110 protein-coding genes, 3 tRNA genes and 1 pseudogene (2 of these 114 cut by a window edge) are annotated in these 111538 nt (G+C 67.8%); 45 read left to right on the plus strand and 69 right to left on the minus strand.

Annotation, left to right across the window (positions count from 1 at the left end):
- Positions 1 to 641, plus strand: partial view of a DUF1254 domain-containing protein gene (locus tag ACP699_RS02745; RefSeq protein WP_426168990.1) — the final stretch only. It extends 700 nt beyond the left edge of the window; 641 of the gene's 1341 nt are visible here — the last part of the coding sequence; its start codon lies beyond the left edge, outside the window; the stop codon is at positions 639 to 641.
- Between the two features lie 15 nt (positions 642 to 656).
- On the opposite strand, the gene ACP699_RS02750 is transcribed toward ACP699_RS02745, so the two are convergent.
- Together ACP699_RS02750 and ACP699_RS02755 are read right to left on the minus strand one after the other, a co-directional pair.
- Entirely contained in the window at positions 657 to 1754 is a 1098-nt protein-coding gene (locus ACP699_RS02750) for a VIT1/CCC1 transporter family protein (RefSeq protein ID WP_055872542.1), read from the minus strand.
- Positions 1755 to 1905: 151 nt separating this feature from the next.
- Entirely contained in the window at positions 1906 to 3648 is a 1743-nt protein-coding gene (locus tag ACP699_RS02755; RefSeq protein ID WP_055869162.1) for a DEAD/DEAH box helicase, read from the minus strand.
- A gap of 147 nt (positions 3649 to 3795) precedes the next feature.
- Between ACP699_RS02755 and ACP699_RS02760 the strand changes: the two genes are divergently transcribed.
- The gene (locus tag ACP699_RS02760) at positions 3796 to 4623 is read left to right on the plus strand and encodes an SGNH/GDSL hydrolase family protein (protein ID WP_055868293.1); all 828 of its coding nucleotides are present in this window, start codon (positions 3796 to 3798) and stop codon (positions 4621 to 4623) included.
- A gap of 5 nt (positions 4624 to 4628) precedes the next feature.
- On the opposite strand, the gene ACP699_RS02765 is transcribed toward ACP699_RS02760, so the two are convergent.
- On the minus strand, positions 4629 to 5429 hold the full coding sequence (locus ACP699_RS02765; protein WP_426168996.1) for a TrmH family RNA methyltransferase: 801 nt from the start codon (positions 5427 to 5429) through the stop codon (positions 4629 to 4631).
- 113 nt (positions 5430 to 5542) lie between these two features.
- Here ACP699_RS02765 and ACP699_RS02770 point away from each other — a divergent pair, with 113 nt between their 5' ends.
- Both ACP699_RS02770 and ACP699_RS02775 read left to right on the plus strand, forming a co-directional pair.
- A complete protein-coding gene (locus ACP699_RS02770; RefSeq protein WP_055872544.1) occupies positions 5543 to 6382 on the plus strand; it encodes a Sir2 family NAD-dependent protein deacetylase in 840 nt (279 codons plus the stop codon).
- A complete protein-coding gene (locus ACP699_RS02775; protein ID WP_055868302.1) occupies positions 6379 to 6966 on the plus strand; it encodes a histidine phosphatase family protein in 588 nt (195 codons plus the stop codon). The genes ACP699_RS02770 and ACP699_RS02775 overlap by 4 nt, the downstream gene beginning before the upstream one ends.
- On the opposite strand, the gene ACP699_RS02780 is transcribed toward ACP699_RS02775, so the two are convergent.
- The 5 genes from ACP699_RS02780 to ACP699_RS02800 are packed head-to-tail and all read right to left on the minus strand — an operon-like array spanning position 6967 to position 12915.
- Positions 6967 to 7773, minus strand: coding sequence for an HpcH/HpaI aldolase/citrate lyase family protein (locus tag ACP699_RS02780; RefSeq protein WP_426169001.1), 807 nt, complete (start codon positions 7771 to 7773; stop codon positions 6967 to 6969).
- Positions 7770 to 8258 (minus strand): MaoC family dehydratase, encoded by a 489-nt coding sequence (locus tag ACP699_RS02785; protein WP_218682960.1) that lies wholly within the window; start codon positions 8256 to 8258, stop codon positions 7770 to 7772. The genes ACP699_RS02780 and ACP699_RS02785 overlap by 4 nt, the downstream gene beginning before the upstream one ends.
- Positions 8259 to 8267: 9 nt before the next feature.
- The gene (locus tag ACP699_RS02790; protein ID WP_017830646.1) at positions 8268 to 9416 is read right to left on the minus strand and encodes an acyl-CoA dehydrogenase family protein; all 1149 of its coding nucleotides are present in this window, start codon (positions 9414 to 9416) and stop codon (positions 8268 to 8270) included.
- Between the two features lie 2 nt (positions 9417 to 9418).
- Positions 9419 to 11356: a biotin carboxylase N-terminal domain-containing protein gene (locus tag ACP699_RS02795; protein ID WP_426169005.1), complete on the minus strand. Its 1938-nt coding sequence runs from the start codon at positions 11354 to 11356 to the stop codon at positions 9419 to 9421.
- 5 nt (positions 11357 to 11361) lie between these two features.
- A complete protein-coding gene (locus tag ACP699_RS02800; RefSeq protein WP_426169008.1) occupies positions 11362 to 12915 on the minus strand; it encodes a carboxyl transferase domain-containing protein in 1554 nt (517 codons plus the stop codon).
- Positions 12916 to 13025: 110 nt separating this feature from the next.
- Between ACP699_RS02800 and ACP699_RS02805 the strand changes: the two genes are divergently transcribed.
- Positions 13026 to 13631, plus strand: coding sequence for a TetR/AcrR family transcriptional regulator (locus ACP699_RS02805; protein ID WP_055868317.1), 606 nt, complete (start codon positions 13026 to 13028; stop codon positions 13629 to 13631).
- Here ACP699_RS02805 and ACP699_RS02810 read toward each other — a convergent pair.
- The 3 genes from ACP699_RS02810 to pdhA are packed head-to-tail and all read right to left on the minus strand — an operon-like array spanning position 13624 to position 17110.
- Positions 13624 to 14985 (minus strand): dihydrolipoamide acetyltransferase family protein, encoded by a 1362-nt coding sequence (locus ACP699_RS02810; RefSeq protein WP_426169013.1) that lies wholly within the window; start codon positions 14983 to 14985, stop codon positions 13624 to 13626. The two genes, ACP699_RS02805 and ACP699_RS02810, sit on opposite strands and share 8 nt — an antisense overlap.
- Positions 14982 to 15992: an alpha-ketoacid dehydrogenase subunit beta gene (locus ACP699_RS02815; RefSeq protein ID WP_017830651.1), complete on the minus strand. Its 1011-nt coding sequence runs from the start codon at positions 15990 to 15992 to the stop codon at positions 14982 to 14984. The genes ACP699_RS02810 and ACP699_RS02815 overlap by 4 nt, the downstream gene beginning before the upstream one ends.
- Complete coding sequence (gene pdhA / locus ACP699_RS02820; protein WP_426169017.1) at positions 15989 to 17110, minus strand: pyruvate dehydrogenase (acetyl-transferring) E1 component subunit alpha; 1122 nt, start codon at positions 17108 to 17110, stop codon at positions 15989 to 15991. Before pdhA ends, ACP699_RS02815 begins: the two co-directional genes overlap by 4 nt.
- Before the next feature lie 171 nt (positions 17111 to 17281).
- On the opposite strand from pdhA, the gene ACP699_RS02825 reads away from it, so the two are divergent.
- On the plus strand, positions 17282 to 17755 hold the full coding sequence (locus tag ACP699_RS02825) for an Lrp/AsnC family transcriptional regulator (protein ID WP_017830653.1): 474 nt from the start codon (positions 17282 to 17284) through the stop codon (positions 17753 to 17755).
- Here the strand turns inward: ACP699_RS02825 and ACP699_RS02830 are convergent.
- Positions 17727 to 18626: an alpha/beta fold hydrolase gene (locus ACP699_RS02830; protein ID WP_219869087.1), complete on the minus strand. Its 900-nt coding sequence runs from the start codon at positions 18624 to 18626 to the stop codon at positions 17727 to 17729. The genes ACP699_RS02825 and ACP699_RS02830 overlap by 29 nt on opposite strands.
- Positions 18627 to 18692: 66 nt before the next feature.
- Here ACP699_RS02830 and ACP699_RS02835 point away from each other — a divergent pair, with 66 nt between their 5' ends.
- From ACP699_RS02835 to ACP699_RS02845, 3 genes are all read left to right on the plus strand, one after another.
- Complete coding sequence (locus ACP699_RS02835) at positions 18693 to 19433, plus strand: 3'-5' exonuclease (RefSeq protein ID WP_151486343.1); 741 nt, start codon at positions 18693 to 18695, stop codon at positions 19431 to 19433.
- A gap of 112 nt (positions 19434 to 19545) precedes the next feature.
- Entirely contained in the window at positions 19546 to 20460 is a 915-nt protein-coding gene (locus tag ACP699_RS02840) for a helix-turn-helix transcriptional regulator (RefSeq protein ID WP_426169023.1), read from the plus strand.
- A gap of 174 nt (positions 20461 to 20634) precedes the next feature.
- Complete coding sequence (locus ACP699_RS02845) at positions 20635 to 20952, plus strand: hypothetical protein (RefSeq protein WP_055868346.1); 318 nt, start codon at positions 20635 to 20637, stop codon at positions 20950 to 20952.
- A gap of 44 nt (positions 20953 to 20996) precedes the next feature.
- On the opposite strand, the gene ACP699_RS02850 is transcribed toward ACP699_RS02845, so the two are convergent.
- The gene (locus tag ACP699_RS02850) at positions 20997 to 21257 is read right to left on the minus strand and encodes a DUF6458 family protein (RefSeq protein WP_141386039.1); all 261 of its coding nucleotides are present in this window, start codon (positions 21255 to 21257) and stop codon (positions 20997 to 20999) included.
- Between the two features lie 216 nt (positions 21258 to 21473).
- Here ACP699_RS02850 and ACP699_RS02855 point away from each other — a divergent pair, with 216 nt between their 5' ends.
- A complete protein-coding gene (locus tag ACP699_RS02855; protein WP_426169028.1) occupies positions 21474 to 22103 on the plus strand; it encodes a hypothetical protein in 630 nt (209 codons plus the stop codon).
- Positions 22104 to 22216: 113 nt separating this feature from the next.
- Here ACP699_RS02855 and ACP699_RS02860 read toward each other — a convergent pair whose 3' ends face one another.
- The 3 genes from ACP699_RS02860 to ACP699_RS02870 form a co-directional block, all read right to left on the minus strand.
- Positions 22217 to 23125: a DUF6301 family protein gene (locus ACP699_RS02860; RefSeq protein ID WP_426169031.1), complete on the minus strand. Its 909-nt coding sequence runs from the start codon at positions 23123 to 23125 to the stop codon at positions 22217 to 22219.
- Between the two features lie 81 nt (positions 23126 to 23206).
- A tRNA-Ile gene (locus tag ACP699_RS02865) sits at positions 23207 to 23280 on the minus strand.
- A 28-nt stretch (positions 23281 to 23308) separates the two neighbouring features.
- A complete protein-coding gene (locus ACP699_RS02870; protein WP_055868357.1) occupies positions 23309 to 23845 on the minus strand; it encodes a gamma carbonic anhydrase family protein in 537 nt (178 codons plus the stop codon).
- Positions 23846 to 23975: 130 nt separating this feature from the next.
- Here ACP699_RS02870 and ACP699_RS02875 point away from each other — a divergent pair, with 130 nt between their 5' ends.
- Complete coding sequence (locus tag ACP699_RS02875; RefSeq protein ID WP_017830662.1) at positions 23976 to 24461, plus strand: Dps family protein; 486 nt, start codon at positions 23976 to 23978, stop codon at positions 24459 to 24461.
- A gap of 76 nt (positions 24462 to 24537) precedes the next feature.
- Here ACP699_RS02875 and ACP699_RS02880 read toward each other — a convergent pair whose 3' ends face one another.
- Genes ACP699_RS02880 through ACP699_RS02900 form a run of 5 tightly spaced genes read right to left on the minus strand, consistent with a single transcriptional unit; the run spans position 24538 to position 29422 of the window.
- Complete coding sequence (locus tag ACP699_RS02880) at positions 24538 to 26034, minus strand: amidohydrolase (RefSeq protein WP_302792341.1); 1497 nt, start codon at positions 26032 to 26034, stop codon at positions 24538 to 24540.
- Positions 26031 to 26675 carry an FMN-binding negative transcriptional regulator gene (locus ACP699_RS02885; RefSeq protein ID WP_055868364.1) on the minus strand — a complete coding sequence of 215 codons (645 nt, stop codon included), beginning with the start codon at positions 26673 to 26675 and terminating at the stop codon, positions 26031 to 26033. The genes ACP699_RS02880 and ACP699_RS02885 overlap by 4 nt, the downstream gene beginning before the upstream one ends.
- 38 nt (positions 26676 to 26713) lie before the next feature.
- Positions 26714 to 27712 carry an Fpg/Nei family DNA glycosylase gene (locus ACP699_RS02890; RefSeq protein ID WP_055872560.1) on the minus strand — a complete coding sequence of 333 codons (999 nt, stop codon included), beginning with the start codon at positions 27710 to 27712 and terminating at the stop codon, positions 26714 to 26716.
- A gap of 1 nt (position 27713) precedes the next feature.
- On the minus strand, positions 27714 to 28199 hold the full coding sequence (locus tag ACP699_RS02895) for a ribose-5-phosphate isomerase (RefSeq protein ID WP_426169038.1): 486 nt from the start codon (positions 28197 to 28199) through the stop codon (positions 27714 to 27716).
- A gap of 38 nt (positions 28200 to 28237) precedes the next feature.
- Positions 28238 to 29422, minus strand: a complete 1185-nt coding sequence (locus ACP699_RS02900) for a ferrochelatase (protein ID WP_302792348.1) — start codon at positions 29420 to 29422, stop codon at positions 28238 to 28240.
- Between the two features lie 179 nt (positions 29423 to 29601).
- Between ACP699_RS02900 and pepN the strand changes: the two genes are divergently transcribed.
- From pepN to ACP699_RS02925, 5 genes are all read left to right on the plus strand, one after another.
- Positions 29602 to 32154, plus strand: coding sequence for an aminopeptidase N (gene pepN, locus ACP699_RS02905; protein ID WP_055872562.1), 2553 nt, complete (start codon positions 29602 to 29604; stop codon positions 32152 to 32154).
- A 147-nt stretch (positions 32155 to 32301) separates the two neighbouring features.
- A complete protein-coding gene (locus ACP699_RS02910; RefSeq protein ID WP_417540624.1) occupies positions 32302 to 33375 on the plus strand; it encodes a mechanosensitive ion channel family protein in 1074 nt (357 codons plus the stop codon).
- Positions 33372 to 33821 carry a globin gene (locus tag ACP699_RS02915; protein WP_426169044.1) on the plus strand — a complete coding sequence of 150 codons (450 nt, stop codon included), beginning with the start codon at positions 33372 to 33374 and terminating at the stop codon, positions 33819 to 33821. Before ACP699_RS02910 ends, ACP699_RS02915 begins: the two co-directional genes overlap by 4 nt.
- Positions 33818 to 35482 carry an FAD-binding dehydrogenase gene (locus ACP699_RS02920; RefSeq protein ID WP_151486331.1) on the plus strand — a complete coding sequence of 555 codons (1665 nt, stop codon included), beginning with the start codon at positions 33818 to 33820 and terminating at the stop codon, positions 35480 to 35482. The genes ACP699_RS02915 and ACP699_RS02920 overlap by 4 nt, the downstream gene beginning before the upstream one ends.
- Before the next feature lie 139 nt (positions 35483 to 35621).
- A complete protein-coding gene (locus tag ACP699_RS02925; RefSeq protein ID WP_426169048.1) occupies positions 35622 to 37094 on the plus strand; it encodes a serine hydrolase domain-containing protein in 1473 nt (490 codons plus the stop codon).
- Here ACP699_RS02925 and ACP699_RS02930 read toward each other — a convergent pair.
- Positions 37073 to 37738, minus strand: coding sequence for a hypothetical protein (locus tag ACP699_RS02930; protein WP_426169051.1), 666 nt, complete (start codon positions 37736 to 37738; stop codon positions 37073 to 37075). The two genes, ACP699_RS02925 and ACP699_RS02930, sit on opposite strands and share 22 nt — an antisense overlap.
- Before the next feature lie 50 nt (positions 37739 to 37788).
- On the opposite strand from ACP699_RS02930, the gene ACP699_RS02935 reads away from it, so the two are divergent.
- Complete coding sequence (locus ACP699_RS02935; protein ID WP_426169054.1) at positions 37789 to 38679, plus strand: acyl-CoA thioesterase; 891 nt, start codon at positions 37789 to 37791, stop codon at positions 38677 to 38679.
- 84 nt (positions 38680 to 38763) lie between these two features.
- Here the strand turns inward: ACP699_RS02935 and ACP699_RS02940 are convergent, their stop codons facing one another.
- The 4 genes from ACP699_RS02940 to ACP699_RS02955 all read right to left on the minus strand — a co-directional run bounded on the left by ACP699_RS02940 (position 38764) and on the right by ACP699_RS02955 (position 42082).
- Positions 38764 to 39249, minus strand: coding sequence for an acyl-CoA thioesterase (locus ACP699_RS02940; protein WP_055868397.1), 486 nt, complete (start codon positions 39247 to 39249; stop codon positions 38764 to 38766).
- A 7-nt stretch (positions 39250 to 39256) separates the two neighbouring features.
- Positions 39257 to 40936, minus strand: a complete 1680-nt coding sequence (gene ettA, locus ACP699_RS02945; protein WP_017830677.1) for an energy-dependent translational throttle protein EttA — start codon at positions 40934 to 40936, stop codon at positions 39257 to 39259.
- A 63-nt stretch (positions 40937 to 40999) separates the two neighbouring features.
- Positions 41000 to 41497, minus strand: coding sequence for a DUF6993 domain-containing protein (locus ACP699_RS02950; RefSeq protein WP_426169059.1), 498 nt, complete (start codon positions 41495 to 41497; stop codon positions 41000 to 41002).
- A gap of 78 nt (positions 41498 to 41575) precedes the next feature.
- Entirely contained in the window at positions 41576 to 42082 is a 507-nt protein-coding gene (locus ACP699_RS02955) for a single-stranded DNA-binding protein (protein ID WP_302792367.1), read from the minus strand.
- Positions 42083 to 42288: 206 nt separating this feature from the next.
- Between ACP699_RS02955 and ACP699_RS02960 the strand changes: the two genes are divergently transcribed.
- Complete coding sequence (locus ACP699_RS02960) at positions 42289 to 42558, plus strand: hypothetical protein (protein ID WP_017830680.1); 270 nt, start codon at positions 42289 to 42291, stop codon at positions 42556 to 42558.
- A gap of 85 nt (positions 42559 to 42643) precedes the next feature.
- On the opposite strand, the gene ACP699_RS02965 is transcribed toward ACP699_RS02960, so the two are convergent.
- Positions 42644 to 42719: transfer RNA gene (locus ACP699_RS02965), tRNA-Arg, on the minus strand.
- Positions 42720 to 42806: 87 nt separating this feature from the next.
- Here ACP699_RS02965 and orn point away from each other — a divergent pair.
- The 6 genes from orn to ACP699_RS02995 all read left to right on the plus strand — a co-directional run bounded on the left by orn (position 42807) and on the right by ACP699_RS02995 (position 45425).
- On the plus strand, positions 42807 to 43433 hold the full coding sequence (gene orn, locus ACP699_RS02970; protein ID WP_210698724.1) for an oligoribonuclease: 627 nt from the start codon (positions 42807 to 42809) through the stop codon (positions 43431 to 43433).
- Between the two features lie 36 nt (positions 43434 to 43469).
- Positions 43470 to 43542 (plus strand) — tRNA-His (locus tag ACP699_RS02975).
- 91 nt (positions 43543 to 43633) lie between these two features.
- Positions 43634 to 44263 carry a LysE family translocator gene (locus ACP699_RS02980; protein ID WP_055868411.1) on the plus strand — a complete coding sequence of 210 codons (630 nt, stop codon included), beginning with the start codon at positions 43634 to 43636 and terminating at the stop codon, positions 44261 to 44263.
- A 27-nt stretch (positions 44264 to 44290) separates the two neighbouring features.
- Complete coding sequence (locus tag ACP699_RS02985) at positions 44291 to 44638, plus strand: metallopeptidase family protein (protein ID WP_081603925.1); 348 nt, start codon at positions 44291 to 44293, stop codon at positions 44636 to 44638.
- The gene (clpS, locus tag ACP699_RS02990) at positions 44635 to 44931 is read left to right on the plus strand and encodes an ATP-dependent Clp protease adapter ClpS (protein ID WP_174799528.1); all 297 of its coding nucleotides are present in this window, start codon (positions 44635 to 44637) and stop codon (positions 44929 to 44931) included. The genes ACP699_RS02985 and clpS overlap by 4 nt, the downstream gene beginning before the upstream one ends.
- Complete coding sequence (locus ACP699_RS02995; RefSeq protein ID WP_426169066.1) at positions 44928 to 45425, plus strand: DUF2017 family protein; 498 nt, start codon at positions 44928 to 44930, stop codon at positions 45423 to 45425. Before clpS ends, ACP699_RS02995 begins: the two co-directional genes overlap by 4 nt.
- On the opposite strand, the gene ACP699_RS03000 is transcribed toward ACP699_RS02995, so the two are convergent.
- The 6 genes from ACP699_RS03000 to gatC are packed head-to-tail and all read right to left on the minus strand — an operon-like array spanning position 45422 to position 50972.
- Complete coding sequence (locus ACP699_RS03000; RefSeq protein ID WP_082524207.1) at positions 45422 to 46003, minus strand: hypothetical protein; 582 nt, start codon at positions 46001 to 46003, stop codon at positions 45422 to 45424. The genes ACP699_RS02995 and ACP699_RS03000 overlap by 4 nt on opposite strands.
- Complete coding sequence (locus ACP699_RS03005) at positions 45987 to 46304, minus strand: hypothetical protein (protein WP_426169070.1); 318 nt, start codon at positions 46302 to 46304, stop codon at positions 45987 to 45989. The genes ACP699_RS03000 and ACP699_RS03005 overlap by 17 nt, the downstream gene beginning before the upstream one ends.
- 36 nt (positions 46305 to 46340) lie before the next feature.
- On the minus strand, positions 46341 to 47597 hold the full coding sequence (dinB, locus tag ACP699_RS03010; RefSeq protein ID WP_141386006.1) for a DNA polymerase IV: 1257 nt from the start codon (positions 47595 to 47597) through the stop codon (positions 46341 to 46343).
- 47 nt (positions 47598 to 47644) lie between these two features.
- Positions 47645 to 49159, minus strand: a complete 1515-nt coding sequence (gene gatB / locus ACP699_RS03015; protein WP_055868421.1) for an Asp-tRNA(Asn)/Glu-tRNA(Gln) amidotransferase subunit GatB — start codon at positions 49157 to 49159, stop codon at positions 47645 to 47647.
- Entirely contained in the window at positions 49159 to 50676 is a 1518-nt protein-coding gene (gene gatA / locus ACP699_RS03020; protein ID WP_151486324.1) for an Asp-tRNA(Asn)/Glu-tRNA(Gln) amidotransferase subunit GatA, read from the minus strand. The genes gatB and gatA overlap by 1 nt, the downstream gene beginning before the upstream one ends.
- The gene (gene gatC, locus ACP699_RS03025) at positions 50673 to 50972 is read right to left on the minus strand and encodes an Asp-tRNA(Asn)/Glu-tRNA(Gln) amidotransferase subunit GatC (protein WP_031206170.1); all 300 of its coding nucleotides are present in this window, start codon (positions 50970 to 50972) and stop codon (positions 50673 to 50675) included. The genes gatA and gatC overlap by 4 nt, the downstream gene beginning before the upstream one ends.
- A 67-nt stretch (positions 50973 to 51039) precedes the next feature.
- Here gatC and ACP699_RS03030 point away from each other — a divergent pair, with 67 nt between their 5' ends.
- Together ACP699_RS03030 and ACP699_RS03035 are read left to right on the plus strand one after the other, a co-directional pair.
- Positions 51040 to 52740 carry a long-chain-fatty-acid--CoA ligase gene (locus tag ACP699_RS03030; RefSeq protein WP_055872576.1) on the plus strand — a complete coding sequence of 567 codons (1701 nt, stop codon included), beginning with the start codon at positions 51040 to 51042 and terminating at the stop codon, positions 52738 to 52740.
- Between the two features lie 47 nt (positions 52741 to 52787).
- Positions 52788 to 54632 carry a DEAD/DEAH box helicase gene (locus ACP699_RS03035; RefSeq protein ID WP_373695276.1) on the plus strand — a complete coding sequence of 615 codons (1845 nt, stop codon included), beginning with the start codon at positions 52788 to 52790 and terminating at the stop codon, positions 54630 to 54632.
- A gap of 22 nt (positions 54633 to 54654) precedes the next feature.
- Here ACP699_RS03035 and ACP699_RS03040 read toward each other — a convergent pair whose 3' ends face one another.
- Genes ACP699_RS03040 through ACP699_RS03055 form a run of 4 tightly spaced genes read right to left on the minus strand, consistent with a single transcriptional unit; the run spans position 54655 to position 59773 of the window.
- A complete protein-coding gene (locus ACP699_RS03040) occupies positions 54655 to 55122 on the minus strand; it encodes a hypothetical protein (protein WP_426169078.1) in 468 nt (155 codons plus the stop codon).
- Entirely contained in the window at positions 55119 to 57452 is a 2334-nt protein-coding gene (gene ligA, locus ACP699_RS03045; RefSeq protein ID WP_426169081.1) for an NAD-dependent DNA ligase LigA, read from the minus strand. Before ligA ends, ACP699_RS03040 begins: the two co-directional genes overlap by 4 nt.
- A 38-nt stretch (positions 57453 to 57490) precedes the next feature.
- Entirely contained in the window at positions 57491 to 58588 is a 1098-nt protein-coding gene (gene mnmA, locus ACP699_RS03050) for a tRNA 2-thiouridine(34) synthase MnmA (protein WP_082524208.1), read from the minus strand.
- A 9-nt stretch (positions 58589 to 58597) separates the two neighbouring features.
- Positions 58598 to 59773, minus strand: a complete 1176-nt coding sequence (locus ACP699_RS03055; protein ID WP_426169085.1) for a cysteine desulfurase family protein — start codon at positions 59771 to 59773, stop codon at positions 58598 to 58600.
- 100 nt (positions 59774 to 59873) lie between these two features.
- Here ACP699_RS03055 and glgX point away from each other — a divergent pair, with 100 nt between their 5' ends.
- From glgX to glgB, 3 genes are all read left to right on the plus strand, one after another.
- On the plus strand, positions 59874 to 61946 hold the full coding sequence (gene glgX / locus ACP699_RS03060; protein ID WP_055868453.1) for a glycogen debranching protein GlgX: 2073 nt from the start codon (positions 59874 to 59876) through the stop codon (positions 61944 to 61946).
- A 65-nt stretch (positions 61947 to 62011) separates the two neighbouring features.
- Positions 62012 to 64084: an alpha-1,4-glucan--maltose-1-phosphate maltosyltransferase gene (locus ACP699_RS03065; RefSeq protein ID WP_400645351.1), complete on the plus strand. Its 2073-nt coding sequence runs from the start codon at positions 62012 to 62014 to the stop codon at positions 64082 to 64084.
- On the plus strand, positions 64081 to 66285 hold the full coding sequence (gene glgB, locus ACP699_RS03070) for a 1,4-alpha-glucan branching protein GlgB (protein WP_151486318.1): 2205 nt from the start codon (positions 64081 to 64083) through the stop codon (positions 66283 to 66285). The genes ACP699_RS03065 and glgB overlap by 4 nt, the downstream gene beginning before the upstream one ends.
- Before the next feature lie 30 nt (positions 66286 to 66315).
- Here the strand turns inward: glgB and ACP699_RS03075 are convergent, their stop codons facing one another.
- Together ACP699_RS03075 and ACP699_RS03080 are read right to left on the minus strand one after the other, a co-directional pair.
- Positions 66316 to 67239 carry a tetratricopeptide repeat protein gene (locus ACP699_RS03075; protein WP_218682342.1) on the minus strand — a complete coding sequence of 308 codons (924 nt, stop codon included), beginning with the start codon at positions 67237 to 67239 and terminating at the stop codon, positions 66316 to 66318.
- On the minus strand, positions 67236 to 69221 hold the full coding sequence (locus ACP699_RS03080; protein WP_426169091.1) for a glycosyl transferase: 1986 nt from the start codon (positions 69219 to 69221) through the stop codon (positions 67236 to 67238). The genes ACP699_RS03075 and ACP699_RS03080 overlap by 4 nt, the downstream gene beginning before the upstream one ends.
- 180 nt (positions 69222 to 69401) lie before the next feature.
- On the opposite strand from ACP699_RS03080, the gene ACP699_RS03085 reads away from it, so the two are divergent.
- Positions 69402 to 70463, plus strand: a complete 1062-nt coding sequence (locus tag ACP699_RS03085; protein WP_426169094.1) for an AI-2E family transporter — start codon at positions 69402 to 69404, stop codon at positions 70461 to 70463.
- A 268-nt stretch (positions 70464 to 70731) separates the two neighbouring features.
- On the opposite strand, the gene ACP699_RS03090 is transcribed toward ACP699_RS03085, so the two are convergent.
- The 9 genes and pseudogenes from ACP699_RS03090 to rpsB form a co-directional block, all read right to left on the minus strand.
- Entirely contained in the window at positions 70732 to 71454 is a 723-nt protein-coding gene (locus tag ACP699_RS03090; RefSeq protein WP_164743668.1) for an alpha/beta hydrolase, read from the minus strand.
- A pseudogene (locus ACP699_RS03095) lies at positions 71451 to 71730 on the minus strand (hypothetical protein). Before ACP699_RS03095 ends, ACP699_RS03090 begins: the two are co-directional and overlap by 4 nt.
- Positions 71731 to 71739: 9 nt before the next feature.
- Positions 71740 to 72414, minus strand: coding sequence for a transglycosylase SLT domain-containing protein (locus ACP699_RS03100; RefSeq protein ID WP_235562512.1), 675 nt, complete (start codon positions 72412 to 72414; stop codon positions 71740 to 71742).
- A gap of 66 nt (positions 72415 to 72480) precedes the next feature.
- Positions 72481 to 73059 carry a DivIVA domain-containing protein gene (locus ACP699_RS03105; protein WP_055868485.1) on the minus strand — a complete coding sequence of 193 codons (579 nt, stop codon included), beginning with the start codon at positions 73057 to 73059 and terminating at the stop codon, positions 72481 to 72483.
- Complete coding sequence (locus tag ACP699_RS03110; RefSeq protein ID WP_426169100.1) at positions 73059 to 74204, minus strand: phosphatidate cytidylyltransferase; 1146 nt, start codon at positions 74202 to 74204, stop codon at positions 73059 to 73061. The genes ACP699_RS03105 and ACP699_RS03110 overlap by 1 nt, the downstream gene beginning before the upstream one ends.
- Before the next feature lie 5 nt (positions 74205 to 74209).
- Entirely contained in the window at positions 74210 to 74764 is a 555-nt protein-coding gene (gene frr, locus ACP699_RS03115) for a ribosome recycling factor (protein ID WP_017830710.1), read from the minus strand.
- A 68-nt stretch (positions 74765 to 74832) separates the two neighbouring features.
- Entirely contained in the window at positions 74833 to 75549 is a 717-nt protein-coding gene (gene pyrH, locus ACP699_RS03120; protein ID WP_017830711.1) for a UMP kinase, read from the minus strand.
- Positions 75550 to 75643: 94 nt separating this feature from the next.
- Positions 75644 to 76471, minus strand: a complete 828-nt coding sequence (gene tsf / locus ACP699_RS03125) for a translation elongation factor Ts (RefSeq protein WP_055868491.1) — start codon at positions 76469 to 76471, stop codon at positions 75644 to 75646.
- Between the two features lie 42 nt (positions 76472 to 76513).
- Positions 76514 to 77464 carry a 30S ribosomal protein S2 gene (gene rpsB, locus ACP699_RS03130; protein ID WP_017830713.1) on the minus strand — a complete coding sequence of 317 codons (951 nt, stop codon included), beginning with the start codon at positions 77462 to 77464 and terminating at the stop codon, positions 76514 to 76516.
- Positions 77465 to 77768: 304 nt separating this feature from the next.
- Here rpsB and ACP699_RS03135 point away from each other — a divergent pair, with 304 nt between their 5' ends.
- On the plus strand, positions 77769 to 78302 hold the full coding sequence (locus ACP699_RS03135) for a murein hydrolase activator EnvC family protein (protein WP_426169107.1): 534 nt from the start codon (positions 77769 to 77771) through the stop codon (positions 78300 to 78302).
- A 25-nt stretch (positions 78303 to 78327) separates the two neighbouring features.
- Here ACP699_RS03135 and ACP699_RS03140 read toward each other — a convergent pair whose 3' ends face one another.
- From ACP699_RS03140 to ACP699_RS03180, 9 genes are all read right to left on the minus strand, one after another.
- Complete coding sequence (locus ACP699_RS03140; protein WP_426169110.1) at positions 78328 to 79230, minus strand: tyrosine recombinase XerC; 903 nt, start codon at positions 79228 to 79230, stop codon at positions 78328 to 78330.
- 62 nt (positions 79231 to 79292) lie between these two features.
- Positions 79293 to 80489 (minus strand): DNA-processing protein DprA, encoded by a 1197-nt coding sequence (dprA, locus tag ACP699_RS03145; protein ID WP_426169113.1) that lies wholly within the window; start codon positions 80487 to 80489, stop codon positions 79293 to 79295.
- The gene (locus ACP699_RS03150) at positions 80486 to 82015 is read right to left on the minus strand and encodes a YifB family Mg chelatase-like AAA ATPase (RefSeq protein WP_426169116.1); all 1530 of its coding nucleotides are present in this window, start codon (positions 82013 to 82015) and stop codon (positions 80486 to 80488) included. Before ACP699_RS03150 ends, dprA begins: the two co-directional genes overlap by 4 nt.
- Positions 82012 to 82374: a YraN family protein gene (locus ACP699_RS03155; RefSeq protein WP_017830718.1), complete on the minus strand. Its 363-nt coding sequence runs from the start codon at positions 82372 to 82374 to the stop codon at positions 82012 to 82014. The genes ACP699_RS03150 and ACP699_RS03155 overlap by 4 nt, the downstream gene beginning before the upstream one ends.
- Before the next feature lie 128 nt (positions 82375 to 82502).
- Complete coding sequence (locus ACP699_RS03160; RefSeq protein ID WP_017830719.1) at positions 82503 to 82829, minus strand: DUF2469 family protein; 327 nt, start codon at positions 82827 to 82829, stop codon at positions 82503 to 82505.
- Between the two features lie 72 nt (positions 82830 to 82901).
- Positions 82902 to 83561: a ribonuclease HII gene (locus tag ACP699_RS03165; protein ID WP_426169121.1), complete on the minus strand. Its 660-nt coding sequence runs from the start codon at positions 83559 to 83561 to the stop codon at positions 82902 to 82904.
- On the minus strand, positions 83558 to 84283 hold the full coding sequence (lepB, locus tag ACP699_RS03170; protein ID WP_055868513.1) for a signal peptidase I: 726 nt from the start codon (positions 84281 to 84283) through the stop codon (positions 83558 to 83560). Before lepB ends, ACP699_RS03165 begins: the two co-directional genes overlap by 4 nt.
- Positions 84284 to 84400: 117 nt before the next feature.
- A complete protein-coding gene (rplS, locus tag ACP699_RS03175) occupies positions 84401 to 84748 on the minus strand; it encodes a 50S ribosomal protein L19 (protein WP_017830722.1) in 348 nt (115 codons plus the stop codon).
- Between the two features lie 169 nt (positions 84749 to 84917).
- Positions 84918 to 85406, minus strand: coding sequence for a hypothetical protein (locus ACP699_RS03180; protein WP_055868516.1), 489 nt, complete (start codon positions 85404 to 85406; stop codon positions 84918 to 84920).
- 109 nt (positions 85407 to 85515) lie between these two features.
- Between ACP699_RS03180 and map the strand changes: the two genes are divergently transcribed.
- Positions 85516 to 86298, plus strand: a complete 783-nt coding sequence (gene map / locus ACP699_RS03185; protein ID WP_055868518.1) for a type I methionyl aminopeptidase — start codon at positions 85516 to 85518, stop codon at positions 86296 to 86298.
- A 27-nt stretch (positions 86299 to 86325) separates the two neighbouring features.
- On the opposite strand, the gene ACP699_RS03190 is transcribed toward map, so the two are convergent.
- Complete coding sequence (locus tag ACP699_RS03190; RefSeq protein WP_426169128.1) at positions 86326 to 87057, minus strand: class I SAM-dependent methyltransferase; 732 nt, start codon at positions 87055 to 87057, stop codon at positions 86326 to 86328.
- 71 nt (positions 87058 to 87128) lie between these two features.
- On the opposite strand from ACP699_RS03190, the gene ACP699_RS03195 reads away from it, so the two are divergent.
- Positions 87129 to 87722, plus strand: a complete 594-nt coding sequence (locus ACP699_RS03195) for a histidine phosphatase family protein (RefSeq protein WP_141385989.1) — start codon at positions 87129 to 87131, stop codon at positions 87720 to 87722.
- 36 nt (positions 87723 to 87758) lie between these two features.
- Here ACP699_RS03195 and trmD read toward each other — a convergent pair whose 3' ends face one another.
- The 4 genes from trmD to rpsP are packed head-to-tail and all read right to left on the minus strand — an operon-like array spanning position 87759 to position 89764.
- Entirely contained in the window at positions 87759 to 88478 is a 720-nt protein-coding gene (trmD, locus tag ACP699_RS03200; RefSeq protein WP_055868531.1) for a tRNA (guanosine(37)-N1)-methyltransferase TrmD, read from the minus strand.
- Positions 88479 to 88497: 19 nt separating this feature from the next.
- Positions 88498 to 89115 (minus strand): ribosome maturation factor RimM, encoded by a 618-nt coding sequence (rimM, locus tag ACP699_RS03205; protein WP_051056604.1) that lies wholly within the window; start codon positions 89113 to 89115, stop codon positions 88498 to 88500.
- Complete coding sequence (locus ACP699_RS03210) at positions 89099 to 89329, minus strand: RNA-binding protein (RefSeq protein ID WP_017830729.1); 231 nt, start codon at positions 89327 to 89329, stop codon at positions 89099 to 89101. The genes rimM and ACP699_RS03210 overlap by 17 nt, the downstream gene beginning before the upstream one ends.
- Positions 89330 to 89335: 6 nt before the next feature.
- A complete protein-coding gene (gene rpsP, locus ACP699_RS03215; RefSeq protein ID WP_017830730.1) occupies positions 89336 to 89764 on the minus strand; it encodes a 30S ribosomal protein S16 in 429 nt (142 codons plus the stop codon).
- A gap of 210 nt (positions 89765 to 89974) precedes the next feature.
- On the opposite strand from rpsP, the gene ACP699_RS03220 reads away from it, so the two are divergent.
- Positions 89975 to 91126: a glutamate--cysteine ligase gene (locus tag ACP699_RS03220; RefSeq protein WP_055869166.1), complete on the plus strand. Its 1152-nt coding sequence runs from the start codon at positions 89975 to 89977 to the stop codon at positions 91124 to 91126.
- A 12-nt stretch (positions 91127 to 91138) separates the two neighbouring features.
- Here ACP699_RS03220 and ACP699_RS03225 read toward each other — a convergent pair whose 3' ends face one another.
- Positions 91139 to 92110, minus strand: coding sequence for a sugar-binding transcriptional regulator (locus ACP699_RS03225; protein WP_031206185.1), 972 nt, complete (start codon positions 92108 to 92110; stop codon positions 91139 to 91141).
- A gap of 103 nt (positions 92111 to 92213) precedes the next feature.
- Between ACP699_RS03225 and ACP699_RS03230 the strand changes: the two genes are divergently transcribed.
- The 3 genes from ACP699_RS03230 (at position 92214) to glpK (ending at position 96309) form a co-directional block, all read left to right on the plus strand.
- Positions 92214 to 93923 carry an FAD-dependent oxidoreductase gene (locus ACP699_RS03230; RefSeq protein WP_426169136.1) on the plus strand — a complete coding sequence of 570 codons (1710 nt, stop codon included), beginning with the start codon at positions 92214 to 92216 and terminating at the stop codon, positions 93921 to 93923.
- A 92-nt stretch (positions 93924 to 94015) separates the two neighbouring features.
- Positions 94016 to 94768: an MIP/aquaporin family protein gene (locus ACP699_RS03235; RefSeq protein WP_017830734.1), complete on the plus strand. Its 753-nt coding sequence runs from the start codon at positions 94016 to 94018 to the stop codon at positions 94766 to 94768.
- A 26-nt stretch (positions 94769 to 94794) separates the two neighbouring features.
- Positions 94795 to 96309: a glycerol kinase GlpK gene (gene glpK, locus ACP699_RS03240; protein WP_017830735.1), complete on the plus strand. Its 1515-nt coding sequence runs from the start codon at positions 94795 to 94797 to the stop codon at positions 96307 to 96309.
- A 6-nt stretch (positions 96310 to 96315) separates the two neighbouring features.
- On the opposite strand, the gene ACP699_RS03245 is transcribed toward glpK, so the two are convergent.
- On the minus strand, positions 96316 to 97248 hold the full coding sequence (locus tag ACP699_RS03245; RefSeq protein WP_055868538.1) for a LysR family transcriptional regulator: 933 nt from the start codon (positions 97246 to 97248) through the stop codon (positions 96316 to 96318).
- A 78-nt stretch (positions 97249 to 97326) separates the two neighbouring features.
- Here ACP699_RS03245 and ACP699_RS03250 point away from each other — a divergent pair, with 78 nt between their 5' ends.
- Positions 97327 to 98241 carry an EamA family transporter gene (locus ACP699_RS03250; protein WP_302792472.1) on the plus strand — a complete coding sequence of 305 codons (915 nt, stop codon included), beginning with the start codon at positions 97327 to 97329 and terminating at the stop codon, positions 98239 to 98241.
- A 6-nt stretch (positions 98242 to 98247) separates the two neighbouring features.
- Here ACP699_RS03250 and ffh read toward each other — a convergent pair whose 3' ends face one another.
- Both ffh and ACP699_RS03260 read right to left on the minus strand, forming a co-directional pair.
- Positions 98248 to 99813 (minus strand): signal recognition particle protein, encoded by a 1566-nt coding sequence (gene ffh, locus ACP699_RS03255; protein ID WP_151486304.1) that lies wholly within the window; start codon positions 99811 to 99813, stop codon positions 98248 to 98250.
- A 51-nt stretch (positions 99814 to 99864) separates the two neighbouring features.
- Complete coding sequence (locus ACP699_RS03260; protein WP_017830739.1) at positions 99865 to 100449, minus strand: TetR/AcrR family transcriptional regulator; 585 nt, start codon at positions 100447 to 100449, stop codon at positions 99865 to 99867.
- Between the two features lie 99 nt (positions 100450 to 100548).
- Here ACP699_RS03260 and lipB point away from each other — a divergent pair, with 99 nt between their 5' ends.
- Together lipB and lipA are read left to right on the plus strand one after the other, a co-directional pair.
- On the plus strand, positions 100549 to 101202 hold the full coding sequence (gene lipB / locus ACP699_RS03265) for a lipoyl(octanoyl) transferase LipB (RefSeq protein WP_055868544.1): 654 nt from the start codon (positions 100549 to 100551) through the stop codon (positions 101200 to 101202).
- Positions 101199 to 102188 carry a lipoyl synthase gene (gene lipA / locus ACP699_RS03270; RefSeq protein WP_055868546.1) on the plus strand — a complete coding sequence of 330 codons (990 nt, stop codon included), beginning with the start codon at positions 101199 to 101201 and terminating at the stop codon, positions 102186 to 102188. Before lipB ends, lipA begins: the two co-directional genes overlap by 4 nt.
- Positions 102189 to 102212: 24 nt before the next feature.
- Here the strand turns inward: lipA and ACP699_RS03275 are convergent, their stop codons facing one another.
- The 3 genes from ACP699_RS03275 to smc are packed head-to-tail and all read right to left on the minus strand — an operon-like array spanning position 102213 to position 107234.
- Entirely contained in the window at positions 102213 to 102713 is a 501-nt protein-coding gene (locus ACP699_RS03275; protein ID WP_017830742.1) for a DUF2004 domain-containing protein, read from the minus strand.
- A gap of 44 nt (positions 102714 to 102757) precedes the next feature.
- Positions 102758 to 103630 carry a signal recognition particle-docking protein FtsY gene (gene ftsY, locus ACP699_RS03280; protein WP_055868548.1) on the minus strand — a complete coding sequence of 291 codons (873 nt, stop codon included), beginning with the start codon at positions 103628 to 103630 and terminating at the stop codon, positions 102758 to 102760.
- Positions 103631 to 103685: 55 nt separating this feature from the next.
- Positions 103686 to 107234 carry a chromosome segregation protein SMC gene (gene smc, locus ACP699_RS03285; protein ID WP_426169147.1) on the minus strand — a complete coding sequence of 1183 codons (3549 nt, stop codon included), beginning with the start codon at positions 107232 to 107234 and terminating at the stop codon, positions 103686 to 103688.
- Positions 107235 to 107762: 528 nt separating this feature from the next.
- Between smc and ACP699_RS03290 the strand changes: the two genes are divergently transcribed.
- The 5 genes from ACP699_RS03290 to ACP699_RS03310 all read left to right on the plus strand — a co-directional run.
- Complete coding sequence (locus ACP699_RS03290; protein WP_426169150.1) at positions 107763 to 108047, plus strand: hypothetical protein; 285 nt, start codon at positions 107763 to 107765, stop codon at positions 108045 to 108047.
- Positions 108048 to 108215: 168 nt separating this feature from the next.
- Positions 108216 to 109265 carry a GNAT family N-acetyltransferase gene (locus ACP699_RS03295; protein ID WP_426169153.1) on the plus strand — a complete coding sequence of 350 codons (1050 nt, stop codon included), beginning with the start codon at positions 108216 to 108218 and terminating at the stop codon, positions 109263 to 109265.
- 66 nt (positions 109266 to 109331) lie between these two features.
- On the plus strand, positions 109332 to 110027 hold the full coding sequence (locus tag ACP699_RS03300) for an ABC transporter ATP-binding protein (RefSeq protein ID WP_055868556.1): 696 nt from the start codon (positions 109332 to 109334) through the stop codon (positions 110025 to 110027).
- On the plus strand, positions 110024 to 111346 hold the full coding sequence (locus ACP699_RS03305) for a permease (RefSeq protein WP_210698679.1): 1323 nt from the start codon (positions 110024 to 110026) through the stop codon (positions 111344 to 111346). The genes ACP699_RS03300 and ACP699_RS03305 overlap by 4 nt, the downstream gene beginning before the upstream one ends.
- Positions 111347 to 111391: 45 nt before the next feature.
- On the plus strand, positions 111392 to 111538 hold the 5' end (the start) of the coding sequence (locus ACP699_RS03310) for an ArsR/SmtB family transcription factor (protein ID WP_426169158.1). It continues 378 nt past the right edge of the window; the window shows 147 of its 525 coding nt (coding positions 1–147); its start codon is at positions 111392 to 111394; its stop codon lies beyond the right edge, outside the window.

Genomic DNA, 111538 nt, shown 5'->3' on the forward strand with positions numbered 1-111538 from the left:
CGATCGCGCTCTCGGACGCCGCGCGTCTGGTCGGCGATCTGGAAGCTGCTCAGCAGTCGCTCCACTCGTTCCTGACGCACGGCTCCACGCCCGAGGTGAACGGGTGGAAGCTCACCTTCCACGCCTTCGACTACAACCTCGACTACTTCGAGATCGGGGCCCTTGACGACGACCGTTTCAAGATCGTCGACTCCGAAGTGCGCATCCCCGAACGCGCGGCCGCAGCGCTCGGCGGCCTCTGGGGGAACCACGCCTACGAGGCGGCGTACATCGTGAGCTATGTGGATGATCATGGGGACCAGCTGACCGGCGAGCGGACGTACACGCTGCGCCTGGATCCCGAGCCGCCCGTATCCGCCTACTGGTCGTTGACGATGTACTCGGTTCCCGACTTCTACCTCGTCGAGAACCCGATCGAGCGGTATTCGATCGGTGACCGGACTCCTGGTCTCGTGCGCGACGAGGACGGCGCCCTCACGATCACCATCAGCCATGAGCGCCCCGCCGACGAGAGGGCGGCGGCGAACTGGCTTCCCTCACCAGCCGGAGACTTCCGACCGGTGATGCGGATGTACGAGCCCGCCCCCGCCGCGCTCGAGGGGCACTACACGGTGCCGGCGATCACACGATCGGCGGGGTGAGTGCGCGCGCTCCGATCACGCCGCACTGACGCCGAACACGAGGCCGAGAACGTAGGTGATGGCAGCCGCGCCGAAACCGATGGCGAGCTGACGGAGGGCGCGTCGGAGGGGCGGGCCGCCCGAGAGGACACCGACCATGGCGCCGGTGCTCAGCAGGGCGATGCCGACGAGCACGAGGGCGACGATCACGGCGGTGGTGCCCTGGAGCCCGAAGATCCACGGCAGGACCGGGATGATCGCCCCGGAGGCGAACAGGAGGAAGCTGGAGATCGCTGCGGTCCAGTCGCTGCCGACGATCTCGTGGTCGTTGCCGCCCTGGGTGTTGACCGGTCCGGTGGCGGCCCGGCGCACTCCGGCCTGCGCAGCGGTCACGATGCGTCGGGCACGGGAGAGGGACTCCTCCGGCTCCATGCCGCGTGCCCGGTAGACGAGCGCGAGCTCGTTCTCGTCGATGTCGAGATCCCCGGCGGCCGCGTGGGCGTCCTCGTTCGCCTCGGTCGCCGCGAGCAGCTCACGCTGGGAGCGCACCGAGACGAACTCTCCCGCCCCCATCGACAGAGCCCCGGCCAAGAGTCCCGCGATCCCGCTGAAGAGCACGAACCCGGAACTCACCCCCGTCGCACCGATGCCCAGAACGAGCGCGAGGTTGCTCACGAGACCGTCGTTCGCTCCGAAGACCGCCGCGCGGAAGGAACCGGAGAGACGCCTGCGGCCTCGCGCTGCGAGTCCACGGACCACCTCGTAATGGACCTTCTCGTCGGCGCGCATCGCGGGCGTGGCGTACTGCTCCGAGTCGTAGGGCGATCGGGCTTCGGCGCTCTGCGCCAGCGCGAGCACGAAGATCGACCCGAAGCGGCCGGCCATCCAGCCGAGCAGACGCGAGCGGACACCGGCACGAGGGAGTCGTTTCGGCTCCGCACCGAGGAGATCGAGCCAGTGCTGCTCATGGCGGCGTTCCGCGTCGGCGAGACGGAGCAGGATGTCACGCTCCTCGCCCTCTCTGCGCGCGGCGAGCTTCTGATACACGGCGCCTTCCGCGCGCTCCTCGACCAGGTATCGCGCCCAGCGCCGGCGATCGGCGGGCGTCGGGTCGGCTGCAGCAGGGGCTGTCATGAGTCCTCCAGGTGTAACGGTGCCCGGTGCGCGGGCAACCGTTCAACGCTAGCCGCGGACCCCCGCGCACACCTCGCTCAGACGCGGATTGACAGCATTTCGGGGATCCGAAGCAGCGCTCGCATCGCGCGGGTGGGGGCCCGTGCGGACGTCAGGAACGCACGCGCTTGCGGAGAACTTCGATGCGCGACTGCAACTGGGTCACCGTCGCCTGCGCAACCGCCGGTCCTCCGCAGATGCGCCGCAGCTCGGCGTGCACCGCGCCGTGGGGCTCGCCCTTCTGCCGCGCGTAGAGTCCCACCAGGCTGTTCAGAAGTTGCCGCTGCTCCTTGAGCGTGCGGTGCAGAGGCGCGGGCAGCGTCGTCGTCTCCGCCGGGTCTGCAGAGGCCTCGCGGGCCTCGCGCAGTCGGGACTGACGGGACTGACGCTGCATGAGGAGCTCATGCACGTGTTCCGGTTCGAGAAGACCGGGGAACCCGATGAACTCCTCTTCTTCCGGGGTGCCCGGTTCTGCCAGCTGCCCGAACTCCTGGCCCTCGAACACGATCCGATCGAAGTGGGCGACCGATGACAGCGCCTGATAGCTGAACTCCTGCGTCAGCGCATCGGAGGTCTCCTCCTCGCGGTTCGCGCTCTCGAGCAGCGAGTCCTCGAGGCCGTCGTCTTCCTTCGACTGCCGGTCGAGGGCGTGGTCGCGCTGCTTGTCCATCTCGTTCGCGAGCCCCATGAGGACGGGGACCTGCGGAAGGAAGACGCTGGCGGCCTCGCCGCGACGACGGGCGCGCACGAAGCGGCCGATGGCCTGCGCGAAGAACAGCGGAGTCGACGACGACGTCGCGTACACGCCCACGGCGAGGCGCGGGACGTCGACGCCCTCGGACACCATGCGCACGGCCACCATCCACCGGGCGTCGTTGGCACTGAACTTCTCGATCCGCTCCGAAGCGGTCGCGTCGTCGGAGAGCACGATCGTCGGCTGCTGACCCGTGATGCTGTGCAGGATCTTCGCGTAGGCGCGCGCCACGGTCTGATCGGTCGCCAGCACGAGCCCGCCGGCATCGGGAACGTGATGGCGGATCTCGGTGAGGCGGCGATCGGCGGCCGAGAGCACGGCGGGCATCCAGTCGCCCTCGGGGTCGAGCGCCGTTCGCCAGGCCTGCGACGTCACGTCCTTCGTGTTGTCCTGGCCGAGGTGCGTCTCGAGCTCGTCACCTGTGGTGGTGCGCCAGCGCATCTTGCCGGCGTACATGTGGAACAGCACGGGGCGCACGACACCGTCGGCCAGCGCCCGGCCGTAGCCGTAGTTGTAGTCGGTGCGCGAGATGCGGGCGCCGGACTCGTCGGGGTGGTACTCGACGAACGGGATCGGCGCGGTGTCGCTGCGGAACGGCGTTCCGGAGAGGAGGAGGCGCCTCTTGGCAGGTCCGTAGGCGTCGCGGATCGCGTCGCCCCAGCTGAGCGCGTCACCGCCGTGGTGCACCTCGTCGAGGATCACCAGCGTCTGGGCGTCTTCGGTGAGATGGCGGTGCACCGAGGACTTCGCCGCGACCTGCGCGTAGGTCACGACCGCGCCGTGATAGTGCCGTGCCGGTGCCCAGTCGCTGTTGCGGAAGCGGGGGTCGAGGCGGATGTGCACGCGCGCGGCGGCATCGGCCCACTGCGTCTTGAGATGCTCGGTCGGCGCCACGACGATGATGCGGTTGACCTCGCCCATGCGCATGAGCTCGACCGCGAGGGTGAGCGCGAAGGTGGTCTTCCCAGCGCCGGGCGTGGCCGCCACGAGGAAGTCGCGCTGATCCGCGGCGAAGTACTGTTCGAGGGCCTCCTGCTGCCAGGCGCGCAGCTTGTTCGCGGTTCCCCATGGGGCACGCTGAGGAAAGGACGGAGAGAGCATCGAGTCCACGATAATCGCTGCCGCGGACACTGGATCACTCGCGGCAGTTCCCGCGCGTGCCCTCCCCGGGATGGGCACGTGCGGGTAGGCTCTGTCACTGCGTCGCGGTCACCGCCGCGTCGCACGACGTTCGTGAAGGAGCGCTGGATGACCGACCAGGATTCGACTCGGACCCCCTATGTCCCCAACGAGACCGCGCACCCGTGGCGCCGTTTCGTCGCGATCGGCGATTCGTTCACCGAGGGCATCGGCGACCCTGACCCCGCACATCCGGGCAGCCACCGCGGGTGGGCCGACCGCGTCGCCGAAGTGCTCGCGGCGCAGGTGGACGACTTCGCCTACGCGAACCTCGCGGTCCGCGGCAAGCTGATCGCCCAGATCGTCGCCGACCAGATCGAGCCGGCGATCGCACTGCACCCCGACCTGGTGTCGATCTGTGCGGGTGGCAACGACGTGATCCGCCCCGGCACCGACCCCGATGCCATCGCGAGTCAGCTCGAAGACGCCGTCGTGCGCCTGTCGTCCACGGGCGCGGCCATCCTGCTCTTCACGGGCATCGACACCGGGTTCACTCCCGTCTTCCGAGCCTTCCGCGGCAAGGTCGCCATCTACAACGAGAACGTCCGTGCGATCGCCGAGCGCCACGACTGCATCGTCGCCGACCAATGGGCGCTCAAGGTCGTGCAGGACATGCGGTTCTTCGACGACGACCGCCTGCACTACAACGCCCTCGGCCACCACGAGGTGGCCCGTATGGCGCTGCGCGCGCTGAACGTGCCGAACGACCTCGAGGCCATGCAGCCCGAGCCGTTCCCGTTGCGCACGTGGCGCGAGGCCCGGTCGGAAGACCTCGGCTGGGCGCGCGAGCACCTCGTGCCCTGGGTGCTTCGGCGGCTGCGGCACCAGTCGTCGGGCGACAACCTCGCGGCGAAGCGCCCCGACCCCTCGCCGGTGTTCCTCCCCGAGCGGGACTGAGCGCGTCAGGCCTTCATCGACCAGAGCGCGACCGCAGCCGCTGATGCCACGTTCAGCGAGTCCACTCCCCCGCTCATCGGGATGGTGACGACGGTGTCCGCGCCGTCCATGGCCTCCCGCGAGAGACCGTCGCCCTCCGAGCCCATGACCAGGGCGACGCGGGACGGGCGTTCGGCGGCGTAGGCGTCGAGGGTGACGGCGTCATCGCGCAGCGCCAGGGCGGCGATGTCGAAACCTGCGGCGTGAAGATCCGCGATGGCGGATTCCCAGTCCGTGATCCGTGTCCACGGCACCTGGAACACGGTGCCCATGCTCACGCGGACGCTGCGACGATAGAGCGGGTCGGCGCCACCCGGCGACACGAGCACGGCATCGGCCCCGAGTCCGGCGGCGGCGCGGAAGGCGGCCCCGACGTTGGTGTGATCGCCGATGTTCTCCAGGATCAGCACGAGGGACGCCCCCTCGATCACGTCGTGCACGGCCGGCAACTCGGGTCGATGCATAGAAGCGATCGTCCCGCGGTGCACGGCGAAGCCGGTCACCGCCTCGGCGATCTCGTCCGGCACGACGTACACGGGCACATCGAGATCGCCGACGATCGCCCGGATGTCGTCGATCCGGCGTTCCTGCACCAGGAGGGAGCGTGGACGGTGGCCCGCGGCGACGGCGCGCGCGATCACCTTCGTCGACTCCGCGATGTACAGCCCGCCGGACGGCTCGGAAAGAGTGCGCAGGGCGGTATCCGTGAGTGCACGGTAGTCATCGAGGCGTCGGTCACAGGCGTCGGTCACAGGCAGCATTTCCACGGGCTCCACTCTGCCACCGCCCGGGGGTCGTCCCGCACCGACATCTCCGAGAGCCCCCCGTCGGTCGGGTCCGCCGCACGCCCGGGCACCGTAGACTCGCTCGAGGAGGTCCTGTGAGCGTGTCGAATCCCGCCGAGCTGTCGGCCACCATCGCCCACGCCGCCGAGCTGCTGCGTGAGAAGCGCATCGCACTCCTCACCGGCGCCGGCATCTCCACCGACTCCGGCATCCCCGCCTATCGCGGCGAAGGAGCACGGACCCGCAGCGATCCGATGACGATCCAGACCTATCTGGGCGACGAGGCTGCGAGGCGCCGGTACTGGGTGGGCGGGCACCTCGGCTGGCGCGCCTTCGCCAGGGCGGAGCCGAATGCCGGGCACACCGCCCTCGCGCAGCTCGAAGCAGCGGGCACCGTGTCCGGCGTCATCACCCAGAACGTCGACGGACTGCATCTGCGAGCCGGGAGCACGCACGTCATCGAGGTGCACGGGACGATGCGCCGCGTGCTGTGCCTGCAATGCGGACAGGTCTTCGACCGTCGCGACATCGCCGTGCAGATCGAGGAGCTCAATCCCTGGATCACCGTGCCCGAGAACATCGCGCTCGCCCCGGACGGCGACGTCCTCCCTGAGAGCACGGACGGGTTCATCGTCCCCGTGTGCACCGTCTGCGCCGGCATGCTCAAGCCGGATGTGGTGTTCTTCGGCGAGTACGTGCCACAGGACCGCTTCCGTGCGGCGGAGTCGCTGCTGCGCTCCAGCACCGCCTTGATCGTGGCCGGATCCTCGCTGGTCGTGAACTCCGGTGTGCGCCTGGTCGAGCGTGCCCGCCGTCGCAACATCCCCCTGATCATCGTCAACCGTGAGCCGACGCGCGCGGATGCCTGGGCGCATGTCACCATCGCCGCCGGCACCAGCGACGTGCTCCCCGCCCTCCAGGAACTCCTCTCGTGACCCACCTCACTCTCGTCCGCCACGGTCAGACCGACTGGAACCTCGCCAAGCGCATCCAGGGCTCCACAGACATCCCCCTGAATGAGACCGGGCGTGAGGATGCCCGGTGGGCGGCGGAGAAGCTCGCCGCGACGACGCATCACGCGGTGTACACCAGCCCGCTGCTGCGGGCGAAGGAGACCGCCGAGATCATCGCCGATCGCCTGGGGTTGGAGATCGCCGGAATCGTCCCCGACATCCGCGAGCGGGAGTTCGGCGACGGCGAAGGCATGCTCGTGCCCGACTACATCAGAACCTACGGCGACTGGCACGCCGAGGTCCCGGGCGCGGAATCCCTGCACGAGGTCGGAGAACGGGCCATCGCGGCCTTGCACGCGATCGCGCGCGAGGCCCGACGGCGATCGACGCCCCGCGCGGAGTCGGTGATCGTCGTCGCGCACGGTGGGGTGATCCGCGCCGTGATCGACCACGTCTCCGGTGGCACGCTCCCCCGCGACGGCGAGGTCCTCCAGAACGGCTCCGTGCACCGCTTCGTCGCGGCGCCAGGCTATCTGCGTCTGCTCGAAGAGTCGCCCGTCCTCTGATCAGAGCGCGCGGGAGGTGACCGCGCGTGCGTGGCGGAGCACCGGCTCGTCGATCATGCGTCCCTGGAATCGGAAGACTCCGCGCTCGGTCTCGGCGGCGGCGAGCACCGCATGGGCCCAGGTGATGGTCGCCTCGTCGGGACGATAGGCCGCCCGGATCGCCGCCACCTGGTTCGGATGGATGCAGGCCGTCGCCGTGAAGCCGGACGCGGCGGCGTCGATAGCCTCGTGTCGGAGCCCGTCTGCATCCTCGAGGTCGATGTGCACCGCGTCGATCGCGGCCTTGCCGTGCGCCCCGGATTCGAGGAGAACGCGAGCGCGGGCGTAGCGGGCGATGTCGCGATAGCCGCCGTCCGCGTGCCGTGACGAGGTCCCTCCGAGTGAGGCCACGAGATCCTCGGCGCCCCACATCATGGCCGAGACCCGCGGGTGTGCGGCGATGCGGTCGGCCGCGTGGATACCGCGCGCCGTCTCACAGAGGGCGATCAGCGAGTATCGCTCATCGAAAGCCGCCAGGCTCTCCATGTCTTCCGTCTTCGCCACCATCACCGTGCGGAAGTCGGTCTGCGCCAGAGCCGCGAGGTCGGCTGCGAAGGCACCGCTGTCTGGTGCGTTCACGCGGACGATCACACGGTTCGGGTCGAGGTCGGCCGCGATCACATTGCGCCGCGCGGCATCCTTCGCATCCGGAAGCACCGCATCCTCGAGATCGAGGATGATCGCATCGGCCCGCTCGGATGCCTTCTGGAAGCGCTCAGGACGGTCGGCAGGGCAGAACAGCAGCGCCGGACCCAGATCGAACGTCATGAGGTGGTCCCTTCCGGAAGGCAGTGCACGAGCACCGATCGTACGGCGGTGGCGACGACGGTGCCGTCCTGGTTCCGCCCGGTGTGCGCGATGGTCACGATGCCCTGCCCTGGGCGCGACGAGGAGAGGCGCTTCTGTGTGACCACGCTCTCGGTGTAGAGCGTGTCGCCGGCGAACAGCGGATGAGGGAACGCCACGTCGCCGAATCCGAGCTGCGCCACCAGAGTCCCCTGGGTCAGCTGCGCCACGGAGGAACCCACCATGGTCGACAGCGTCCACATCGAGTTCATCAGGCGCGCGCGGAACGGGTCCTGGGCATCGGCGAAGGCCGCATCCAGGTGCAGGGCCTGCGTGTTCATGGTGAGCGTGGTGAAGAGCACGTTGTCGGCCTCGGTCGCCGTGCGCCCCGGCCGATGCAGGTAGCGGGCGTCGACCTCGAACTCCTCGTAGTACAGACCCCTCTGGAGGATGTCGTGCGTGGTCATACCGCCACGCTACCCGGCGAGTCCGAGTCCACGAGCGATGACGAGCAGTTGCACTTCGGTGGTGCCCTCGCCGATCTCGAGGATCTTCGAATCGCGGTAGTGACGCCCCACCGGGAACTCGTTCATGAAGCCGTTCCCGCCGAAGATCTGCGTCGCGTCCCTGGCGTTGTCCATCGCGGCCTCCCCGCCGACCAGCTTCGCGATGGCCGCGGCCTCGGCGAACGGCTTCCCCGCATCGCGGAGTCGCGCAGCGTGGTGCCAGGCGAGACGGGCGGTGTGCACCCGAGCACGCATGCGGGCCAGGGTGAACTGGGCGTTCTGGCGGGTGCTGAGCGCGGCACCGAAGATCGTGCGGCTCTTCGCATACTCGACCGCCGCCTCCAGGCAGCCCTCCGCCGCGCCCGTCGAGAGAGCAGCGATCGCGATGCGTCCTTCGTCGAGGATGCTGAGGAAGCTGCGGAAGCCGCTCCCTCGCTCGCCCAGGAGGTTGCCGGCAGGCACGCGAGCGCCGTCGAACGTCAGCGGATGGGTGTCCGAGGCGTTCCAGCCGACCTTGTCGTACGGTGCCTCGACGGTGAACCCCGGCGTGCCGTTGGGGACGATGATCGTCGAGATCTCCTTGCGCCCGTTCTCGTTCCCCGTCACCGCGGTGACCGTGACGAAGCGCGTGATCGGTGTTCCCGAGTTGGTGATGAACTGCTTGGAGCCGTCGATCACCCATTCGTCGCCGTCGAGGCGCGCCGTGGTCCTGGTCGCCCCCGCATCGCTTCCCGCCTCCGGTTCGGTGAGCCCGAAACCGGCCAGCGCCCGCCCCGCGAGCAGATCAGGGAGCAGCTCCCGGCGCTGCTCCTCGGTACCGAAGCGATAGATCGGCATCGCGCCGAGACTCACCCCCGCTTCGAGCGTGATCGCGATGGACTGGTCCACACGACCCAGCGCCTCGATCGCGATGCCGAGAGCCATGTAGTCACCGCCCTGTCCTCCGTACTCCTCCGGGAACGGCAGACCGAACAGGCCGAGATCGCCCATCTGCGCCACGACGTCCATGGACAGGGTGTGCGTGCGGTCGGCCTCGTAGGCCTGCGGTGCAACGACCGTGTCGGCGAACTCCCGCACCATGGCGGCGAGCTCGCGCTCCTCTGCGGACAGGTCTTCCATGTTCAACTCTCCTCCGTCGTCACGCGGGCGACCGGTTGGTCACGCCGCACCTGGTCACCCACGGCGACCAGCAGATGCACCACACCGTCGTGGGGCGCGAGCACGGGATGCTCCATCTTCATCGCCTCGATCGAGACAAGCGCGTCGCCCGCGGAGACCGAATCCCCGTCCGCGACGTGCACAGCCACGACGCTTCCGGGCATGGGGGCGCGACCCTCCGGCTCCGTCGCCGCGGATCCCGCTTCGCGCGCGGACAGCCGTCGCTTCATCCGCTGCTTCCTGTCGAGGGGGCGGAGGCGAACCGTGCGACCGTCCTCGGCCACCCACACAGCGCCGTCCGCGTCCACTGCGGCGTGGACAGCGCTTCGCGATCTCGTAGCCGATCCTTCGTCGAGCGCGACCTCTTCGTCGTCATCCGTGAGGGCGACGAACAGAGGCGGTGCCGCATCCCCGGCCCCCAGGCGCCAGCCGGGAAGGTCCCGCCACAGGGCGGTGGTCCGCATCGGCGCGGCGGTTCCCGCGACCGCGTCCTTCGCCGCCGCGAGCTGTGCCGGCGACGGCCTCAGCGTGCCGAGCGGAAGCAGGGTCTCGATGAGCCCGGTGTCGAGGTCGCCCTCGATGACGCGCGGGTCCTGGCAGAGCGTGCGGAGGAAGGCGATGTTGGTCTCGACGCCCAGAACGACCGTGCGGGCGAGCGCCTCGTCCAGTCGCGCGAGCGCGGTGGCGCGGTCGTCGGCGAAAGCGATCACCTTCGCGATCATCGGGTCGTAGAACCCGGTCACCTCGCTCCCGGTCTCGATCGCCGCATCCACGCGAACGCCCGACGGCGGATCGAACAGCAGCACCGCCCCGGTGGAGGGAAGGAACCCGCGTTCCGGCGACTCCGCGTACACACGTGCCTCGACCGCGTGGCCGCGCAGACGCGGAGTGACCTCCAGCGCCAGCCCCGCGGCCGCGCGGAGCTGGAGAGCGACTAGATCGAGGCCGGTGACCTCTTCGGTCACGGGATGCTCCACCTGGAGGCGGGTGTTCATCTCGATGAAGAACACCTCGTCTGGCGCATCGGCATCGATGAGGAACTCGACGGTGCCCGCGCCGACGTACTCGACGCTCTCTGCGGCGAGGACGGCTGCCGAGAGCAGTCGCTCACGGGTGGGGGCGGGGATGCCCGCCGACGGCGCCTCCTCGATGACCTTCTGATGCCGTCTCTGCAGGGTGCACTCGCGCTCGCCGAGTGCGATGACCGTGCCGTGCGCGTCTCCGAAGACCTGCACCTCGATATGCCTCGGGCGTCGGATGAGGCGTTCGAGGATGAGCGCGTCGTCGCCGAACGCTGCCGATGCCACTCGGCGCGCGGAGGCGAGAGCTCCCCGCAAGCCCGCGGCGTCCGCAACGACCTCCATGCCCTTACCGCCCCCGCCGGCGCTGGGCTTGACGAGCAGCGGGTAGCCCACGCCGTCCGCCTCCTCGGCGATCTCGAGGTCGGACAGGCCTTTCGCATCGAAGCCGGGGACGACCGGAACGCCGTAGCGCTGCACGTGCTCGCGAGCGCGGGCCTTGTCGCCCATGATCTGCAGGGCGTCGATGGAGGGACCGATGAAGACGATGCCGCTCTCGGCACAGGCCTCGGCCAGCCCGACGCTCTCGGACAGGAACCCGTACCCGGGGTGGATGGCCTGCGCACCGGTGCTGCGGGCAGCCGCGATCACGGCATCGATGTCGAGATACGACTCGGCCGCGGGCGCGGGGCCGATCCGCACGGCCTCGTCCGCTTCACGCACGTGGGGGGCCGAGGCGTCGGCGTCGCTGTAGACGGCGACGCTGCGGATGCCGAGCGCCCGGAGGGTGCGGATCACGCGGCGGGCGATCTCCCCGCGATTGGCGACGAGAACCGTGTGGAAGGTGCCGGTGTTCGAAGGAGACGGTGCAGACAGGGACATGGCACTCACATCCGGAAGACGCCGAAGCGCGGTTCGGGCAGCGGACTGCGGGAAACGACATCGAGGGCCAGGCCCAGGAGGTCACGGGTCTGTTCGGGATCGACGATGCCGTCGTCCCAGAGTCGTGCCGTGGCGTAATAGGGCTCACCCTGGTGCTCGTACTGCTCACGGATCGGAGCCTCGAACTCCGCGCGGTCCTCGCTCGTCCAGGAGTCGCCCCGGGCGGAGAGTTGATCCTCCTTCACGGTCGCGAGCACGGACGCTGCCTGCGCGCCACCCATCACGGAGATGCGGCTCGCGGGCCAGGTCCACAGGAACCGGGGCGAATAGGCCCGACCGCACATCGAGTAGTTTCCGGCCCCGAACGATCCACCGATGATCACGGTGAGCTTCGGCACCCGGGTGCTGGCCACGGCGGTGACCATCTTCGCACCGTCCTTCGCGATGCCGCCGGCCTCGGCATCGGAGCCGACCATGAACCCCGTGATGTTCTGCAGGAACAGCAGCGGAATACCCCGCTGGTCGCAGAGTTCGATGAAATGCGCTCCCTTGAGCGCCGATTCGCTGAACAGCACGCCGTTGTTCGCGACGATGCCGACGGGGTGCCCGTGCAGGCGGGCGAATCCGGTGACCAGGGTCGTGCCGTACTCGGGCTTGAACTCGAGGAAGGTGTCGCCGTCGACCAGACGGGCGACGACCTCGTGCACGTCGTATGCGGCGTTCACGTCGACGGGGACGGCGTCGTACAGGCTCGTCGACTCGGACGGTGGGCGGCTGTTCAGCACCTCCCAGGCGGGCGCCGCGGGAGGAGGAAGCGTCGCGACGATGTCGCGGAGGATCTCGAGCGCGTGCTCATCGTCTTCGGCGAGATGGTCGACTACACCGCTGCGCCGTGCGTGCAGCTCTCCCCCGCCCAGCTCTTCGGCGGTCACGATCTCCCCGATCGCGGCCTTCACGAGAGGGGGTCCGCCGAGGAAGATCGTCCCCTGACCGCGGACGATGACGGTCTCGTCGCTCATGGCGGGAACATAGGCGCCACCCGCGGTGCACGACCCGAGCACCGCGGCGAGCTGAGGGATTCCCTCTGCCGACATGCGCGCCTGGTTGAAGAAGATCCGGCCGAAGTGCTCACGGTCGGGGAAGACCTCGTCCTGCTTCGGGAGGAACGCTCCTCCCGAGTCGACCAGGTAGAGGCAGGGCAGCCGATTCTCGAGGGCGATCTCCTGTGCGCGCAGGTGCTTCTTGACCGTGAGCGGGTAGTACGTGCCCCCCTTCACCGTCGCGTCGTTGCAGACCACCATCACGTGTCGACCGTGGACGAGGCCGATACCGGCGATCACGCCGGCTCCCGGCGCCTCTCCCCCATACAGTCCGTCGGCGGCGAGCGGGGCGACCTCGAGGAACGGACTGCCCTCATCGAGCACACGGGCGACGCGGTCGCGAGGGAGCATCTTCCCGCGGGCGATGTGCCGTTCGCGGGAAGCTTCAGGTCCGCCGTGCGCCGCGGTCGCGAGGCGCGCTCGCAGCTCGTTCGCCAGTGATTCCTGGGTTGCGGGCATCGTGATGTCCTCCTCGACCCACGTCCGCGCGGGCGGACCCTGGCGCGGTGCATGCACTTTCGGTTAGTGTTCACTAACCCGTTGATTCAGGTTAGCGAGGATTAACTGAGATGACAAGCCCGGTCACAGCCCGAGACCGCGCCAAGGCCGAACGCTCCGATGCGATCCTGCACGCCGCCGCGCGCCTCTTCGCCGCGCGCGGATACAGCGGGGTGAGTCTCGAAGACATCGGCGCAGCGGTCGGCGTCTCCGGGCCGGCCGTGTACCGCCACTTCGCAGGAAAACAGGCTCTGCTGGGCGCCGTGCTCGTCAAGGTCAGTCAGGACCTGATCTCGGGCGGTCGTCGCGTCGCCGCGGAGTCGCCGACTGCCGATCAGCGGATGCGCGCGCTGATCGGCTTCCACGTCGAGTTCGCCCTGGGCAACGCCGAGGTCATCCAGGTGCAGGACAGGGATGTCGCGTTCCTCTCCGAGGCCGATCGCGCCGAGGTCCGACGCCTCCAGCGTGCGTACATCGAGTTGTGGATGGCCGCGCTGTCGCCGCTGCAGGCGCCCGAGGGCGGCGCCGATCAGGACGAGCTGCGTCTGCGCGTGCAGGCCTGCTTCGGGCTCATCAACTCGACGCCGCACAGCACGCGCACTGCCGCCAGGCGGCACTCCGCCACCGCGACCGTGCTGATCGCGATGGCGGATGCGGCGTTGCGCGCGACTACCTGAAGAGCATCGCCCGTCCGGGCTCTTCGAGGATGTCGGCGACGTCCTTGAGGAATCGTGCTCCTTCGGCTCCGTCGACGAGGCGGTGGTCGAAGGAGAGGCTGAGCGTCATCATCTGCCGCAGCGCGATCTCGCCGTGGTGCTCCCAGGGCTGGCGACGCACCGCGCCGACGGCGAGGATCCCCGACTGGCCCGGCGGGAGGATGGGAGTTCCGGCGTCGACGCCGAAGACGCCGATGTTGGAGATCGAGAACGTGCCGCCGGCGAGTTCGGCGGGCGAGGTCTTCCCCGAACGCGCGACCTCGGCGAGCGACCGCACCGCGTCCGCCATGCCGAGCAGCGTCAGCCGCTCCGCATCCCGGATCATCGGGACGATCAGTCCGCGATCCGTCGCCGCGGCGATCCCCAGATCCACGTAGTTGTGCTGGACGATCTCGCCCGCAGCCTCGTCCCACCGAGAGTTGAGTCCCGGGGTCCGGCCCAGAGCCAGGCACACCGCCTTCGCGACCACTGTGAGCGGGCCGATCCGGTGTGCGCTGAGCGCGCGATCGTCGCGAAGACTCGACAATAGATCCATCGTGGCGGTCACATCGACCGTGTGGAAGACGGTGACATGCGGGGCGGTGAATGCGCTCTGCACCATCGCGGCCGCCGTGTGCTTGCGCACGCCGCGGATCGGGATGCGCGTCTCACGCTCCGCGTCTCCGAGCACCGCCGGAGTCGAGGGCGCCGTCGCGGGGATGCCCGACGTCTCGTCCACCGTCGCACCAGCGCGGCCCACTCGCTCCGCATAGGCATCCACGTCGCTCCGGGTGATGACCCGGTCCCCCACCTCTGCCGCGACCAGCACCAGGTCGATGCCGAGGCGCTTGGCGTGCGCACGCACCGGCGGAGTTGAGCGCGGGCGCTCGATCACCACGTCGACGGCCGCCGACGGGGTGGCATCGTGCGGCGCCGCCTCGAGGACAGCCGTGTCCACCGGGACCGGCGTGCCAGCGATCCGGCGGGCGCGCCGTGCGGGACGACCTGCACTCGTGGGGGCGGCGCCGTAGCCGACGAGGTTCGGCTGGGCCTTCTCGGCGGGGTCGGATGCCGATGCCGATGCATCGGGCTCCTCTCCCACCACGTCGAAAGCGATGAGAGGGGCACCGACGGCGATGGTCTGGCCGGCCTCGGCGTGCAGCGTCGACACCGTGCCTTCGTAGGGAGAGGGCAGCTCCACGACCGCCTTGGCCGTCTCGACCTCGGCGAGCGTCTGGTTGAGGGCGACAGTGTCACCGGGCGCGACGAGCCAGGTCACCACCTCGGCCTCGGTCAGGCCTTCTCCGAGATCCGGAAGACGGAACTCCGCGATCATGCCTCTGCTCCCGTCAGACTGTTCGGTCGGTCCAGTACGCGATCCACGGCGTCCAGAAGCCGATCGAGGTCAGGCAGATGGTACTTCTCGAGCTTCGCGGGCGGGTATGGGATGTCATGGCCGGTGACCCGCAGCGGCGCGGACTCGAGGTACTCGAAGCAGCGCTCGGTGATGCTCGCGATCACTTCGGCGGCGACTCCCGCCTCGCGGGAGGCCTCGTGCGCCACGACCACCCGACCGGTCTTGCGCACGGACGCGGCGACCGAGTCGTAGTCGACGGGTGAGAGCGAACGCAGGTCGATGACCTCGAGGGAGATCCCCTCGTCGTCGGCGGCCTCCGCCGCCTGCAGCGCCGTGGAGACCATCGCCCCGTAGGTGATCAGTGTCGCATCCGTTCCGGTGCGCACGACGCGCGCGAGTCCCATCGGCGGCGCATCCGCGAGCGGCGCCTCGAGGTCGACCTCGCCTTTGTGGTGGTACAGACGCTTCGGCTCGAAGAAGATCACCGGATCGTCCGAGGCGATCGCCTGGCGGAGACTGCGGTACGCGTCCTCCGGGTTCGACACCGCGATCACGCGCAGTCCTGCCGTGTGCACGAAGTAGGCCTCCGGAGATTCGGAGTGGTGCTCGGCTGCGCCGATGCCTCCCGCCCACGGGATCCGGATGGTGATGGGCATCTTCACGCGGCCCTGCGTGCGGTAGTGCAGCTTCGCGACCTGGGCGACGATCTGGTCGAACGCGGGGTACACGAAGCCGTCGAACTGGATCTCCACCACCGGGCGGTAGCCGCGGAACGCCAGACCGACAGCAGTTCCGACGATCCCGGACTCCGCCAGCGGTGTGTCGATCACCCGCGCCGCGCCGAACTCGTCGAGGAGCCCGTCGGTGATGCGAAACACACCGCCGAGCTTTCCGATGTCCTCACCGAGGAGCACGACCTTGTCGTCGTCGCGCATCGCTTGACGCAGGCCCGCGCCGAGTGCTTTTCCGAGAGTGAGTTCGGTCATGCCGATGCCTCGCTCTCGAACGATGCGAGATACGCGGCGTACTCGCCGCGCTGACGCTCGAGTCCGGTGTGCGGCTCGGCGTAGACGCCGTCGAAGACCGCGAGGGGCGGGCGCGTCACCATGCCGAGGCATGCGGCGCGCATCTCCTTCGCCACGACGTCGGCTGCCGCCTGGGTCTCCGCCTGGTGCTCATCCGTGAGTGCTCCGGTGGCGCGCAGGTGCGCTTCCAGTCGCGCGATCGGGTCGCGCCGGCGCCAGGAGTCGAGTTCGGCCTCGTCGCGGTACCGCGTCGGATCGTCCGCCGTCGTGTGCGGACCCATCCGATAAGTGACCGCTTCGATGTAGGCGGGGCCCTTGCCGGACCGTGCGTGCTCGAGCGCCCAGCGCATCGCCGCCATGCAGGCGAGGATGTCGTTGCCGTCGACGCGGACACTGGGGATGCCGAAGCCGGGTGCACGTCCGGCGATCGGATACTGCGACTGCACGGCGACAGGCTCGGAGATCGCCCAGTGGTTGTTCTGACAGACGAAGACGACGGGCGCCTGGTAGGACGCGGCGAAGATCATCGCCTCGTTGACGTCGCCCTGACTCGTCGCGCCGTCTCCGAAGTAGGTCACGGCGACCTCGTCGGCGCCGTCGTGCTGGATGCCCAGGGCGTAGCCGACGGCGTGCAGGGTCTGCGCGCCGATGATGATCTGCAAAGGAGCGACCCCGAGGGCGGCGGGGTCGTACGCGGCGCCTTCCTCTCCGCGCCACATGCGCACATAGTCGCCGGGCTGGGCGCCGCGCGCGTAGATGACTCCGGTCTCGCGGTAGCTGGGGAACACGAAGTCCTGCGCAGCGATGGCCCTCGCCGTGCCGATCTGCGTCGCCTCCTGGCCCTGGCAGGGAGCCCAGAGACCGAGCTGTCCCTGACGCTGGAGGGCGACGCCTTCTGCGTCGATCCGCCGGAGGATGACCATGTCACGCAGCAGGGAGCGCAGCTGCTCGGCATCGACGTCCGCGACGAAGGGGTCCAGCCGAGGGTTCGCGATGCGACTTCCATCCGGGTTGAGGATGCGCTCCGAGAGCTCCAGATCCTGGGCGGTGTCTGCGATGGGGGTGATCTGCGGTGACATCGTCGTCCTCCTCGTCCTCGGCGGCCCTCGTGAGGCTCCGCGCACTGATGCCAGCGTCATCACGGGCATGGTCTGAGAGTACGTCTGGTCAACACCTCGCTCAAGCATTGTGAAACGGCTTGAGCATGTTGCTCAATTTGAGGGGATGAGGTGCTGCTAGGGTTTGGCACTATGCCAGGACTGGACCGCATCGATCTCGAGCTTCTCGCCGCCCTCGCCGACGACCCCAGGACCACCATCGTCGCGCTGGCGGAGAACTTGGGGCTCTCGCGCAACACGATTCAGGCGCGAATGGCGCGCTTGGAGCAGAGCGGGATCTTCCTGTCGTACGAGCGGTCGTTCTCGACCGATGTGCTCGGATTCCCGTTGCAGGCATTCGTCAGCATTGGCGTGCGACAGACCGAGCTCCCCCGCATCATCAACGAACTCGCCCGGATTCCGGAGGTCGTGCAGGCGCATGGCCTCAGCGGATCGATCGATCTGCTCGCACGCGTGGCCTGCCGGGATGCGCGCCACCTCTTCGACACCGACGCGCGGATCCTGTCGATCGAAGGCGTGGAACGCACCGAGACCTCACTCGCGATGGGCGAGGTGATCCCGTTCCGGGTCGCCGGACTCATCGGCCTCGCGCGACGGGAATCCTGAGGAAGCGCCGGATGGCCCCCGCCGCTTCGGCCGGGGTCTCGTAGTGGATCAGATGCCCCACGTGCGCGATCTCGACCAGTGAGGCGTCGGGGAAGATCTTCGCCAGCTTCCGCTCCGCCTCGATCGGCGTGATGTCATCGCGCTCGGCCGCGACCAGCAACGTCGGGACCTCGATCTCGGGTGCGAACTCGCGGACGTCGTGGGAGACGCTCGCGACGAAGGCGTCGCGGAGCACGTCGCGGTCGGAGAACCGCGAGAAGTAGGTGTCGTGCTGGTCGTGGATGAACCGACGGAGTTCGGGGTCCTTCGTCTTGGCCATCGTGATGCTCATGACGCGGACGATGACCCGGTTGCGCAGCAGCGCGGTTCCGAAGGCCTCGGGGAGCCGGGCGCCGAGCGCGTAGTACAGCACCGCGAGACGGGTCATGAGTCCCTTCGGCCCTTCCAACGCCGGCGCCCCGATGGGGTTCAGCAGGATCAGACGAGGGGTCTGCAGTCCCCGCGCGACAGCCGCCGCCGTGACGATCGAGCCGAACGAGTGACCGAGGATCACGGCGCCCGGTGCGACCTCCGCGGCGAAGTCGGTGAGCCATCCGGCGTACTCGTCGAGATCGTGTCGGCGGCCGGGAAGAGGCGCCGACTCGCCGAATCCGGGAAGGTCGGGGGCGACCACGCGAACTTCGGGGAGGTAGGCGAGAACCGGTTCGAGGCCGTGGTGCTCGCCACGGAAGCCGTGCACCGCGATGACCGTGGTCTCGGCGTCTTCAGGGCCGTACACCCAATATGCCGTGGTGGCACCGCGCACCTCGACCTCGTGGCGCTGCACGGGAAGGCGACGAAGACGGTCCGCGTAGGGAGATGGCACGGTCATGGTCCGAGTCTACGAGCCGCCGTGCGCCTTCTCCTGAATGTCCGCGGCCGGCCGTAGCGTGAGGGCATGCCCTCCGGATCTCCGCTCCCCGCGTGGCTCACGCGCGTCGGTGTGTTCGACCTGGAGACGACGGGCGTCGACGTCGAGTCGGATCGCGTGGTCACCGCCTATGTCGGCGTGCTCGATGCGGGGGGACGCCAGGTCGCGGCTCGCTCATGGCTCGCAGACCCCGGAGTCCCGATTCCCGAAGGAGCGACCGCTGTGCACGGCATCACCACCATGCACGCACGATCGCAGGGAAGGCCGGCGCACGAGGTCGTCGCCGAAGTCACCGCCGCGTTGCGATCGTTGTTCGATCAGGGGGTGCCGGTCGTCGCCTACAACGCGTCGTACGACTTCTCCCTGCTCGCCTGTGAAGCGATCCGTCACGGAGTCGAGCCCCTGACAGACCCGGCCCCCGTGATCGATCCGCTCGTGATCGACAAGGCCTTCGACCGCTACCGTCGTGGCCGGCGCACGCTCGAAGTGGTGGCGGCGCACTATGCCGTGCCGCTGGAGAGCGCCCATGAAGCGTCTGCCGACGCCATCGCCGCCGGACGTGTCGCGCAGGCGCTCGCGCGTCAGTTCAGTCTCCCCGAATCTCCCGCGCAACTCCACACGCATCAGATCGGGTGGGCCCGATCGCAGGCGGCGAGCCTCACCGAGTACTTCGTGAGCATCGGCCGGCTCGACCCCGATGACGCGCTCGACGGTAGCTGGCCCGTTCGATCCCCTTCCCCTCACACGGATTCCCCTCTCTCAGATTGACCGATTCCTCGAGCGCATCAGTGCTCTACCGCCGGGGCTCAGGTGCGGTGGGATACGCTCCGGGTGGTGCGCTTTCGAGTCGGATCTGGGCGCGAAGCACAAGGAGTAACCCATGCAGTTCACATCCGGCGATCTGGAGCGGGTGGAGTCCACGTGGCAGCAATTCGTCCCCTCCTCGTCGCTGCAGAAGGCGGACCCGCGGAGGTTCCGATTCGACTGGCGATCCGAGGAGCTCGAGACCGCGTCCCTGATCGACTATCGCCTCGCCGCGCAGGTGCATTCGCGAGCCGAGCCGCTGGAGCAGCTCCTGGTGTGCCGTGTGGAGGCTCCTGACGCGCGCGTCTGGTCCGGGCGGGAGTCGCTGGATGCGCAATCCGTGTGGATGTCGGATGGCACCGAGGTCGAGGCGAGATGGGACCGCTCCGCTCGCGTTCGAGCCGTCGTGTTCGATCATCAGGCGGCAGAGAATCGAGCGCGGCAGATCACCGGCGACGATCGCCGAGAGCTGCGCACCACCGGGCTCGTGCCGCACTCCGCAGCCGACGCCCAGCGCTGGGAGCGCATGTTCGCGTACCTCGACCAGTCCTTGGCGGCGGGAGACACGGAACCGCTGCTGATCGCCGAGCTCGAGCGTCATGCCTTGACGGTGACCCTCTCGGCGTTCCCGACGACGTTCACGCACTCGCTGCAGCGTCCGGCACAGCGCGCCGGCGCGCCTGCGTCCGTGCGTCGAGCACTCGCCTACATCGATGCGAACGCCCATCTCGCCATCACGATCGACGATGTCGCGGCCGCGTCCTACATCTCTACACGGGGTCTGCAGTACGCATTCCGGCGCGCTCTCGACATCACGCCTGCTGATGCCCTGCGACAGGCGCGCCTTGACGGTGCCCATCGGGATCTCCGCGACGGAGACGGCCGCTCCGTGGGTGAGATCGCTCGGCGATGGGGCTTCAGCAACTCTTCCCGGTTCACCGTGGCCTACCGCGAGGCCTATGGGGCTGCGCCTTCACTGCCGTCTGCGTGACAGGGAACGAAGACTCTGTTCGCATCGGACGGCGCGTCGGACCCTGCGCCGGTCGCCGCGGGACATTGTTGGCTAGAGTTCGAATATCCCGGACCGCCTTCTCGGTCCTCCGAGCACGCCGTCGAGGAGAACCATGGTCTGTGCCCCGCACATCGTCGAATCGTCCCCCTGCTGATGGGCAGCCTCTACTACGGCGACGCGAAGACCCCGATCCAGATCGACGATCGCGCGCTTGCGCACCTGAAGGTCGTCATCGCCACCAAGCTCCGCCGCAATGAGAGCTTCACGCTCTCGTGGCGACACCCTGAAGGCGATGCGCCCGGTCGCTCGACGTTGTGGCTGCACCCCTCGATCCCGCTGCGGTTCGTGTTCCAGGACGCGGAGACGCCGGACCTGAGCCGAAGATGGATCGAGGAACTCGCGCACTCCGCGAGCTCCAGCGGTGGCATCACCCTCGTCGAGGAACACCTCGAGAGCGTCCACGCCGACTGACGGCGCCCGACACCCTCCGGGGTCGACGCCGCCAGCCGACCGGTTCACACCGCGTCGTCGCCGGTGGAGCTCACGGAGCGACGAGTCGTCGGTGCTCCCGTCGCGGGGTCGACGACGGTGCGCGAGACCGTCTCCGTCCGACGACGACGCGCCAGCAGGACGATGCCGAGCAGGAATATGACCACTCCTGCGCCCATCAGGATGTAGCCGACCATGTCGAGGTCGACCCAGGCGACGTCGACATTGATCGCGAAGACGAGGATCGCCCCGATCACGAAGAGCGCGATTCCGCTGCCGATGCTCATGGTGCCTCCCGTTCTGCGGCGCGGTGCCGCACCTTCGAACAATGGCGCGGTGTCCAGCCGGGCGGGAGGGGCTTGACAGCCGACGAACCGCGCGTTCCGGTGGTTTCCGGCAAGCTCCTACCACCGGTCGACCTGCCGTCGTGCAGATGCCGTGACGACGATCGCGAGACCTGCCACCTGTCGGACACGCGAGAATAGTGGAGAAGGGATGGTCAGATGAGTTTCGCCCCGTTGAGGTCCACACACCGCAATCTGTATTCCTGGTTCGCCACGCGCCCTGATCTGTTCGCGTCGGAGTCGTCACCGCGCAAGAGGGCGGTCTGGACCGTCGTCGCCGTGGTCATGGTCGTCTTGTCAGTGGTGATCTACCTCAATGCGGAGGCGACCGTTGAGCTCCTCGGGGGCCGGGTGAAGGGCGGCCTGGCGATCGCCGGCGCGTTCGCGCTCCCCCCGGTGCTGGTGGTCGTCAGCATCGTGATGATCTTCGTCGGCTCTCGCCGATGGCGGGTCAAGGGAGGTGGTGTGCTGACGAATCCGGTGATCTACGGCGTCGACGGCTCGTTCCCGATACGCCCGCTTCTTGAGGCGATCCGGAACGGGCGCACCGACGCTGCCGAGATCACCGAGGGTTTCGCTGCTGCGCAGGACAGCCTCGGAGACGACCTGCTCCTCTCGATCTGGTCATCTGACGCTGACCGGATCATGTACGTCGGTGTACTCCGGGTCGACGGCGACGCGGTGTGGTTGGACGAACAGCCTTTCCGTGTCGGCGGGGCAGACTACTTCGACGCGAAGGCTCTCGCCGCGGCCGCCTCGCGGCGCCCACCCCGCGTGGCAGGCGCCTGACCGCACCTCTTCCGGCAGGGCAGTGGATCAGCGCACAGCGACGAGGAAGACCCGATCGCAGACCTCACGGAGCGCACGGCGCAAGCGGCTCTCGAACTCACTGCCGTCGGCCATCAACGGTTGCCGCTCTTGCGTGAGAGCTCGGCGCCCTGAGGCGTCTCGTACATCGCCGTGAGCCCCTTGGGCAGGAAGGTGAACTCGATCCGAGCTCCGCCGGCGACATCCCAGTGCGCCGCCACGGTGTCCTCGAAGTCCGTCATCGTCGGCGTGCCCCAGCGGCTCTCACCTTCGCGGACCATCAGCGTGAAGGCGTCGCCGAGGAAGGCCGTGGATTCCGGCGTCACATCGCGGATCATGTCGGACACGTCGAGACTCAGATCCATCATCACGTTCTTGTGGTCGATCATCATCACATCGGTGACCGTGAACCCCGACACGGTGTTCATCAGATAAGAGGTGCCGTCTTCGACCTCGATCGTCCACCCGAAGCGATCGACGGCCAACTTCTGCGCCTCGTCCCGCGTCAGCGGCCAGGACGCGCTCGCCCAAAATTCCATGGTGTCGCACAGCTCAGCGGCATTCATCGCCTTCCACGCCACGGCTTGGAGCGGGTGGCGCGTCGCCGTCGCGTCGAGCCCTTCCGCATCGACCCAGCGCTGCCAGCCGTCACGGACGTTCCCGTCCCACCCGTCGCCCCAGACGAAACGACTGTCGGAGGTCCCGATGAGCACCTGTCCATCGCGCATCTGACTCGCCTGGTACTCGCCGCCATCGAGCCGCACTGTCCACCACCAGCGAGCGAGCTGATCCACCACAGAGACAGGCACCCGGATCAGATCGGCAGAGTCCGCACGGTCGACCGACACTTCAGGGGTCCCAGCGGGCACATCCGCTCGGCGCGCGGTGACATAGTCGACAGGGGCGCCCAATGTTCCGGCCTGCGTGATGGACAGGAGTGCGACCTCGACACCGCCGATGTGGCCGAAGAGCCCCGGTGGGTGAGCCGTGCTGTGTTCTGTCATCGTCTTCCTCAGGGCGGGGCTTCAGCCATGGTGCCGGCACGGGAGTGCGGGCGGTGGTGTGGCGCTCGGCGAGAGTTCGAGTAGGGCGGGCGGGACTTGAACCCGCGATCGTTGGGTTATGAGCCCACTGCCTTAACCAGCTTGGCCACCGCCCCGTACCCTTTCAGCCTAGCGGCCGGGCGCTCACACCCGCGTAGCCGCGGAATGCGTCTGCGAGTGCCCGAGGTAGATGTCGGCGTTGGCGATGAGCCCCGCGCGTTCCTCGTCGGTGAGGGCCCGTCGCACCTTCGCGGGGACGCCCGCGACGAGAGAACCGGGAGGGATCTCCGTCCCCCCGAGCACGACCGCTCCCCCCGCGATGAGGCAGCCGTCACCGATCACCGCGCCGCTGAGGATGACCGATCCCATCCCGACCAGTGTGCCGTCGCCGATCGTGCAGCCGTGGACGACCGCGTTGTGGCCCACCGACACCTTCGAGCCGATCACGACGGGGTGACCCGAGTCCACGTGGACCGAGACGTTGTCCTGCACGTTGGAGCCCGGTCCGATGACGATCCCCGCGGAATCTCCCCGGAGGACGGCGTTGTACCAGACGCTGCATCCGGCGGCGAGGGAGACGTCGCCGACGATGCGCGCGCCGTCGGCGACGAACGCCGTCGCGTCGATCGACGGTGTGGTGTTCGGCAGGGAGAGGACAGAGGCTCCGGACGCGATGCTCATGAGGGGAGACTACCCTCACTTCCGCGGAATCACGCGGAAGTGAGCCGAGCCTCAGCTTGCTTGCGGAATGTCTGAGGCTGAGTAGCGTTGTCTCCATCAGATACGAGTAACCGTTCCGGAGGAGCACAAGATGAGCAAGGCACAGACCGTTTCCACTACCGCCATCGACCCGACCGTGGCTGCAGGGGCGGCCCAGTTCCTCTCCCCTGTCGTCCTCGGCCTGCAGGCGCTGACCGTCAACGGCAAGCAGGCCCACTGGCACGTGCGTGGCGCGAACTTCATCGGCGTCCACGAGCTGCTCGACACCATCGTCGCCCACGCCGGCGACTTCGCCGACACGGCCGCTGAGCGGATCGTCGCGCTGGGACTCCCGATCGACGCACGAGTGAGCGCTGTCGCCGACAAGGCGGGATCCACCTCGGTCGCGGCCGGCTTCGCCCAGTCCGACGAGCTGATCCGCGCCGTCATCTCGGACATCGACGCCATCCTGGTCGACGTCAAGGCGGCTGTCGAAGGACTCGACGAGGTCGACCTCACCAGCCAGGACGTCGCGATCGAGATCCAGCGCGGTCTCGAGAAGGACCGTTGGTTCCTCGTCTCGCACATCGCTGCGTGATCTCAGATATCGCCTGACCTGAGAAGGGGCGGTGCTCGGTTCTCCGAGCACCGCCCCTTCTTCGTTGCAGGAACGATCAGAGGACGTGTGTGACGTACCCCGCGAGAAGGGTGGAGACGATGGGCATGGACCGCAGCCCCTCCCCCGTCGCCGCTCGAGGATCCGCGGCGCACAGCACGATGTCGGCGGGTTCGCCGGGACGCAGCGACGAACGAACGCTCGCCTCGAGCGCCTGGTCGACGGTGATCCGCTCCTCCGGATGCCAGGCGGCCCGATCGTCGTCGGTGCGCGACACCGCGGCTGAGATGGCGTGCCAGGGGTCGAGCTCGGCGACCGGTGCATCCGACCCGAAGCGCAACTGCGCACCGGCGTCACGCAACGAGGCGAGCGGGTAGCCGATGGCGGTCTGCTCGGCCCAGTGACGATCCACCAGGTCACGGTCGTCCACGGCATGCTGCGGCTGGACGCTGGCGATCACGCCCAGACGGGCGAAACGGGCGAGATCGGTGTGCCGCACGAGCTGCACGTGCTCGATCGAGCCGACGGCGCCCGTCGTGGTGAACGCGTCGAGAGCAGAAGTGATCGCCCGGTCGCCGATCGCGTGCACGGCCACGCCCAGCCCCGCACCGGTCGCACGGGTGAGGAGTGCGACGAGCTCGTCCGACGGCACGGTGAGCATCCCGAAGTTGTCGGGATCGCCCGGATACGAGTGCGAACACGCTGCCGTTCGTGTGCCCAGAGAACCGTCCGTGATGACCTTGAGAGGTCCGACATGCACGAGCCCTCGTGCGGGAGCCGGGACATCGCCCTCTTCGCGGAGCTCTCCGGTGCGCAGCCCGGCACTGATCGCCCGTTCGAGGTCGAAGGGGTACATCGCGAACTCGACGCGATGCGAGGAGAAACCGGCCTGGACCCGTCGCGGCCAGGCTTCCGCACTCCACGCCATGTCGAAGTCGACGAGCCCGGTGATACCGCGTGCGGCCGCCTGTTCGCCTGCACGCATCATCGCGCGATCGCCGTGGGCGGCGTCGACGGCGTTGAGGCGCCGCGAGATCTCGAAGGCGTCGGTCTCGCGCAGCACGCCGTCCTCACTGCGGAAACCTTCGCGCGCGAGAGCCGTGCTGTTCAACCAGACGCTGTGGACATCGGCGTTGATGAGATACGTCGGAACATCGCCGGTCGCGGCGTCCAGGAGCTCGAGGGAGGGCCGATCCGACCAGAGCGCATCACGGAAGCCGGTCCCGACGCGTCGTCCATCCGGCAGCGGGGCGATGCCCCTCATCGCCGCAGCGGCGCCGGCGGCGGATTCCGCCCCGCCGAGCGGCGCCCGCTCCGATGTCAGCGCCCACTGGACCGTGTGGACGTGGTTGTCCCAGAGCCCGGGAACGGCCCACGCGCCGTCGGCGTCGATGACCGCGCCGCGTGCCGGCAGAGCACCCGTCGGAGCGATGTCGACGATGCGCCCGTCGGCGATGAAGATATCCACGGGCTCTTCATCCATGAGGAACTCGCGCCCAGGACCGGCGATGCGCACGCCGGTGATCGTGTCGATCGCCACTCCACGTTCGGTCACTGCTGTCGTCCTCCTCGGCGCGCATCCTGCGCGCGTCGCATCTCCGCGGCGAGAGCCGGGTTCGAATACGGTCCGTCGGTCGAGAGCGCGGCGATGACCGTCTCGATCGTCTCCGGCGGTTTGTTCTGGCTGAGCTTCCTCTTGGCGACGACGCGGGTCGGCCGCAACCGGAAGCCCACGGTTCCCGAGGCGAGGCGCTCGATGTAGGCCGGGTCGTTGGGGCGTTCCCACATCCGTCGCGGCTCGGGCATCCGGGCTTCGAAGCGTGCCACGAGCTGATCCAGCACGACGAGGTTCTCTTCATCGGTCAGGATCTCGGGCACGCCGGCCAGGTGCACCGCGGTGTAGTTCCAGGTCGGCACCGCAGGGACATCGCCGTACCAGCCGGGCGAGACGTAGCCGTGCGGGCCCTGGAACACCACGAGCATCTCTCGGTGCCCCATCCCGTGGATGAGGTCGTCCGGGCGCCCGACGTGTCCCACGACGGTGAGGTCGTCGCACGCGTCGTCGAGCAGCACGGCGTAGTGGGAGGCGACGAGTCCGTCATCGCCTGCGCTCATGATCGTCGCCCAGGGATTCGCCTCGATGACACGGCGGATCTCGGTCTCATCGGCCAGCGTGAAGCTGGGGTTCTGTCGCATGGGATCAGCCTAGAGCGGTGCAGGGAGCTCGAGCGGGCTCACGCCTGACAACGAGGGCACCAGTAGAGCTTGCGTGCACCGATCTCCTCGAGGGCGATCTCCGTTCCGCAGATCCGACAGGGCAGTCCCGCACGGTGATACACCCAGTGCCGGTCGTCCCGATTGGCCATGGCCGCCCGGTAGTCGTCGCCCGTGAGGCCGTCCATCGTCATCATCTGGCCGGTCTCTACACCGATCGCGAGAAGGCGCACCCAGTCTGCCCAGAGCGCGCGCACGACGTCTTCCGGCACGTCCCTACCCGGAGTGTGCGGGTTCAACCGCTGGCGGAAGAGCATCTCTGCCCGATACACGTTGCCGATCCCGCTCACGACCGACTGGTCCATCAGCAGCAGCGCGATGACCGTCGACTTCTTCTTGACGGCGCGAACGAATCGCTCCTCGTTCTCGACCGGGTCGCCGACCAGGGGATCCGGTCCCAGCTTGGCCACCGTGGCGAGCATCTCCTCGGGAGTCTGCAGCACACAGGCGGTGGGCCCTCGAAGATCGGCCGCGGTGATATCGGTCATCAGCCGCAGACGGACCTGCCCGACGACGGGCGGGGGCCACTGCATCCCGTCGTCGGCCAGCCCCTTCGTCTGCTCCGACATCCGCACGTGCACTCGGGTGCGCCGCGGGGCCCCGATCGACGCGAGCGAGTTCTCGCCGGCTTCGTCGAGGATCGGCTGGTCGAGCACGGTCCCCCGCTGATTCGTCTGGCCCATCCGTCCGTTGGCCGAGGCGATGGTCGGGTCGACGATGATCTCACCCGCGAAATCCCACGCCCCGTACAGACCGAGATGCACCCGGAGCCACAGGTCGCCCTCCGTCTCGAGGAACATCTGCTTGCCGACGGCCTGCACGCTGACCGCCTCGCGACCGTCGAGAACGGAGGCGCCCTCGGCGAATCGTCCCTGCGGACTGGATGCGCTCAGGGTCTTTCCGACGAAGTTGCGGTCGAACTGTCGAGCGATCCGATGGACGGAATGACCCTCGGGCATCTCAGGCCCGCGGGTCCGGGAGCAGAGAGCCGTCTCGTTCGAAGTCCGCGATCTGGCCGATGCGGCGCACGTGGCGCTCTTCACCGGAGAACGGCGTCTCGATGAAGCGGTCGATGAACGACGTCACCTCGTCGTACGTGTGCTGACGGGCGCCGATGGAGATCACGTTGGCGTCGTTGTGCTCTCGCGCGAGTTCCGCCGTCGACAGATTCCAGACGAGTGCCGCACGCACGCCCTCGACCTTGTTCGCGGCGATCTGCTCACCGTTGCCCGAGCCGCCGAAGACGACACCCAGTGCGTCCACGCCGGCACGCTGGTCGGCGATGACCGCCTGCGCCGCTCGGATGCAGAAGGCGGGGTAGTCGTCGACAGCGTCGTACTCGATCGGCCCGTGATCGACGACATCGTGTCCGGCAGCGCGCAGATGTCCCTGCAGCTGGGTGGAGAAGTCGAGTCCCGCGTGGTCGGTGGCGATGTGGATGCGCATGATTCCCATCCTAGAAGCGTGCGCGGGTCAGCGAGAGGTCACGGGGCGACACCGGCAGCGGCCGGCTTGAAGCCCGCGCGGATGTTCTCGCAGCAGCCGGGCCGGCAGACATCGAAGCCCCCGGGGAGAGAGGTCACGTGCGCACGCTCTTCGTTGGGGCGTCCCTGGAGGCGCTCCTCGATCAGGTCGACGATGCCGGAGACGAATGCCGGCGACACTCCAGGAGTCGGAGTGCGTGTGAAGGAGAGGCCCGCTTCCTCCGCAGCCTCCGCCGCCTCGGTGTCGAGGTCCCACAGCACCTCCATGTGGTCGCTCATGAATCCGACCGGGACGACGGCGACGGCCTTGCGGCCACGATCGGGCAGCTCGCCGATCACATCGCACACGTCCGGCTCGAGCCAGGGCTGCGATGCGGGGCCGGAGCGGGACTGGTACACGAGTTCCCACGACACATCGGCGGCCGCCGGAACGGTCTGGCGAACGCGGTCCATGACCCACGCGGCGACGGCGAGGTGCTGCGCGGCGTATGCGCCACCCTCTCCCCATTCGATGTCCCGGGCTCCGGAACGCTCGGCGTCGGCGGTCGGGATGCTGTGGGTCGAGAACAGGATCTGGATGTCCGCTGCCGCGATGCCCTCGGCGAGGAAGCCCTCGACAGCCTCACGCACGCCGGTCTCGAAAGCCTCGACGAAGCCGGGGTGATCGTAGAACGGACGAATCTTGTCGATCGTCACCGTCTCACCCAGACCGGTCTCCTCCAGGACGCGGGCGAAGTCCTCGCGATACTGGCGGCAGCTGGAGAACGAGCTGTAGGCGCTGGTGGCGAAGGCGAGGAGGGTGTTGTGACCGTTGGCCGAGGCCTCGGTCACGACCTCTTCGAGGTACGGGGCCCAGTTGCGGTTGCCCCAGTAGACGGGGAGCGTGATCCCGCGCTCGATGAGGGCCTTCTCCAGCGCCTCCTTGAGGACGCGGTTCTGGCCGTTGATCGGGCTCACCCCGCCGAAGTGGCGATAGTGGTGCGCGACCTCCTCGAGCCGTTCGTCGGGGATTCCCCGACCGCGCGTCACGTTCCTGAGGAACGGGATCACATCCTCCTGGCCCTCCGGCCCGCCGAACCCGGCGAGCAGGATCGCGTCGTAGGCGGCAGGCGTGTTCACGTAAGGGGCACCACCGGCGGTAGCAGGCGAGGCAAAGGGGACGACATTCGGCTCGATCGCAGTCACGCATCCATCTTCCCACCTCGGAGGGGTCCGGGCGTGCGCGCACGCGTCGTTTCCCGACGTCGCGCTCCCGTGGCCGATGCGAGGAGGCATCCGTCGCGAAGGCGTAGGCTGTCATGGTTGCCGTCGGCGCCAACTGCGCCCAGCCCCGGTGACATCCCCTCACCCCTGGGAGTACAGCTGTGCCTGGAGAGAACCTCACCCGTATCGAAGCGCAGGAGCGCCGCGACGTCATCGACACGCAGTCGTATGAGGTCGCCCTCGATCTGACGAAGGGCCCCGAGGTGTTCGGCTCCCGCAGCGTGGTGCGCTTCACCGCGACGCCGGAGGGCTTCACCTTCATCGACCTGATCGCCCGCGACGTGCGCGAGATCTCGCTCAACGGCGAGCAGCTCGACCCGAACGAGGTCTTCGCCGACTCGCGCATCGCGCTCACCGGTCTGCAGGCCGAGAACGTCCTCGTCGTGGACGCCGACTGCGAGTACACGAACACCGGAGAAGGGCTCCACCGCTTCGTCGACCCCGTGGACGGGGAGGTCTATCTCTACTCCCAGTTCGAGGTGCCCGACTCGCGTCGTGTCTTCGCCGTCTTCGAGCAGCCCGACCTCAAGGCGACGTTCCAGTTCACGGTGACGGCCCCTGCCGCATGGAAGGTCGTCTCCAACTCCCCCACCCCCGAGCCCATCGTCCATGACGACGACGTCACCGCCACGTGGGGCTTCGAGCCGACCCCGCGTATCTCCTCGTACATCACGGCGCTCGTCGCCGGCCCGTACGAGTCGACCTTCTCGGAGCTCACCAGCGCCTCCGGACGTGTCATCCCCCTGGGCGTGTACGGCCGCAAGAGCCTGTGGCAGCACCTCGATGCCGATTACATCTTCGACAAGACCCGCGAGGGCTTCGCCTACTTCGAGTCGAAGTTCGGTGTCCCGTACCCCTTCGCCAAGTACGACCAGCTCTTCGTGCCGGAGTTCAACGCCGGCGCGATGGAGAACGCCGGTGCCGTCACCTTCACCGAGACCTACGTGTTCCGCAGCAAGGTCACCGACGCGGTCAAGGAGCGTCGCGTCGTCACGATCCTGCACGAGTTGGCGCACATGTGGTTCGGTGACCTCGTCACCATGAAGTGGTGGAACGACCTCTGGCTCAACGAGTCGTTCGCCGAGTGGGCGTCGACCATCGCCACCGCCGAGGCCACCGAGTGGACAGAAGCCTGGACGACCTTCAACGCCATGGAGAAGACCTGGGCCTACCGCCAGGACCAGCTCCCCTCCACCCACCCGATCGTCGCCGAGATCAACGACCTCGAAGACGTGCAGGTCAACTTCGACGGCATCACCTACGCCAAGGGCGGCTCGGTCCTCAAGCAGCTGGCCGCGTGGGTAGGCATCGAGGCGTTCTTCGCCGGAGTCTCGCAGTACTTCCAGAAGCACTCCTGGGGCAACACCGAGCTGAGCGACCTGCTCTCCGAGCTCGAAGCCACCAGTGGCCGCGACCTCAGCACGTGGTCGAAGAAGTGGCTCGAGACCGCGGGCGTCAACACGCTCGAGCCCGTCATCGCCGAGAGCCACGACGGCACCATCTCGCGCTTCGCGATCACGCAGACCGCCCCGGCGGACTACCCGACGATCCGTCCGCACCGCCTCGGCATCGGCTTCTACACGCTCACGGACGGCTCGCTCACCCGCACCCACTACCTCGAGGTCGACGTCGACGGCGACCGCACCGAGGTGCCCGAGCTGCAGGGCCTCGCCCGCCCCGACCTCGTGCTGCTCAACGACAACGACCTCGCCTACGCGAAGATCCGCCTCGACGAGAAGTCGCTCGCCACGGCGATCGCCCACCTCGCCGACATCCACGACCCGCTCGCCCGCTCGCTCGTGTGGGGTGCCGCGTGGGACCAGACCCGCGACGCCGAGACCGGCGCTTCGGAGTACATCGACCTCGTGCTGGGCAACATCGGCCGCGAGACCGAGTCGACGACCGTGCGCACCACGCTGAGCCAGCTGCGCACCGCGGCGACTCTCTACGTCGTCCCCGCGGATCGCGAGGCGGCACGACTCAAGGTCGCCGACGGCCTGTGGAGCCTCGCAGAGGCCGCGGAGCCGGGGAGCGACAGCCAGCTGCAGTTCGTCACCGCGTTCGCGAACGCCCTGGTCACCCCGGAGCACGCCGGCATCGTCGGGCGTCTGCGCTCCGGTGAGGACACGCTGCCCGGGCTCGAGGTCGACGCCGACCTGAACTGGCAGCTCCTCGTCGGGCTGGCATCGATCGGCGCGACCGATGCCGCGACGATCGATGCCGCCCTCGCGGCCGACAACACGGCCAAGGGCGGAGAGTTCGCCGCTCAGGCCCGTGCCTCGCTCCCGGATTCGGCATCGAAGAAGGCCGCGTGGGCGTCGCTCATCGAACGCGACGACGCCCCCAACACGATCGTCCGCTCCGCAGCGCTCGGGTTCACGCACCCGGCCGGCGCCGCAGTGCTGGGCGAGTTCGTACCGGCCTACTTCGACATGCTGCTCCCGGTCTGGGAATCGCGCACCTACCAGATCGCGCAGTACCTGATCGTCGGACTCTTCCCCACGGCTCTGGCCGACGTCGCGCTGCGCGATGCGACCCGTGGCTGGCTCGCCGCCCACCAGGACGCGGCGCCCGCGCTGCGCCGTCTCGTGCTCGAGAACCTGGCGGACGTGGAGCGCGCTCTGGCCGCACAGGCGCGCGACGCCGAGGACTGATCCCGAAGCACCCCTGAAGACGGAGACCATCGGTCCCGCACTCGCCGTGTCCATGAACGACACCGCGAGACGGGACGGGTGGTCTCCGTTCTCGTCGGGCACATCCACCCAGCCCGCGCAGAGACCCGATCGCTAGGATCGTGAGTGATGATTCTCCCCTTCGCTGACACCGACCCATCCGCGGAAATCCCCCTCCCCGATTGGGTGAAGGCGCTGCTCGTCTGGCTAGGTGAGGCCGGTATGAAGGCCCTCACCGTCGCGATCATCATCGCCAGCTGTGTCGTGATCGGCCTCGTTCTGCGCATAGTCATCCGACGTGTCGTGCACCGTATCGTCGACAGCGCCAAGAACAAGGCGTCGGTCGACGACACGCAGGCCCTCGAACGATCCCCCCTCGCCGACATGCGCCTCGTGCAGCGCACGCGCACGCTGGGGACGATCCTGCAGAACATCGTCAACGTGATGCTCGTCGTCATCGCAATCGTGCTCATCGTGAACGCGATCGACAACAGCCTCCTCGGCTCCCTGACCCTCCTGACCGCTGCCGTCGGCGCCGGCCTCGGCTTCGGCGCCCAGAACATCGTCAAGGACGTGCTCAACGGCATGTTCATCGTCGCCGAAGACCAGATCGGCATCGGCGACGTGGTCGATCTCGGTCTCGCGAGCGGCGTCGTCGAGTACGTCAGCGTGCGCATCACCCAGGTGCGCGACGTCAACGGCACCCTCTGGTACGTGCGCAACGGCGAGGTCACCCGCATCGGCAACATGTCGCAGGGCTGGGCGCGCTCCATCATCGACCTGGGCGTCCCCGCCGACTCCGACCTGGAGCAGGTCGAGCACATCATGCTCGAGACGGCGCAGGGGCTGGCGAAGGATCCGAAGTGGCGTACGCGCATCATCGAGAAGCCGGAGCTGTGGGGGCTCGAGTCCATCGACGGCGATGCGCTCGTGGTGCGCATCGTGATCAAGGCCCGCGCCAACGCGAAGGACGACGTCGCCCAGGAGCTGCGGCGTCGACTGCGCGCCGCACTGCTCGAGAAGGAGATCGGCGTTCCGCGCATGGTCGACGTCGTGCCGACGGGCCTCGACGGGGCGCGTCGCGTGCGCGGAGCGAATCCGCCCAAGACCCGGCCGAATGCCGTGACCGGCGTCCCGATCATTCCCGACCGCGGGATCTGGCGCCGCAAAAAGCCGAACGACGACGGGAGCACCCAGAAGTGACCTTCTACGACGAGATCGGCGGGCACGACACGTTCGCGAAGATCGTCTCGGTGTTCTACCGCGAGGTCGCGCTCGACCCGGTGATGAAGCCGATGTACCCCGAAGAAGACCTGGGCCCCGCGGAGGATCGCCTGCGGATGTTCCTCGAGCAGTACTGGGGCGGTCCCACGACCTACGGCGAGACGCGCGGACACCCGCGGCTCCGTATGCGGCACATGCCCTTCCGCATCGACGCGGACGCGCGCGATCGTTGGCTTCGTCACATGCGGACAGCTGTGGACGAGGCGCAGTTGTCCCCCCTGCACGAAACCACGCTGTGGGACTACCTGGAGCGGGCCGCCTATGCCATGGTGAACTCACTCGAGCCTTCCGGGATCGGTGCCGGTCCGGGTGGTCGCCCGACGCTCGAGGCCCGATCACGTCAGGAATCAACGGAGAGCTCATGACGACGACACCCCTGTCTGCAGATGTCCTTGTGATCGGATGGGGGTTGGCCGGCCTCGTCGCGGCGGCGGAGGCACTCGATGCCGGGCGGCGCGTCATCCTGGTGGATCAGGAGCCGCGCACGAATCTCGGCGGTCAGGCCTGGTGGTCTTTCGGGGGCCTGTTCTTCATCGACTCCCCAGAGCAGCGACGCCTCGGCATCAAGGACTCCCTCGAACTCGCGACCCAGGACTGGTTCGGCAACGCCGGATTCGATCGCGACGAAGACGAATGGCCCCGCCGCTGGGCGCAGGCGTACCTGCAGTTCGCGGCCGGCGAGAAGCGCGCCTGGCTTCGAGAACGCGGCGTCGGCTTCTTCCCCGTCGTCGGCTGGGCGGAGCGCGGCGGCTACGGGGCGATCGGACCGGGCAACTCCGTCCCCCGCTTCCACATCACCTGGGGCACCGGACCGGGCATCGTCGCCCCCTTCGCGGCAGCCGTCGAGCAGGGCGAGCGGGACGGCCGGCTCACGATCCTTCCGCGTCACCGCGTCGGCGAGCTGACCGTCGCGGACGGCACCGTCACGGGTGCACGAGGGGACATCCTCGCAACCAGCGGTGCGGAGCGCGGGGTGCCATCGTCTCGCGAGGTGATCGGCGAGTTCCAGATCTCGGCGACCGCCACGATCGTCTGCTCAGGAGGGATCGGCGGCAACCACGACCTCGTGCGAGCAGCGTGGCCCGAACGGCTCGGCACCGCACCCGACCACATGCTCACAGGGGTGCCGGCATATGTCGACGGCTCGATGCATCGTGTGAGCGAAGTCGCCGGTGCCCGCCTGATCAACGGCGACCGCATGTGGCACTACGTCGAGGGCATCACCAACTGGGATCCGGTGTGGCCTTCGCACGGGATCCGCATCCTGCCCGGCCCCTCGTCTCTGTGGCTGGACGCTACGGGAAAGCGGCTCCCCGTGCCGCTGTTCCCCGGCTTCGACACCCTCGGCACACTCGAGCACCTGCGAACGACAGGCCACGACCACTCCTGGTTCGTCACGTCGCGTCAGATCGTCGAGAAGGAGTTCGCCCTGTCCGGCAGCGAGCAGAACCCCGACCTCACCGGGAAGGATGTCGGACTCCTCCTGAAATCCCGCCTCGCCAAGGGACCGACGGGTCCGGTGCAGTCCTTCCTCGACGAGGGCGAGGACTTCATCGTCGAGAACGATCTCGACTCGCTGCTCGAACAGATGCAGAAGCATCCTGGCGGCGAACTCCTCGACCTCGACAACGTCCGGCGCGAGGTCGAGGCTCGCGACCGCGAGATGGAGAACGACTTCACGAAGGACGCGCAGATCGGCATGCTGCGGTCGATGCGCGGCTACCGCGGCGACAAGCTCATCCGGACCGCAGCCCCGCACCGCCTTCAGGATCCTGCGGCGGGGCCGCTCGTCGCCGTGAAGCTGCATGTGCTCACGCGCAAGTCCCTCGGCGGTATCAACACCGATCTCGAAGGCCGCGCCCTGAACGCCGCAGGCGAACCGATCCCGGGTCTCTACGCGGCCGGTGAGGCGAGCGGCTTCGGCGGAGGCGGCGTGCACGGCTACCGGGCACTCGAGGGAACCTTCCTCGGCGGCTGCCTCTTCTCCGGTCGCACCGCGGGGCGCGCAGCCGCACTCGCCGTCTGAGTCGCGGGGCGAGGTCCGAGGCACGGGCCCCAGTTCTCCTGGTGGCGTCGTTCCGGGGATCCGTCGCACTTGTTCGGGGTATCCCGAAGACATGGCGTTCCACGTCGAACCGCCCGGCCGTGCTGCTTACGGTGGGCTCGTGCGCCTCCTCTTGCTCCTCGGACTCCTGTCGACACTGCTCGCGAGCTGCGCTGTTCCCACTGTCACCGCGGACACCCCGACGACTGCCTCCAGGACGGTCGAGGCGTACACGGAGACGTTCGCGACTCCCGGGATCGCCGCGGCCGTGATCTCCGACGGAGACGTCGATCTGATCGTGCGCGGTCGTGACGGCGCCGGAGCGGCGATCACGCCGGAGACGCGGTTCCGGATCGCGTCGATGAGCAAGTCGATGACGGCGACGGCGATCATGCTGCTGGTCCAGGACGGCTCAGTGGAACTCGATGACCGCGTCGTCGAGCGCCTGCCGGAGTTCACGATGGCCGATGCGAGGTACGAGCACATCACGATCCGCCAGCTGCTGTCCCATACTTCGGGATTGTCGCTGCAGACGAACGACGAGTTCGCGCTGCCCGCGCCGCGGACCACGCGGGCGGTCATCGCCGAGCTCAGGGAGCGCCGACTGGTCGCGGAACCGGGAGTGCGATTCGAATACCACAACACGAACTACTCGCTCGCCGCCCGCATCGTCGAGATCGTGTCGGGGCAGCCTCTCGATGATTTCCTTCAGGAGCGTCTCTTCGTGCCGCTGGGCATGCACGACTCGCTGAGCGTGGACGCCTGCGACCGGACTGTGGATGAGCTCGCGCCCGGCTTCTCCGTGGTGCTGGGTCTCGCGTACGTGATGCCGGAGATGCCGGGGCGTTGCGGAGGCAACGGCGGCGTGGTGTCGACGCTCGCCGACATGGTGCAGTGGCTCCGCTTCAATCAGGGCACGGTCGGTGCGGCACTGCTGGAGCGCCCGCTGCTCGACGAGCTCCACGCGGTGCAGCCCAACGCTGCACCGTATGGTCTCGGCTGGCAGCACCTCGCCCCGGATGGAGGGGATGCACCTGGCTTTGTCTCGCACGGGGGCACTCTGGCCACGTTCACCGGGTCGATGGCGTTCGCCCCCGAGACGGGGAGAGCTGTCGTTGTGCTCACGAACGGAGTCGGCTCCCCCGGCGAGCTGGCGCAGAATCTGATCGCGGAATCCGAGGGCGTGCCCCCGAAGCCCTACGAGAACCCTCTGGGCGTCGCGAACAGCATCCTGTCGGTCCTTGCCGCGGTCGCTCTGACCCTGCTCCTCGTGACGGCTCTTCGCGCTCCCCGCTGGGCGGCGGGAAGGCGGTCCGCACGGACACCGCGACTCCTGCTCCGACTCTTCCCGCTCATCCTCGTGATCGTCGCAGGGCTGGTCATCCCCCTCACTCCCGCGTTGCTCGGGGGCTCCGTCAACTGGCAGTACTGGGTGATCGACCTCTGGCTGTTCCCGCTTCTGGACCTTCTCGGCGCGGTCCTGGTGCTGGGAGGGATCAGCGCCCTCGTGAGCAGGATCGTCGCGCTGCGGCGCGGCCACGTGCTTCTGCGTCGCGGGCGGCAGGGGGCGTCTCAGCCGGCGGAGCCGGTGTGACGCACATTCGTGAGCCCTGAGGCAACCGGGCCGCGGGAGAGTACATGACCGCGCCGGAAGGCGAGTCGTGTCCATCGCCCGGATCGAGAGACGGCCACCTGTTCCTCGCCCGAGATGAAGCCCATCGCGTCCGCAGCGAAGGCGACGCCTCGCGGGATGTCACCGAGGTCCTCATCCGGCTCCCCCCAGATCGCGGCCCGGAGGGCTCGCACGGCTTCCTCTCCCGAGCCCGGCGCGGTGCCGCGGGCCACGGCGGAGATCCCCCATTGCGCCCGCTGGGCGATCACGGAGACGTCGAGCGTCGACACCGGCTCCCACCCGCCTCGAGGCGGCGCCACACCTGCCCACGCCGGCGAGAGTCCGGTGTCCGGGAGCTCGAGGCGGTGTGGCTCGTCGGTCTTCGTGAGCTGATCGACGACGACATCGCACTCGAGTTCGGGATCAGCATGCACGATGCGCATCGCGAGGATCGTCGGTGTCTGATCGAACAGGCCGTGGGGGGCGAGTGCCGCGGTCGTGAGGGCGAGTACGCCGCTCGACGCCTGCAGCCGCACTCCCTCGTCGGTGATCCTGGCCGCTCGCCCCACGAACGTCAGGACGTCTTTCGCCGTGTGGGAGTCGGCGAGGAGGAGGTGATGCGGCACGCGTTCTAAACTACCAACGGAGCGGCGCCCCGGGGCGCAGAGAGGAATCCATGAGCGCGGAAGATCACGCCATCCAGACCGTCGAGCGGCTGCTCGAGGTCCTCGATCTCGATTCGACGCAGGCACGGACGACGGAGGACATCTTCACCGGTTCCTCGCACCCGATGCCCACCGGCCGGATCTACGGCGGACAGGTTCTCGCCCAGGCGCTCTTGGCTGCAGAGCGTACCCTCCCCGAAGACCGGGCGGTACACTCGATGCACGGCTACTTCCTGCGTCCAGGCGACGCGAGTCAGGGCATCACGATCTCCGTCGACCGCATCCATGACGGACGCTCGTTCTCCACGCGTCGTGCCCAGGCCTACCAGAACGGTGTGCCCATCTTCTCGATGATCGCTTCCTTCCAGGACGCCGACCCGGGCGTCGAGCACGCACAGCCGATGCCCGATGGCATTCCCGCTCCTGAGGAACTCGCACCGGACGAGAATCGGGTTCAGGGTCTCCCCGGCGGCACCGCACGGATGCTGAGCGAGCGCGCCGCGGACATCCGCCACGTCGACTCGCCTCTGTATCTGCCGAGCGATGATGCGCGCACGCCGCAGCAGGCCGTGTGGATGCGTCTTCGCGCGCCGCTACCCGACGACCAGCGTCTGCACAGGGCGGCCCTCGCCTACCTCAGCGATATGACGATCCAGGAGTCGATTCTCCGCGCCCACGGCGTCTATTGGGCGCTCCCCGGTCTCAAGGTCGCCAGCCTCGATCACGCGATGTGGTGGCACCGGCCTGCGCGCGTGGATGAGTGGCTGCTGTACGTGCAGGAGTCGCCGAACGCCCGCGGCGGCAGAGGGCTCGCCACCGGACGTATCTTCACGCGCGACGGGGCCCTCGTGGCGAGCGTCGCCCAGGAGATCATGATCCGGGTCCCCGACGGCCAGGAGTGATGCGTCGGTCGGGAACATCCGCTCCCGACCGACGTGCCAGGCACAGTCTCACGTGCCCCTCGTAGCCCGCTGACCGAGAGCAGCTCAGCGATGGCTGTACTGGATCGACTCTCCGAGGTATGGCTCCCAGGCGTCGCGCATCTCCTGCGTGAGGCGGGTGGGGCGTCCGGTCTTCGCGTCGACGAGCACGATGATCGCCGTCGATCGCGCATAGATCTGACGAGGGTCCGCCGTCGGGTCGTTGTGCACCTCGTAGCAGACCTCGACGCTGGACCCGCCGAGCTTCCCGAACCACATCTGCACCTCGAGCGGTCGCCGCTGGTACGGCACGGGCGCGAGGTACTCGATCTCCTGGCGAGCGATGAGCGTGAGGATGCCCTCGTCGATGCCCGAGTCGAGCACTGCCGTCGAGGGTGCCTCCTCGCCGGGGCCCGCACGCCAGAATGCTCGCACACGAGCCTCCTCGAGCAGCTTCAGCATCGAGGTGTTGTTGACGTGGTTGAACGCATCCAGATCGCCCCAGCGGAGCTGGATCGGGATGTGCAGACGGGGCCCCGGCGATGCGGTCACGACAGCCTCAGTCGCGCGTCAGCTTGCGGTGCGTCGAGCGGTGCGGCTTGGCCGCATCCGCTCCGAGGCGCTCGATCTTGTTCTCCTCGTAGGCCTCGAAGTTGCCCTCGAACCAGTACCACTGGTCAGGCTTCTCATCAGTCCCCTCGTAGGCGAGGATGTGCGTGGCGATGCGATCCAGGAACCACCGGTCGTGGGTGATGACCACGGCGCAGCCGGGGAATTCGAGCAGCGCGTTCTCGAGCGAGCTCAGGGTTTCCACGTCGAGGTCGTTGGTCGGCTCATCGAGGAGCAGCAGGTTGCCGCCCTCCTTGAGGGTCAGCGCGAGGTTCAGGCGGTTGCGCTCACCACCGGAGAGCACACCTGCCTTCTTCTGCTGGTCCGGACCCTTGAAGCCGAACTTAGAGACGTACGCCCTGGACGGGATCTCGGTCTTGCCGACGGTGATGTAGTCGAGGCCGTCGGAGACGACCTCCCACAGCGTCTTGTTCGGGTCGATGTTGGAGCGCGACTGGTCGACGTAGCTGATCTTGACCGTCTCGCCGATCTTCAGATCTCCGCCGTCGAGAGGCTCGAGGCCGACGATGGTCTTGAACAGCGTCGTCTTTCCGACACCGTTCGGGCCGATGACACCGACGATGCCGTTCGGCGGCAGGCTGAAGCTGAGCCCATCGATGAGCGAGCGTCCGTCGAAGCCCTTCTTCAGGTTCTTGGCCTCGATGACGACGCTACCGAGACGCGGTCCTGCGGGGATCTGGATCTCCTCGAAGTCCAGCTTCCTGGTGCGCTCGGCCTCGGACGCCATCTCCTCGTAGCGAGCGAGACGCGCCTTCGACTTGGTCTGACGCCCCTTCGCGCTCGAGCGCACCCACTCCAGCTCCTCCTTGAGGCGCTTGGCGAGTTTGGCGTCCTTCTTGCCCTGGATCTCGAGGCGTTCGCCCTTCTTCTCCAGATAGGTCGAGTAGTTGCCCTCGTAGCCGATCAGGCGGCCGCGGTCGACCTCGGCGATCCACTCGGCCACATGGTCGAGGAAGTACCGGTCGTGGGTGATCGCGATGACGGCGCCCTTGTAGGCCTGCAGGTGCTGCTCGAGCCACAGCACGCTCTCGGCGTCGAGGTGGTTGGTCGGCTCGTCGAGCAGCAGGAGGTCAGGCTTCTGCAGGAGCAGCTTCGCCAGCGCCACACGACGCTTCTCACCACCGGAGAGCGGGGCGATCGCCGCGTCGCCAGGAGGGGTGCGCAGCGCGTCCATGGCCTGATCGAGCTGCGAGTCGAGGTCCCAGCCGTCCGCCGCGTCGATCTCTTCCTGAAGCGAACCCATCTCCGCCAGGAGAGCGTCGAAGTCGGCATCGGGATCTGCCATGAGTGCCGAGATCTCGTTGAAGCGGTCGAGCTTCGCCTTGATCGCGATGCCGTCCTGGATGTTCTCGAGCACGGTCTTCGTCTCGTCGAGTTCCGGTTCCTGCATGAGGATGCCGACGGTGAACCCCGGAGAGAGCTTCGCCTCACCGTTCGAGGGGGTGTCCAGACCCGCCATGATCTTGAGGATGGTCGACTTACCGGCGCCGTTGGGACCGACCATACCGATCTTGGCCCCGGGGAGGAACGCCATGGTCACGTCGTCCAGGATGAGCTTCTCGCCCACTGCCTTGCGTGCACGAACCATCGAGTAGATGTACTCAGCCACCGAAAACCGCTCCTTCTGTTGGCGTCGAAGATCGACACTCCAGCCTACCGGCCCCCTGGCGTGTCACCAGTCGATAGGACGTGTGGCACCGATGAGGCAGCGCCCCTCGGCGAGTTGCGGCAGAACCGCGGTGACGACTTGCCCCGTGGAGGGCCCGACCTGGCCGACGAGACACTCATCGTCGCCCCAGCGCACGGAGAACTGCAGGCTCTCCGCCGGATTTCCGACCGTGGTCTGATCCTGGGTCACCTGCATCGCTTCGCGATCGAACCCTGCAGTGATCAGGGCGTCGATGTAGGCGCGACCGAGCCCCCGCTGATCAGTCGCCCAGATGCCTTCCGCGGTCGCCGTGAACACAGGGAGGTTCTCCTCGGCGGTGCCATCGGGCACCAGGACGGGCGCCGCGGGAGTCGTCGACTCCGCACCGGGTGAGGCGGAGACCGACGGGGAAGGTGACGGAGCGGGGGTCGGCGTGCACCCGGAGAGAAGGAGGGCGGCCGCAGCCGTGGCGGCGAGGACGCCGGCTGCACGCGCGGGCGAGAGGACCGATCGACGAAGCACGTGCCGAGTCTACGTCGCCTTCCCCTTCGTCTCGCCCGAACAGCCGGCCCGCGCCCTCATCTCTCCGAACTCGACAGGTCAGCCCCTCCCCGTCAGCTCCGCCTCCGGATCAGCCCAGGAGAGGTCGATCGTCGAGGAGTCCTTCTCCTCATCGGGGACGCCGACCCCCTCATGGCCGGATGACGCGTCCGCGGAGTCGGTTGACGTCTCCGTGGCACTCGCCTGCGCACGCGCCTGCGGTCGGTAGGCGGTCGTCCCCCACCGCAGGTCATGTCCGATCGCATCCGCTTCGATGTCGACGCTGGTGCCGTGCTTGCCGTTGCTCTCCCAGTTTCGGATCTTCAGGCGACCGGTCACGATCACGCTGTCACCGGTGCGCAGTGACGCCTTCGCGTTCTCGCCGAGCTGTCGGAATGCGGCCACGGAGAACCAGTTGGTCCCGGAGTCCGTCCACGTCTGGGTCGCGGCGTCGAAGCGGCGGTGCGTGCTGGCGAGGCGAAAATTGGTGACAGAGACGCCGCCCCCGGTCTGGACCTGCGTCGGGTCGGTCGCGACTCTCCCCACGATGGTCAGGGTGTCGATCATGTGCTCATCCTCTCGATCGCCGGATCTCTTCCGGGCCCCTCCAGAGTGGGGCGCGACGGCGGGAGCCGATCGCCCGAATCGTGCAAGCGGTGGACAGCCTCGGTCAGATGGCGTCTGTGGAGAGAAAGCCCCGATGAGGGCGGGAGGACCTCACCGGCCCGAATGTCGGAGGTCGGTCATATCTTCGAATCACGAAAGGAGCCCCGATGTCCGACAACTTGATCACCTCCCTCCCCGAGATCCCCTACGCCACGCCTCGACTCGCTTCCGCACGAGAGCATCTGGTCCGCGCCGCAGATCACCTCTGGCGAGTGCAGGATCAGCGGGAGCACGTGCTCGGTCACCTGCGCATCGTCGCGGATCCGCTCGGGCTTCGATACCGCGCGGAGCGCCTTCATCTCGCGACGGGCGTCTTCCGGGTCGTCGGTGAGTTCTGGCGCGCGGACGATGCCGTCGCGGCCCTCCGCTATTCCTGACGAGTTCAGCGCGGTCGACGACGCAGGCGGAGATTCGACGACCAATGCCTCGATGCGCCGTGTGTCGCGGGGCATTCGACTCGTGTGGTGCCCCCGGCAGGATTCGAACCTGCGACCAAGAGATTAGAAGGCTCCTGCTCTATCCCCTGAGCTACGGAGGCGCACATCTCTAGAGTATCGCGGTCCCGGAGGCGTTTCGTGAAGCACGCTCCGGTCGGCGATGTCGGGCCCGTCGATAGTATGGCGACATGGTATCTGCGTCCGAGAATGATCGTCTCGTATGGATCGACTGCGAGATGACGGGCCTCGATCTGGCGGTCGACGAGCTCGTCGAGATCGCCGTCGTCGTCACCGACTTCGAGCTCAACCCCATCGATCCGGGATTCCAGGTGGTGATCCGCCCCAATGAGAGTGCCCTCAAGCACATGAACGACTTCGTCACGAAGATGCACGAGACATCGGGACTCATCGAGGAGATCGCCGGTGGAGTGTCGCTGGAGGAGGCTGAGTCCCAGACCCTCGCGTACATCAAGCGCTTCGTTCCGCTGGAGCGCAAAGCGCCTCTGGCCGGGAACACGATCGGCACGGATCGGATGTTCCTGGCGAAGTACATGCCGCAGGTGGATCAGTGGCTGCACTACCGCAACGTCGACGTCTCCAGCATCAAGGAGCTCTCGCGCCGTTGGTACCCGCGGGTGTTCTTCCAGGCCCCCTCCAAAGACGGCGGTCACCGTGCGCTCGCCGACATCCTCGAGTCGATCAGGGAGCTCCGGTACTACCGCGAAGCAGTGTTCGTCGATGAGCCGGGGCCGTCCAGCGACGAGGCACGGGAGATCGCTTCGCGCACGGTGTCCGAGTTCACTCCGAACATGTAATACACTCGTATAGTTGCCTGCTCCGGTGGGCACATGGTGGGTATAGCTCAGCTGGTAGAGCGCTGGCTTGTGGTGCCGGATGTCGCGGGTTCGAGTCCCGTTACTCACCCTCCTGAAGAAGGCCCGAATCGCAAGGTTCGGGCCTTCTTCGCATCTCCGCATGATCGGCCTGTTCCCCTCCGGAGCTCTAGACTGGCGAGGTGTCGCTCGCGGTCTGGTTCTCGTTGCTGACCGCCTCCGTCGTGATCAGTTTCACGCCCGGCGCCGGTGCGATCAACACGATGTCGAACGCCATGAATCAAGGGTGGCGACGATCGATATGGGGCATCGTCGGGCAGCAGATCGCGTTGATCGTCCATGTGGCTGTCGTGGCCGCCGGCGTCGGGCTGCTGGTCTCTCGCTCGGAGGTGCTCTTCAACGGCATCCGCTATGCCGGCGCGGCGTACCTGGTGTTCCTCGGGATACGTCTCATCCTCACGAAGCCCGCGGTCGTGGTCGACGACGTTCCCGTTCCGGTCGATTCCAGGGAGAGCCACTGGTCGATGATCCGCCGGGGGTTCTGGGTCAACCTGCTGAACCCGAAGGCGATCGTCTTCTTCCTGGCGTTCATCCCGCAGTTCGTCCGGCTGGATGAGCCGCCACTGCCCCAGTACCTCACCCTCATCGTCACCGTGATCGTCGTCGATGTGATCGTGATGTGGGGGTTCTTCGCCGCGGCCGCGCGCCCCTTCCGTCGTCTCACGCGCACGGCGCGAGGGCAGCGTGTCCTCAACACGGTCTTCGGCGCCCTGTTCATCGTGGTGGCCGCGATCCTCGTTCTCCTCCACTGACCTTCCGTCGCCCCTAGGCTGGAGATGATGGACATGGATGCCGCCGCCTTCGAAGAGCTCGTGATCGACGAGCTCGACCGCCTCCCCGACGACATGGTCGAAGGGCTGGAGAACGTGGTGTTCGTCGTCGAGGATCGGCCCGAGGACGGCAGCCTCGATCTGCTCGGGCTCTACGACGGCTTGGCACTGACCGAGCGGACGCAATACGGAATGGGTGAACTCCCCGACCGCATCGTCGTCTACCGCGAACCGCATCTCGCGCAGTGCGAGACCGACGACGAGCTCCGCGACGAGATCCACACCACACTGGTCCATGAGATCGCGCACTTCTACGGAATCGACGACGAGCAGTTGCATGAGATGGGCTGGGCGTGACGATCCCGACAGCGGTTCCCGACCTCGATGAGGTGACCGACCTGAGCGCTGCTCCCCTCGAGCCATGGCAGGTGGTGGTCTGGAACGACCCCGTCAACCTGATGAGCTACGTGGTGCGCGTCTTCCGCACGTATTTCGGGTACTCCCTCGATCACGCGACGGCGTTGATGCTCGCCGTGCACCACGACGGACATGCGATCGTGGCCACCGGACCGCGCGAGACCATGGAGGTGCATGCACAGGCCATGCACGACTTCGGGCTCTGGGCCACGGTCAGGAAGGCGACGTCATGACCTCTGACACCGTGATCGTCCCGATCACCGCCATCGAGGAGCACCACCTCGCGAAGCTCGTGGATGACTTCCTCGAGCTGCTCGTCACCTCGCGTGACGTCGGGGACCCCGCGATCGACCGGCTGGTACCGAACCCCTACCCCGACGATCCCGCCTCCGCTGCCGGCTTCGCGGAGAGCACGCGAGACGACCTCCTCGATCGGCGACTCAGCGATGCGCGCCTGATGCGCGCGGCGCTCCGAGAACTCCCCGGGGGTGGTGACGGCCTGGAGGAGGCAGAGGCCCTCCTGACGCGCGAGCTCTCGGTCCCCGCGGCAGATCTCGACTCCTGGCTCCGCACGCTCACCGCCATTCGACTCGTGATCGCGGCTCGCCTGGGGATCACCTCCGACGAAGAGACCGGAACCGACGGTCGTCACGATGTGTACGACTGGCTCGGCTACCGCCTGGAAGTTCTCATCCAGGCGGCGGATGACGCCGATGGAAGGCGCTAGGGAACCTCGACGACTCGGGTGGCGAGGGAACGAGGATCGTCCCGCTCCCGGTGCAGACGCTCCTGCGCAGCCCAGCGGTCCCAGTGCGGGCGGTAGGTGTCGCCGTCGCGGGCCAGAGCTCGCGCCTTGCGCGACGCCTCCGCGGACTCCACCCAGATTCTGACGTCGGCGAGGCCGGCGGTCGACGCCCGGAGTATCCCGCTGCCCTCGACGATCACGCCGAGGGCCGGATCGACGGCGTGGCTTTCCGCTTCAGCCTGAGCCTCCCAGTCCCACCGCCGCCAGGTCCCGAGGTAACCGCGGCCGTGCGGGCGGAGGATCCACTCCAGGGCGCGCTCGACGCCGCCTTCGAGACCATCCCAGCCGGGGTACAGCGAGTCCAGCGCGATGAGCTGCACATGGCCGACCACGGGCCAGCGACGCACGAGCAGGGAGGCGAGAGAGGACTTCCCCGCTCCGCTTCCCCCGTCGATGAGCACGACCGGGTTGACAGCGGCGACGGCGCGGACATCCTGCTCGATCAGTGTCGCAGCCTGCTCCAGCGCGGCTGAGACCGGGTCGTCACTTCTTGAGGGCACGGATGATGCGGGTGAGCGCCCGTCCGGCGACCCAGACGAACGGCACGGCGACCACGAGAAGCGTGACGGTGTTCGGCTCGAAGCGCAAGCCCTCTTCGCGACGCACATACACGCCGACGGGAACGGAGACTCCACCGCCACCGCCACCTTCGGCACCGTCTCCGCTGCCGCCGCCGAAGCCCGAGTAGGTGAACGCGACCGGCGTGATGCTCACACCGTCGACGTCCTGCGGCTCTCCGTACGCGCTCTTCACGCCGAAGGACGCAGCTTGTTTTCCGAGTTCCAGTGCAATGTTCGGCATAACCCCACGCTAGCCGAGGAACCATGCCCTGTGGGATCAATCCAGGCCGTGGGCTTTCGGGTGTTGTGCGGCGCCTCTGCCATCGCCGCGGCCGATGTGTCGGGCGCGACTGATCGTCGCCGCGCCGAACCGGGCGACGGCCTCATCCATCGCGCCCTCGACTCGGCGCCAGTCCTCGTCGTCGTCCCAGAGCCCGAGGGCGCCTCCGCCGGCTGGTCGAAGATTCTCGGCACGGACGCCGACGAGTCGCACCGGATCACGACGGTCGATCTGCTCGAACAGGGACTGAGCGGCTTCTCCGATGCGCTGACCCACTGCTGTGGGCTCGCTCAGTGTCTGGGACCGGCTCAGCGTACGGAAGTCATCGAAACGGATCTTGATCGCGACGGTCGATGTCTCCCACTCCGCTCGGCGGAGCCGGGCAGCGACGCGGTCGGCCAGTCGGAGCAGTTCCGCGCGCAGGAACGAGCGGTCGAGGATGTCGGCGTCGAAGGTCTCCTCATGACCGATGCTCTTCTCCACGCGCTCCGTGTCGACGACGCGCGCATCCTCTCCCCGGGCGAGCTGTGCGAGTCGCGCACTCAGCGCAGGCCCGACAGCGCGTTCGATCATCTCGCGCGGGGCATCTCGCACATCTCGCACCGTTCGGATCCCCCGAGCCTCCAGCGCTTCAGCGGCCTTCGGCCCGACGCCCCACATGGCACGGACCGGTCGAGGAGAGAGGAAGTCGAGCGTGTCCTTCGCCGCGACGACGAGCATCCCGTCGGGCTTGGATATCGTCGAAGCCATCTTGGCGACGTGCTTGGTGGCGGCGACGCCGACGCTGCACGTGATCCCGACCTCATCGAGGACGCGCGCTCGGATGAGTTCGGCAATGCGCGCGGGGCTCCCCCAGAGACGACGCACACCCTGCACATCGAGGAACGCCTCGTCGACGGACAGCGGCTCCACGAGCGGTGTGAACGATTCGAAGATCGCCATCACCTGCCGAGAGACCTCCTGGTACCGGTGGAAGTGCGGGGGGACGATACGCGCGGACGGACACAGCCTGAGGGCCTGCGAAACCGGCATCGCCGCGCGAACGCCGTATCGGCGGGCCTCATACGACGCGCTCGAGACGACCGAACGGCCGTCCGGCGCGCCGATGATCAGCGGCAGACCGCGGAGAGAGGGATCATCGAGCACCTCGACCGCCGCGTAGAACGCGTCCATGTCGACGTGCAGGATCCTCGTGCCGGTGTCGTCGGCATCGATGGCGGAGACGATGCGTCCGCTGCCGTCACCGTGTCCCATGCATCCATCCTCCCCCGGGCCTCCGACATGAGGCCCGGGGTCGCACGCTACTGCGCAGCGCGCTCGAGAATGAGTTCACGGACGCGTGCGGCGTCCGCCTGGCCCTTCATCGCCTTCATGACCGCTCCGATGACGGCACCGGCGGCCTGCACCTTGCCGTCCTTGATCTTCGCCATGACGTCGGGCTGCGCGGCGAGTGCTTCGTCGATGGCGGCGATCAATGCGCCGTCGTCCGAAACGACCGCGAGTCCACGGGCGTCGACGACCTCCTGCGGGTTGCCCTCGCCGGCGATGACGCCTTCGAGCACCTGGCGAGCGAGCTTGTCGGTGAGGGTGCCGGCGTCGACGAGCTGCTGCAGGGCTGCGACGTTCTCCGGGCTGATGAGCTCGGTGGCGTCCTTCTCCTGGGCGTTCGCGAGACGGGAGATCTCACCCGTCCACCACTTGCGCGCGGTGGCCGGAGTCGCCCCAGCAGCGATCGTCGCCTCCACGACCTCGAGCAGTCCGCCGTTGCGGACATCCTGGAACTCCAGGTCGGTGAAGCCCCACTCCGCCATCAGGCGGCGACGGCGTGCCACCGGCTGCTCGGGAAGCGCCGCGCGCAGCTCTTCGATCAGTTCGGCGGCAGGCTCCACCGGCAGCAGATCGGGCTCCGGGAAGTAGCGGTAGTCGTCGGCATCGGACTTGGGACGGCCGGGCGAGGTCGTGCCGGTGTCCTCGTGCCAGTGCCGGGTCTCCTGCGTGATGGTCCCGCCGTCGGCGAGGATCTGCGCCTGGCGCTGGATCTCGTACCGCACCGCACGCTCGACCGACCGCATGGAGTTCACGTTCTTCGTCTCCGTGCGCGTGCCGAGCTTCTCCTGGCCGCGGGGCCGGAGGGAGACGTTCGCGTCGCATCGCAGGTTGCCGCGCTCGAGACGCGCCTCGGAGATGCCGAGTCCGCGGACGATGTCGCGGATGGCCTGCACATACGCCTTGGCGACCTCGGGTGCACGGTGGTCGGTACCGAAGATCGTCTTGGTGACGATCTCGACCAGAGGCACGCCGGCACGGTTGTAATCGACCAGCGAGTACTCGGCGCCCTGGATGCGTCCGGTCGCCCCACCCATGTGGGTCAGCTTCCCGGCGTCTTCCTCCATGTGCGCCCGCTCGATGGGGATCGTGATGAGCGTTCCGTCCTCGAGCTCGACCTCGACCGATCCCTCGTAGGCGATCGGCTCGTCGTACTGCGAGATCTGGTAGTTCTTGCCGAGGTCCGGGTAGAAGTAGTTCTTCCGGGCGAATCGGCTCGACTCCGCGATCGAGCAGCCGAGGGCGAGCCCCAGGCTGATCGAGGAGCGGATGGCCGTCTCATTCACGACCGGCAGCGACCCGGGCAGCCCGAGGTCGACCGGGGCGATGAGCGTGTTCGGCTCGGCGGCGTGGAACGCCTCGTTCGCCGGGTTCGGCGCATCCGAGAACATCTTCGTGTTCGTGTTGAGCTCGACGTGCACCTCGAATCCGAGGACCGGCTCGAACATCTCGAGCGCCTTGTCGAAGTCCATGAGCTTGGCGGCGGCCATCAGCGCTTCCCTCCTGCGAGCTGCGGTGCACGGGTGAGCAGTGGCGCACCCCACGAGTCCACGAGCAGCGTCTCGAGCGCGGCGCCGACCTTGTAGAGTCGGGCGTCCTCACGAGCCGGGGCGATGAACTGGATGCCGACGGGGAGACCGTCGTCGTCTGCCAGACCGCTGGGGATGGAGATGCCGGGAACGCCAGCAAGGTTCACCGGGATCGTGGTGATGTCGTTCAGGTACATCTGCAGCGGGTCGTCGATCTTCTCGCCGAGCTTGAACGCCGTCGTCGGCGCCGAGGGCGTCGCGATCACGTCGACCTCGGCGAAGGCGTTCGCGAAGTCCTGCTGGATGAGGGTGCGGACCTTCTGCGCACTGCCGTAGTAGGCGTCGTAGTAACCGGCGGACAGCGCGTAGGTGCCGAGGATGATGCGTCGCTTGACCTCGTCGCCGAATCCGGCGTCGCGTGTCGCGGACATGACGTCCTCGACGGTCGGGTTGCCATCGGGAGTCACCCGCAGGCCGAACCGCACCGAGTCGAACTTCGCGAGGTTGCTGGATGCCTCGGCAGGGAGGATCAGGTAGTACGCGGCGACGCCGTACTCGAAGTGGGGGGCGCCGATCTCGACGATCTCGGCACCCTGCGACTCCATGAGCGCGAGCGCGCTGCGGAAGGACGATGCCACACCGGGCTGGAATCCGCTGTCCGGGAGCTCGCGGATGACGCCCACCTTGAGGCCCTTGAGCACGTCTCCGCGCGCACCCTCTCGTGCGGCCTCGGCGAACGAGGGCCAGGTGTCGCGCAGCGAGGTCGAGTCCTTCGGGTCGTGCCCGCCGATCGCGTCGTGCAGCAGACCGGAGTCGAGCACGGTCCGAGAGACCGGGCCCACCTGGTCGAGGCTCGAGGCGAGGGCGATGGCTCCGTAACGGCTCACACCGCCGTATGTCGGCTTGACGCCGACCGTGCCGGTCACGTGGGCGGGCTGACGGATCGAGCCTCCCGTGTCGGAACCCAGCGCGAGGGGCGCCTCGAACGCGGCGACCGCGGCGGCAGAGCCGCCGCCGGAGCCGCCAGGGATCCGATCGAGGTCCCAGGGGTTGTGCGTGGGGCCGTACGCCGAGTGCTCGGTGGAGGAGCCCATGGCGAACTCGTCCATGTTCGTCTTGCCGAGGGCGATCATGCCCGCTGCGCGTGACCGCGCCACGACCGTGGCGTCGTACGGCGACCGGTATCCCTCGAGGATGCGCGAGCCGCTCGTCGTCGGCTGGTCGGTCGTGACCAGCACGTCCTTGATGGCCAGCGGTACGCCTGCGAGCGGGCCGAGCAACTCACCGGCGGCCCGTCGTGCGTCGATCGCCGCTGCGGCCTCGAGCGCCCCCTGGTTGACGTGCAGGAACGCGTGAACGTCGCCGTCGACCGCAGCGATGCGGTCGAGGTGCGCCTGCGTCGCCTCGACGCTCGACACCTCGCCGGCGGCGAGCTTCGCGGCGAGATCCGCCGCATCCAGCCGGATGATGTCGCTCACTGCTCTTCTCCCAGGATCGCGGTCACGCGGAAGCGGCCGTCGGCGGCATCCGGTGCGTTCTGAAGCACCTGCTCGTGCGTGAGCGTCTGCCCGACCACGTCGGGACGGAAGACATTGCTCAGCGGGATCGGGTGGCTCGTCGCGACGACGTCGGGGGTTGCGACCTCCGACACCTTCGCGATGTTGTCGACGATCGCGTCGAGCTGGCTCGTGAGCCGCGACACCTCGTCGTCGTTCAGCTGGATGCGTGCGAGCACACCGAGATGGCGCACGAGTTCAGGGGTGATTTCAGACACTCCCCCAGTCTAGTTGGCGCGCTCCGCAGTCCCATGCTCTTCACGCGGCTCGCCCTATGCTGGGCGGGTGAGCACGTTCCAGCCTCCTCGCCCGTGGATCGCCAGCTATGCCGCCGGCGTCCCGGAAGACCTCTCTCCCGTCGACGGATCGCTCGTGGACATCGTCGCCGCCTCGGCGCGCGACTATCCGGACGCCCCCGCCCTCCAGTTCTTCGGTCGGGAGACGACGTATGCGCAGCTCCAGTCGGCGGTCGAGCGCGCGGCGGCGGGTCTGCGCGATCTCGGTGTCCGCGCCGGCGACCCCGTCGCGATCGTGCTGCCGAACTGCCCGCAGCACATCGTGGCCTTCTATGCGGTGCTCCGTCTCGGCGCCGTCGTCGTCGAGCACAACCCGCTCTACACGCCGCGTGAGCTGCGCAAGCAGTTCGAAGACCACGGCGCGAAGCACGCGATCGTCTGGAACAAAGTCGTCTCCACGGTGCAGGAGTTCCCGGCGGATCTTGCGGTGACGAACCTCGTCTCGGTGGACGTGACCCGCGCCATGCCCTTCCTCACCCGTTTCGCCCTGCGGCTGCCGGTGACCAAAGCACGCGAGTCGCGAGCCGCGCTCACGGAGAGGGTGCGCGGCACGGTCGTCTGGGACACGCTGCTCGCCTCGGAACCACTCCCGGCGTCGCACCCGAAGCCGCTGACCGACGATCTCGCGATCATCCAGTACACCTCCGGAACGACAGGGACACCTAAGGGAGCGGCGCTCACGCACCGCAACCTGCTGGCCAACGCGGCGCAGGCCCAGGCGTGGGTTCCCTCCATCCAACGGGGCAAGGGATGCGTCGTCTACGCGGTCCTGCCGATGTTCCATGCTTACGGCCTCACGCTCTGTCTGACGTTCGCGATGTCGATGGGTGCACGACTGGTGCTGTTCCCCAAGTTCGACCCGGAACTCGTTCTCGACGTCGTCAAGAAGCACCCGGCGACATTCCTGCCGCTCGTGCCGCCCATCGCGGATCGCCTCCTCGCCGCCGCGAAGGCCGAGGGCGTGTCACTCGACGGCATCGAGGTGGCCATCTCGGGTGCCATGGCCCTGCCGCACGAGTTGGTCGTTCCGTTCGAGGAGGCCACCCACGGCTATCTCGTCGAGGGCTACGGACTCAGCGAGTGCTCGCCCGTCCTCATGGCCAACCCGGTCGCGGACAACCGCGTTCCCGGCACCGTCGGACTCCCCCTTCCGGGCACCGAATGCCGCGTCGTGGACCCGGAGAACCCGAGCGAAGACGTACCGCCCGGCACGGCCGGAGAACTCGTCGTGCGCGGTCCGCAGGTGTTCTCGGGCTACTACGGCAAGCCCGAGGAGACCGAGGCCGTCTTCGTCGACGGGTGGTACCGCACGGGCGACATCGTGACGATCGACGACGCCGGTTTCGTGCGCATCGTCGACCGCATCAAGGAACTCATCATCACGGGCGGCTTCAACGTCGCCCCCACCGAGGTCGAGAACGCCCTGCGCCAGCACCCGCAGGTCGCGGATGCTGCGGTCGTCGGTCTGCCGAGCGAGCACTCCGGCGAAGAGGTGGTCGCGGCGATCGTCGTCGACCAGGGAACAGATGTCGACGTCGAGGCCATCCGCGATTTCGCACGGAGCATCCTCACGCCCTACAAGGTCCCTCGTCGTGTCTTCGTCGTCGATGAGCTCCCGAAGTCTCTGATCGGGAAGGTGCTCCGGCGCCAGGTGAAGGACAAGCTGATCGCGCTGACGACAGGCGTCTGAGGACGCCCTCACAGGCGCCGATCGTCCCGGCGCGCTACCCTTGGGAAGTGACCCCTGAAGATGCAGTGCTGACCGACGCCCCCGAGGACACTCCCGCGACCCCCGGATTCGAGGAGCTCGGCATCACCGGGCCCGTCCTCAAAGCCATCAAGGATCTCGGATACGAGACCCCGTCGCCCATCCAGGCGGCCACCATCCCGACTCTTCTCGCCGGCCGCGATGTCGTCGGCATGGCGCAGACCGGTACCGGGAAGACCGCGGCATTCGCGCTCCCCGTCCTCGAGCGCCTCGACGTCTCGCAGAAGACCCCGCAGGCCCTCGTGCTGGCTCCCACGCGCGAGCTCGCCCTCCAGGTCTGTGAAGCCTTCGAGTCCTACGCCTCCAAGATGAAGGGCGTGCACATGCTGCCCGTCTACGGCGGCCAGGCCTACGGCGTGCAGCTCTCTGCACTTCGCCGCGGCGTGCATGTGATCGTCGGCACGCCGGGGCGCATCATGGACCACCTCGCCAAGGGTACTCTCGACCTCTCGCAGCTGCAGTACCTGGTGCTCGACGAGGCCGATGAGATGCTGAAGATGGGCTTCGCGGAAGATGTCGAGCAGATCCTCGCGCAGACGCCCGTCGAGAAGCAGGTCGCCCTGTTCTCCGCGACCATGCCCCCGCAGATCCGTCGCCTCGCGCAGAAGTACCTGCGCGATCCGGAAGAGATCAGCATCAAGTCGAAGACCGCGACCGGCACGAACATCACTCAGCGGTACCTCGTGGTGTCGTACGCGCAGAAGGTCGACGCGCTCACCCGCATCCTCGAGGTCGAGAACTTCGACGGCATGATCGTCTTCGTCCGCACCAAGAACGAGACCGAGACGCTCGCCGAGAAGCTGCGTGCCCGTGGCTACTCCGCTGCCGCGATCAACGGCGACGTGCCCCAGGTGCAGCGCGAACGCAGCGTGAACCAGCTCAAGGACGGCAAGCTCGACATCCTCGTCGCCACCGACGTCGCCGCGCGTGGTCTCGATGTCGAGCGCATCAGCCACGTCATCAACTTCGACATCCCCACCGACACCGAGTCTTACGTGCACCGCATCGGACGCACGGGCCGTGCGGGTCGCAGCGGTGATGCGATCAGCTTCATCACGCCGCGCGAGCGCTACCTGCTCAAGCACATCGAGAAGGCGACCCGTCAGGTCCCGACGCAGATGCAGCTGCCCAGCACGGAAGACGTCAACACCACGCGCCTGAACCGCTTCGACGACGCGATCACCACGGCGCTGTCGGAGACCGCGCGCATCGAGGCGTTCCGCGACATCGTCGCGCACTACGTCCGTCACCACGACGTGCCGGAGGGCGATGTGGCCGCGGCCCTCGCCGTCGTGGCGCAGGGCGACAAGCCGCTGCTCCTCGACCCCGCCAACGATGCCCTCACCAGGGCGGTGGAAGCCGACAATCGTCCGCCGCGAGAGCGCGCCGGCCGCGACGCTCGCGAACCGCGTACCGAGCGACGCGGGCGGGGCGACTACACCGCCTACCGCATCGAGGTCGGCCGGCGTCACCGTGTCGAGCCGCGACAGATCGTCGGCGCGCTCGCCAACGAGGGTGGACTGGGGCGCGACGACTTCGGCGCGATCAACATCCGCCCCGACTTCTCCACCGTGGAGCTGCCGTCGAACCTCGATGCTTCCGTCCTCGAGAAGCTGCGCGACACGCGTATCTCCGGTCGTCTGATCGAGATCAAGCCCGACCGCGGCCCCGGCGCACGACGCGCGGGAGGTCCCCGTGAGAGCCGCGATGACGGCGGACGGAGCGATCGTTTCGAGCGTCGGGATCGCGATGAGCGTCCGGCACGAGACACGCGCGACGAGAAGCCGTTCCGCAAGCCGCGTCACAAGAGCTGACCGCACTCGCGCGCGGGACGAGCTAGCCCGTTCCGCGCGCGAGTCGTGCCGCCACGTCGATCAGCGGCTCCGGGTGTGCGAGAAGCGCGCGCTGCTCCGGGTGCGCGATGAGATGGGCGATAAGTCGCTGCGCGCCGGCGACCGTGGGCGCCCAATATCCGCCGACATGGTGCCGGCTCAGCGGGAGAGTGCGCGGCTCGCCGTCGACGATAAGAGTCACCGAACCGTCGTCGGGATCGACCCCGGGGTCGGTCAGCATCGCCGCGGTCAGCGCTCCGAGCAGCAGGGTGCTGACCAGACCCGGCAGGCGGAACCTGGTCGTGGGGACGTCGATCGCGATCTCCTCGATGTCGGCCCATCGCACGATGCCACGGTTCTCGACGCCCTCGCGGATGATCACGGCGTCAGGGGTCAGTCGCAGGTGATGCCGACCGGGGTCTCCGACAGCCAGCGCCTCACGGACCACGATCAGCGGTCCGTAGCGCTTCACGACTCTTCGGCCACGGGCGGGAGCGCGTCAGGCCCTTCGGTGACCAGGATGTGGAACTGCGCCGCGTCGAGAATGCGCAGACCGAGCTCCTCCGCCTTCGCGAGCTTCGACCCCGCGCCGGGTCCGGCAGCGACGAAGTGGGTCTTCTTCGAGACGCTGGAGGCCGCCTTTCCGCCCGCTTTGAGGATGGCTTCCTGCGCACCCTCTCGCGTATATCCGTCGAGCGAGCCGGTCGCCACCACCGTCAGACCTTCGAGGACGCCGCCCTCGGCGACAGCCGCACCAGGGCCGGGGTGGCCGGGCGTCGCCCACTGCACACCCGCATCCGTCCACTGCTGCACGATCTCCTGGTGCCAGTCGACGTCGAACCAGGCGAGCAGCGAATCGGCGATGATCCCGCCCACGCCCTCCACTGCGGCCAGCTCATCACGCGAGGCCGCGCGGATCGCGTCGAGGGAACCGAACCACTGGGCAAGCGCCCTGGCGGCGACAGGGCCGACATGACGGATGTTCAGTGACACGAGCAGTCGCCACAGATCCTTGGTCTTCGCCTTCTCCAGCTCAGCGAGCAGAGTGAGCGCCTGGGATGAGGGCTGGGGACCCTCGAGACCGGCCTTCTTCTCGGTCGGTGTGGGGTTTCGTCTGAACGGTGCTCGGGTCTTCACGATCCCGTCCTCGTCCTCCTTGGGGAGCCCCGTCTCGGCGTCGCGCACGAAGAGCTCGATAGGAACGAGCTGCTCGAGGGTGAGCGCGAAAAGACCCGCCTCGGTTTCGAGCGGCGGCACCGCGGGAGACGTGGGCTGCGTCAGCGCGGCAGCGGTGACCTCGCCCAGCGCTTCGACGTCGAGGGCGCCACGGGAGCCGATGTGCTCGACGCGGCCGCGCACCTGTGCCGGGCACGACCTCGCATTCGGGCACCGCAGATCGATATCGCCTTCCTTCATCGCCCGCAGCGGTGTGCCGCACTCCGGGCAGTCGACAGGCATCACGAACTCCCGCTCGCTGCCGTCGCGCTTCTCGACCACCGGTCCGAGGACCTCGGGGATGACGTCGCCGGCCTTGCGCAGCACGACGGTGTCGCCGATCAGCACCCCCTTCGCCTTGACGACGTCTTTGTTGTGCAGAGTCGCCTGGCGGACGACGGAACCGGCGACGTGAGCGGGGGCCATGACCGCGAACGGGGTCGCACGACCGGTGCGACCGACCGACACGACGATGTCGAGCAGCTTCGTCTGCACCTCTTCCGGCGGGTACTTGTAGGCGATCGCCCAGCGCGGCGCGCGGCTCGTCGCACCGAGTTCGTCGTGCAGCTCGAGTTCGTCGACCTTGACCACGATCCCATCGAGCTCGTGCTCGATGTCGTGCCGGTGCTCGCCGAAGTACTCCACGAACGATACGACGTCGTCAACGGTGCGACACACCTTCGTGTGCGGGCTCGTGGGCAGCCCCCACCGTGCGAGCAGATCGTACACCTCGCTCTGCGCCGCCACGGGAGGGTTCGCCCATGCGCCGACGCCGTGCACGTAGAGGGCGAGCGACTCGATCCGCAGCAGGCCTGCTTCGAGTTCGAGACCGTTCTTCTTGTCGATCTGCTGGCGGAGCCCTCCGCTGGCCGCGTTGCGCGGATTCGCGAAGGCGGGGAATCGTCGGGCGGCCGCGGTCCTCGCCTTCTCCTCATCGAAGGGCTTCTTCACTCCCCCACGCGACTCCCACCGCTCGAGAGCATCGGCATATGCGCGCTCGCGGAAGGACGCCTGCGCCGCATTGAGCCGTTCGAACGCAGCCACGGGGATGAAGACCTCGCCGCGCACCTCGACGATCGAGGGGTGGCCCTCCCCGCTCAGCCGGTACGGGATCTCCGGAAGACGCAGAGCGTTCTCGGTGACGATCTCTCCCACACGCCCATCGCCTCTGGTGGCTGCAGAGGTGAGAACACCGTTCTCGTAGCGGAGGTTGATCGCCAGTCCGTCGATCTTCAGCTCGGTGAGCCAGGCGACCTCGCGCCCTGCCGAGGCCTTCGTCTTCGCCGCCCACTCCCTCAGCTCTTCGATGGAGAAGACGTTGTCGAGGCTGAGCATCCTCTCCGCGTGCTCGATGGTTGCGAGCCCTGTCGCCTCGGCGGCTCCGACCATCTGCGTCGGCGAGTCCTGTCCCTGCAGTTCGGGATGCAGACGTTCGAGCTCTTCGAGCCGGTGCATCCATCCGTCATACGTGAAGTCGTCGACCAATGAGGTGTCACGGCCGTAGTAGGCCTCTTTCGCATCGAGGATGCGAGTGGTCAGCTCCTCGGCTTCGGTTCGGGCGTCTTCCAGCGAGATGTTCTCCGGCACCCCGTCAGTCTACGAGCGGGCACCGACACCCGAAGCGTCTACGCGCCGACGGGAACGGCCGAGACCGTGGTGTCGATCGTGAACTGCCCGAGCACTCGGGTTCCGATGTACAGCACGGCGGTCTGCCCTGGTGCGACACCGTCGAGCGGCAGCTCCGGGGTTACGCGTACCCCTTCGTCGGAGATCGCGGCGTGCGCGGCGACCGGCTCGGCATGGGCGCGGATCTGCACGTGGCACTCGAAGGATGCCTCGGTGGGTGCGGCGCCGGCCCAGCTGAACCGCTCCCCGGCGATCTCGGCGATCGCGAGGGCTTCTTTCGGACCGACCACGACGGTGTTCGAGACCGGGCGCACCTCGAGGACGAACCGTGGCTTGCCATCCGCTGCCGGGACTCCGAGCTTGAGGCCGCGGCGCTGTCCCACTGTGAAGGCGTGGGCCCCTTCGTGCGAGCCCACGACCTCTCCGCTGCGATCGACGATCTCGCCCGTCGCCGTGCCGACCTTCTCGGCGAGCCAGCCTCGGGTGTCCCCATCGGGGATGAAGCAGATGTCGTGGCTGTCCGGCTTCTGCGCGACGCTCAGACCCCGTGCCTCGGCTTCCGCGCGGACGATCGCCTTCGACGGCGTCGTGCCGAGGGGGAAGTATGTGTGCGCGAGCTGCTCGGCGGTCAGCACTCCCAGCACGTAGGACTGGTCCTTGGCGTTGTCGGACGCGCGGTGCAGCTCGAGACCCCGATCGCCGTCGATCAGCGTCGCATAGTGCCCGGTGCACACCGCGTCGAAACCCAGCTCGATCGCGCGCTCCAGGAGCGCGGCGAACTTGATCTTCTCGTTGCACCGCATGCACGGATTGGGGGTGCGGCCGGCCTGGTATTCGGAGATGAAGTCCTGGATCACGTCGTCGCGGAAACGCTCCGAGAAGTCCCACACGTAGAACGGGATGCCGAGCACGTCAGCGGCACGACGGGCGTCCAGCGCGTCCTCGATGGTGCAGCACCCACGACTGCCCGTGCGCAAGGTTCCTCCGGCCCGGGAGAGTGCCAGATGCACTCCGACCACGTCGTGCCCCGCCTCCACGGCTCGGGCGGCCGCGACGGCGGAGTCGACTCCACCGCTCATCGCCGCAAGGATCCGCATGCGACCAGTCTACGAGCGTGCGGCTGTGCCGGCGCCGGATGCGCGCGTGTAGGCCTCCGCGATCACGCCGAGCACCGCGTCGACGTCGGCGTCCGTCGAGGTGCGCCCGAGGGAGAAACGAAGGACGCTCCTGGCGTCTCGCTCGCTGCGCCCCATGGCAATGACGACGTGGGAGGGCTCGGCGACTCCCGCCTGACATGCTGAACCCGTCGATGCGGCCACCCCCGCGACATCGAGCAGGAACAGGAGGCTCTCCCCCACGGCCCCGGGGAACAGCAGGTGCGCGTTGCCGGGGAGACGCCCGATGGGATCTCCGAGGAGCTCGGCGGCGGGCACAGCCGCGCGGATCCCGCTGACGAGACGGTCGCGCAGCAGGCGCAGTCGGGCCGCCTCGTCCTCGCGTTCGTTCTCGGCGAGCTCGAGGGCGACGGCGAACGCGGCGGCTCCGGCTATGTCCTGCGTACCCGCGCGGAGACCGCGCTGCTGCGCGCCGCCACGAAGCAGCGCGGTGACGCGGGCGGAGCGGGCGGTGACGAGCGCTCCGACGCCGACAGGGGCGCCGATCTTGTGCCCGGCGAGACTCATCGCGACGAGTCCGACGCCGCTTGCGGCCTCGCCGCGCAGGGAGCGGAACGACAGCGGCACGTGCCCGAGCGCGGCGACGGCATCGAGATGGAGGGGGACGTGCGACACCGCTGCAGCCGCAGCGAGGGCACGGGCATCGTTGATCGTCCCGGCCTCGTTGTTGGCTGCGAGGGCGGTCGCGAGCGCGGCACCGGGTAACAGGGCGGCGAACTCCTCCGGATCGATCCGCGCCTCGCGGGTGACGAGCACCCGTCGCAGCTCAGCCCCTTCATCCACGAGCGCCGCGACCGTGTCCATCGTCGCGTGATGCTCGCCGTCGGGCAGCACGATGACCGATGATCCCGGAGGGCGGGCGTGCCAGAGTCCCTGCAGCGCGAGGTTGATGGACTCGGTGCCACCCGAGGTGAACACGATCTCGATCGGGTCGGCGTCGACCACCGCGGCGACACGCTCCCGTGACTCCTCCAGCAGACGACGGGCGTCCTGCCCGGGACCGTGCGTCGAGGAGGCGTTGCCGACCGTCTGCGACGCGGCCAGCCAGGCATCTCGCGCCTCGGGGCGCAGGGGCGTGGTCGCCGCGTGATCGAGATAGTGCCGCATCCTTCGATTCTCTCGCGAAACCGCAGTGAGAGGGTGCTCCCCCCTGGAACCGGGTACGCCCTGGCGCGAGACTGCGGCACATCACGCCTAGTGTGTACTCATGCCCGCGTCCCGAGACCTCGCCATGCCCGGCGGATCTGCCCTCGACAACCTCGGCGTTCGTCTGCACGACGGCGTCGGAACACTCCGTGTCTGGTCGCAGAACGCCTCATCGATCGAACTGGTCGTCTTCGACGCCACCGACCTCGACTGGGCGACCGACGAAGTGCCTCTCGAACGCCTTGCCGGAGGTATCTGGGAGGTCACCACCGAGCTCCTCCAGCCGGGAGTCCGCTACGCGATCCGCGTCGGCGGCCCGCACGGCCCGGGGAACACCTTCAACCCTGAGACGCTGCTGCTGGACCCGTACGCCCGCGGCCTCGCACAGGGCGACGGTTACGAGGAGTGGCGCTCGGTCGTCATCGTCGACGGGTTCGACTGGGGCGACTCGCACAAGCCCCGTGTCCCGCTGGATCGCACGGTCATCTACGAAGGCCACCTCAAGGGACTCACCAAGCGCCACCCCGATGTTCCGCCTGCTCTGCACGGCACCTACGCCGGTCTCGCACACCCCGCGATGATCGAGCACTTCCGCTCCCTGGGGATCACATCGATCGAACTGCTCCCGGTACATGCCTTCGTACCGGAGCCTCGCCTCCTCGAGCGCGGCCTCACCAACTACTGGGGCTACAACACGCTCAACTTCTTCACGCCGCACACCGCGTACGCGACCGAAGAGGCCCGCAAGGAGGGACCCGAAGCGGTCCTCGCCGAGTTCAAGGGCATGGTGCGGCTCCTGCATGAGGCCGGCCTCGAAGTGATCCTCGACGTCGTCTACAACCACACCTCCGAAGAGGGCATCGGCGGACCTCGATCGAGCCTGCGCGGCATCGACAACGCCACCTACTACCGCCAGGACGAGTCCGGCGTCTACATCGACACCACCGGATGCGGCAACACCCTCAACACGGCCACCGACGCCGGGGCCAGGCTCGTGCTGGACTCCCTGCGCTACTGGGCGCAGGAGATGCAGATCGACGGGTTCCGCTTCGACCTCGCCACGGCCATCGCCCGCGACGGCGCCCACACCTACACGCCGGAGCATCCGCTCCTCACCGCCATCGCCTCCGACCCGATCCTCGCCGACACGAAGCTCATCGCCGAGCCGTGGGACGTCGGCCTCGGCGGCTGGCAGACGGGCAACTTCCCGGCGGGGTGGCACGAGTGGAACGACCGCTACAGGGACAGGGTGCGCAACTTCTGGCTGAGCGACATCGACTACGCGCGTCGTGCCTCGGCCCCGGTCGGCATCGGTGGGTTCGCCACGCGTCTGGCCGGATCCTCGAACACCTTCAGCGAGGATCGTGGTCCGCTCGCCAGCGTGAACTTCGTCACCGCCCACGACGGCTTCACCCTCCACGACCTCGTCTCCTACGACGTCAAGCACAACGAGGCGAACGGCGAGCAGAACCGCGACGGCGCCGATATGAACCGTGCGTTCAACCATGGCATCGAAGGGCCGACCGACGACCCGACGATCCTCGCCGCGCGCCGCAAAGCCATGCGCAACCTGCTCGGCACTCTCCTGCTCTCGGCGGGCATCCCCATGCTCACCGCCGGCGACGAGGTCGGACGCACCCAGCGCGGCAACAACAACGCCTATGCGCAGGACTCGGCGCTGACCTGGCTCGGCTGGGAGTTCGAGCCCTGGCAGGAGGATCTGCGCGCCCATGTCTCCCGGCTGATCCGCCTGCGTCAGGAGAATCCTGCGCTGCGCCCCAGCCGCTACGCGCGACTCGGCGAACACATCCCCAACGCCTCGGTGATGGACTGGTACGACCAGAACGGCGAGACGATGGAGCAGGGCAAGTGGGCCGACCCCGGGAACCGGACGCTGCAGTACGTCGCTGCCTCCACACCCGACACCGAGGCCTACAACCGCATCCTGCTCATCGTGCACGGCACCGAATCACCGATCGATGTGCGTCTCCCCGAAGAGATCGAAGGCGCGACTCGTTTCGTGTCGCTGTGGTCGAGCGCCCACGAGCGCCCGTCCGACGAGCAAGAGGTCTTCGCGCCGGGTGATGTGCTGCCCGTCTCCGGAACCTCGATGAGGCTGTTCCGCGTCGAATGACCCCTGCTCCCGACGCACCACGCGGCGCGCTACCCGCGACCACGTCCGCGCGGTACATTCGGGAGGTGGCTGCACGTGCTGGTACTCGGTCCTCGGCTCTTCGGAGCCCCGCTCAGATCCCGGCGCGCGCCCTGGGTGAAGCGGATGCCCCCGGTGCGCTGCGGACGACCCGCATCCCTCTGCTCGATCCTTCCCCGGCTGTTCCGGGCGGATTCGCGCCGAAGGCCTTCGTCGGGGAGGTCGTTCCGTTCAGCGTGATCGCGTTCCGTGAGGGGCACGACATGATCGGCGTGCACCTCCGGCTCACCTCGCCATCCGGCGAAGAGAGCCTGCACCGGCTCTCCCCCCGCGACGACGGTACGGACACCTGGACCACAGAGATCGCCCTCGACGAGCAGGGGGCCTGGCTCTTCCGATTCGAGGCATTCTCTGACGACTTCGCGACCTGGGCACATGCGGCAGAGCTGAAGGTCGCGGCCGGCGTCGATGTACCGGTGATGGCCGCGCTCGGCGCCGATCTGCTCACCCGTGCCGCCGCGGAGAAGGACCGCCCCGCGGCACAGCGCAAGCGGCTGCTCGCCGAGGCCGCCTCGCTGCGCGACGGCGACGCCGCGACCACCATCGCCGTGTCGACGGACGCCGGACTCGCTCAGGTCTTCCGGGACCGCCCCGTCAGGACTCTGCGCTCCGCCGGACGCACGCAGAGCCTGAACGCCGACCGGCGCGCGGCCGGTGTCGGCGCCTGGTACGAGTTCTTCCCCCGATCCGAAGGTGCGAAGCGCCTGAAGGACGGCACCGTGAAGAGCGGCACCTTCCGCACGGCCACGAGACGGTTGCCCGAGGTCGCAGCCATGGGATTCGATGTCGTGTACCTGGTGCCGATCCATCCGATCGGGAGCACCAACCGCAAGGGACGCAACAACACGCTCACCACCGAGCCCGGCGATCCGGGCTCGCCCTACGCGATCGGCGCCGCAGACGGTGGTCACGACGCCATCCACCCCGAGTTGGGCACAGCCCAGGACTTCCGCGCCTTCGTGCGCGCGGCGCGGAAAGAGGGACTCGAGATCGCTCTCGATCTCGCCCTCCAGGCCTCCCCCGACCACCCCTGGGTGAGGGAACACCCGGAGTGGTTCACGACTCTCCCCGACGGGACGATCGCGTACGCCGAGAACCCGCCGAAGAAGTACCAGGACATCTACCCGCTGAACTTCGACAACGATCCCGCCGGCATCTATGCCGAGATGCTGCGGGTCGTGCAGCACTGGGTCGCGCAGGGCGTGAAGATCTTCCGCGTGGACAACCCGCACACCAAGCCGTTGCAGTTCTGGGAGTGGCTCATCGCGGAGGTGAATGCGGTCGACCCCGACGTGATCTTCCTCGCTGAGGCGTTCACCCGGCCGGCAGTCATGCGCGCGCTCGCCGCCGTGGGGTTCCAGCAGAGCTACAGCTACTTCACCTGGCGCAACACCAAGGCCGAGCTCGAGGAGTTCCTCACCTCGGTGTCCCACGAGACCTCCGACTACATGCGTCCGAACCTCTTCGTGAACACGCATGACATCCTCACCGAGTACCTGCAGTTCGGAGGCCGGGCCGCCTATCGCATCCGCGCCTGCATCGCCGCGACGGCAGGCCCCGTGTACGGCGTGTATGCCGGATACGAGCTGTTCGAGAACGTCGCAAGGCCCGGATCCGAAGAGAACATCGACAACGAGAAGTACGAATACAAGTTCCGCGACTGGGCGGGGGCCGAAGCCCGCGGTGAGTCCCTCGCTCCCCTGCTGCGGCGACTGAACGAGATCCGCGCCGCGCACCCCGCGTTGCAGCAGCTGCGCAACTTCCGCACGCACTGGAGCGACGACGACGCCGTCCTCGTCTACAGCAAGCACCTGGCGGCGCCGTTCACCGGCACCGGACGTGCGGACACGATCATCGTCGTCGCCAATGTCGACCCGCACTCGGTGCGTGAGACGACCGTGCACCTCGACACGACGCAGTGGGGCGTCCCGCTGGGCGAGCCCTTCGAGGTGGAGGATCTCCTCACGGGTGCGGTCTGGACCTGGAGCGACCACAACTACGTGCGGCTCGACGCCTTCGCCGAGCCGGTGCACATCCTGAAGGTGAGGGACCGATCATGAGCTACACGGAAGACGTCGCCGCATCCACCGAATGGGAGGCGATCTCCTCAGCCACCCACCATGACCCGCATTCCGTGCTCGGCGCGCACGCGCACAAGGACGCCGCGGATCGCACCGTCACGGCTATCCGCGTGCGACGGCCTCTCGCCTCCGAGGTCGCCGCCGTCTTCGGGGACGGCAGCCGACTGGAGCTCACCCACGTCGCGCACGGCATCTGGGAGGGGCAGCACAGCGGCCCTCCGCTCCCCTATCGGATCGCGACCCGGTACTCGGACCACGACGAGACGTTGTCCGGGGACCCGTACCGCCATGGGCCGACCCTCGGCGACCTCGACCTGCACCTCATCGCCGAAGGACGTCACGAACGTCTCTGGGAGGCGCTGGGGGCGCATGTGCGCACGTCCGACGGGGAGATCGGCGTCTCGTTCTCCGTCTGGGCCCCGAACGCCACTGCCGTGCGCGTGGTGGGTGACCACAACGACTGGAACGGCGAGGCCCACGCGATGCGCTCGATGGGCGTCAGCGGCGTCTGGGAGATCTTCATCCCGGGACTCCCGGTCGGCACCAGGTACAAGTACCAGATCCGCACCCGCGACGGCGCGTGGATCCTCAAGGCCGACCCGATGGCGCTGGCCGCTGAAGTGCCGCCCGCCACGGCATCGCTCGTCGCGACCTCCGCTCACACCTGGTCGGACGGGGCGTGGATGACGCGAAGGGCGGCCACCCACGCCGTCGCCCAGCCGCTGTCGATCTACGAGATCCACGTCGGCTCGTGGCGCGAAGGGCTCGGCTATCGCGAGATCGCGGATCCTCTGATCCAGCACGTGACCGATGCGGGCTTCACGCACGTCGAGTTCATGCCGTTGGCGGAGCATCCGTTCGGCGGATCGTGGGGATATCAGGTCAGCGGATACTACGCACCCACGAGTCGCTTCGGCAGCCCGGACGACCTGCGCTACCTGATCGACCGGCTGCACCAGGCGGGTATCGGCGTGATCATGGACTGGGTCCCCGGCCACTTCCCCAAGGACGCCTTCGCCCTCGCGCGCTTCGACGGCCAGCCGCTCTACGAGCACCCGGATCCTCGCCGCGGAGAGCACCAGGACTGGGGAACGCTCATCTTCGACTACGGCCGCCCCGAAGTCCGGGGGTTCTTGGTCGCCAACGCCCTGTACTGGCTCAAGGAGTTCCACGTCGACGGTCTCCGCGTCGATGCCGTCGCCTCGATGCTGTACCTCGACTACTCCCGCGAGCCCGGCGAATGGGAGCCGAACATCCACGGCGGACGCGAGAACCTCGAGGCGATCCGCTTCCTGCAGGAAGTCAACGCCACCGCGTACCGGCTGCATCCCGGAATCCTCATGATCGCCGAAGAGTCCACCAGCTTCCCCGGAGTCACCGCGCCGACCGATCACGCCGGTCTGGGCTTCGGCTTCAAGTGGAACATGGGCTGGATGAACGACTCGCTGCAGTACATCTCGCGGGACCCGATGTACCGGGGCCACCACGAGGGCGAGATGACATTCTCCTTCGTGTACGCGTTCGGCGAGAACTATCTGCTCCCGATCAGTCATGATGAGGTCGTCCACGGCAAGGGCAGCCTGCTCGCGAAGATGCCCGGGGACCATTGGCACAAGCTGGCTAACGTGCGCGCGTATCTGGCCTACATGTGGGGGCATCCGGGCAAGAAGCTGCTCTTCATGGGGCAGGAGTTCGGCCAGCTCGCCGAATGGTCGGAGGGACGGCAGCTGGACTGGTGGCTCCTCGATCAGCCCTCCCATGCCCAGCTGCAGGATTTCGTGGGCGTGATGAACCACACGTACCGGGCTCAGGCTCCCCTGTGGGAGCGGGACAACGACGCGTCGTCCTTCAGCCGTCTCGGCGCGCCGAGCTGGGACCCGACGGTGATCGCCTTCGAACGACGTGACGCCCACGGCGGGCGTCTGGTCGTCATCAGCAACTTCGCCGGAGTGGAGCGCACAGGGTACCAGCTCGCGCTTCCGCGGGAGGGCGTGTGGCAAGAGGTGCTCAACACGGATGCCGCCGACTACGGCGGACGCGGATCCGGCAACCTCGGACTGGTCTACGCGAAGCCGTCAGACGGCGCCGCACCGGTGGCCACTCTGACGCTGCCCGCGCTGTCGACACTCTGGCTGCGTCACCAGTCCGACGCCCACGTGCCGACCGTGAGCCACGGCTGATCGCGCGTCGGCGCCTGCCGCGCTGCTGTTCTAGAACAGCAGCGACGAGAGACGGTTGCGCGCCGAGACCACCCGCGGATCCTCCGCGCCGATGAGCCCGAAGAGCTCCACCAGACGCTCCCGCACGGGTGCGCGCTGGTCGGACGGGAGCTGCGCGAACAGGTCGAGCAGACGACCGAAAGCGTCATCGACGTGCCCGCCGGCGAGGTCGAGGTCAGCCACGTCGAACTGCGCCTGGACATCGAGAGGGGCTTCGGCGGCCGCGGCCCGTGCCGACTGAAGGTCGAGCCCCTGCACGCGGTCGAGAAGACGCACCTGTCCGAGACCAGCGAGCGCATCCTCGTCGCGAGGGTTCTCCGCGAGGGCCTTCTCGTACGCCTTGATGGCGGCCGCGTAGTCACCGACTTCGATTGCTGCAAAGGCCTCTGCGTGCAGCGGAGGAAGCTCCGGCTCCGCAGCAGGCGCGGGTTCCGCGCCCGCCTCTGCGACCGAGAGTGTTCCGGTCACACCGTTCTGCGCCGCCACCTGAAGCAACTGTGCGAACACGTCGCGCACCTGCTGCTCCGGGACGGCACCGGTGAACATCGGCACCGGCTGACCCGCGATGAGGGCCACGACCATCGGGATGGACTGCGCACGGAAGCTCTGCGCGAGCTGCGGGTTCGCATCCACATCGACCTTGGCGAGCAGGACGCGCCCGCCGAGCTCGCGCGTCACCTTCTCGATGATCGGACTCAGCTGCTTGCAGGGACCGCACCACTCCGCCCACAGGTCGACGACCACGGGAACGGTACGCGAGAGCTCGAGAATCTGTCCGAAGGTCTCATCGGTGGCGTCCACGACGAGATCGACGACCCCGGGAGCCGGCTCGCCCTCGGCAGGCGGTGTCGGTCGGTTGCGCAGGCTCGACAGGTCTACGGCGCCGCGGAGTGCGGCGGGAGAGATCTCACTCATTTGATCACCTTCACGGACAGGAGGTCCTGGTGTGCTGCCAGGAGGCGGATCTGCTCCGTCGATCCCTTGGCGGGGACCGAGAAGAACAGCTGGAACTCGTAAGTCGTCTCGACGCCCTTCGCGGACTCGGTCGCGTCGGTGAGCGCCTTGGCCTGGGCGTTGTCGCCGAAACGGATCGACACGTCTTCTCCCGTCGGCGTCACGGTCTCGGTATCGGTGAGGGTGACCGCGACGATCGCACCGCTGTCGAGAGTCGTCATCGAGATGGGCGCGTCCGTCGTCGAGGCCATGTCGAACGCGGCCTTCGACGTGTCGGCAGCGCCCTTGTCCGCGAGCGCCTGGATCACGGCCTGACGGCTGTCGGTGATCGATTTCGCGTAGCTGAGCGCCAGATCGTCGAACGTGTCGTACGACTCGCTCTGCTCTCCCTGATCCACCACGTCAGCGAAGGTCGCGGCGAGGTCGGCGGGCGCGATGGTGAGGAATGCGGAGTCGGACGGGACGAGAGACGTGCCGAGCCACGCGGCGGCGACCTCGGGGAAGACCGCGTCAGCCGACATCTCGGCGATGTTCGAGACTTTGTAGTTCGACCAGGGGTCTGCCTGCGTCATCGTCAACACGACGGGAGGCACGGTGTCATCGCCGGTCTTCGACAGCATGAGCACGGTGCGCGGCCACTGGTCGGTCGACTCCGGGAGCACCACCTCGACGTCATCGGTCGGGATCGCTGCGGGAGGCGCCGTGTCCGGGAGCTTCGTCCGCAGGGCATACTCGGTGGTCCGCGCAGCGAGTGCCGGTCCTTCGAAGCGTGTGGAGAGAAGGTCGAGGTCGAGCGCCGCGTCGGCTTCGCTGACAGTGCCGGCGAGTGACTTCAAGATGCGCTTGGCCTGCGCCTCCGTGACAGCGGGCGGCTTCTGGTTCTCCGGCGCGATCACCGTCGGGCTGGGTGATGGGGTGGGCGAGGCCTCCCCCAGCTGCGGCCAGGAATCCGACGAGCACCCGGCGGCGAGAATGGCCGTGAGCCCCAGAACCGGGAGTGCCAGCATGCGTCGTCGCCGAGGGGCCGGCGCCACGCGCATGGAGGTCTTGGCGTCGGGATTCTTGTTCTCGTCCACGATCTCCGCTTCTTCGACGTCTCCGTCTGCCGGTGCGGCGGTCTCGGGCGGAGACGCGCTGACGGCAGATCCGGACTCCTCGATCGCCGCACGCTCCGACGGAGGAAGCACGGCGATGTCGATCGGCTCGGTCGCGGGCAGCGGGCCGGGTCCCTTGCGTCGGGGTCCGCGTCCGCGGCGCTGGTGGCGGATCGCGAGCACGTACAGGATGAGGCCGAGCAACAGCACGATGCCGCCGGCGACCATGAGGGGTCCGGCCCACGGTGTCGAGTTGTCGAGCGGCCAGGAAACCACGATGTCGTCCGGCGCATCAGCGGTGCCGTCATAGGCGATCAGCAGGCTCGTGCCCTCGGGCAGCTGCATGTTGTCGGCGACGAGACGGTTGTCTTCGTCGAACGAGTCGAGCCAGAGGTCGGATCCCCGCGGATCGCGCCCTGCGGAACCGGCATCGCCCTCCGCCGGAGCGTCGGTCGCGCCGTCGACAGGGGCTTCGGTCGCGCCGTCATCCGGAGCGTCGGTCGCGCCGTCTTCGCTCGCCTCGGTCTCCGCTTCGACATGCTCGACGGCCAGATCGCCGCTCTTCTTCAGGGTGACCTGGTTGTAGTTGGAGTCGGCGAGCCAGGCCTTCATGTCGGCGGTCCGACCGTAGCTCCCGAAGATCTCGCCCTGTCCGCGAACGATCAGGGTCTGCGCGCCGGGATTCGCGCGGAGGACATCGCCGTCGATGAGCACGAACGGCGCCGGTTCGCTGATCTCGACCTGGGTCTTCTGAGTGTCAGGTCCCATGAAGATGGTGCGCTGGGCTATCCCCGCACCGATCAGCACCGCAGCCAGCACGAAGGCCACCACGGCCCATACGAAACGCACGAATAGTCTCCTCACGCATCACCGGCACCTGCCTGCGACGCAACACTCGACATTTCAGACTAGCGAAATCAGCTGTGTGTTGCCCACGAGCAGGTGCAGTGCCCGCTGGATCGGCACGTCGTCGGTGCCGGGGCCGGACGGCTGGATAATCTTGCTGCAGCCGTCACGAGGAGTCTGCACATGAAGATCCACAATCCCTTCCGCACCGCCCTGGTGGCGACGCTCGGCGTGGGGTTGGGCATCCTGCTGATCAACAGCGTGGAGAATCTGTCCACCGTGCTGCTGTACCTCGGCACGGCGCTGTTCCTGAGTCTGGGCCTCGATCCCCTCGTATCGTTCCTCGAGCGTCGACGGCTTCCGCGCTGGGCGGCCGTCCTCGTGACGATCCTGGCGGTACTCGGTGTCTTCGCGGGGATCGTGCTCATCGTGCTGCCGGTGCTCGTGGATCAGATCTCCCAGTTAGTCGCCCAGATCTCGACGATCGTGCAGCGAGGAAACCTGATCCCTGACCTCAAGGAATGGATCCAGGACGCCTTCCCGAACTTGCTCGTCGATGACGTGTTCACCTACATCACCAACTGGCTGACGAGCAATCTCGCGGAGATCGGCGGATCCATCGGCCAGGGTGTGCTCGTCGCCAGTGGCGCCGTGCTCGGTGGCCTGTTCGGCGCATTCATCGTGCTCATCCTGACGATCTACCTGACGGCCTCGACGCCCTCCCTCAAGCGAGCCGTCTACCAGCTCGCCCCGGCGTCCAAGCGCGACCGCTTCATCGATCTGTCCGAGCAGATCACCGACTCCGTGGGCTACTACGTCATGGGCCAGGTCTCGCAGGGCGTCCTCAACGGTGTGCTGAGTGCGGTCTATCTCTCCATCATCGATGCACCGTTCCCGGCCGTCCTCGCCGTGATCGCGTTCTTCTTCTCGCTCATCCCCCTCGTCGGAACCTTGACGGGTTCGACGATCATCGTGCTCGTCTGCTTGATCCCCGGGCTCGGATCGCCGGCGACGGCCATCGCCGCCGCGATCTACTACCTGATCTACATGCAGATCGAGGCCTACATCATCTCCCCACGCATCATGAGCCGTGCCGTCTCGGTGCCGGGAGCCGTCGTCGTCGTCGCCGCCCTCGCCGGAGGAAGCCTCCTGGGGCTGCTGGGCGCGCTCATCGCGATCCCCGTGGCGGCGAGCATCCTGATCATCTACCGCCAGGTGCTCATCCCCCGGATGAACGAGCTCTGATCCGAGGCAGTGGGCGCTTCGTCGTCGAACTGAGCGGCCATCGTCAGCTGCGTGTAGTCCGTGAGCCACAGCCCACCAGCTCCCGCGTCGACGGTACTCACCGCTTCACGCAAGGTCGGAGCGCCAGCGTGATCGTCTGCCACCGCTACGGCCTCATCAGCATCGTCCGGGCCGGGGTAGGCGACGAACAGGGAGCCCCCGCGCATCACGGGAGCACACTAGCCGAGCGCGGTCTCAGCGCGCCGATAGATCCCACCGTCGGAGACGCCTACTCGGCGACCGGCCACTGCGTCGCGAGAGGCAGGGCTGAGGGATTCACCGCCGCCACGATCTCCGTGAGCACTCGCCGGGTCTGCGTCTCGCCCACCCAGAGGTGCTTCCCGCCATCCACCGCGATCAGGGTGGCGTGCGGAATCGCTGCGAATCGTTCCCGAGCCTCTGGCGGGCGCAGGTAGTCGTCCAGCTCCGGCACCAGGACGATCACGGGGAGTCCGGTCGCCGCCCAGGCGGCGACCTCCTCCGGCGTCGCGCGGTGGAGGGGCGGCGAGAGGAGGATGATCCCCTCGATGTCGTGGTCCCGGCCGTACTTCAGTGCGAGTTCGGTACCGAAGGACCACCCCAGAAGCCAGGGACGCGGAAGCGCGCGATCACGGACGAAGTCCATGGCCGCCGCGACGTCGTGCCTCTCGGCAGCCCCGCCGTCGAAGGCGCCATCGCTCGTGCCTCGGGGCGATGTGGTCCCCCGTGTGTTGAAACGCAGGACGGCGAGGTCCGCGAGCGCGGGGAGGCGAGCGGCGGCCTTGCGGATGATGTGCGAGTCCATGAAGCCACCGGCCGTCGGCAGCGGGTGCAGCGTCACGAGGGTCGCCGTCGGCGGTACGTGCTCCGGCACGGAGAGCTCTCCGACCAGCGTCAGACCGTCAGCGGTCTTCAGCTCGATGTCTTCGCGTCGCGCCGGCAGCTCCAGCGGTCCTCGGATCTCGATGCTCATGCAAGTCTCCAACAGTGTGTGTGCCAATGCCGGCGTGCGGCGAGGTCGGCCGCGTCACCGAGCACCCCGTCTGCGCGCCAGGTGACCAGATGTGCCGTACCGGCCTCGCCCGCATCCGGGGCAGAGGTACTCCTTCTGCGCCTGCGCCGCGGACACGGGCTGCACGGTCCACTCACCACCGCGCCGGGTCTCCGTGCGCTTCCAGCCGGCGAGAAGACGATCGAAGGAGTCTTCGGGCTCAGGGCGCGCCGAAGGGCGTCTGCGGGAGCGGGGCATCGTGCCTGCTCACCACCAGTGGTTGTTGATCCAGAAGTTGTAGGCCCCCGACCAGCTGCCGTAGCGTCCGGTGGCGTAGCCGGTCGCCCAACGAAGGTTGTCGACCGGGTCATACCCGTTACCTGGCACCTTGCTGCAGGGAAGCGCCTGCACGAGACCGCAGGCGCCCGACGACTTGTTCGTCGCGTTCGGGTTCCAACCGCTCTCCCGCGAGACGATGTAGTCGACATACTGCCGGTCGCTCTCCGCGATACCGGCTGCCGCCATCCACTCCGCAGGGGCTCCGCCGCCGGTGTAGGGCGGAAGGGAGCCACCCGACGAACCACCGGACGAGCCCCCTCGTGGCGCAGCCGCGACGGTGGGTTCCGGAGCGGGCTTCGGCTTGACGTACACCTCGAAACTGCCGCGCACGACGGGCGCGATCGCGGCGCCCTCGACCGTGACGGTCAAGTTCTGCGTGTCGGCGAGTGCGAGTGAATACGCCGAATCCGGCGACTCCTGGGGTGCGGGTGCGGCAAGTGCCACTCCGGTCGGTGCGACCAACGCGCCGGCGAAACCGACGACCGCGAGGGCACTGACGACGCTGACGACGCCTCGGCTGCGGGACCGGCGTCGAGCACCCGCGCGCGCGGCGCCACCCTTCGCCGCGGGCACAGGCGAGAGGTCGCTTCTTTCGAGATTCATGTCGTTTCGGGAGTTCACGATGAGGGACAGTCTACGCAACAGAGCCTGGATCGACCATCAGGAACCTCAGCGAACAGCCAGAATCACGTCGATCGTCGCGTCGAGGAGCGCGTCGACCTGCTCTTCGCGATACCCGCCGCGCTGCATGCGGAACGCCGCCGAGCGCAACTGCTCGGCCGTCAACGGATCGCCGTCGCGGAGGTACCGCACGATGCGCGTCGATACATGGTCGACCTCGTCGAGACGGTAGCCGAAGGTGAGCACTCCGGTCCGAGCGAAGCGGTGTCGGCGCGGGCGGGCGAGATGGTCGAGGATGACCTGCGCATCTGCTCTGGCCTGTTCGACCCAGGCGCCCGCTCCCTGCGTGCGCACCACGCGATCGCGCTCGCGCGCCGCGAAGGCATCCTCGACCCGGCCCAGTGCCGCGTCGACGTCGGCGACCACGTAACCGCCCTTCACGAGGGGGAACGACGCGGTGCGGACATCCTCAGCGGTGAGCTCATCACCGCCCGTCTCGAACGCGCGGCGAGCCGACGAGAGGAAGGTGTCCACGGCCGCACGGTGATACCCGCGCACGCGTCCGGAAGTGACCGCGAACGCAGGCGGTGCCTGTGTCGTCTGCACGTCGAGCTCGTCATCGTTCATCACAGAACCACCCAAGGAGAGAAGAGGAAGTACAGGCAGAGCGCGGGAATCGTCGAGGGCAGGATGCTGTCGAGACGGTCGAGCAGCCCGCCGTGCCCCGGCAGCCAGGAGCTCATGTCCTTGATGCCGAGGTCGCGCTTGAGCATCGACTCGCCGAGATCACCGAGCGTCGCGGACAAGAGGATAGACGCGCCGAAGATCAGTCCGCACCACCACGGCAGCTCCAGGAGGAAGAGCGCCAGCACCACACCCACCGCGAGTGAGGCGACGACGGCACCGCCGAAGCCCTCCCAGGTCTTCTTCGGGCTGATCTTCGGTGCCATGGGGTGACGTCCGAACGCCAGGCCCGCAGCATAGGCACCCGTATCGGCGGCGACGGCGATCGCGATGAACCCGAGCACCCACCACTGACCACCCTCCTGCTTGAGGAGGATGAGCGCGATGCCTGCGAGGAAGGGCACGTACACCTGGACGAAGCCGCTGATCACCGCGTCGGCGAGCACGTCGCCGTAGGTACGGCCGTCCCTCTCGACCATCTGTGCGATGAGGCGCCAGACGATGACGAAAGCCACCGAGACGAAGAGCATGACCCAGCACAGCCAGGGCTCGGCGAAGTAGGCGGACAGCACGAGGAAGGCGGCTGCGATCAGCTGCGGCACCACGTCCACCCGCCGGCCGGAGCTCCGCAGTGCTCTGGAGAGCTCGTAGACGCCCAGCAGCGCGGCCGCGAGGGCGAACGGCACGAACAGCACCTTCAGGAACAGCAGCGATCCGAGCAGCACAGCGCCGAACGCAAGACCGATCAGGATGGCGAGGATCAGATCCCGCCCCGTGCGCTCTTTGATGCGTTCGTTCGCCTGGTCGAGCTGGTCGCGCGCGTGGGAGACATGGGTGCCCAGCTCATCCCGCGCCGCACGCCATTGCTCGCGGATCGCATTGTGATCCGCCGTGTCCAATGGGGAAACGTGACTCGCTGCGGACCCATCCGGAGCAACCGGCAACGGGGGGCGCGGAGGAACGGCGGCGGCATCGAAGGACGGGAATGCCTCGTCCCCGAGCGGGACGCTGTCGGACGGCAGGCCGTCGTGCGCGTCGTGACGCGTGAACGGCTTGTCGTCCTCGGCATCTCGCGTTTCGTCAGACATCCTGACTACACCTCGAGGAGTTCTGCCTCTTTGCGCTTCAGCGCGTCATCGATGAGATCGACGTGCTGACGCGTCAGGACGTCGAGCTCCTTCTCGCCGCGCGCGATCTCATCCTCGCCGAGCTCGCTCTTGAGCGCGTCCAGCTCGTCCTTCGCCTTGCGACGGATGCCGCGGACGTGGACCTTCGCGTCCTCGGCCTTGGTCTTGACGAGCTTGACGTACTCCTTGCGACGCTCCGCCGTGAGCTCCGGCATCGTCACGCGAACGAGGTTGCCGTCGTTCGTGGGATTGGCGCCGAGGTTCGGCATGTCGCGGATGGCCTGCTCGATCGCCTTCAGCGCCGACTTGTCGTACGGCGTGATGATGAGCGTGCGTGCCTCCTGGTTCGCCAGTGAAGCGAGCTGCGCGATCGGGGTGGGAGTGCCGTAGTAGTCCACGAGGACCTTCTGGAACATCTGCGGGTTCGCACGACCGGTGCGCACCGTGGAGAAGTCCTCCTTGGCAGCTTCGACCGCCCGGTTCATACGAGTGGTGGTTTCAGCGAGGACGTCCGCGATCACGGTGACTCCTATCGTCGGGGTGTTCTGCAAATTCTATCGGGCGAAGTCGTCTCCGCCGTGTCACACGCTCAGGCGGTGACGAGGGTTCCGATCGGCTCGCCGAGAAGCGCACGGGTCACGTTGCCTGCCGGCTCCATGCCGAACACCCGCATGTCCATGCTGTTGTCCATGCACAGGCTGAACGCCGTGGAGTCGACGACCTTGAGACCGCGCTGCAGGGCGTCGCGATAGGTCACGCGCTCGATGCGCTCCGCGTCGGCGTGCTTGTTCGGGTCGGCGGTGTAGATCGCATCGACGCCGTTCTTGGCGACGAGCACCTCGTCCGCACCGATCTCGAGCGCGCGCTGCGCGGCGACGGTGTCGGTGGAGAAGTACGGGAGGCCTGCACCTGCACCGAAGATGACGACGCGGCCCTTCTCGAGGTGGCGTTCGGCGCGACGCGGAATGTACGGCTCGGCGACCTGCGTCATCGAGATCGCCGACTGCACGCGGGTGGCGGCTCCGGCCTGCTCCAGGAAGTCCTGCAGCGCGAGGGCGTTCATGACCGTGCCCAGCATGCCCATGTAGTCGGCGCGTCCGCGGTCCATACCGCGCTGGCTCAGCTCGGCTCCGCGGAAGAAGTTGCCCCCACCGACGACGATCGCGACCTCGACGCGGTCGACGGCGGCCGCGATGTCGCGCGCGATCTGGGACACCACATCGGGGCTGACGCCCAGCTGCCCCGCTCCGAATGCCTCTCCGGAGAGCTTGAGAAGGACGCGGCGGCGTCCGGTGCGTTCAGTCATGGGTGGGTGTGTCCTCTCGTCCCGATTCAAGATAGTGCCTTGTGGGCATGAAGAAGGGGTTCGGATCTTCGCGATCCGAACCCCTTCGACGTTGCTACGCGCCGACCTTGAAGCGCGCGAAGTCCGTCACGGTGATACCGGCGTCCTTCGCCACCTGGGCGACAGAGAGCTTGTTGTCCTTGGCGTAGTCCTGCTCGAGCAGGGCGACCTGCTTGATGAACGCAGAGACGCGGCCCTCGACGATCTTCGGGAGAGCCGCTTCCGGCTTGCCCTCGTTGCGAGAGATCTCGGTGACGATCTCGCGCTCCTTCTCGACCGCGTCGGCAGGAACGTCCTCACGCGACAGGTAGGACGGGTTGGCGAACGAGATGTGCTGGGCGATGCTGCGCGCAGTCTCCGCGTCGTCACCCGAGTAGGCGACGACGACGCCGATCTGCGGCGGCAGGTCCTTGCTCGTGCGGTGCAGGTAGACCTCGACCTTGTCGCCGGTGATCGTGCGCACCCGGCGCAGCTCGACCTTCTCGCCGATGATCGCAGCCTCTTCCGAGATGACCTGCTCGACGCTCTTGTCGCCAGCGGTCGCGGCGAGGGCAGCGTCGACCGAGTCGGCCTTCACTGCTGCTGCGGCGTCGGCGACCTTGTCGGCCAGCGCGATGAAACGCTCGTTCTTGGCGACGAAGTCGGTCTCGCAAGCGAGCTCGATGAGCGTCACAGCGCCATCCTGCTCACGAGCGACGATCAGTCCCTCGCTGGTCGAGCGGTCAGCGCGCTTCGCGTTGCCCTTCGCACCCTTGAGACGCAGGATCTCGGTGGCCTTCGCGACGTCTCCGTCGGCCTCCTCGAGCGCCTTCTTGGTGTCGACCATTCCGGTGCCGAGCTGCTCACGCAGCGCCTTGAGGTCAGCGATGGTGAAGTTGGCCATGTGTGGTGGCTCCTTGCTTCGTTAGGTGTGTGTACGAGGGGATTACTTGGCGTCAGCAGCTTCGGCGGCGGCGACCTCAGCGGTCTCCTCACCGGAAGCGGCGGCGATCGCCTCGTCGTGAGCCTCAGCACCGGCCTCGTCGGCAGCGGTCTCGTCGGCGGCGGGCGTCTCGACGACGGCAGCAGCGTCATCTGCGGTGACGACCTCGGCGGCGTCAGCGGACTCCTGAACCTCCTGGGCAGGAGTCTCGAGGAGCTCCTTCTCCCAGTCGGCGAGCGGCTCGGCGTCGCCCGTCTCCGGGTTGTGCTTCTGCTGCAGGCCCTCGGCCGCGGCGTCAGCGATGATGCGCGTCAGCAGCGAGACAGAACGGATTGCGTCGTCGTTGCCGGGGATCGGGTACTGGAAGTCGTCCGGGTCGGCGTTCGTGTCGAGGATGCCGATCACCGGGATGCCGAGCTTCTTGGCCTCGTCGATGGCGAGGTGCTCGCGCTTGGCGTCGACGACCCAGATGGCCGACGGCGTCTTCGTGAGGTTGCGGATACCGCCGAGCGACTTGTGCAGCTTGTCGAGCTCGCGCTTCTTGAGGAGCAGCTCCTTCTTCGTGAAGCCGCTGTTCGCCGGGGTCTCGTAGTCGAGCTCCTCGAGCTCCTTCATGCGAGCGAGACGCTTGGAGATCGTCTGGAAGTTGGTGAGGAGTCCACCGAGCCAGCGCTGGTTCACGAAGGGCTGGCCGACACGGGTCGCCTGCTCTGCGAGGATCTCCTGCGCCTGCTTCTTGGTGCCGACGAAGAGGATCGTTCCACCGTGGGCGACGGTCTCCTTGACGAAGTCGTAGGCCTTGTCGATGTACCCCAGCGACTGCTGCAGGTCGATGATGTGGATGCCGCTGCGCTCCGTGAGGATGAAGCGCTTGACCTTCGGGTTCCACCGACGGGTCTGGTGTCCGAAGTGCACGCCGCTGTCGAGCAGCTGGCGGATGGTGACCACAGCCATGGTCGTCTCCTTGTTCTGGCGCGTTCCTGCGCCGTTGAGGTTGCAAGCCGATCGGATGATCGGACTTCCTGGTGCCCGGCTCACGCCCGCCCGCTCGAAGAACAGGACCTGTGGGAATGGATGCCGCGATCTGAATCGCTTTGGGCACGCGTAGTCACCTCGATTTCGAGGTGCTCCCCCAGCATACAGGATCGTGCGTCCACTGACCCTGCACTCACGCTCGCCTGCCTGACTTGTCCCGCAGAGGTGGCCCCGACGTCGCTTCGTACGCGAACGACCGTGCATGAGCGACGAGACTCCTGCCATGCGCGCATCCTCCAGAATCGTCTCCACACTGCTGATGGCGTTCGTCATCGCCGCCTCGTCCCCGTCGGCCGGCGCCGGCGCGACCGAAGCCCCGACGCCGGACGACACCGCCGGGGCCCACTGGAGCTGGCCGTTGGCCGGTCCGCGCCTGGTACTGGAGCCCTATCGCGCCCCCGCGCACGAGTACGGAGCCGGGCATCGCGGAGTCGATCTCGGCGCATCCGTCGGCGCGGTGGTGTCCGCTCCAGCCGACGGGACCGTTGCCTTCCGCGGCACCGTGGTGGATCGCCCGATCCTCACCATCGAACACGCGAATGGACTGGTGACCACATTCGAACCGCTTCGCTCCCCCTTGGTTCCGGGTGACGTGGTGGTCTCCGGCGAGGAGATCGGATTCGTCGACGTGGGCGGACACACCTCACCCGGCGCACTGCACCTCGGTGTTCGACGCAACGGCGACTACGTGAACCCCATGCTCTTCTTCGGCGAGGTTCCTCGCGCCGTGCTTCTCCCGTGTTGCCTCGCACGCTGAGCGAAGGTGCGCGGGAGACGCCGGCTCACGCCCGCGGATGGGCGAGCCGATAGGTCGCAGTCAGCCGCTCGGTGGAGACATGTGTGTAGATCTGCGTCGTTCCGAGGCTGGCGTGTCCGAGGATCTCCTGCACGGCCCGGAGATCGGCTCCACCGTCGAGAAGGTGCGTGGCAGCGGTGTGCCGCAAGGCATGAGGGCCGATCGTCTCCGTGCCGACGATCGGAGCGAGCTCACGTGCGACGAGTTCGTACACGGTGCGCGGTCCCACTCTCGCCCCCCGGCTTCCGAGGATCACTGCGGCGGTGAACGTCCGCGACCTGGCCACGAGAACCGGCCTTCCGCGTGTCAGATACGCGGTGAGCGCGTCCCGCGCGGGCGAGCCGTAAGGAACCACGCGCTCCTTAGCTCCTTTGCCGAGCACGCGCGCAGAGCCGCGATCGAGATCGAGGTCGTCGATGTCCAATCCGCACAGTTCCGAGACGCGGATACCGGAGCCGTACAGCAGCTCGAGGATCGCGTGGTCCCGCAGCGCGAGCGCGTCCCCCTCCTCGGCCGCGGCGCGGAGCGTGTCGAGGAGCGCGGACATCGCGTCTCGTGAGGCGACCGTCGGGAGCGTCCTCCCCTTCTTCGGCGCGACCAGACGCAGGCTCGGGTCATGGGCGATGAGGGCGCGCTCCTGCGCCCAGCTGAAGAACGATCGGGCCGTGGCCGCCCGCCGCGCCAGCGTCGATCGCGCATCACCCCGCTGCGTCGCACGCCAGAGCCAATCCCGCAGAACCTCCAAATCGACGGCTTCGAGCGGGACACCCCCTGCCGATGCGTCGAGGTCGCGCAGGTCGGATCGATAGGCCTTCACGGTCGCGGGAGACAGCCGACGCACCCGCTCCAGGTGATCGGCGAACTCGTCTACCGCGGTCGCGAGATCCATGACTCCAGCTTGCACCGCTCCCCAGATGTCTCAGGCAGCCTCGCCGTCGAGATGCCCGGCAATCAGCGCGATGGGGACGCGGGCGCTCGATACCACCCCCCGCCGTCGAGTGCGACGTCCCCCTCCAGGTGCAGGAGGCCGAGCACCGCCCGGACGCGATCCGGCGACAAACCAGAGCGACGGGCCACCTCATCTATCGGCAGTCGCGACCTGGTTCCCAGGGCGTCGAGAACACGGGTATGGCTCGACTCCCGGACGTGCGCTCCCTGCTCGTATCCGTCGTCGAGCGAGCCGAGCAGTTCTCTCACCTCCCGGGCTGAGGTGACGCATTGCGCGTCATACTCGCGCAGGAGACGATGACATCCGGCCGAAGAAGCCGAGGTCACAGGCCCGGGGACAGCGCCCAGAGGGCGACCGAGAGCAGCCGCGTGACCGGCGGTGTTCAATGATCCGCTGCGCCACCCTGCCTCGACGACGACCGTCGCGTGCCCGAGCGCCGCAATCAGACGGTTCCTCGCAAGAAACCGCCACTTCGTGGGCGCCGCGCCGCAGGGCGGCTCGCTCACGAGCGCCCCCTCCTCCGCTATTCGTCTCAGGAGCGACTGATGTCCGGCCGGGTAGGCACGATCCACTCCCCCAGCGAGAAACGCTATGGTCGCACCCTGTACGCCGAGAGCCGCTCGATGCGCTGCACCATCGATCCCGTAGGCACCGCCCGAGACGATCACCGCCCCGGTAGCAGCGAGATCACCGGCCAGTTCTGTCGCGACGTGTTCGCCGTAGCCGCTGGACGCTCGCGCCCCGACGATCGACACGCGAGGTTCGCGGGTGAGCAGTTCGGTACGGCCTCGCACCCAGAGCGCGCTCGGAGCGTGGGGACCGAGGTCTTCCAGAGCAGCCGGCCACGCCACGTCACCGGGGATCACGAGCTTTGCGTCGACGTCGGCGGCGCTGCGCAGAGCAGCGCCCACCGCAAGGGGGTCTGCGCGCGTGCGCCATCGAGCGCGTCCCTCGCGGAGTGCGCGCGACGCGGCGGCGCTCGCACCGCCTGGTGCGATCAGCGATGAGGAATCTCCGACGGCCAGCGCGAGGGCTTCCACCGCTCCCGCCGACTGGATCAGTGCACCGGCCACCGCGTCACCAGGCTCAGCGATCACCGTCCACGCGGCGCGCGCGATGCACTCCTCCGGGTTCTCCCCCGGATGGATGCGACGCGCGAGATCGCTGATCTCGGACTCGGCCAGCAGCAGGTCGATCATCGTGGCAGCCCCCGTCGAAGGTGCAGTGCGCGTCCGATCTCGTCGATGCCCGGCCGCTCGATCTCCCCCAGATCCGCCATCGTCCAGGCGACGCGCAGAACCCGGTCGTAGCCACGGAGCGTGAGAGCCCCGCGCTCCAGCGCGCGATCGAGGGGAGAGCGCGTCACCGCAGGCAGCCGGTGCGGTCCCTGTCGCAACCACGTGCCCGGAACATCGCCGTTACGACGCCAGCGGGTTCCGTTCCATCGGGAGGCTGCCCGCGCCCGAGCGGCAGCGACACGATCACGCGCCTGCGCCGTGGAGAGATCGCCTCTCTTGCCCGCCATCGCTCGCGATGCGGCGACACGGTTCACCTGCAGATCGATGTCGATGCGATCACGGAGGGGTCCGGACAACCGAGTGGAGTAACGCCTGATCGACATGGGAGGGCAGACGCACTCGGCGCCGCGAACACCATGATTCCCACACGGGCAGGGATTCATCGCGAGGAGCAACTGGAAACGGGCGGGGAAAGTGGCGGTGAATCCTGCTCGATGCACCTCGATCACCCCCGACTCGAGCGGCTGTCTCAGCGCATCAAGCGCGACGCGCGAGAACTCGGCGGCTTCATCGAGGAACAGCACGCCGCGGTGCGCCCGCGCGATCGCTCCCGGTCTCGCGGTGCGGGAGCCGCCGCCGACGAGAGCGGCGACCGACGCGCTGTGATGCGGCGCTTCGAGCGGCGGAAGCGGATCGAGAGCTACGACCGCCTCTCCGCTGAGCGAGCGCACGGACGCGACCTCGAGGGCTTCCTGTTCCTCGAGCGCGGGCAGGATCCCCGGGAGCCTGCGGGCGAGCATCGTCTTCCCCGCTCCCGGGGGGCCGCTCAGAAGCATGTGATGACCACCGGCTGCTGCGACCACGAGTGCGTCCACAGCGTCGTCCTGACCCACGACATCGGCCAGGTCGAGGCTGTCGCCCCGAGTGTGCACGGCCCCTGCGACCTCGACGGCCTCCACCTCGGGCGCCTCGACATCGGCGCCATGCCAGACGGCCACCTCGGCGAGAGAGGCTGCCGCGCGAATCTCGACACCGGGAACCAGCCGCGCCTCCGCTTCGTTGCCCCGAGGCACGATCACCGTCTCGAATCCGGCTCGCGCCGCGGCGAAGACTGCGGGAAGCACGCCGGGAACGGGACGGACCCTGCCGTCGAGGCCGAGCTCGCCGATATGGACCGTCGCGGCGATCGAACGCGCCTCGATGGATCCGCCGGCAGCGAGACAGGCCATGGCTATCCCCAGATCGAATCCGGCCCCGTGCTTGGGAAGGCTCGCCGGTGAGAGGTTCACCGTGAGTCGTCGCCGTGGCAGGTCCAATCCGGCGTTCTTGCAGGCGTTGTGCACGCGTTGGACGGCCTCGCCCAGCGACTTGTCCGGCAGCCCGATGATGCGGAACTCGGGAGTCTGATTCGACATGTCGGCCTCGACCTCGACCAGATGCCCGTCGACTCCGGTGAGAGCGACCGCCCAGGTGCGCGCGGTGGTCATGCGATGTCCACGAGATGCTCGAGCGCGCCGGAGGACGGATCCGGTCCGATGATGCCTATGGCTTCGAGTCGCACACGTCGACCGCGGGCGGCTTCCGGATTCTCCGCGACCCATGCCTGCGCGAGTTGCCACAGCCGACGTCGCTTACGGGCGTCGATCGCCTCGAACGGGTGGCCGTAGGCGGTCGTCCGTCGCGTCTTGACCTCGACCACAGCGAGATGACCGTCGCGCGCGGCGACGATGTCGATCTCTCCCTGCGCGCACCGCCAGTTCCGCGCGAGCACGGTGTACCCGTTGCCCCTCAGATGCTGTGCGGCGCGCTCTTCGCCTGCTCTTCCGAGTTCATCCTTCGCTGCCATGTGCCCAGCATCACGCGGGGTGCGTTCCGAAAGGAGCGATTCGATGCCGCTTCCGCGGCATCTGGGGAGAAGTCAGCTCTCCGAGATCGTGTGGAGGGCGTGCGAAGGCGGCGGGCCGAGAGGAACCGTCACTCGCCGTCGAGGGAGAGCTCCTGCGGGAGCTCGAACTCCCGGCGCTGCAGTTCCTCGACATTGACGTCCTTGAACGTCAGCACGCGCACAGCCTTGACGAAGCGATCGGCACGGTAGATGTCCCACACCCAGACGTCGGTCATCGAGATCTCGAAGTAGAAGTCATGCTCGGTGTCCCGACGGACGACATTGACTTCGTTGGCCAGGTAGAACCGGCGTTCGGTCTCCACGACGTACTGGAACTGCGACACCACATCCCGGTACTCCCGGAACAGTGCCAGCTCGAGCTCGCGGTCGTAGTCGTCGAAGGCTTCCTCATCCATGATGTCTCCATCCTAGAGTCGCAGGCACCGCGGCGCGTCATCGACCGCTCGGGCACGGCCGGTGCGACCCGCTCAGAACAGGGTGGGCACGTCCGCGATCGCCCAGGATGCCCTGTGGTGCGGGGAGAGCCCGACAGTCCGGATCGCGTCGCGATGCGCTGTGCTGGCGTAGCCCTTGTTGCGATCCCACTGATACGCGGGATGCATCTCGTGGAGCTCGGTCATGTATGTGTCCCGCGCGACCTTCGCGATCACGGATGCCGCCGAGACCGATGCGCAGTCCCGGTCGGCCTTCACCACCGGACGCACCCGGAGCGGGGCGGGATGCACCTTCGACAGATAGTCGTGATTGCCGTCGAGCAGGACGAGAGCACCGTCGAGCGCCGCGCCCTGATCGGCGACGGCCTGAACCGCCCGCGATGCGGCGAGACCGAGCGCCCGCATGATGCCGACCTCATCGATCTCCGCCGCGCTCGCCCACCCGACAGCGGACGCCTGCACCCACGCCGCCGCGCGCGCAGCGACCTCGGGCCTGCGCAGCTCCGTCACGAGCTTGGAATCCCGCAGCCCCTCGGGCACGCGACGGCGAGCACCAGCGGCATCCATCACTGCAGCTCCCACGGCGACCGGTCCGGCGAGTGCACCCCGACCGACCTCGTCCAGAGAGATGATCAGCTCGCACTCGCCGAGGAGCCGGCGCTCGAGAGTCAGCTTCGGCGCGACGACGGTCATTCCGGAGCCGGCACGCCGTTGAAGATCTCGTGATGACCGTCGATCGGCCCCAGCCGGTCCAACGGCCAGGTCGTGAGGAACGCCTTGCCCACGATGTTCCCCATCGGGACGAAGCCGCCGCTGGGGAGATCCTGGTGCGCGCGGGCGTCGCGCGAACGGTCGCGATTGTCCCCGAGCAGCCACACCGAGTCCTCGGGCACCACGACGTCGAAGGGCTCGTTCGAGGCAGCAGTGTCGCCGGGCGGGAGGTTAAGGTAGCTGAGCTCATCGATGGGCGCGCCGTTGATGGTGATCTGACCGAGCGCGTTGCAGCAGACGACATGATCGCCGGGCAGACCGATCACGCGTTTGACGAGATGGTCCTGCGAGTCGGTGGCGGAGATGCCCACGAAATTCAGCACCCAGTCGACAGCTTCGACCAGCGGCGGCTGCGCAGGGGTCTGCGGCTGCCCGTCGAGCCACCCGCCCGGGTCCTTGAAGACGACGACGTCGCCCCTCTCGTAATCCGTCCAGCGGGGCGTGAGCTCGTCGACCAGGATGCGGTCGTTGATCAGCAGCGTGCGTTCCATCGACGCGGAGGGGATGTAGAACGAACGGACGACGAAACTCTTGACGACGAAGGAGACCAGCGCGGCGATCACGACGATCACCAGGACGTCACGAAGGAAGACCAGGAACCCGCGACGTCTTCTGGACGTGGGCGCGGACGGGGATTCAGTCATCAGGTTCCTTCACGATCAAGCACCGTCGTGCGGCGACGGTATCTAGGTTCGCACACCGCAGGGAGAACAAAGCACCCCGGGACATCGTGTCCCGGGGTGCTGTGGAGATGCTGCGACTCAGCGGTCGCGCTTCTCCTTGATCTTCGCCTTCTTGCCGCGCAGCTGGCGGAGGTAGTAGAGCTTCGCGCGACGCACGTCACCGCGGGTGACGACCTCGATGTGGTCGATCACCGGGGAGTGCACCGGGAAGGTACGCTCGACGCCGACCTGGAAGCTGATCTTGCGGACCGTGAAGGTCTCGCGCACGCTGTCGCCCTGACGGCCGATGACGACGCCCTGGAAGACCTGGATACGAGAGCGGCTGCCCTCGGTGATGTTGACGTGCACCTTGACGGTGTCGCCGGGGAAGAAGTCCGGGATGTCCGAACGGAGGGAAGCCGCATCGACGGCGTCGAGGATCTGCATGATCGTCTCTCTCTGCACCCGCCACAGGTCGCATGCATGTATTCAAAGGAACAAGAAAAGGATTGAACTGTACGGCGCTCAAGCGTCCGCGGGCTCCCCTGTGGCAGAACCGGTCACAGCACAAACACTCATTCTGCCATGGATGCGACGCCCGGCCAAAACGCTGACGTCAGTCGCGACTATCGGTCTCCCGCACCACGATGACCTCGTGGGCGCGTGTGGGCGGTGCCGGCTCATCCACCGTCGGAATCGTCGACCAGGTGATGGTCTCTCGCAGACGCGCTCCGCTCCCCTTCGCCTCGTTCCACAGCTGCCACAGCTGCAACCAGATCAGGGCGATACCGGCGACGATGGCACCCGTGAGCAACCATGGGAACGCCCCGTCGATGAAGAACCCGACGGCGATCGTCAACCCGTTCCAGACCGTGAATCCCGCGACGTCCCACCAGGAGACCGCCCGTTCGATGCGGACCGAGGGACGCGAGCGCGTCAGGAGGGTGAGCAGAAGCTGGCCGAGGAAGACCGAGGGCATCGCGATCAGCAGCACCCAGAGGATCGACCATCCTCCCTGGAAGACGCCCCACCCGATGAGAAGCCACAGCGGCAGCAGGAACGCCGCCGGAAGAAGCCAGCGGAAGAAGGCCTGTCGCAACCACATGCTCAGATCGTACGACGCCGTCCGTTCCCATGTCCGGGTGTTCGCTGACAGCGGTCGGGGATCCCGAGGCGTGGGATCAGGGAGAATGGAAAGGACGAGAGGACAACCGATGATCGAACTGCGCACCCCTGCCGAGATCGATGAGATGCGCGCAGCAGGACGCTTCGTCGCCGAGACGCTGGCGACGCTGCGCGATGAGACGAAGGTCGGGACGAATCTCCTCTCGATCGATCGCCGCGCACACGACATGATCCGCAAGGCAGGAGCGGAGTCCTGCTACATCGACTACCACCCCTCCTTCGGGGCGAGTCCGTTCGGCAAGGTCATCTGCACCTCGGTCAACGACGCGGTGCTGCACGGGCTCCCCCATGACTACACCCTGCGCGACGGCGACCTCGTCACCCTCGACTTCGCGGTCGCGGTCGACGGCTGGGTCGCCGACTCCGCGGTGTCGTTCGTCGTCGGATCAGCGCGCGAAGAGGACCTCCGGCTCATCGACACCACCGAGCGTGCACTGGCCGCGGCGATCGACTCCGCCACGGTCGGCAACCGCATCGGCGACATCTCCGCAGCCGTCGCCGCTGTCGCGCACGGTGAGGGGTACTCGATCAACACCGACTTCGGTGGACACGGCGTCGGACGCACGATGCACGGAGACCCCCACGTCCCCAACGACGGCCGCGCCGGCCGAGGCTTCCCATTGCGGTCCGGTCTGGTTCTCGCGCTCGAGCCCTGGTTCCTCGCGACGACCGATGAACTCGTCACCGACCCCGATGGATGGACGCTGCGCAGCGCTGACGGCTCCCGCGGAGCGCACTCGGAGCACACCATCGCGATCACGGACGAGGGGCCGATCATCCTGACGGATCGGTCGTTCCTCGGCGTCGACTGAGCTGCGCCACTCCCCTATCCGCAGAACTCAGGCGCGACAGTAGACGTAGATCTCGGTGATGTGCGGAAGGTCGAACAGGTCTCGCTCACGGGTCTGCTCCGACTCGTCGAGCACGGTCTCCATGTCGCCCAGCATGCGGGTGCGCGTCGATTCATCGGCGATGAGAACACTGCTGACGGTCGTCCATCGGCGAAGGTAAAGCTCTCGGGAGATGGGCTCCGTCCAGCGGATCTGGGTTCGTAGAACGGGCTCGAATCCGGGAAGCTCCTCGTCCGCACTGTCGGTCGAGGCGTCGGCGGCGGCGGGATGCGCGATGTGATGGCAGTCCCGGTCCCAGGCGCACTCCGGATCCGCGCGGTTCCACAGCAGCCCGAGTGTTCCTCCGGGGACCAGCACGCGTGAGATCTCGGCACACGCCGGGCCCCGGTCGAACCAATGGAAGGCCTGGGCGACGGTGACCACCTGAACGGACGCATCCACCAGAGGGATGCGCTCGGCGGTGCCGACCAACGCCTCCACTCCGGGGAGCGTGGACCTCAGAACGTCGAGCATCCGCTCCGACGGTTCGACGGCGTAGGTGCGTCGTGCGCGAGCGACGAGCAGTCGGGTGAACTTGCCCGTACCTGCGCCCAGATCCAACGCCGCATCCACGGCGGCCGGCACGATCAGCGTTGCCGCCTCATCGGGAAAGCCGGGACGGTATCGGTCGTAGTCGTCGCCGATGCTCTCGAACGACCGGGCGAGCGCTTGTTCAGGCATGGCTCGACGCTATCAGCGGCGCGTTGCGACACCGCGAGACCGGAAGGGGCGCGGTATGCCATCCTGAGTCCATGATTCCGCAGGATCGTCATGTTCCGGAGCGTCTGCTGCTCGCTCGGCACGGTCAGACGGTGTGGAACGTCGAACATCGCCTGCAGGGTCAGCTCGACTCGCCCCTCACCGACGAGGGCGTGGCACAGTCGCATGCCATCGCGGACCTCCTCGCGGACCGCGGGGTCCTCACCGTATGCTCCAGCCCGCTCGGCAGGGCGATGCAGACCGCGATCATCATCGCAGAGCGGGTCGGAGCGCAGCTGATCGAAGTCCCCGAGCTCGCGGAGCTGGACCACGGGGAGCTGGCGGGCATGACCTGGGACGAAATAGAGGCGGCGTACCCGACGGCGAGAGAAGAGCGGGCCGCGAATCGCTACGGCTGGGCGTTTCCCGGCGGGGAGAGCTATGCGCAGGCCAGGGCACGGGCGCGAAAGGCACTCAGTGCCTGCGGGTGGGCTTCGGAGGGTGCGCCGCTGCTCGTGAGCCACGAGATGATCGGACGGATGCTGCGGGCGGAACTGCGGGGCCTCGACGCATCGAACGCCCTCGGACTCCGGCATCCGCACGGCGTGGTCTTCGAGATCGACGGCGGCTCGGAGCGGATGCTCTGACGCCTTCCGCGTGACGGAATCGGCTCTCGGCTTCGATCAGACAGGGGACGTCTCGTCACCGGGCAGGAGATCGGGACGACGCCGCTTCGTGCGCTCGATCTGCTGCTCGCGGCGCCAGGAGGCGATCGCGCCATGGTTCCCGCTCAGGAGCACATCCGGCACGGAACGCTCTCGCCACGATGCGGGCTTCGTGTACGAGGGGTACTCCAGAAGACCGTCTTCGTGCGACTCTTCGACCAGGCTCTCCGGGTTGCCGACGACCCCGGGGATGAGCCGGCCGATGGCCTCGATCATCGCCATCGTCGCGACCTCTCCCCCGTTGAGGACGTAGTCGCCGAGGCTGATCAGTCGCACCTCGCCCAGGTCCGAGGCGTACTCGAACACCCGCTCGTCGATGCCCTCGTAACGGCCGCAGCCGAAGACGAGGTGCTCCCGGGTCGCCAACGCTCGCGCGGTCTTCTGCGTGAACACCTCACCAGCGGGCGACGGGAAGATGATGGTGGGTCGCTCGGTGGGCGCTCCCTCGGACGACCCGGCGATCTCATCGAGGGCGAGACCCCACGGCTCGGGCTTCATCACCATGCCGGCGCCGCCGCCGTAGGGGGTGTCGTCGACCGTGCGGTGCCGATCCGAGGTCCAGTCCCGAAGATCCCGGACACGGAGGTCGATCAGGCCGGATTCCTGGGCCTTCCCGAGCAGGGAGAGCGTCAGGCCGTCGAAGTAGGACGGGAAGATGGAGAGGACGTCGATGCGCACGGGGGAACCGTATCAGCGCTCACTCGGCCGCTTCGGCGTCCGAGGGCGTCTGCGGCTCCGCGTCCGCAGCATCAGGAAGCTCTTCGAAGAGTCCGGGGGGCGGGGTCACGATGACGCGCCCTGCCTGAACGTCGACCGTCGGGACGATGGCGGAGACGAACGGCACCATGACCTCGTTCTCCCCGGCCTTGACGATGAGGAGGTCCTGCGCGGGAAAGTGCTCCACGCGTACGACCCGGCCGACGACGGTGTCGTCGCGCACGACATCGAGGCCGACGAGCTGGTGGTCGAACCACGCATCGTCCTCGACCTCATCGACGTCCTGGTCGATCCAGAGGATCGCCCTGACGAGGCTGTCTGCGGCGTCGCGATCCTCGACGTCGTCGAAGAAGACGACGGGATTGCCGTTCATGACCCGGTACTCGCGCACCGTGATCTCCTTGCCGTGCCACGGAGATGCCTCTGGCACCTGCAACGTGAAACCGGCACCGGGGACGAATCGTCCCTCAGGGTTGTCGGTGTACAGCTCGAGCTTGAGCCCGCCTTTGAGTCCGTGCGCCTTGACGAGGCGCCCGACACGCAGCTGGTTCTTGCCCTGGTTGCGGTCCTTCGCCACCACGTCAGTCGTCCGCGACATCGACACGGACCCGACGCCCGTCAGCGAGTGCGCTGACGAGGGTGCGAAGGGCCTTCGCGGTGCGGCCGCCGCGCCCGATCACGCGTCCACGGTCATCGGGGTGCACACGCACCTCGAGGAGGTCGCCTCGCGGCGATGTGGACTCGTTGATACGGACATCCTCCGGGTGATCGACGATCCCCTTGACGATGTGTTCGAGCGCGGCGGCGAGCACGACGGATTACTCTGCGTCGGCGGCGGGAGCCGCGTCGGCCTCGGCAGCGGCGGGAGCCTCCTCAGCGGGGGCCTCCACCTTCTTCTCGGCCTTGGGCTTCACGACGGACTTCTTGGCGGCGTCGATCTCGAACGGAACCTTGGGCTCCTTGACCTTGAGCGTGGACTTGGCGTCCTTGTCGCCCTTGAACTTGCCCCAGTCGCCCGTGATCTTGAGGATGGCGGCGACCTGCTCGGTCGGCTGCGCGCCGACGGAGAGCCAGTACTGCGCACGCTCGGAGTCGACCTCGATGAACGAGGGCTCCTCGGTGGGGTGGTACTTGCCGATCTCCTCGATCACGCGACCATCGCGCTTGGTCTTCGAGTCGGCGACGACGATGCGGTAGTACGGCGCACGGATCTTGCCCAGGCGCTTGAGACGAATCTTGACAGCCACGATTCTCCTGAATTGTGTGGAAGGAAACGAACTGGTCGCCTGGAGAGTGGGGTGCACACCCGGCGGAAGCTCAAATGAGTGTGGACACCTGCTGGATAGAGGGTCGAGCAGGTCGTCCGACCCTCTATTCTGCCAGAAGCGCGCGCCAGGCGCGAAACGTGGCGAAACGACCGTTGCCGTGTCGCGCCTCGCCCGTGCCAGACTGTGCGGGTGAAGCTCGAGTTCGCCTCCTCGGCCCGGTCCACCGTCGGCCTCGAATGGGAGATCATGCTCGCGGATCCCGCGACCGGTGATCTCGTCGGACGTGCGCCCGAACTGCTCGCAGCGCTCGAAGCCGAGAGCGCCGATGAGCGCCACACGGTCACGGGCGAACTGCTCACGAACACGATCGAGGTCACGAGCGGCATCGGCGACTCGGTCGCCCATGCGGTCGACGACATCGCGAACGCCATCACCGCGGTGCGTGCGGCGACCGACCCGGCAGGAGTCGAGCTGCTCTCGGCGGGAAGCCACCCATTCGCGCAGTGGTTCGACCAGCAGGTCACCGACAAGTCGCGATACCACACCCTGATAGAGCGCACCCAGTGGTGGGGGCGGAACATGATGATCTGGGGAATCCACGTCCACATCGGCGTCGAGGACCAGCGCAAGGTGTTCCCCATCATCAACGCTCTCGCCGGGTTCCTCCCCCATCTGCAATCACTCGCCGCCTCGAGCCCGTTCTGGGCGGGCGAGCGCACCGGCTACGCCTCCAACCGCGCGCTGGTGTTCCAGCAGCTGCCGACCGCGGGACTCCCGTGGCCCCTGCACGACTGGTCGCAGTACGAGTCATACCTCGACGACATGGTGCGCACCGGCGTGATGGCGGATGCCACCGAGGTGCGCTGGGACATCCGCCCGGCACCTCGCTGGGGGACGATCGAGGTCCGCGCGTGTGACGGACTCTCCACGCTGCCGGAGCTCGCCTCGGTCGCGGCGCTCGTGCAGGTCCTCGTCGAGGACTTCTCACGCCAGCTCGACGAGGGCAAGACCCTTCCGGAGCTTCCCGCCTGGTTCCATCGCGAGAACAAGTGGCGTGCGGCGCGCTACGGGCTGGAGGCGAGGGTGATCGTCGATGCGGCCGGCACCCAGCGCCCTGTGCGCGAGCATCTCGCGGAGACACTCGAAGCCCTCACCCCGACCGCCGTCGAGCTCGGTTGCGGTCGGGAGTTCGGCGGCATCGCCACGATCCTCGACGGCGGGGCGAGCTATGCGCGTCAGCTGGCGGTCGCGGATGCGGCTGGTGGCGAACTCTCGGCGGTGGTACAGCATCTGATCCGCGAGTTCCGCTCAGGACCTGAATCCTCCACGGAGGAGCCGTAGCCGGTGCAGTGATCAGTCCTCGACGAGGCGCCTGGCGAGACCCTCATCCAGGACCACGTCCGTGATAAGTCCCGCGGCCAGGGCCGCACGAAGACTGACCAGCTTCGGTATCCCGGACACGACGCACACGCGACGCGGAACTCGGCGGAGACGGTCCAGACCCGGTCCCGTGGCCCTCGCGTTGACCCGGATGTCCCGCCACGACCCGTCGGAGCGGAAGAACACCGTCGCGACGTCGCCGATCGCGTGATCCTCCCGCAGGCTGCGGTAGTCGTCGCGCCCGAGATATCCGCCGACATAGACCCGGCTCGGTACTTCGGCGGCGGGAGAGCCGAGGCTGAACACCGCGACGTCCATCTTCGCCTGCAGGTCGAGAACACGGCGAGTGCTCCGCTCCCGCCACATCGCCTCACGCGTGGCGGGGTCGTCGAAGAATGCCGGAACCGGGAACTGCTGCACCTGCGCGCCGAAGGCGCTGCCGAACCGCTGCAGGATGTCGCTGGAGTACTCGACTCCCGTCGTCTGGGTGTTGCCGGCGCCGTTGAGCTGCACGAAGGTGGTGTTGTGGGTCTCCTTCTGCGTGAGTCCGCGGCTCACGGCGCTGATGGTCGATCCCCATGCGACGCCGATGACCATGTTCGAGTCGACGAACTGCGACAGCAGACGTCCGGCTGTCAGCGCGACGCGCTCGAGCCGCTCGACCTCGCTGAGGATCTCCGGCATCGGGACGACGTGAGCGGCGACGCGATGCCGATCGCGGATCCTGTGCTCGAGCATGCCCAGACGCTCCAGGGGTGAATTGATCCGGATGTCCACCAGACCGCTCTCCCGCGCGAAGCTCAGAAGACGCGAGACCGAGGACCGCGAGGTGCCGAGCTCCTTCGCGATGACCTCCATCGTCTTGTCCTGCATGTAGTAGAGCTGCGCGGCGGTGAGCGCCGCGATCAGCTTGCTGTCGCGGGATTCCGCACTTGCACCGACCATGACATCCTCCTCCACCCCGATCCTTGCACATATGTGCAGTGGGCTTGCGCGGGATGCCACACAGGTCGATGCTGGTTGGCAAGTAAGGAAGAGAGGGTCGACGATGATCGATTCGACACACTCGTCAGCGGAGCGCGCAGAGATCCGCGCTGTCCGTGAATCCGGACGCACCAGCGTCCTCGTCATCGGTGGTGGGATCAACGGCATCTCCACCTTCCGCGACCTGGCACTCCAGGGCGTCGATGTCGTGCTGGTCGAGCGGGGGGACTTCGCCTCCGGGGCATCCGCCGCGTCGAGCCACATGATCCACGGTGGCATCCGCTACCTCGAGAACGGTGAGTTCCGCCTGGTGCGCGAGTCGGTCGAGGAGCGCAACGGGCTTCTCAAGATCGCCCCGCACTACGTCAAGCCGCTGCGGACGACGATCCCGATCTACTCGACCTTCTCGGGCATCCTCTCCGCTCCCCTGCGGTTCCTGACGCACAAGAGCGGCAAGCCCCAGGAGCGCGGGGCCTTCCTGATCAAGGTGGGCCTGACCATCTACGACACCTTCTCGCGTGACGGCGGGATGGTTCCCCGGCATCGCTTCCTCGGCCGCAAGAAGTCTCTCGCCGAGCTGCCGTCGCTCGACCCGAAGATCAAGTACACGGCGACCTACTACGACGCCTCGATGCACGACCCGGAGCGGCTCGCCCTTGACGTCCTGCAGGACGGGCGCACGGCGCACCCGGGAGCGCATGCCCTCAACTACGTCGAGGCCATCGCCCGTGACGGCGACAAGGTCGTGCTCCGCGACCGCGAGAGCGGCACGGAGTTCACCGTGCAGGCCGACGTGGTCGTGAACGCCTCCGGTCCCTGGACCGACCTGACCAACGATGCGCTGGGCACCGACACCCGCTTCATGGGCGGCACCAAGGGATCGCACATCGTCCTCGATCACCCCGAGCTGCTCGAGGCGACGCAGGGACGCGAGATCTTCTTCGAGCACTCCGACGGGCGCATCGTGCTCATCTACCCGCTCAAGGGGCGCGTCCTGGTCGGCACCACCGACATCGACGCCGACCCTCGCGAGGTCCCCGTGTGCACCGAGGAGGAGGTCGACTACTTCTTCGACCTGATCCACCACGTGTTCCCGACGATTCCCGTGGCGCGTGACCAGATCGTCTACAAGTTCTCCGGCATCCGCCCGCTCCCGCGCCACGAGGACACCGCTCCGGGCTTCGTCTCCCGTGACTACCGCATCGAGGTCGACGACAAGGGCGCCGTCCCTCTCGTCAGCCTGGTCGGCGGCAAGTGGACCACGTTCCGCGCCCTCGGTGAGTCGCTGTCCGACGTCGTGCTCGGTCTCATCGAGCGCACCAGGACCGTCTCCACCGCTGGACGGGCCATCGGCGGCGGTCGCGAATTCCCGCGCACCGAGAAGGCCAAGCGCATCTGGATCCAGGAGAATCTGCCCGGAGCCGGGGCTCGCGCCGATCAGCTTCTCGCCCGCTACGGTACCCGCGCCGCTCAGGTCTGGGAGTATGTCGAGCAGGGCACGGACGCACCGCTCGCCGGCGGCGACCTCTCCACGCGCGAACTCGAGTGGATGGTGCAGAACGAGATGGTGGCACGCCTGGAAGACGTCGTGCTCCGTCGCACCAGCATCGCCTTCACCGGCGGCGCGAACGCAGAGGTCCTCGACGAGATCGCCGACGCCCTCGCGCCGATGCTCGGTTGGGATCGCTCGCGCCACGACGCCGAGCTCGATCAGACACGCCAGTTGCTGAACGAACGACACGGACTCGATATCCCGTCCCGCACCCGCGGCTGACGGGGTCTCGGACTGCCGCCCTCCTCGCGGCGCAACTCCCATAACGTGTCGGGGCAGAGGGGCCTCGACACACAAGAAAGGTCAAAGAAGACATGGCTGATGTGAATCTCGGTCTCTATTTCCTCTCCGAGTTGGTCGGCACAGCGATGCTGGTCCTGCTCGGATGTGGTGTCGTCGCCAACGTCGCCCTCGCCAAGAACAAGGGTTTCGGCGGCGGCTTCCTGATGGTCAACTGGGGATGGGGCCTCGCGGTCTTCGCCGGTGTGCTCGTCTCCGCGTACTCCGGTGCGATCCTCAACCCGGCCGTCGGTATCGGCCTTCTGCTGGCTGGCAAGATCAGCTTCGTCATGTTCCTCACGGCCACGGCCGCGGAGCTCGTCGGAGCGATCCTCGGTGCGATCGTCGTATGGCTCGCGTACAAGCAGCACTTCGATGAGGAGCCGGAGGCCGCCAACAAGCTCGGCGTCTTCTCCACCGGCCCCGCGATCCGTTCCTACGGCTGGAACCTCGTCACCGAGATCATCGGCACCTTCGTTCTCGTTTTCGTGATCTTCGCGTTCGCCGACTACGGCGACATCGAGGTCGGCACGCCCGGAGGCCTCGGACCGCTCACCGCGCTTCCCGTCGCGCTCCTCGTGGTCGCGATCGGTGCCTCCCTCGGTGGTCCGACCGGCTACGCGATCAACCCCGCTCGTGACCTCGGTCCGCGCATCGCTCACGCGATCCTCCCGATCAAGGGCAAGGGCTCCAGCGACTGGTCCTACTCGTGGGTGCCGGTGGTCGGTCCGTTCATCGGTGGTGCACTCGCCGCCGCCGCAGCGCCCGTCCTGCTGCACCTCGCCTGAACGACCTGAATTCAAAGGAGAACACAATGGCTGACTACATCCTCGCCATCGACCAGGGAACGACTTCGAGCCGCGCGATCATCTTCGACAAGAAGGGCAGCATCATCGCGACGGGCCAGAAGGAGCACGAGCAGATCCTGCCGAAGGCCGGCTGGGTCGAGCACGACGCCTCCGAGATCTGGCGCAACGTCCAGGAGGTCATCGGTCTGGCCCTCAGCCGGGCCGACCTCACCCGTCACGACATCGCGGCGGTGGGCATCACCAACCAGCGCGAGACCGCGGTGGTGTGGGACAAGACCACAGGAAAGCCCGCCTACAACGCGATCGTGTGGCAGGACACGCGCACGCAGGACATCGTCGACCGTCTGGCTGCGGACGGTGGAGTCGAACGGTTCAAGCCCGTCGTCGGACTGCCACTCGCGACGTACTTCTCTGGTACCAAGATCGCCTGGATCCTGGAGAACGTCGACGGCGCACGCGAGAAGGCCGAAGCCGGTGACCTGATCTTCGGCACCACCGACAGCTGGGTGCTGTGGAACCTCACGGGCGGTGTCGACGGCGGTGTGCACGTGACCGACGTCACCAACGCCTCGCGGACGATGTTCATGGACCTCGAGACGCTCGAGTGGCGCGACGACATCCTCGAAGCGTTCGGCGTGCCGCGCTCGATGATGCCGGAGATCCGCTCCTCCTCCGAGGTCTACGGTGCCGCGGAGGACTCCTCCCTGCTGCGCGAGACGCCGATCGCCGGCATCCTGGGCGACCAGCAGGCGGCGACCTTCGGTCAGGCGGCGTTCCAGAAGGGCGAGAGCAAGAACACCTACGGCACCGGCTGCTTCCTGATCTTCAACACGGGCGAGGAGATCGTCCACTCGAAGAACGGGCTGCTCACGACCGTCGGCTACAAGCTCGGCGACCAGCCGACGCACTACGCGCTCGAGGGCTCCATCGCGGTCACCGGATCCCTGATTCAGTGGCTGCGCGACCAGCTCGGCATCATCTCGTCGGCCCCCGAGGTCGAGGAGCTGGCCGAGAAGGTCGAGGACAACGGCGGCGTGTACATCGTGCCCGCATTCTCGGGTCTGTTCGCTCCGTACTGGCGTCCGGACGCCCGCGGCGCGATCGTCGGTCTCACCCGCTACGCGAACAAGAACCACATCGCTCGCGCAGCGCTCGAGGCCGTCGCCTTCCAGACGCGTGATGTGCTGGACGCCGTGAACGCGGACGCCGGCGTGGACCTCACCGAGCTCAAGGTCGACGGCGGCATGGTCGCGAACGACGCGCTCATGCAGTTCCAGGCGGATGTCCTCGGTGTTCCGGTCGTTCGGCCGGTCGTCGCCGAGACCACGGCACTCGGTGCGGCCTACGCCGCGGGACTCGCGGTCGGGTTCTGGAACGGTCTGGACGACCTCTCTGCCAACTGGCAGGAGGACAAGCGCTGGGAGCCGTCGATGGAAGAAGCCGAACGCGACCGTCAGCTTCGTCTGTGGCGCAAGGCGATCACGAAGTCGATGGACTGGGTCGACGACGACGTGAAGTAGTCGTCTTCAGTGCGAGGCGGGTTCGGAGTTCATCTCCGGACCCGCCTCGTCGTATGCGGGGGCATCCACGAGGGCATCCACGACCGCGACGAATGCTCGAGCGACCTGACGCGCTGCCGCAGCGTCCCAAGCGAGGTACTCCACGCGCACCGGGCCGCCGTGCACCTGGGCTGTGACCACGTGCGCCGCAGAGCGGGCCACGGTCCCCGGTGCGAGAAGGGTCACTGCCAGGCCCGCCTCGACCAGACCGAGGATGAGGGTCGCTGAATCGGCCTCGAACGCGACGTCACGGCTCAGCCCCGCCGCGAGGAAGGCGCCATCGCTCTGCGCACGGCCGGAGGTGCCGGCCGGGAAGTCGGCGAAGGTCATCCCGGCCAGGTCCGAGAGTTCCACAGCACTCGAGCCGCCCCGTGGATGCCCCGGCGGGAACACCACGACGAGGCGCTCACGAGAGAGCACGCGTGAGGCGACACCTTTCGGCGGCACGCCTTCACGCAGGCCGAGCAGGGCCACGTCGAGTTCGCCGCTGCGGAGCTTCGTCGTGAGGGTGTCGCTGTTGCCGACCTGCAGTTCCACTCGCACCCGAGGATGCGCCGCACGGTACGTGACGAGCAGCGCAGGCACATCGACGGCGGTCACCGTCGGGATCACACCGATCCGGAGTGTGCCCTCCACGACACCGTCGGCGGCGGCAGCGTCCTCCTTCGCCTCCTCCGCGGCTCGAAGCGCGATGCGCGCGTGGGCGACGAACGCCGCCCCGGCTTCACTCAGGCGGACGCTCCGGCTGGATCGGACGAACAATCGACGACCGAGTTCTCGCTCCAGCGATGCGATCTGGTGACTCAACGCCGATTGCGTGACGAAGCACCGCTCGGCCGCTCGAGTGAAGCTCAGAGTGTCGGCGACTTCCACGACATAGCGAAGCTGCTGGAGTTCCATGCTTCCATGATGTGGGTTCATCGATGACGTGACAACCATGCGTTGGACTCATCGACTTGGCGGACGCAGGCTGGAATCATGAACCGCCTGACACTGGTGTTGTCGACCGCCCTCGCCCCCATCGCCTGGGGAACCACCTACCTGGTCACCACGGATCTGCTTCCCGCCGGCCATCCGCTGTTCGCGGGGCTCCTCCGTTCACTCCCCGCGGGGCTGCTCGCCGTCCTCATCAGTCGTCGACTCCCCCACGGCTCCTGGTGGTGGAAGTCTCTCGCACTCGGAGCGCTCAACATCGGCGCCTTCTTCCCGCTGCTCTTCCTCGCCGCCGAGCGACTCCCGGGAGGCGTCGCCGCCGCCGTCGCCGGTGCACAGCCGCTCATCGTCCTGGCGCTCGGGGCCTTGGTGCTGCACGAACGGATCCGACCGCTCACCGCTGCCGCAGCGGCCGTCGGCGCGGGTGGAGTGGCTCTGGTGGTCCTGGGGCCTGCCGCCGAGCTCGACCTCTGGGGAATCCTGGCTGCCCTCGGGGGCGTCACGGCGACGGGTGTCGGGATGATCCTGACCAAGCGCTGGGGCCGTCCCGTCGGGGTGGGCCCCGTGTCCTACGCCGGTTGGCAGCTCAGCGCGGGCGGCCTGTTGCTGCTGCCGCTCACGCTGATCGTCGAGGGCGTGCCGGCGACGATCGACGGCGGTGCAGCCCTCGGATACCTGTGGCTGGCCACTGCCGGGGGGATCATCGCCTACACGCTGTGGTTCCGCGGTGTGCAGCAGCTGCCGGTGATCGCTCCGGGCCTTCTGGCCCTGCTCTCCCCCATCGTCGCGACGGTCCTGGGCGTTCTGATCTCGGGCGAGCGGTTCACGCCGCTGCAGGCGACCGGGTTCGTGCTCACCCTCGGCGCTCTGGTGCTGGGACAGCTCGTCTCGCGGCCGAAGCCACCTCACGCTCGAAGCATGCAGGCGACGGTGTCGCCGTCTCTCACAGCGCCGCGCTGAAAGAGCTCAGCTCTTACCGAAGAGCTTTTGGATCTCCGCGAGGTCCGCCTCACTCGGAGCCTTCGCCGCTCCGCCGCCGAGGCCGAACCCGGAACCGGAACCGGTGGGCGTCGCGGATGACGCGATCCCCGCATTCTCGGCCGCGCGCTTGGCGGGGTTTCCCGAGCGGGAGCCGCCGGAGGACTTGGCCTTCTTGCCGCGCTTGGAAGATGCACCGGGACGCCCCATGCCGGGAACGGCCCCCATACCGGGAATGTTGGGGGTGCCGCCACGAGCAACGGTCTTCATCATCTTCGCGGCCTGCTCGAAGCGCTGCACGAGCTGGTTGACATCGGTGACCGTCATTCCGGATCCGCGTGCGATACGCAGACGGCGTGATCCGTTCAGGACCTTGGGGTTGCGTCGCTCGCCCGGCGTCATGGAGCGGATGATGGCTTCGGTGCGGTCGATCTCACGCTCGTCGAAATCTTCGAGCTGCTGCTTCATCTGCCCCATGCCCGGGAGCATCCCGAGCATCTTCTTCATCGAGCCCATCTTCTTCATCTGCTGAAGCTGGTCGAGGAAGTCCTCGAGCGTGAAGGCCTCGGTCGCGAGCTTCTCGGCCATCTTCATGGCCTCTTCCTCATCGAAGGCCTGCTGCGCCTGCTCGATGAGGGTCAGGATGTCGCCGAGGTCGAGGATGCGGCTCGCCATACGGTCGGGGTGGAACGGCTCGAGGTCTTCGAGACGCTCGCCCGTCGAGGCGAAGATGATCGGGCGGCCGGTGACGGAGGCCACCGAGAGTGCGGCGCCACCGCGGGCGTCGCCGTCGAGCTTCGACAGCACGACTCCGGTGAAGTCGACACCCTCCTGGAACGCCTTGGCGGTGTTCACGGCGTCCTGACCGATCATCGCGTCGATGACGAACAGGACCTCATCCGGGTTCACAGCCTTGCGGATGTCGGCGGCCTGCTTCATGAGCTCGGCATCGACGCCGAGACGGCCGGCGGTGTCGATGATCACGACGTCGTGCTGCTGCCGTCGCGCGTACTCGACGCCGTCACGCGACACCTTCACGGGATCGCCGACGCCGTTGCCCGGCTCCGGTGCGTAGACAGATGCGCCGGCCTGCTCCGCGACGACCTGGAGCTGGGTGACCGCGTTCGGGCGCTGGAGGTCAGCCGCGACGAGCAGCGGCGTGTGCCCCTCACCCTCGAGCTGCTTGGCGAGCTTGCCTGCGAAGGTGGTCTTACCGGAGCCCTGCAGGCCCGCGAGCATGATCACGGTCGGCGCGGTCTTCGCGAACTGCAGACGACGCTGCTCTCCGCCGAGGATCTGCACGAGTTCCTCGTTGACGATCTGCACGACCTGCTGGGCTGGGTTCAGCGCCTTGTTGACCTCGTCGCCGAGGGCGCGTTCGCGCACCTTCGCCGTGAATTCCTTGACGACCACGAGCGCGACGTCGGCGTCGAGCAGCGCGCGTCGGATTTCGCGCACGGTGCCGTCGACGTCGGCCGCGGTGAGCTTTCCCTTCGTGCGCAGATTGCGGAAGGTCTCGGTGAGCCGATCGGAGAGCGTGCCAAATGTAGCCATGGTGCTCTGATTCTACGCGAGCGGAGGCCGGTTGCTCAGCGCCGTGCGGACTCAGGACCAGGGCAGGTCGTGGATCGTCCCCAGCGCTTCCCGGAGGACGGTCTCGGGAGTGCCGCGTCCGGCTCCCTGTTCCGCCCAGACCCGCAAGGATGACAGCACCGCCGCCGCGTGAGCGGCCCCCAGGATATCGGCGCGGATGACATCGACCCCGGCGGCGGACGCCGCACGCGACACCGCCGTGGACAGGCGGGCGAGGCGGAGTCCGGTGTCGCGGACGAGCTCGTCCTCCAACCCCATCGCCCGAGCGTTCCGAAGAGCGAGCGCGAGCGGATCAGGGGCGAAGTCGTGCACCACACGCAGCAGGATGTCGCGAACCTCGTCCCCGGTCGCTGCCCTGTCGAGCCGCTCGAGAGAAGCGATGGCCTGACCGATGCGCTCGTCGACACCCGACCACAGCACGTCGCTCTTCGAAGCGAAGTAGTTGAAGAAGCTGGATCGGCTGACGCCGGCGCGCTGGGTGATGTCAGCGACTGACGTGGCGTCGTATCCGCGTTCGAGGAAGAGCTCGCACGCAGCTTCTGCGAGCGTCTCTCGCGAAGACGCCTTGGGGCGACCGGCCCTGCCAGGGGAACTCATGCCCTCACGCTACCGCGAGGACCACCACGACGACGCCGTCGGCAGTGCGGAGGGGTATTGTTGTTCCCAGTCCATTTACTCAAGGAAAGCGGTTCTGCGATGCTCGAGATCCTCACCCCTGGATTCGCTCCGACGCCCGTACCGTACCTCGACGGATGGGATCTTCAGCGCCGTATCCACGCCGATGTCGTCGGACGTACACGTCCGGACACACTGATCCTCCTCGAGCATGAGGCGGTGTACACCGCGGGAAAGCGGACGGAACCGCAGGAGCGCCCACAGGACGGGACTCCCGTGATCGACGTCGATCGCGGCGGCAAGATCACCTGGCACGGCCCCGGGCAACTCGTGGGATATCCGATCGTCCGCCTCGTCGAGCCCATCGATGTCGTCGCCCATGTGCGTCGGCTCGAGCGCGTGCTCATCGATGTGCTGCGCCCGTTCGGCGTCGACGGCTATCAGGTCGACGGCAGAAGCGGCGTCTGGGTGCGCCGGCCGCTCTCCGAAGACAAGGTCGCAGCGATCGGGGTGCGCGTGCAACAGGGAGTGACGATGCACGGCTTCGCCATCAACTGCGACAACTCGCTGACGGCGTTTCGCGGAATCATCCCGTGCGGGATCACCGACGCCGGGGTCACGACGGTGAGCGAGGTGGTCGGCTCCGCCGTCTCCCCGCTCGACCTCGTCGACGCCGTCACCCGCGCCTTCCTGGCCGAGTACGCGACCACTGAACTGACAGGAGCCACCGCATGACCGCCGCACCCGAGGGGCGCAAGCTCCTGCGCCTGGAGATCCGCAACGCCGAGACGCCGATCGAGCGCAAACCGGAGTGGATCAAGACCAAGGCGAAGATGGGCCCCGAGTACACGGCCCTGCACTCCCTCGTGAAGAGCGAGGATCTGCACACGGTGTGCCAGGAGGCCGGCTGCCCGAACATCTACGAATGCTGGGAGGACCGGGAGGCGACCTTCCTCATCGGCGGTTCTCAGTGCACGCGCCGGTGCGACTTCTGCCAGATCGACACCGGGAAGCCCGCCGACTACGACACCGATGAGCCGCGTCGTGTCGCCGAGAGCGTGGTCCGCATGAACCTGCGCTACGCGACCGTGACGAGCGTGGCGCGCGACGACCTGCCAGACACCGGTGCATGGCTCAACGCCGAGACGGTGCGCAAGATCCACGAGCTCAATCCGAACACCGGGGTCGAGCTGCTCGCCAACGAGCACAACGCCGATCCGGCATTCCTCGGCCAGATCTTCGACGCCCGTCCCGAGGTGTTCGCGCACAACGTCGAGACCGTACCCCGCATCTTCAAGCGCATCCGTCCCGCCTTCCGCTACGAGCGGTCCCTGAACGTGCTCACCCAGGCGCGAGACGCGGGGCTGATCACCAAGTCGAACCTCATCCTCGGGATGGGCGAGGAGCCGGAAGAGGTCGTCCAGGCGCTGAACGACCTGCACGATGCCGGATGCGACATCATCACGATCACGCAGTACCTGCGCCCCTCACCTCGTCATCTCCCGGTCTCGCGGTGGGTGAAGCCCGCGGAGTTCGTCGAGTTCAAGGAGGAGGCGGAGCGTATCGGTTTCCTCGGCGTCCTCGCCGGCCCCCTTGTGCGGTCCTCGTATCGGGCCGGGCGTCTGTGGGCGCAGTCGATGCGGTCGAAGGGCCGCGAGATCCCGGCCCACCTGTCGCACATCGCGGACAGCGCAGACCTCGGTTTCGCCCAGGCCGTCTGACCCGGACGCGCTCCGGGGTGTGGCTCAGTCCGCGCTCATGACGGACTGCACGCTGCCGTCCGAGCCGAGGTTCACCAGCAGCACGTCGTCCGTCGAGCTGTCGTCGAGGGCGTACTCGAGCACCGCGAAGGGCTCGGATCCTCCGTGCTCATCAGCGAGGATGGTCATGCTCATCAGGCGCAACGAACGGATGATGTCGACCGCCGCGTCGCCGGACACGTCGACGAGGACGTCGGGAAGATCATCGCCGTACGTCTCCTGCTGCTGAAGGATGTACTCGGTCACCTCACTGGTGCGGTCGTCGACTTCGGCGAGCATGCCGCGCCGGGCGGTGTCGTCGACGCTCTCCAAGCCAGCGATGAGCGACGCGGCGATGTCGAGCGCATCGGCGGACACGTCGTCCTGATCCGGCGCGGTCAGATCGACGGTGACGCTCTGGTCGCCGAGCTCCACGGTCTCCGACCAGAAGATCGAGCCGTCGGGACCCGAGGACAGGAGTCCGAAGTAGTCGTGTTCGATCGCCATAACGCTATGAAACCAGCCTCGTGCTCACTGCGGTAGTCCCGTCATCAACCGACCAATGACTGGACGAACACATGGGGGGTGAAACCGGTCAGATCGTCGATCCCCTCGCCCTGGCCGAGCAGCTTGACCGGGATCCCGGTGCGCTCCTGCACGGCCAGCACGAAGCCGCCCTTGGCAGAGCCGTCGAGCTTGGTGAGGACGAGTCCGGTGACGCCGGCGTGCTCGAGGAAAGCCTCGGCCTGCATCACGCCGTTCTGGCCCGTGGTGGCATCGAGCACGAGGAGCACCTCACTGATCGGGGCCTGCTTCTCGATCACGCGCCGGACCTTCGAGAGCTCATCCATGAGGCCGCCCTTGGTGTGCAGACGCCCCGCCGTGTCGATGATGGCGATCTCGATGCCTTCACGCTTGGCGTACTCGACCGTCTGGAAGGCGACGGATGCCGGGTCCTGGCCCTCTTGCTGCGGACGCACGATCGCGGCCCCGCCGCGCTGCGCCCAGGTCGCGAGCTGCTCGACCGCTGCCGCGCGGAAGGTGTCGGCCGCGCCCACGACCACGCTGCGCTGATAGCCGCGGAGGAACTTCGTGAACTTGCCGATGGTCGTCGTCTTGCCCACGCCGTTGACACCCACGACGAGCACGACAGCGGGACGCTCGGTGAGCTTCAGCGTCGTGTCGAACTTGGCGAAGTGCTCCTCGAGGGTCTCCCGCAGCATGCGCTGAAGGTCCTTGGGGTCGGTGGTGCGGTACCGTTCGACCTTCGCGCGCAGCTCGTCGACGACGCGCTCGCTGATGTCAGGTCCGAAGTCGGCTGTGATGAGAGCCGTTTCGAGGTCCTCCCAGGTCGTCTCATCGATGGTGGGCTTGACGAACATGCCGCGCAGTGCGCGACCAAGAGACCAGGACTTCTCCGCCATCACTCCAGCCTACGGGTTGCGCGGGTGGATGCTCCGCGCGAGGCGGTTCGATCCGCTAAACGGCCGCCGCCGCCCGATCTCCGACACGCTGCCCCACGACCGCCGAGACGCCGTCCTGGCGCATCGAGACGCCGTAGAGCGCATCGGCGATCTCCATGGTGCGCTTCTGATGCGTGATGACCAGCAGCTGCGAGCTCTCCCTCAGCTGCTCGAAGACGGTGAGCAGCCGGCCGAGGTTCGCATCGTCCAGAGCGGCCTCGACCTCGTCCAGGATGTAGAACGGGCTCGGCCGCGCCTTGAAGATCGCGACCAGCAGCGCCACGGCCGCCAACGACCGCTCCCCGCCGGAGAGGAGGGAGAGGCGCTCGATCTTCTTCCCGACCGGCCGGACGGACACCTCGATGCCCGTCGTCAGCATGTTGTCGGGGTCCGTCAGCGAGATGCGCCCTGTCCCACCGGGGAACAGCAGAGGGAAGACCTGCCCGAACGCCTCCTTCGTGTCTTCGAAGGCACTGGCGAAGATCGTCTGCATCCGCTCATCGAGATCGGTGATGATCGTCAGGAGGTCTTGGCGCGTCTGGGTGAGGTCGGCCAGCTGCTCGGTGAGGAAGGCGTGCCGCTGCTCGAGAGCGGCGAACTCCTCGAGTGCCAGCGGGTTCACGCGACCGAGCTGGGCGAGTTTGCGCTCCGCTTCGGCGAGACGACGCTGCTGGATGCGACGGTCGAACGGTATGGCCGTGTCATCCGTGTGCTGATCGCCGTCGTGCGGCGCCACGCCCGGATCGCGCGGGACCAGCTGGTCAGGACCATATTCCGCAACGAGAATATCTTCGTCGAGAGCCAGCTCGGAAGCGACGCGCTCGAGAAGGCTGTTCAGGTGGAGCTTCTTCTCGTGGATCTGCAGCTCGAGTCCGTGCACGCTCTCGGTGAGCCCGGCGAGCCGCTCCCGAAGCGAGCTCTCCTGCGCGCGCAGGGCGACGAGTTCCTGATTCTGCGCCGATCGTGCAGCTTCAGCCTCGCGCAGAGCGAGGCGCGCCTCCGTGACCGAGCGATCCAGTGAGTCGAGGATGCGAGGCAGTTCTTCGGCCACGCCGGACGCCGCCTCTCGCTGCGCACGGCGGATGACCGCTCGGCGCGCAGCCTCGGCCGCGGCATCCCTCTCGTGCTCGCGCTGCCGCTCCAGGCTCGTGACCCTCGACTGCGCCGCACGCACGCGCTCACGCAGGGTCTCGATCTCGAGCCGTGCCCGTACCTCACCCTCTCGTGCGAGTTCCAGAGCTTCGAGCAGCCCATCTCGCGCGGAGGCATCGAGCACGGGACGCGGCGCGGAGATCGCGTCGTCCAGCGCCGCCTTCGCCGACTCGGCCTTGGCCTCGGCCTCGGCGACGGCGGACTGCGCCTGTGCGAGCCCCGTCTCGAGGCGCTCGCACTCGGCGACAGCGGATTCGTGGCGCACCGTGACGCGGTTGACCTGCTCGGCGTGGGTGGCCAGAGCCGCATCGTGCTCCCGAAGTGCCCGCAACGCGTCCTTGGCCTGACGTCTGGTCGTCTCGACCGCCTCGTTCGCCTCCTCGCGCGCTTCGCGGAGTGAGTCGACGACGATCTGGATCTCGGCGAGCCGCTCGGTCGCGGCGTCCCTCTCGGCAGCGAGCTCCAAGCGGGAGCGCTCTCCCCCGGAACCAGTGCGCAAGGTCTGGGCCGTGACGACCTCACCCGCGACCGTGACGATGGTCGTGAAGGTGTCGCCCGTCGCATCGAGAGCCGCTCGTGCCGCCCGCGCCGAGTCCAGATCGTCGGCGATCAGCACATGGGACAACACGCCGAGCACGCCGTCGGGAGCCGTGACCGTGTCGACGGCGGGCGTGACCCCTGCGACGACGGGGAGCACCGGGTCGGGTCTGAACGCGTCAGCGATGACGAAGTCGACCACGCCCCTCCGCTGCTCCGCTGCATCCATCGCCAGTGCGAAAGCGTCGGCAGCCGTGTCGATGAGCACGCCCTCCGCGAGCGGACCGAGGACCGCGGCGATAGCGGCCTCGAAACCGGCGCGCACCTGCACGGCATCGCCGACGAGGCCGCGCACGCCCTTGCCACCCGCTCTGACGATCTCGGCAGCGCCACCCGACAATGCGAGCGCGCTGCTCAGAGCCGATGCCTTCGCCGTCAGAGAGTCGACTTCGCGCTCGGCGGCGTGCAGGCGCTCCCGAAGGGCCTCGCGCTCGGACTCCGCAGCCGTGGCGGCGCGCTGTGCGCTCTCGTAGGCGGCCGCGTGTTCGGCCGCCGTTCCTTCGGGCGCCTCCGCGTCGTCGATGGACTCGAGGGCCTGCGCGGCCTCGCGTCGGCGCACGTTCGCCGCCTCGAGGGCGTTCTCCTGACGGAGCACCGCTCCCCGGACAGCAGCGAGGGCGGATGCGGCGGCATCCGCAGTTCCGCGCAGAGCCGACACCCGCATGTCGTATGCGGAGACGAGGGCGCTCTGCTCGGCGATGTCGACGTCGAGCGTGTCGAGTTCGGCACGCGCGTGCACCACTTCGCGACTGGCAGCTGCCGCCGCATCCTGGGCATCTCCGAGACCGGCCGAGATCAGATCGATCTCCTCCTTGGCCTCGTCGATCGTGGCCTGCGTGACCGTGACCGCGGTGACCGCGGCGTCGTCGTCTTCGGTACCGAGGAGGGCGAGCCGCTGATTCGCGAGCGTGAAGAGGCCACGCATGCGCTCCTGCACCTGCTCGAGGCCGAACGCCACGCTGCGTGCCTCGTCGACGGCGACGGAATTCTGATCCTGCTCCAGTCGCGCGATGCTCGCGCGCACGGTCTCGGCCTGGTCTGAGAGCACCAGCCGCTCGGTGTGGCGCTCGTGCTCCGTGCGCGTGTGATCCGCGAGTGCGGCGCGCAGGGCGACGACGTCATCGGCGAAGATACGAGCCTTGGCATCGCGCACGACCGCAGCGATCGTCTGCGCCTCCCGGGCGATCTCGGCCTGGCGTCCCAACGGCTTGAGCTGCCTGCGGATCTCGCCGGCGAGGTCGCTCAGGCGGGTGAGGTTGGTCTCCATCGCATCGAGCTTGCGGAGGGTCTTCTCCTTGCGTCGGCGGTGCTTCAGGATTCCCGCCGCTTCCTCGATGAACCCGCGGCGATCCTCCGGAGACGCCTGGAGCACCGTGTCGAGACGGCCCTGGCCGACGATCACGTGCATCTCGCGGCCCAGGCCGGAGTCGCTCAGAAGCTCCTGCACATCGAGGAGACGGCATCCCTCGCCGTTGATCGCGTACTCACTGGAACCGTTGCGGAAGAGCGTACGGCTGATCGTCACCTCGGCGTACTCGATCGGCAACGCGCCGTCGGCGTTGTCGATCGTGAGCTGCACCTCGGCGCGACCGAGCGGACCGCGCGTCGACGTTCCGGCGAAGATGACGTCTTCCATCTTGCCGCCACGCAGCGTCTTCGCACCCTGCTCGCCCATCACCCAGGCCAGGGCGTCGACGACATTCGACTTGCCCGAGCCGTTCGGACCGACGATGCAGGTGACACCGGGCTCGAAGACGAAACTCGTCGGCTGCGCGAACGACTTGAACCCCTTGAGAGTCAGGCTCTTCAGATGCATGCGGGCACCGCTCGTCCGGGGAGAATCACGCGGCTACGCTACCGGAATCACGCGGTTTCAGCCTTATCCCGCGCGGGCGGCGAGAGAACTCGAGCACCAGACGACACGCCGAGCGGGACCACATGTGCTTGACGCCCGCCCGGTGGATTCGCTACGGTTGCGTCCGGATCGCCACACGAAAGGAGGTTACCGATGATTACGACTCAGCTCAACGCACAGGCCACTGGCCTCGCCGCGCCCGCGCACTTCGCGCCGCGCCACGCGTTCTCGGTAACCGCCGGCGTCCGCATCAGCGCTCTCTCGTAGAACCGCACCCCGAGATTCCGTGCCCGTAGCGGGCTCTATCCGGTCGGCTCTTCCGCGCCCCGTCTGCTGACCTGCATCCCAGGTCACGGCTCATCCCCGCGTGCGGGGTCACTTTTGCGTGACCCCGTCGCCCCGCGTTCTTCCGCATCGCTCCTGGCCGCTTCCTCGGTCGACGTGCGGTGCTTCCGCATCCATCACCGCCTTTCTCTCGAAGGAACCATCGTGAACACCACGTTGCATCGCAGCGACATCCACCCGCCCGATATCGAGGACCGCGAGGTCCTCCAGATCCCCCACCCCGACGAGCTGCGTCGCCTGTCGCTCGCAGATCGTCTCTCCCTCCGGATCGGCCTCTGGCTCTTCCAGAGGGCGCAGCGCCCCCGGCGTCCGCGCCGCGGCCTGCACATCGATCCGGCAGACATGCTTCTGCTCGGTGAGCAGCGTCATCGTTCCGCCGGGGAATCCCAGGCACTGCTGATGTTCGACCTGCAGCGCGGAATGCGCTGATGATCGGGCGTCGGTGATGCTCGTCTCTCCTCCGATGGTTCCCCACCCCCGCCTGCTCCGTGCGGGCGGCGGCGGGGAACCATCGCCGGGGCCTCACCGCCGGCACCCTCCCCCGCTCCGCCCGTCGCGGAGCTCACCCGCTGGAAACACCTACGAAGGAAACATCACATGACGACCGTCGAACCGACGATCACGCCGCTGATCGTGCCGGTCTCCCTGGACGCCGATGACGCGGCCGACTTCCGCGCCTGCGCCGCACTCAACCGCCAGATCTGCGATGAACTGGTCGGCCTCCCCGATCTCGCCTCCACAGCCGAGCAGATGCTGCCCGGATGGCAGGACCAGACAGACGCACTCCACCGGGGGTTCGTCGCCCGCATCGACGGGCAGATCGTCGGCATGATCACGATCTACATCGCCCTCGAAGATGAGGCTCACGCGATCGAGTTCGACCTGCTGGTGCCGCGCGAACAATGGGGGCAGGGCATCGAGGATGCCCTGCTCGCACAGGCGGAAGCCGAGGCGCGGGTGCATGATCGAAACGTCCTGCAGACCTGGACGCTGCATCGTCCGGAGGGCGCGGAGCGCATGCTCGTGCCGCGCACGAAGTGGGGACGGATCCCGGCGACTCCGCTCTCCGACCTCGTCGAGACCGACGGCTATGTGCTCGAGCAGGTCGAGCGCAACAGCGAGTACGACCTCCACGCGGACCCCGCTCCCCTGCGCGCAGCGCTGACGGACGCGACCGCATTCGCCGGCCCCGACTACCGCGTCCTCGAATGGGATATGCCGACTCCGCCCGAACTCCGGGACGGCTTCGCGGACGTCCTCGCCCGGCTGTCGACGGATGCGCCGAGCGGCGACATGGACTTCGCCGAGGAGAGCTGGGACGCCGATCGCGTCGCCCGCCGGGAGGCGAGGATCCTGAGCTCCGGTCAAGCCGTCTCCGTGGTCGCGGTACAGCACGTTCCGACGGGAGAGCTCGTCGCCTACAACGAGCTGGTCATCGCCGCGGACCGCACCGGTGTCACGGAACAGTACGGCACCCTGGTGCGCAAGGACCACCGCGGGCATCGTCTGGGGACGATAGTGAAGTGCGCGAACCTGCTTCGCTGGCGCGACCTGATGCCGCACTCCACCGTCGTCTCGACCTTCAATGCGGAGGAGAACAGGCCGATGCTGACGAGCGTGCGGACCCGATCTCATTCTTCGGGATGACGTCGGGTCCGCACCGTCATCCGCCGGAGCGATGACGGCACCGCGGCGGGTGGCGAGGCTGGAAGCATGAACACTCCCGTGATCGAAGCCCACGCCCTCATCAAGACCTTCGGGACCACGCGCGCTCTCGCCGGCGTCGATCTGGCGATCCATCGAGGCGAATCCGTGGCGATCATGGGCGCCTCCGGCTCCGGCAAGACGACGCTCCTGCACGTCCTGGCTGGAATCACGGCGCCTGATGCCGGCAGCGTCGTCTTCCGCCCCGCCGAGGGCGCCCCCATCGAGGTGACCGCGCTCAGCGAGTCCGCGCGCTCCCGTCTGCGTCGCGAGAGGTTCGGGTTCGTCTTCCAACAGGGTCTTCTCATTCCCGAGCTGACGGCAGTGGAGAACGTCGCGCTGGCGTCCATGATCAACGGCGTCCGCCGCCAGGACGCCGTGCAGCACGCGGCGTCGTGGCTCGCGGCTCTCGGGCTCGCCGGGATGGAGGATCGTCGCATCGGCGAGCTCTCCGGCGGACAGGCCCAGCGCGTCGCCATCGCCCGCGCTCAGGCGACCGGCGCAGAGCTCGTCTTCGCCGACGAGCCCACGGGCGCCCTCGATTCGACGACGTCCTCCGAGGTCATGGACGCCCTCCTGTGGTCGACGACCGGGCAGGGACGCACACTCGTCGTGGTCACGCACGATCCCGACGTCGCCGCCCGCTGCACACGCACGGTCGCCGTGCGCGACGGACGCATCATCTCGTCGGCGGTGGCCGCATGAACCGCAACGTCCTCGCCCTCCTGCTGCGGCCTGCTCCCGGCCAGAACAGCGTCCTCGCGCTGCCGGTCGTCGCCTTCGCCGTGGTGACGATGCTGGTCCTCACGGTCATCGGGGGTGCGCAGTCCTTCTGGGGATGGACGGATGAGATCGCTCCCCTCTACCAGGCCCTCGCGGCCATCGCGCTGGTCCTGCTGGTGGTGCCGCTGATGTCCCTCGGTGGCGCGGCGGCCCGGCTCTCCGCACGTCGACGAGACGAGCGGCTCTCCACCCTCCGCCTGCTCGGAGTGTCACCGGCCGGAGTCACGATCGCCACCGTCGCGGAGTCGGTGCTCGTGGCTGCGGTCGGCGCTCTCGCCGGTGTCATCGGGCACGTCGCGATCAGCCCTCTCATCGGGCTGATCCCGTTCCGGGGCGAAGCACTCGGGTTCGCAGCCGTGGTCCTTCCGCCGCTGCAGACCGTGATCGTCGTCGCGGCCGTGCTCGCACTCGCAGCCACCAGTGCCGTCATCGGCCTTCGACGCGTCGTCATCTCGCCCCTGGGCGTGCGCACGCGCACGGACGTGCCACCGGTGCACTGGATTCGCGCCGTGGTCGCCGCCGGTGCGATCGCGATCGCCTTCGTGCTGATCAAGGTGTTCCCCTCGGTCGGCGGCCTGTTGATGACGATCGTCGTCCTCGCCGGGCTGTTCGCAGCTGCGTTGGCGGTGCTGAATCTGGTCGGCCCGTGGGTGCTCAAAGTCTCAGCGGGACGCCAGCTGCGCCGCGCCGAACGTCCCGAGCGACTGCTCGCCGCGCGGATCGTGCTGGATTCTCCGAAGGCGGCCTGGCGTCAGGTCGGAGGCATCGCGATGGCGAGCTTCATGGCCGTGTTCGCCGGCACGGGAGTCGCCCTGCTGAACATGATGAGCACCGCCGACGCCGCCGCGTCCGACATCGCCCTCGCCGACGACATCCGCACCGGGCTCATCATCACACTCATCGGCTCGTTCCTGATGGTCGCGGCGTCGGTCGGGGTCAATCAGGCGTCCGACGTGCTCGACCAGCGCGACCTGCACCGCAGCCTGCACCACCTGGGCATGCCGATCGAGACCGTGGATCGGGCGCGTCGTCGCGCGATCATGTCGCCTCTGCTGGTCACGGCGATCGGGTCGGCGCTGGTCGCAGCCGTCCTGGTCTTCCCGCTCGTCGGGATCGCGCTCATCACGGCCCCACTCTCGCTGATGACCATCGCCGCCGTCGTGTCGGTCGGGATCGGCGTGGTCTGGGCCACCACGTGGGCCACGCGCCCACTGCTGCAGCGTTCCTTCCAGACCGTGTGAGAGCGACTCATGGTCGAATAATACGTAATGACGTATTATTCGACCATGAGTGATGAGATCTCCCACCTCCGCGAAGCACTACTTGCTCTGACCGAGCGGGTGGCAGTGCTGGAGCAGACGCGCCACGTCTCACACAGCGCACCCTTCGACGAGGGCGGTTTCTGGGCGTTGAACGGCTTGCAGGCGCGCCTC

It is taken from the genome of Microbacterium sp. DWRC1-3, from assembly GCF_049896645.1.
Classification (GTDB): Bacteria; Actinomycetota; Actinomycetes; order Actinomycetales; family Microbacteriaceae; genus Microbacterium; species Microbacterium maritypicum.

What these genes read in the sequence shown, in the direction of transcription:
- ACP699_RS02750 (WP_055872542.1), bottom strand. Translation starts at nt 1,754, where the DNA reads ATGACAGCCCCTGCTGCAGCCGACCCGACGCCCGCCGATCGCCGGCGC.
- ACP699_RS02755 (WP_055869162.1), bottom strand. Translation starts at nt 3,648, where the DNA reads ATGCTCTCTCCGTCCTTTCCTCAGCGTGCCCCATGGGGAACCGCGAAC.
- ACP699_RS02760 (WP_055868293.1), top strand. Translation starts at nt 3,796, where the DNA reads ATGACCGACCAGGATTCGACTCGGACCCCCTATGTCCCCAACGAGACC.
- ACP699_RS02780 (WP_426169001.1), bottom strand. Translation starts at nt 7,773, where the DNA reads ATGACGTTCGATCTGGGTCCGGCGCTGCTGTTCTGCCCTGCCGACCGT.
- ACP699_RS02785 (WP_218682960.1), bottom strand. Translation starts at nt 8,258, where the DNA reads ATGACCACGCACGACATCCTCCAGAGGGGTCTGTACTACGAGGAGTTC.
- ACP699_RS02790 (WP_017830646.1), bottom strand. Translation starts at nt 9,416, where the DNA reads ATGGAAGACCTGTCCGCAGAGGAGCGCGAGCTCGCCGCCATGGTGCGG.
- ACP699_RS02795 (WP_426169005.1), bottom strand. Translation starts at nt 11,356, where the DNA reads ATGTCCCTGTCTGCACCGTCTCCTTCGAACACCGGCACCTTCCACACG.
- ACP699_RS02800 (WP_426169008.1), bottom strand. Translation starts at nt 12,915, where the DNA reads ATGCCCGCAACCCAGGAATCACTGGCGAACGAGCTGCGAGCGCGCCTC.
- ACP699_RS02805 (WP_055868317.1), top strand. Translation starts at nt 13,026, where the DNA reads ATGACAAGCCCGGTCACAGCCCGAGACCGCGCCAAGGCCGAACGCTCC.
- ACP699_RS02810 (WP_426169013.1), bottom strand. Translation starts at nt 14,985, where the DNA reads ATGATCGCGGAGTTCCGTCTTCCGGATCTCGGAGAAGGCCTGACCGAG.
- ACP699_RS02815 (WP_017830651.1), bottom strand. Translation starts at nt 15,992, where the DNA reads ATGACCGAACTCACTCTCGGAAAAGCACTCGGCGCGGGCCTGCGTCAA.
- pdhA (WP_426169017.1), bottom strand. Translation starts at nt 17,110, where the DNA reads ATGTCACCGCAGATCACCCCCATCGCAGACACCGCCCAGGATCTGGAG.
- ACP699_RS02825 (WP_017830653.1), top strand. Translation starts at nt 17,282, where the DNA reads ATGCCAGGACTGGACCGCATCGATCTCGAGCTTCTCGCCGCCCTCGCC.
- ACP699_RS02830 (WP_219869087.1), bottom strand. Translation starts at nt 18,626, where the DNA reads ATGACCGTGCCATCTCCCTACGCGGACCGTCTTCGTCGCCTTCCCGTG.
- ACP699_RS02835 (WP_151486343.1), top strand. Translation starts at nt 18,693, where the DNA reads ATGCCCTCCGGATCTCCGCTCCCCGCGTGGCTCACGCGCGTCGGTGTG.
- ACP699_RS02840 (WP_426169023.1), top strand. Translation starts at nt 19,546, where the DNA reads ATGCAGTTCACATCCGGCGATCTGGAGCGGGTGGAGTCCACGTGGCAG.
- ACP699_RS02845 (WP_055868346.1), top strand. Translation starts at nt 20,635, where the DNA reads ATGGGCAGCCTCTACTACGGCGACGCGAAGACCCCGATCCAGATCGAC.
- ACP699_RS02850 (WP_141386039.1), bottom strand. Translation starts at nt 21,257, where the DNA reads ATGAGCATCGGCAGCGGAATCGCGCTCTTCGTGATCGGGGCGATCCTC.
- ACP699_RS02855 (WP_426169028.1), top strand. Translation starts at nt 21,474, where the DNA reads ATGAGTTTCGCCCCGTTGAGGTCCACACACCGCAATCTGTATTCCTGG.
- ACP699_RS02860 (WP_426169031.1), bottom strand. Translation starts at nt 23,125, where the DNA reads ATGACAGAACACAGCACGGCTCACCCACCGGGGCTCTTCGGCCACATC.
- ACP699_RS02870 (WP_055868357.1), bottom strand. Translation starts at nt 23,845, where the DNA reads ATGAGCATCGCGTCCGGAGCCTCTGTCCTCTCCCTGCCGAACACCACA.
- ACP699_RS02875 (WP_017830662.1), top strand. Translation starts at nt 23,976, where the DNA reads ATGAGCAAGGCACAGACCGTTTCCACTACCGCCATCGACCCGACCGTG.
- ACP699_RS02885 (WP_055868364.1), bottom strand. Translation starts at nt 26,675, where the DNA reads ATGCGACAGAACCCCAGCTTCACGCTGGCCGATGAGACCGAGATCCGC.
- ACP699_RS02890 (WP_055872560.1), bottom strand. Translation starts at nt 27,712, where the DNA reads ATGCCCGAGGGTCATTCCGTCCATCGGATCGCTCGACAGTTCGACCGC.
- ACP699_RS02895 (WP_426169038.1), bottom strand. Translation starts at nt 28,199, where the DNA reads ATGCGCATCCACATCGCCACCGACCACGCGGGACTCGACTTCTCCACC.
- ACP699_RS02910 (WP_417540624.1), top strand. Translation starts at nt 32,302, where the DNA reads ATGATTCTCCCCTTCGCTGACACCGACCCATCCGCGGAAATCCCCCTC.
- ACP699_RS02920 (WP_151486331.1), top strand. Translation starts at nt 33,818, where the DNA reads ATGACGACGACACCCCTGTCTGCAGATGTCCTTGTGATCGGATGGGGG.
- ACP699_RS02935 (WP_426169054.1), top strand. Translation starts at nt 37,789, where the DNA reads ATGAGCGCGGAAGATCACGCCATCCAGACCGTCGAGCGGCTGCTCGAG.
- ACP699_RS02955 (WP_302792367.1), bottom strand. Translation starts at nt 42,082, where the DNA reads ATGATCGACACCCTGACCATCGTGGGGAGAGTCGCGACCGACCCGACG.
- ACP699_RS02960 (WP_017830680.1), top strand. Translation starts at nt 42,289, where the DNA reads ATGTCCGACAACTTGATCACCTCCCTCCCCGAGATCCCCTACGCCACG.
- orn (WP_210698724.1), top strand. Translation starts at nt 42,807, where the DNA reads ATGGTATCTGCGTCCGAGAATGATCGTCTCGTATGGATCGACTGCGAG.
- ACP699_RS02985 (WP_081603925.1), top strand. Translation starts at nt 44,291, where the DNA reads ATGGACATGGATGCCGCCGCCTTCGAAGAGCTCGTGATCGACGAGCTC.
- ACP699_RS02995 (WP_426169066.1), top strand. Translation starts at nt 44,928, where the DNA reads ATGACCTCTGACACCGTGATCGTCCCGATCACCGCCATCGAGGAGCAC.
- ACP699_RS03005 (WP_426169070.1), bottom strand. Translation starts at nt 46,304, where the DNA reads ATGCCGAACATTGCACTGGAACTCGGAAAACAAGCTGCGTCCTTCGGC.
- dinB (WP_141386006.1), bottom strand. Translation starts at nt 47,597, where the DNA reads ATGGGACACGGTGACGGCAGCGGACGCATCGTCTCCGCCATCGATGCC.
- gatB (WP_055868421.1), bottom strand. Translation starts at nt 49,159, where the DNA reads ATGGCCGCCGCCAAGCTCATGGACTTCGACAAGGCGCTCGAGATGTTC.
- mnmA (WP_082524208.1), bottom strand. Translation starts at nt 58,588, where the DNA reads ATGCGGATCCTTGCGGCGATGAGCGGTGGAGTCGACTCCGCCGTCGCG.
- ACP699_RS03055 (WP_426169085.1), bottom strand. Translation starts at nt 59,773, where the DNA reads ATGCGGCACTATCTCGATCACGCGGCGACCACGCCCCTGCGCCCCGAG.
- glgX (WP_055868453.1), top strand. Translation starts at nt 59,874, where the DNA reads ATGCCCGCGTCCCGAGACCTCGCCATGCCCGGCGGATCTGCCCTCGAC.
- glgB (WP_151486318.1), top strand. Translation starts at nt 64,081, where the DNA reads ATGAGCTACACGGAAGACGTCGCCGCATCCACCGAATGGGAGGCGATC.
- ACP699_RS03075 (WP_218682342.1), bottom strand. Translation starts at nt 67,239, where the DNA reads ATGAGTGAGATCTCTCCCGCCGCACTCCGCGGCGCCGTAGACCTGTCG.
- ACP699_RS03085 (WP_426169094.1), top strand. Translation starts at nt 69,402, where the DNA reads ATGAAGATCCACAATCCCTTCCGCACCGCCCTGGTGGCGACGCTCGGC.
- ACP699_RS03090 (WP_164743668.1), bottom strand. Translation starts at nt 71,454, where the DNA reads ATGAGCATCGAGATCCGAGGACCGCTGGAGCTGCCGGCGCGACGCGAA.
- ACP699_RS03100 (WP_235562512.1), bottom strand. Translation starts at nt 72,414, where the DNA reads ATGAATCTCGAAAGAAGCGACCTCTCGCCTGTGCCCGCGGCGAAGGGT.
- ACP699_RS03105 (WP_055868485.1), bottom strand. Translation starts at nt 73,059, where the DNA reads ATGAACGATGACGAGCTCGACGTGCAGACGACACAGGCACCGCCTGCG.
- ACP699_RS03110 (WP_426169100.1), bottom strand. Translation starts at nt 74,204, where the DNA reads ATGTCTGACGAAACGCGAGATGCCGAGGACGACAAGCCGTTCACGCGT.
- pyrH (WP_017830711.1), bottom strand. Translation starts at nt 75,549, where the DNA reads ATGACTGAACGCACCGGACGCCGCCGCGTCCTTCTCAAGCTCTCCGGA.
- tsf (WP_055868491.1), bottom strand. Translation starts at nt 76,471, where the DNA reads ATGGCCAACTTCACCATCGCTGACCTCAAGGCGCTGCGTGAGCAGCTC.
- rpsB (WP_017830713.1), bottom strand. Translation starts at nt 77,464, where the DNA reads ATGGCTGTGGTCACCATCCGCCAGCTGCTCGACAGCGGCGTGCACTTC.
- ACP699_RS03135 (WP_426169107.1), top strand. Translation starts at nt 77,769, where the DNA reads ATGCGCGCATCCTCCAGAATCGTCTCCACACTGCTGATGGCGTTCGTC.
- ACP699_RS03140 (WP_426169110.1), bottom strand. Translation starts at nt 79,230, where the DNA reads ATGGATCTCGCGACCGCGGTAGACGAGTTCGCCGATCACCTGGAGCGG.
- dprA (WP_426169113.1), bottom strand. Translation starts at nt 80,489, where the DNA reads ATGATCGACCTGCTGCTGGCCGAGTCCGAGATCAGCGATCTCGCGCGT.
- ACP699_RS03150 (WP_426169116.1), bottom strand. Translation starts at nt 82,015, where the DNA reads ATGACCACCGCGCGCACCTGGGCGGTCGCTCTCACCGGAGTCGACGGG.
- ACP699_RS03155 (WP_017830718.1), bottom strand. Translation starts at nt 82,374, where the DNA reads ATGGCAGCGAAGGATGAACTCGGAAGAGCAGGCGAAGAGCGCGCCGCA.
- ACP699_RS03160 (WP_017830719.1), bottom strand. Translation starts at nt 82,829, where the DNA reads ATGGATGAGGAAGCCTTCGACGACTACGACCGCGAGCTCGAGCTGGCA.
- ACP699_RS03165 (WP_426169121.1), bottom strand. Translation starts at nt 83,561, where the DNA reads ATGACCGTCGTCGCGCCGAAGCTGACTCTCGAGCGCCGGCTCCTCGGC.
- lepB (WP_055868513.1), bottom strand. Translation starts at nt 84,283, where the DNA reads ATGACTGAATCCCCGTCCGCGCCCACGTCCAGAAGACGTCGCGGGTTC.
- rplS (WP_017830722.1), bottom strand. Translation starts at nt 84,748, where the DNA reads ATGCAGATCCTCGACGCCGTCGATGCGGCTTCCCTCCGTTCGGACATC.
- ACP699_RS03180 (WP_055868516.1), bottom strand. Translation starts at nt 85,406, where the DNA reads ATGTGGTTGCGACAGGCCTTCTTCCGCTGGCTTCTTCCGGCGGCGTTC.
- map (WP_055868518.1), top strand. Translation starts at nt 85,516, where the DNA reads ATGATCGAACTGCGCACCCCTGCCGAGATCGATGAGATGCGCGCAGCA.
- ACP699_RS03190 (WP_426169128.1), bottom strand. Translation starts at nt 87,057, where the DNA reads ATGCCTGAACAAGCGCTCGCCCGGTCGTTCGAGAGCATCGGCGACGAC.
- ACP699_RS03195 (WP_141385989.1), top strand. Translation starts at nt 87,129, where the DNA reads ATGATTCCGCAGGATCGTCATGTTCCGGAGCGTCTGCTGCTCGCTCGG.
- rimM (WP_051056604.1), bottom strand. Translation starts at nt 89,115, where the DNA reads ATGTCGCGGACGACTGACGTGGTGGCGAAGGACCGCAACCAGGGCAAG.
- ACP699_RS03225 (WP_031206185.1), bottom strand. Translation starts at nt 92,110, where the DNA reads ATGGTCGGTGCAAGTGCGGAATCCCGCGACAGCAAGCTGATCGCGGCG.
- ACP699_RS03230 (WP_426169136.1), top strand. Translation starts at nt 92,214, where the DNA reads ATGATCGATTCGACACACTCGTCAGCGGAGCGCGCAGAGATCCGCGCT.
- ACP699_RS03235 (WP_017830734.1), top strand. Translation starts at nt 94,016, where the DNA reads ATGGCTGATGTGAATCTCGGTCTCTATTTCCTCTCCGAGTTGGTCGGC.
- glpK (WP_017830735.1), top strand. Translation starts at nt 94,795, where the DNA reads ATGGCTGACTACATCCTCGCCATCGACCAGGGAACGACTTCGAGCCGC.
- ACP699_RS03245 (WP_055868538.1), bottom strand. Translation starts at nt 97,248, where the DNA reads ATGGAACTCCAGCAGCTTCGCTATGTCGTGGAAGTCGCCGACACTCTG.
- ACP699_RS03250 (WP_302792472.1), top strand. Translation starts at nt 97,327, where the DNA reads ATGAACCGCCTGACACTGGTGTTGTCGACCGCCCTCGCCCCCATCGCC.
- ffh (WP_151486304.1), bottom strand. Translation starts at nt 99,813, where the DNA reads ATGGCTACATTTGGCACGCTCTCCGATCGGCTCACCGAGACCTTCCGC.
- ACP699_RS03260 (WP_017830739.1), bottom strand. Translation starts at nt 100,449, where the DNA reads ATGAGTTCCCCTGGCAGGGCCGGTCGCCCCAAGGCGTCTTCGCGAGAG.
- lipB (WP_055868544.1), top strand. Translation starts at nt 100,549, where the DNA reads ATGCTCGAGATCCTCACCCCTGGATTCGCTCCGACGCCCGTACCGTAC.
- lipA (WP_055868546.1), top strand. Translation starts at nt 101,199, where the DNA reads ATGACCGCCGCACCCGAGGGGCGCAAGCTCCTGCGCCTGGAGATCCGC.
- ACP699_RS03275 (WP_017830742.1), bottom strand. Translation starts at nt 102,713, where the DNA reads ATGGCGATCGAACACGACTACTTCGGACTCCTGTCCTCGGGTCCCGAC.
- ftsY (WP_055868548.1), bottom strand. Translation starts at nt 103,630, where the DNA reads ATGGCGGAGAAGTCCTGGTCTCTTGGTCGCGCACTGCGCGGCATGTTC.
- smc (WP_426169147.1), bottom strand. Translation starts at nt 107,234, where the DNA reads ATGCATCTGAAGAGCCTGACTCTCAAGGGGTTCAAGTCGTTCGCGCAG.
- ACP699_RS03295 (WP_426169153.1), top strand. Translation starts at nt 108,216, where the DNA reads ATGACGACCGTCGAACCGACGATCACGCCGCTGATCGTGCCGGTCTCC.
- ACP699_RS03300 (WP_055868556.1), top strand. Translation starts at nt 109,332, where the DNA reads ATGAACACTCCCGTGATCGAAGCCCACGCCCTCATCAAGACCTTCGGG.
- ACP699_RS03305 (WP_210698679.1), top strand. Translation starts at nt 110,024, where the DNA reads ATGAACCGCAACGTCCTCGCCCTCCTGCTGCGGCCTGCTCCCGGCCAG.